The organism is Streptomyces sp. NPDC014889 (assembly GCF_043081205.1).
Classification (GTDB): domain Bacteria; phylum Actinomycetota; class Actinomycetes; order Streptomycetales; family Streptomycetaceae; genus Streptomyces.
This window is the reverse complement of the sequence record NZ_JBIBWH010000002.1, coordinates 499,795-611,667: the sequence shown is the minus strand read 5'-3', so window position 1 is coordinate 611,667 and position 111,873 is coordinate 499,795. Positions and strand designations below refer to the sequence as shown.

The following is a 111,873-nucleotide window of genomic DNA, read 5'->3' as shown; positions in this document are numbered from 1 at the left end:
TGCGCGTCCTGCCCGCCCACGACCGCCTGGAGCGCGCCGCGGGAGGCCGGAACCATCACGACGGGCCGCTCGGCGGGGGCCTCGCGGGCGGCCGGGACGGGGTGGGCGATGCGCGGGGGCGCCACGGGCGGGACGAGCGTCCCGCAGTGGCGCAGGAGGGACGCCGCGGTCGGGTTGCCGCTCAGGGCGGCCAGGGCGGACAGGTCGTCGGGGGTGGGGCGGTGGCCCGCGTTCAGGCACTCGGCGAGGAGCGCCAGGTAACCGGAGACCGTGCCCGGGAGGGCGGCGCGATATCGGGCGAGGTCGGCCACCAGGAACGCGCGCAGCCGGAGACCCTCGTGCATCGCCTCGTCGAGTGACTCGGCGAGCCGGCGGCAGTCCTGCACGTCTTCGGCGCTGGCGGGACGGGGCTGAAGGGCGAGGGCGAGGGCGCGGCGGAGCACGAGCAGCTCCTCCGCGCCGAACGCCATGCCGCCGCGGGTTCCGTATGGCGTAGGCATAGGCCGACGATACGCGCTAATCAGACAAATTCGACATAAGGCGCGAGTGCGGCGTGTGGGGTGTCGCCACCCCGCTCACGGGCGCGAGACGTTCCGCTCGTAGACCAGGCGCAGCCCGATGAGGGTCAGCCACGGCTCGTGCTCGTCGATCAGCGAGGACTCGCCGAGCACCATCGGCGCCAGCCCGCCCGTCGCGATCACCGTCACGTCGTCCGGATCGTCGGCCAGTTCCCGGGCCATCCGGCTGACCACGCCGTCGACCTGGCCGGCGAACCCGTAGATGATGCCCGCCTGCATCGCCTCGACCGTGTTCTTGCCGATCACGCTGCGCGGCCGGGCCACCTCGATCTTCCGCAGCTGCGCCGCCCTGACGCCCAGCGCCTCCACGGAGATCTCGATACCGGGCGCGATGACCCCGCCGACGTACTCCCCGCGCGCGCTGATCGCGTCGAACGTCGTCGCCGTACCGAAGTCGACGACGATCGCCGGGCCGCCGTACAGCTCGTTCGCCGCCACCGCGTTGATGATGCGGTCGGCGCCGACCTCCTTGGGGTTGTCGAAGAGGATCGGCACGCCCGTCTTGACGCCGGGTTCGACGAGCACGGCGGGCACGTCGCCGTAGTGGCGCCGCGTCACCTCGCGCAGTTCCTGGAGCACCGACGGCACGGTCGCGCAGATCGCGATGCCGTCGATGCCCTCGCCCAGTTCGTCGCCGAGCAGCGGGTGCATGCCCATCAGGCCCTGGAGCAGCACCGCCAGCTCGTCGGCCGTGCGGCGCGCGTCGGTGGAGATGCGCCAGTGCTCGACGATGTCCTCCCCGTCGAACAGGCCCAGCACGGTGTGCGTGTTGCCGACGTCGATCGTCAGGAGCATGGCCGTCACTCCGCCTCGCGCAGGTCCAGGCCGATGTCCAGGATCGGCGAGGAGTGGGTCAGGGCGCCGACGGCCAGGAAGTCGACGCCGGTCTCGGCGTACGCCCTGGCGTTGTCCAGGGTCAGCCGGCCCGACGCCTCCAGCAGGGCCCGGCCGCCGGCGATGGCCACGGCCTCCTCGCACTCGCCGGGCGTGAAGTTGTCCAGCAGGATCAGGTCGGCGCCGGCGTCCACGACCTCGCGCAGTTGGTGCAGGGTGTCGACCTCGACCTCGATCGGTACGTCCGGGAAGGCCTCCCGTACGGCCTTGAAGGCCTGTCCGACGCCGCCGGCCGCCACCACGTGGTTGTCCTTGACCAGGGCCGCGTCCGACAGCGACATGCGGTGGTTCACGCCGCCGCCGCACCGGACGGCGAACTTCTCCAGCGACCTGAGGCCGGGAGTGGTCTTGCGGGTGTCGCGCACGCGCGTCCCAGTGCCCTCCAGGGCGTCCGCCCAGGCGCGTGTGGCGGTCGCGATGCCGGACAGCCGGCACAGCAGGTTGAGCGCGCTGCGCTCGCCGGTCAGCAGGTCACGCGTGCGCGTGGTGACCGACAGCAGTTTCTGCCCGGCCTCGACGCGGTCGCCGTCCTCGACGTGCCGCTCGACCTCGAACTCGTCCGTGCAGACCACCGAGAGCACCGCCTCGGCGACCCTGAGGCCGGCTGCCACGCCCGCCTCGCGCGCGGTGAAGTCGCCGGTGGCCACGGCGTCCTCGGGGATGGTCGCGACGGTCGTCACGTCCACACCGCCGTCCAGGTCCTCCTGGATGGCGACGCCCGCGATGTCCTCGACCTCGACCGGGTCGAGTCCGGCGTCCGCCAGGAGCTGGGCGAGCGCGGGGTCGAGCCCGCACTCCAGGTACTCCTCGTCGGCGTCCGCGCCGCAGGCACAGCCGTCGCCGCAGCCGCCGTTCGGGGCGAGGGGAAGGTCTTCGCTGCTCACTTGTGTCACTGCTCCTGGGGACGCGGGGCCGGGGCCCCGGGGCGGGTCGGGGGGAACTCTGCGGTGTCCGTGGTGTGCACGGCGGGGGTGCCGGCCGGGTTCAGCCGTACGACGATGTGGCGGCGCCAGTGGGTGTCGTCCCGCTCGGCGTGGTCCTCGCGCCAGTGGCAGCCGCGGGTCTCCTCGCGCAGCCGGGCGGCGGCGACCAGGACGCCGGCCACGCACAGGAGGTTCGTGGCCTCCCAGGTGTCGACGCCCGGCTCGGCGGTCTTGCCGTTCTCGTCCAGGGCCGAGCGGGCCTCGGCGTGCAGCCGCTCCAGCCGGTCGGCGGCCCGGGCCAGCGACGCGGCGGACCGCAGCACGCCCGCTCCCTCGCTCATGATCCGCTGGATCGCGAACCGGGTCTCGGGGGCGAGCAGGGGGTGGGCGGGCGTCTCCGCGTGCGGGACGGGTTCCGGCACGCGTGCGTGCAGGCCGCCTGCCGCATGCTCCCGGGCGATGTCGGCGGCGATGCGCTCGGCGTAGACCAGGCCCTCCAGGAGGGAGTTGGAGGCGAGGCGGTTGGCGCCGTGCACGCCCGTGCAGGCCACCTCGCCGCACGCATACAGGCCCGGCACGGTCGTCCGGCCGTGGGAGTCGGTGCGCACGCCTCCGGAGGCGTAGTGGGCGGCCGGCGCCACCGGGACGGGCTCGGTGACCGGGTCGATGCCGTGGGCGCGGCAGGCGGCCAGGATCGTCGGGAAGCGGTGCTCCCACATGTCGGCGCCGAAGTGCCGGGCGTCGAGGAACATGTGCTCGGTGCCCTGCTCCTGCATCCGCTGCGTGATGCCCTTGGCGACGATGTCCCGGGGTGCGAGTTCGGCCAGTTCGTGCCGGCCCGTCATGAAGCGCACGCCGTCGCCGTCGACCAGGTGGGCGCCCTCGCCGCGCACCGCCTCGGAGACCAGGGGCTGCTGGCCCTCGGCGTCCGCGCCGAGGAAGAGCACCGTCGGGTGGAACTGCACGAACTCCAGGTCGGAGACCTCTGCGCCCGCGCGCAGGGCGAGCGCCACGCCGTCGCCCGTGGAGACGGGCGGGTTCGTGGTGGCGGAGAAGACCTGGCCCATGCCGCCGGTCGCGAGGACCACCGCGGGCGCGTGCACGGCGCCCACGCCGTCGTGCTGGCCCTCGCCCATGACGTGCAGGCTCACGCCCGCGGTGCGGCCCTCGGCGTCGGTGAGCAGGTCCAGTACGAGCGCGTTCTCGACGGTGTGCACTCCACGCGCGCGTACCGCCTCGACGAGGGCTCGGGAGATCTCCGCGCCGGTCGCGTCGCCGCCCGCGTGCGCGATCCGGCGGCGGTGGTGGCCGCCCTCGCGGGTGAGCTCGATGCCGCCCTCGTCGTCGGTGTCGAAGTGCGCGCCGGTGGAGATCAGCCGCCGTACGGCGTCGGGGCCCTCGGTGACGAGGATCCGTACGGCCTCCTCGTCGCACAGGCCGGCGCCGGCCACCAGGGTGTCGTCCAGGTGCTGCCCCGGGGTGTCGCCCTCGCCGAGGGCCGCGGCGATGCCGCCCTGGGCCCAGCGGGTGGAGCCGTCGTCGAGGCGGGCCTTGGTGACGACGACGGTCGTCAGGCCGGCCGCCTCGCAGCGCAGGGCGGCGGTGAGGCCGGCCACGCCGGAGCCGACGACCACGACGTCCGCCGTGACGGACCAGCCGGGCGCGGGCGCGTGCAGTCGTATGCCTGTGCTGGTCATGAGCCGGCTCCCAGGGTTCCGAAGGTGAGCGGGAGGTTGTCGATCAGCCGGGTCGCCCCGACCCGCGCGGCGACGGCGAGGACGGCCTCGCCGGTGAAGTCGTCCCCGATCTCGGTGAAGTCGGCCGGGTCGACCAGGGCCAGGTAGTCGAGTTCCAGCGGCGGGTCGAAGCGCGCGGCCTCGTCCAGGACCAGCTGGGCGGCCGCGCGGACGGCCGCGGCGGCGCCCGGGGAGGCCTTGGCGACGGCAGCGGCGTCGGCCGCCGCGCGGGATTCCCCGAGGGCGCTCAGGGCCTCGGCACGCGCGCGCGTGGACGGCACTTCGCGGGCCCGCGCGCACAGCGCCTCCTGGGCGGCGTGCCGGTCGCGGCCCGCGAACAGGGCCTGGGAGAGGGCCAGCGCGGTGTGCCGCTCCTGCGGGGAGAGGTAGCGGTTGCGGCTGGACAGGGCCAGTCCGTCGTCCTCGCGCACGGTCGGCACGGCGACGATCTCCACGCCTATGTCGAGGTCGCGCACCATGCGGCGGATCAGGGCGAGCTGCTGGGCGTCCTTCTGGCCGTACAGGGCCACGTCGGGGCGGGTGAGGTGAAGCAGCTTGGCGACGACGGTGAGCATGCCGTCGAAGTGCCCGGGCCTGGAGGCGCCCTCCAGACGCTCGCCCATGGGGCCCGCGGTGATCCTGACCTGCGGCTCGCCGTCGGGGTACACCTCTTCGGCGGACGGCGCGAACACGGCGTCGGCCCCCGCCTGCTCGGCCACCTTGAGGTCGGCCTCCAGGGTGCGCGGGTAGCGGTCGAGGTCCTCGCCCGCGCCGAACTGGAGCGGGTTGACGAAGACGGTGACGATCACGAAGCCCTTGCGGCCGACGCGCTCGCGGGCCGCACGGATCAGGGCGGCGTGGCCCTCGTGCAGGGCGCCCATGGTCATGACGACGGCGGTGCGTCCCTGGACCGCGTAGTGGTCGCGCACGTACTCCAGATCGTCCACCGTGTGGGCGAGTTCGAACATGCGACGGCTCATCGGTCTTCCCCGTTCTCGGGCAGGTTCGGGCCGCCGGCGAGTACCTCCAGCAGGTCCTCGGCCAGTTCGGGCTTGAGCAGGCCGTGGGCGAGCGCGCGGTCGGCGGTGGCGCGGGCCATCGCCAGGTAGCCGGCGACGGCCTGGGGGGCGTGCCGGCGCAGTTCGGCGACGTGCGCGGCGACCGTGCCGGCGTCCCCGCGCGCGACCGGCCCGGTCAGGGCCGCGTCGCCGGAGCGCAGGGCGTTGTCCAGGGCGGCGCCGAGCAGCGGGCCGAGCATCCGGTCGGGGGCTTCCACGCCCGCCTCGCGCAACAGGTCCATGGACTGGGCGACCAGCGTGACCAGGTGGTTGGCGCCGAGGGCGAGCGCCGCGTGGTACAGCGGCCGCATCTCCTCGTCGATCCACTCCGGCTCGCCGCCCATCTCGATGACCAGGGCCTCGGCAGCCAGCCGCAGCTCCTCGGGGGCGGTGACGCCGAAGGAGCAGCCGGCCAGCCGCTGCACGTCCACGGGGGTGCCGGTGAAGGTCATCGCAGGGTGCAGGGCCAGCGGCAGGGCGCCCGCGCGCAGGGCGGGGTCGAGCACCTTCGCGCCGTACCGCCCGGAGGTGTGCACGAGCATCTGGCCCGGCCGCACGGCGCCGGTCTCGGCGAGGCCCGCGACCAGTCCGGGCAGGGTGTCGTCGGGGACGGTCAGCAGCACCAGGTCGGACCGTTCGAGCACGTCGGCGGGCGGCAGCACGGGCACGTCGGGGAGCATCAGCCCGGCCCGTCGCCTGGAGGTGTCGGAGACCGCGGAGACAGCCACCGGACGGTGCCCGGCGAGCTGGAGGGACGCGGCGAGCGCGGGACCCACCCGGCCGGCGCCGACGACACCGACGCTGAGCCGCGCGGGGCGGTCCCTGGGGTCTTGTTGCTGGCTACTACTCACGCGACGGTGACCTTCCCGTTCCAGTCCGCTCGGGGTACCGGACGATTTCTCGTCATGTTAACGCGATCGGTTCCGAGGGCGGCCCGGTCGTCCACAGGCTGTGGGCGGCGGAGCGGGAAATGCGGGTGCCCGCCGAGCCCCGGACGCGCGATGATCCGGGGCATGAGTGATACCGCGGAGCAGGACGCACGGGACGCAGGGCCCGAGGAGCAGGCGGCGGGCGGGGAACAGGTCTCGCACGGGGAGCGGCTCAAGCGGCTCCGGGAGCGGCGCGTGGCCGCGTGCCGGAGCGCGGAGCGCGTGCTGGCGCGCCCGGCGTACCTGGGGACGCTCCGGGAGCGGCTGGCGCTGCTGGACGGGGCGCGGGAGGTGCACGACCTCGACGAGGCGTCGGACATGTACGGCAACGGGGTCGTCGAGGCCCTGGAGGAGAAGGTCGCCGGTCTGCTCGGCAAGGAGGCGGCCGCCTTCTTCCCGACCGGCACGATGGCCCAGCAGGTGGCCCTGCGCTGCTGGGCGGGCCGCACCGGCGACCCGGCGGTCGCGCTGCACGCCATGGCCCACCCCGAGGTGCACGAGCGGCACGCCTTCAGCCAGGTCGCCGGGCTGCGGCCGGTGCGGGTGACGAGCGAGCCCCGCCAGCCGACCGCAGAGGAGGTGCGCGACCTCGACGAGCCGTTCGGGACGCTGATGCTCGAACTGCCCCTCAGGGACGCCGGGTTCCTGCTGCCCACGTGGGAGGAGCTCCTCGAACTCGTGGACGCGGCACGCGCGCGGGACGCGGTGGTGCACTTCGACGGCGCGCGCCTGTGGGAGACCACCGTGCACTTCGGCCGGCCGCTGGAGGAGATCGCGGACCTGGCCGACAGTGTGTACGTGTCGTTCTACAAGTCCCTCGCCGGCTACGGCGGCGCCGCGCTCGCCGGACCGAAGGAGCTGGTGGACGAGGCCAGAACGTGGCGGCACCGGTACGGCGGCAATGTCTTCCAGCAGTTCCCGACGGTGCTGTCGGCGCTGGCCGGACTGGAGCGGGAGCTGCCCCGGCTGCCGGAGTACGTGCGGCACGCGCGCGTGGTGGCCGCCGCGCTGCGCGAGGGGTTCGCGGCGGCAGGGCTGCCCTGGAGCCACGTCCACCCGGCGGAGCCGCACACCCACGAGTTCCAGGTCTGGCTGCCGTACGACGTCGAGACGGTCGCCGGGGCCGCGATACGGACCGCCGAGGAGACGGGCACGATGCTGTTCACCAGCGGCTGGGACGCCCCCGTCCCGCGGCTGGCCCGCACCGAGGTCTCCGTCCGGGCCGAGGGACTGACCTGGACCGCGGACGACGTGCGTACGGCGGTGGCGGACTTCACCGCCCGCCTCCCCAAGGAGCCCAACGGGTAGCCCACCACGTGGAGTGGTCACGGACGCCCGGCGGTGCGTTGTCGGTGGGGGCGGGCACCATGGGGGCATGAGTGTGCGCATCGACATCGCCGGGCTGCGGCCGGAGAGGGTGGCCGTCGTGGCCGCGCCGCTGGCCGAGCTCGGCATGGCGTTGCACGCGCTGTCCGAGCCGGGGCACCACCCCGGTCTGCAGGGCTGGGTGACCGGTGTCACCGCCCGGCTCGACCCTCATCTGGCCGACCGGATGTGCGAGGCGGACTTCCTGTGGCGGACGACGTTCTCCGACCTGTTCCTGCCGTGCGCGGGCGTGCCCGGCGGCACCACGCTCCCGGGCGCGACCCTCGCCGACGACCTGGACGTCCTCGACAAGCTGTCCGACGAGCAGTTCGTGGACGCCGCCCTGGAGTTCACCTGCGCCCTGCCGTACGGCCTGCCGGGCCCCGGACCGCTCGCCGACGCCGGGCTGCGCCGGCGCGCCCTGGATCTGGCCGCCGCTCGCGGTCCGCAGCAGGTGCGCTTCACCGAGCGGCTGCTGGCCGACCCGCCCCGCATCAGGGCCTGGCTGCGGCAGTTCCTCGAGGACTGCGACGAGGCGTTCTTCGCGCAGACCTGGTCCCGGCTGCGCCACCAGCTCGCGGCCGACACCCGGCACAAGACGGAGCTGCTGCGCCGCAAGGGCCTGGCCGAGGCCCTTGCGGCGGCGTCCCCGGCGGTGGCGCTCGACGAGGCGGCCGCCCGGATCACCGTCGACAAACTGGGCGAGGGCCGCACGGCCACGGCGGACGGCGGCCTGCTGCTCGTACCGACGAGCCTGGGCCGGCCCCACCTGATGGTGCTGCACCGGTACGCCTGGCAGCCGGTGCTGCACTACCCGGTCGGCTCCCAGCAGCTCGCCGCCCCGCCCTCGGTGGAGCAGCTCGCCCTGCGGATGACCGCCCTGTCCCACCCGGTGCGGATGCGGCTGTGCCGCAGCCTGGCCCGCAGCGCGTTCACCACCAGCGAGCTGGCCCAGGTGCACGGCATGACCGCGCCGGAGATATCCCGGCACCTGAGCATGCTGAAGAAGGCGGGCCTGGTCACCACCCGGCGCCGCGGGCGGTACGTGCTGCACCAACTGGACGTCACCACGGTCGCCCGGCTGGGCAGCGACTTCCTCGAAGGCGTGCTCCGCTAGTCGCCCGAGCCGGAACCGGAACTCGAGCCGGAGCCGGAGTCGGGCATGCGCCCCGGTCCGTCGAACCGGATGTGCCGGACGCCGACCTTCGCCTGCCGCAGCCGAGTCCGCAGCGCGCCCTCGGTGTTGGGCCGCAGCGTCAGGCCGGCCAGGACGGCGATCCGGTCCGCGGTCTTCGGCACGGTCGAGTGGTCGGTCCACAGATGCTCGGCGAACTCCGGCTCGCGCAGCCGCTCGAGGCAGTCGTCGAGCTGCCGCACGGCCCAGGTCTCCCGGCCGACGGCGGTCTTCCCGGCGACGTGACCGACGAGGTGCCCGAACCCGCGCTCCCGCAGCCGCCTCAGCACGGTCTCGCGTTCCGCGAGGAGCGCGAAGTGCCGTACGTCATGGCCCAGTTCGCGCAACCGGCCGACGGTCTCGGCGAACTGGCCGGCGTCGGTGACGGTCATGGGAGCGATCACGACGCCCTCGTGCCGGGTGAGCGCCAGGTCGAGGACCTCCACCACCCCCTGCCGCCAGGACGCCAAGTCCCTGAAGTCGCCGCGCAGTCCGGGCGGCAGCATACGGCGCAGGCCGAACCCGGCGTGCTCGGGATCGCAGACGACGCTGCCGGGCAGACGGCGCTGGATCTCGTGTGCGGTCTGTGTTTTTCCGCCCCCGAAGGGGCCGTTGATCCACAGGAGCATGCGCAGACCCTACCGACGACCGCGCACGGTGTTCAGCCGTGTCCGCCGGCCCGGACGAGCCCCGTCTCGTAGGCGAGGACCACCACCTGCACCCGGTCCCGCAGACCCAGCTTGGTCAGGATGCGGCCCACATGGGTCTTCACCGTCGCCTCGGACAGCACCAGCCGGGCGGCGATCTCGCCGTTCGACAGGCCCTGCGCGACCAGGACCATGACCTCGCGCTCGCGCTCGGTGAGCCGCTGGAGCTCCTTGTGCTGGGGCTCCTTGCCGCCCGTGGGCAGCATCGGGGCGAACCGGTCGAGCAGCCGCCGGGTGGTGGAGGGCGCGACGACGGCGTCCCCGCTGTGCACGGCGCGGATCGCGGCGAGCAGGTCGCCGGGCGGCACGTCCTTGAGCATGAACCCGGAGGCGCCCGCCTTCAGCCCGGAGAAGGCGTACTCGTCGAGGTCGAAGGTGGTCAGAATGAGCACCTTCGGCGGGTCGGGCTCGGAGCAGATGCGGTGGGTGGCCTCCACACCGTCCAGCTTGGGCATGCGCACGTCCATCAGCACCACGTCGACGGCGGTGGCGCGAAGCACCTGGAGGGCCTCGACGCCGTCGCCCGCCTCCGCGACGACCTCCATGTCCGGCTGGGCGGCGAGCACCATCCGGAATCCGGTGCGCAGCAGCACCTGGTCGTCGACGAGCATCACGCGGATCGTCATCGGGTGGGTCCTCTTCCGTTGGTCATCGGCGGGTCGGGTCCGTGCAGCGGTGTCAGTGCACCGGTTTGAGCGGCAGCAGGGCGCTGATGCGGAAGCCGCCGCCGGGGCGCGGACCCGCGTCCAGGGTGCCGCCCACCATGCCGACGCGTTCGCGCATGCCGATCAGGCCGTGCCCCCGGCCGTCGGCGCCGCCCTCCTCGTACAGCTCGTGCGGCGCGCCCTTGCCGTCGTCCTCGACGAGCAGTCCGAGCCCGTCGTCGAAGTAGACCAGGCGCACACTCGCGCCCGCGTTCGGCCCGCCGTGCTTGCGGGTGTTGGTGAGGGCCTCCTGCACGATGCGGTACGCGGTCAGCTCGACCCCGCTGGGCAGTGGGCGCGGGGTGCCCTCGATCCTGAAGTCGACGGGCAGTCCGGAGCCCCGGCACTGCTCGACGAGGTCCTCGATCTGGTCGACGTCGGGCTGCGGCACGTACTCGCCGCCCTCCCGGTGCTCGCCGGTGCGCAGCACGCCCAGCAGGCGGCGCATCTCGGCGAGGGCCTGGCGTCCGGTGGAGGAGATCGTCTCCAGGGCCTTCTTGGCCTGGTCGGGCGCGGCGTCCAGGACGTAGGCGGCGCCGTCGGCCTGCACCACCATCACCGACACGTTGTGCGCGACCACGTCGTGCAGCTCGCGCGCGATCCGGGCGCGTTCCGCGGCCACCGCGACCTTGGCCTGCGCCTCGCGTTCCTTCTCCAGACGGGCGGCGCGCTCCTCCAGCTGCGCGAAGTAGGCGCGGCGGGTGCGCATGGAGTCGCCGAGCACCCAGGCGAGGGCGAACGGCACCGTCTGGAAGACGGTTATGGCCACATTGCCCAGGGCGCTCGCGTCGTGCTGCGGCCAGCGCATCTGCGCGAGGGTCGCCGCGCACAGCCCGCCGGCCAGGGCGAACCGGGAGGCCCAGCGGGCGCCGATCGCGGCGACCGTGTAGATGATCACCAGCATGGCGAAGTCGGCGACCATGGTCTCGACGTCCAGGACGAGCTGCGCCGCGCCCGCCGCGCCCGCCAGCACCAGCATCTTCTCCGGCATCCGGCGGCGCAGTGCGACGACCACGCACAGCACCAGGGACAGGGCGAGGGCCGCGGGGACCGAACCGTGGTGGCCGGGCGCCCCGTTGAGATTCGACACGCTCACGCCGGAAAGCCCGAGGAGGATGAGGGCCCAGGAGCCGTCCACCCACATCGGGTGCCTGCGGAGGAAGTCATAGAGGCGCTGCACGTAACCCAGAGTAAAGAAGCGGCACAGGTGCCGGGGTCAACCGAAGGGCCGATCCGCACGGGACCTTCGTACTCCCCAAGGTGGATGCAGTGATCACTTGTGCGCCTCCCTGCACCGGGCGGAACCTACTCTGTCGGGGTGACGGACGACCCGGCGGACAGCAGCGAGCGCACCACGGCGGACGGCCCCGAGCGCACCCCCGCGCGTGCCACGGCGCGGAGCGCGGCGGACGGCCTGGCCGGGGAGTGGCGCGGCTGGCGGACGGCGGCCGAGGAGGCCCTGTACGGGCCGGACGGCTTCTACCGGCGGCCCGAGGGCCCGGCCGGGCACTTCCGTACGTCCGTGCACGCCTCGCCGCTGTTCGCGGCGGCCGTGGCGCGGCTGCTGTGCCGGGTCGACCGGGCGCTGGGGCGGCCCGCGGTGCTCGACCTCGTCGACATGGCGGCCGGGCGGGGCGAGCTGGCGGTGGGCGTGCTCGCCGCGCTGCCCGCGGACGTGGCGGCACGCACGCGCGTGCACGCCGTCGAGATCGCCGCCCGGCCGGAGGGCCTGGACGACCGGATCGCGTGGTCGGGGCAGCCACCGCAGGGGATCACCGGGCTGCTGTTCGCCAACGAGTGGCTGGACAACGTGCCGGTGGAGGTCGCGGAGGTGGACTCCGCGGGCGTGCCCCGGCGGGTCCTCGTACGGCGGGACGGCGCCGAACGGCTCGGGGAGCCGGTGTCGGGGGCGCAGGCGCGGTGGCTGGACCGGTGGTGGCCGCTGCCCGCCGAGCAGGGCCTGCGCGCGGAGATCGGGCTGCCCCGCGACGCCGCCTGGGCCGCCGCGGTCTCGAGCGTCGAACGGGGCCTCGCGGTCGCCGTCGACTACGCGCACACGGCCGGCGCGCGACCGCCCTTCGGCACGCTCACCGGCTTCCGGGAGGGCCGGGAAACGGCGCCGGTGCCGGACGGTTCGTGCGACATCACGGCCCACGTGGCCCTGGACGCGTGTGCCGCGAGCGGGCCTGGGGGCGCCCGGCTGCTGACCCAGCGCGAGGCCCTGCACGCCCTGGGGGTCACCGGCGCACGCCCCCCGCTCACCCTTGCCTCCACGCGCCCCTCGGAGTACGTACGCGCCCTCGCGCGCGCCGGGGAGGCCGCCGAACTCACCGCGGCGGGCGGGCTCGGCGACTTCGGCTGGCTGGCACAGCCGGCCGGCCTCGCCGAGAGGCAAGCGGCGGCCCTATTTGTCGATGTCCCCGACCACGAAGAACATTGACCCCAGGATGGCCACCATGTCCGCCACCAGCGTGCCCGGCAGCAGCTCGGTGAGCACCTGGATGTTGTTGTACGACGCCGAGCGCAGCTTCAGCCGGTAAGGGGTCTTCTCACCCTTGCTGACCAGGTAGTAGCCGTTGATGCCGAGCGGGTTCTCGGTCCACGCGTACGTGTGCCCCTCGGGCGCCTTGAGGACCTTCGGCAGCCGCTGGTTGATCGGGCCGGGAGGCAGCTCGGCCAGCCGGTCCAGACAGGCGTCGGCGAGATCCAGCGCGTTGTGGGTCTGCTCCAGCAGACACTCGAAGCGGGCCAGGCAGTCGCCCTCCTGCCGGGTCACGACCTTCAGCGTGTCCTGGAGCTCTCCGTACGCCAGATACGGCTCGTCGCGGCGCAGGTCGAAGTCGACGCCCGAGCCGCGCGCGATGGGACCGCTCACGCCGTAGGCGTGCACGGCCCGCGGCGTCAGGACGCCCACGCCCCGGGTGCGCCCCCGGAAGATCTCGTTGCCGAGCACCAGGTCGTCGAAGACGTCCATGCGCGAGCGCACGGCGGCCACCGCGGCACGCGCGCGCGTGGCCCAGCCCGCCGGCAGGTCCTCCTTCAGGCCGCCGACCCGGTTGAACATGTAGTGCATCCGGCCGCCGGAGACCTCCTCCATGACGTTCTGGAGGACCTCCCGCTCCCGGAACGCGTAGAAGACCGGGGTGATGCCGCCCAGCTCCAGCGGATAGGAGCCGAGGAACATCAGGTGGTTGAGCACCCGGTTCAGCTCGGCGAGCAGGGTGCGCGTCCACACCGCGCGCCCGGGCACCTCCATGCCGAGCATCCGCTCCACGGCGAGGACCACGCCCAGCTCGTTCGAGAAGGCCGACAGCCAGTCGTGGCGGTTGGCCAGCATGATGATCTGGCGGTAGTCCCGCGCCTCGAACAGCTTCTCCGCGCCGCGGTGCATATAACCGATCACCGGCTCCGCGCGCGTGATGCGCTCGCCGTCCAGCACCAGCTTCAGCCGCAGCACACCGTGCGTGGAGGGGTGCTGCGGCCCGATGTTCAGCACCATGTCGGTGCTCTCCGCGGCGCCGCCGATCCCGACCGTGGTCTCCGTCGTAGGAGTCATGGACACAGTCTCTCGTACGTACGCTTGCCCCATGGAGACGGGGAGCCGGGAGGACGAGCGGGCGGCGGCCGGGGACGAGCCGGCGTGGCGGGCGCTGCCGCGCGGCCTGCTGCGGATGCGCCGGCTGCTGCTGGTGGTGTGGCTGGGCCTGTTCGCCCTGGCCGCGGGGCTGCTGCCGGGCCTGCTGGCCGGTCCCGTCTGGGCGGCGTTCGCCCTGCTGCCGCTGGCGCTGATGGCGTGGGGCTGGGTGCTGCTCGGCCGCAACTGGCGCTCGTGGCGGTACGCCGAGCGCGCCGACGACCTGCTGATCAGCCGGGGCGTGCTGTGGCGCGAGGAGACCGTGGTGCCCTACGGGCGGATGCAGCTGGTCGAGGTCACCTCGGGGCCCGTGGAGCGGCACTTCGGGCTGGCCACCGTGCAGCTCCACACGGCCGCCGCCGCGACCGACGCCACCATCCCCGGCCTCGACCCGGCCGAGGCGGAACGGCTGCGCGACCGGCTCACCGAACTCGGCGAGGCACGATCGGCGGGGCTGTGACGTCGGCGGGGGGCGACGAGGTCATACCCGGGGAGGGCGTACGCGGGCAGGCCGCGACCCCAAGAGTTCATGAGTGACGCGCGGCCCGTGACCGAGCGGCGGCTGCATCCCGTCACGCCCCTGAGACGGGCGTGGGCGCCGGTCGCCGTGCTCACGGGCTGGGCCGTGCACGACCCCGACCAGGCGCAGCGGCACCTGACGCGGCTGACGACGACCACGCTGGTGATCGGGCTCGCGGTCGTCATACCCCTGGCCGCCCTCTACGGCTTTCTGTCCTGGTGGTTCACGCACTTCGCGGTGACCGACACCGAACTGCGCATCCGCACCGGGCTGTTCTTCCGCCGCACCGCGCACATCCGGCTGGAGCGGATCCAGGCCGTCGACGTCACCCGGCCGCTGCTCGCCCGGGTCGCGGGCGTGGCCAAGCTGAAGCTCGACGTCGTCGGGACCGACAAGAAGGACGAACTCGCCTTCCTCGGCGAGGAGGAGGCCCGGGCGCTGCGCGCCGAACTGCTCGCGCGCGCCGCCGGGTTCGCGCCCGAGACGGCGCACGAGGTCGGTGAGGCGCCCGCGCGGGAGCTGGTCCGCGTGCCCGGGCGCCTGATCGCCGTCTCGCTGCTGCTGACCGGAGCGACCTGGGGGTCACTGGTCGCCGCGGCTGTCGTACCGCCGTTGCTGTGGCTGTTCACCCACAGCCTGTGGACAGTACTCGCCGCCGTCCTGCCGCTGCTCGGCAGCGCCGTGGCGAACAGCGCGGGACGCTTCGCCGCCGAGTACGACTGGGCGGTGGGCGAATCGCCCGACGGGCTGCGGATCGACCGGGGACTGCTGGACCGCACGCACGAGACGGTGCCGCCGGGGCGGGTGCAGACCGTGCGGATCGTGGAGCCGCTGCTGTGGCGGTGGCGCGGCTGGGTGCGGGTCGAGCTGGACGTCGCCGGGTCGTCGAACTCCGTGCTGCTGCCGGTCGCCCCGCGGGAGGTCGCCGAGTCGCTGATCGCCCGCGTCCTGCCCGGGGTGACGGTGCCTCAGGCATCCGCCCTGCTCCGGCCGCCGCGGCGCGCCCGGTGGTGCACGCCGGTGTGGTGGCGGGGGCACGGGATCGCCGTCACCGACGCGGTGTTCGCCGCGCGGCACGGGCTGCTGCGGCGCCGGCTCGCGCTGGTGCCGCACGCGAAGGTGCAGAGCGTACGGCTGCGGCAGGGGCCCTGGCAGCGTGTGTGGGGCCTCGCCGGCGTGCACGTGGACAACGGGGCCGGCAACACGGTGACGGCCCGGCTGCGGGACGCGCGGGAGGCCGAGCGGCTGCTGCGGGCCCAGGCCGAGAGGTCGCGCACGGGCCGCCGGAGCGCGCGGCCGGACCGGTGGATGACCTGACCCGGCCGGTGGCCGGCCCGGGCGCGACGCCGGGCGGGCGCCCGGCGTCGCGGAGGGTGGCCGTCAGGAGGCCGCGGTGCGCAGCCCCGGAAGGTTGATCTGTTCCGTCTCGTCGTGGGCCGTCAGGTCGATGACCTGATGGCCGACGGCCGGCGCGTCGGCCGGCTTGTACTGGGACTCGGCCTCGGCCTTGTGCGGGGCGAGCGACTCCTGGCCCACCACGCCGGCGAGGGCGTCGTTGCGGACGGCGTCCTGCTCGGTGGCCGGCGCGTCCGCCTTCGTGCCGAAGAAGTCGAAGCCGCCCTCGACCAGCGGGCGCCGCGCGGGCGCGGCCGGTACGACGGCCACCGCGGTCGGCACGGTGAAGTGCCCGGAGGGCAGCCGAGTCGAGGGCTTGGCCGACTCGACGGCCTTGGCGGAGGGGGCCGGCGCGGAGGGGGCGGGGGCAGGCGCGGCAGCGGGGGCGGGCACGGAGGCGGCCGGTGCGGAGGAGGCCGGTGCGGCCTGCTCGCCCGAATCGGCCACGGCGGACACGTCGGCCGACGAGGTCACAGCCGCCTCAGCAGTTCCAGCAGGATTACTCCGGTCCGCCGGCTCGGCGGGCTCAGTCGTCCCGGTCGCCTCCGCGGACTCCTTCTGGTCGGCAGACTCGGTCTCCGCCTCCGCCTCGTCGATGGCGACCGCGCGCTCGTGCGTCTCGTCCGTCCCGGACTCCCGCGCGGACTCCGGCTCGGCGTCGCCGTCGACCGGAAGGGCCGTTTCCAGCGCCGGGTCGGTCTCCGACGCCGTGTCAGCCTCCTCCGCCGGGCCGGTCTTCGCGGCCTCGTCCGTCCTCGCCGTCCGGGCGCCGCCCTTGCCCATCCGTGCCAGGGCGGCCTCGGCGCGCACGTACAGCTCGGAACCCTCCGGGGAGAACGCGCCGGGCGCCGTGGCCCCCGGCCTCTTCCCGGCGGGCCCGGTCGCGGGGGCCGCGGACTCGTGCGTCCCGGCACCCTCGGCGTCCGGGGCGTCCGCGCCATCCGCGTCCGCGGCGTCCGCCGCCGCCGCGGGCAGCGCGAGCACGTCGGGGCCGGTCTCGATCTCCAGCAGGCGGCGGCCCTCCAGCGCGCTCGCGCGTTCGGTCTCCGCCGTCGCGTACCGCCGCAGCAGTGACGCGTGCTCGTTGCGCAGTCCCGCGAGTTCCGTGCGCCGGGCGCGCAGCTTCTGCTCCAGGCGGCCGCGCAGTTCGCGCGACTCCTCGAGGTCGGTCTCGAGTTCGGCGATCCGTTCCTCGAATCGCCACTCGTCGCTCGCACGCGCGCGCGTGAGGTCGGCTACCCGCCGTCCGGCCTGCGCGTCCCAGCGGCGCATGACGATCGCGCCGAGTACGGCGGTCACCGCGGCGGTCCCGGCGAGCAACCGAAGCACCGCCGCGTCGGTGAACGCCCAGGGACCCAGGGCGCAGACGACAGAGACGCCGGCGATCGCCGAGGAAGGCATCAGCCTGTGCAGGGGTGGGGAATGGCGGTGACGTCCACGTGGCATGGCCAGAAACTTACCGCGCGTACGCGAATCATGTCGGGCCGCCCCGCAAAAAGACAGCCATAACGAAACCTTCCCTCGCCAGAGGGAGTTCCGGCCCCGTTTTCCTTCACTTCCGAGATCATTTTCAGCGGTCGCCCAGGAGGCCGCTCATCCACTGCAACGTAGCCGGGATCTCGCGCCGCCAGGTGTTGAAGTTGTGGCCGCCGCTGTCGAGGATGATGGACGCGATCCGTGTCCTGTTGGTCGCTTTCACCGCGTCCATGAACCTGAGCGTCGACCTGTAGTTGTTCTCGCCGAGCCTGCTGCTGGTGACGAGCAGCGAAGTGTCGGGCGCCGGCAGGTGCTTGACGCTCCACAGCAGATCGGCGCGGTTCCGCAGATTCCTGTCCCCCTGGAAAAGATCACCCGTGGTCGGATCGATGGGCGCCCTGTAGTACGGGGACAGACCCGCGCCCGCGGCATACACCTCGGGATGGTGCAGGGCGAGTTTCAGGGCGCAGTAACCGCCCGTGGAATCGCCGACGATGCCCCAGCTGCCCGGTTTCCTTCCGACCCGGTAGTGCGCGAGGATCGCGTCCGGCAGGTCCTTCGCGAAGAACGACTCGGTCTGCGGGCCGCCGGGGACGTCCACGCACTCCGTGTCCCGCGGCGGCGCCACCGTGGGCCGCAGCATCACCAGGATCATCGGCTGCGCCCGCCCGGTCCTGGCCAGCTCCTGCGCGGTGTGCGGATAGCGCAGCTTGCTGATCAGCGCCTGCGCGGTGCCCGGGTAGCCGGTGAGGACCACGGCCGCCGGGAAGGTACGGGTCCGGTACTGCGGCTGGAAGTACTCCGGCGGCAGGTAGACGAACGCGGGCGAGGCGATGTGCGTCGTCCGGCCCACGATGCCGACCTGCTGGATCTGGCCCGAGACCTGGGGCCGGTCGCCGTCGCCCAGCCGCACATGCTGGGTGCCGATCACCTGGAGGGGGCCCTTGGTGCGGCCGTGCGCGGAGTCGTCGACGACGACCCCCGGCGCGTTCTCCCGCCCGAACAGGTCGGCCCAGCTCGCGTAGAACCCGAAGGCCTGGTTGGCGGCGAGTCCGACGCAGGCGAAGATCGCCACCTGGGTGGCCAGCAGCATGCCGACGCGTCCGGTCACCGCGCGCCAGTTGCGGCGGGCCAGACGCGGCCAGAGCCACACCGTGCCGGCGAACAGCAGCACGGCGAAGAGGATCGCCAGTACCAGCACCTTGTTGCTCGTGAGACCCATGGGCTTCCCTGCCTGCGCTTCCCGCCGCAGGGCTCACCGACGCTTCCTTGCGAGGGCTTGCCCTGGGCTTTCCCTGCCCTTTGACCCGACTTTCCGGCGGGGAGTGAACCTCTCTCCCCGAGACACCGTCCTAGAGGGCGCAATGTCGCCGGATGCCCGGATCGGCACCGGATTCAAGGTCTCTCGCAGAACTACGGGATGCGATGTCTGTCAGGATAGATGGGGAATTGTCGGACGGGGTTCCGGACCGATCCAGCAGGGTGCGGCGCATACTGCGCGGCCCGCGCCCCGAGGCCGTCCCCGCGCTGGTCGCCAGGGCCTGCGCGGTCGTCGGCCTCCTGGACATCGCCGCGGGCGTCTTCCCGCGCTTCCGGCACAGCCGTATGCACGCCATGGCCGAGGTGCTGCCGGGCTCGTTCGGGCCGTTCGCCGCGGCGCTCTCGCTCAGCGTGGGCGTGCTGTTGCTGCTGCTCGCACACGGCCTGAAGCGGCGCAAGCGCCGGGCCTGGCGCGCGGCCGTGGCCCTGCTGCCGGCCGGCGCTGCGGCGGAGTTCGTCTACCGGCACTCCGTGGCCGGGGTGGTCATCTCGCTGGCGCTGCTCGCGCCGCTGCTGATCCACCGCGCCGAGTTCGCCGCGCTGCCGGACCCGCGCAGCCGCTGGCGGGCGCTGGCCAACTTCGTCCTCATGAGCGCCGGCTCGCTGGCCCTGGGCATGATCATCGTCAGCGTGCACACGCACCGCATGGTCGGCGACCCCAGCGTGGCGGACCGGCTGACCCATGTCGTCTACGGCCTGATCGGCTTCGAGGGCCCGGTGGACTACCAGGGCAACACCTCCTGGACCGTCGCCTTCTCCCTCGGCGCCCTCGGCTGGCTCACCGCCGTCACCACCGTCTACCTGGCCTTCCGCCCCGAGCACCCGGCGGCACGCCTGACCGAGGAGGACGAGAGCAGGCTGCGCGAGCTGCTGGCCCGGCACGGCGGCCGCGACTCCCTCGGCCACTTCGCGCTGCGCCGCGACAAGGCCGTCGTGTTCTCCCCGAGCGGCAAGGCGGCGGTGACCTACCGCGTCGTCTCCGGCGTGATGCTCGCCAGCGGCGACCCGATCGGCGACGTCGAGGCCTGGCCGGGCGCCATCGAACGTTTCATGGACGAGGCCAGGGCCCACTCCTGGACGCCCGCCGTGATGGGCTGCTCCGAGACCGGCGGCGAGGTGTGGACCCGGGAGACCGGCCTGGACGCCCTGGAACTGGGCGACGAGGCGGTGGTCGACGTCGCGGATTTCTCGCTCGCCGGACGCGCGATGCGCAACGTCCGCCAGATGGTCAAGCGCATCGAGCGAGCCGGCTACGAAACCCGGGTGCGGCGCATCCGTGACCTCGGCGGCACCGAGCTGGAGCGCGTCCGGCGGGCCGCCGAGGACTGGCGCGGCACCGACACCGAACGCGGCTTCTCCATGGCACTCGGCCGGATCGGCGACCCGGCCGACGGCGACTGCCTCATCGCCACCGCGCACAAGCAGGACGCGGAACCGGGCGAGTACGGCGATCTGAAGGCGATCCTGCACTTCGTGCCCTGGGGCGAGGACGGCGTGTCCCTGGACCTGATGCGGCGCGACCGCTCGGCCGACCCGGGCATGAACGAACTGCTGATCGTGGCGGCGCTCCAGGCCGCCCCGAAGTTCGGCATCACCCGCATATCGCTGAACTTCGCGATGTTCCGCTCGGCGCTCGCACGGGGCGAGAAGATCGGCGCGGGCCCGGTGCTGCGCGCCTGGCGCGGGCTGCTGGTCTTCCTCTCCCGCTGGTTCCAGATCGAGTCGCTGTACAAGTTCAACGCCAAGTTCCAGCCGCGCTGGGAGCCGCGGTTCGTCGTCTACCGCGCCTCCTCCGACCTGCCCCGCATCGGCTTCGCCGCCATGCAGGCCGAGGGCTTCGTCGACCTCGCCCTACCGCTGCCGCGCTTCCTGCGCCGCCGCAGCGCCGCCCGGAGCGCCTGCGCGCACTCGGTCGCGGAACCGGACGTCCGCGCGGCATGACCCAGGACCGGCCCGGGCGGAACCCCCATCCCCTCCAGCACAGGGGGGTTCCGTCCGGGCCACGGCACGAAGGCCCGGAAGGCGGGGCCTACGCTGAACGTATGAGCAACTTCAGCGGGCGCGGCCGCGTGGCGGGCCTTCCGGCGTGGGGGCGGTGCGCGGTCATGGGGGTCGTGAACGTGACCCCCGACTCCTTCTCCGACGGAGGCCGCTGGTTCGACACGACCACCGCCGTCAAGCACGGCCTCGATCTGGTCGCGCAGGGCGCGGACCTGGTGGACGTCGGCGGCGAGTCCACCCGGCCCGGCGCCACCCGCGTCGACGAGGCCGAGGAGCTGCGGCGCGTCGTCCCCGTGGTGCGCGGCCTCGCCTCCGAGGGCGTCACGATCTCCGTCGACACCATGCACGCCCGCGTCGCCGAGCAGGCGCTCGCGGCCGGCGCCGCCCTCGTCAACGACGTCAGCGGCGGCCTCGCGGACCCCGCCATGATCCCCGTGGTCGCGGACGCGGGCGCGCCCTTCGTCGTGATGCACTGGCGCGGCTTCCTGGAGGGCGGCAACGTCCGCGGGGTGTACGAGGACGTCGTCACCGAGGTCGTCGACGAACTGCACGCGCGCGTGGAGGCCGTCCTGGAGGGCGGGGTCGCCGCCGACCGCGTCGTCGTCGACCCCGGCCTCGGCTTCTCCAAGGAGGCCGGGCACGACCTCGCGCTCCTGGCCCACCTCGACCGCCTCCGCGGGCTCGGCCACCCCGTGCTGGTCGCCGCCTCCCGCAAGCGGTTCCTCGGGCGGGTGCTGGCCGGCCCGGAGGGCGCGCCCCCGCCCGCACGCGAGCGCGACGCCGCCACCGCCGCCGTCTCCGCCCTCGCCGCGCACGCAGGCGCCTGGGCCGTACGCGTCCACGAGGTCCGCGCCACGGCGGACGCGGTGCGCGTCGCCCGCGCCGTCGAAGAGGCACGCACCCCCGCGAGCGCACCGGAGGACGGGGCGCGCCCCGCCGGGGATGCGCGGGCGGACGGCAGACGGGAAGCGCACGGGCCCGCCGAAGGTGACCGGTGAGCGCGCCCCACACCGACGTCGAGCAGGTGGAGGCCGCCAACACCGCCTACTACGAGGCCCTGGAGCGGGGTGACTTCGAGGAGCTGTCCTCGCTCTGGCTCACCCCCGCCGACCTGGGCGTCGACGAGGAGTACCACGACCCGGCCGACACCGGCGTGGTCTCCTGCGTGCACCCCGGCTGGCCGGTGCTCACCGGCCGCGGAGAGGTGCTGCGCTCCTACGCGCTGATCATGGCGAACACCGACTACATCCAGTTCTTCCTCACCGACGTGCACGTCTCGGTGACCGGCGACACCGCCCTGGTGAACTGCACGGAGAACATCCTCAGCGGTGGCCCCGCCCCGGCGGCCGGCGGCGAGCTCGGCCCGCTGGTGGGACAGCTCGTCGTCGCCACCAACGTGTTCCGCCGCACCGGCCTCGGCTGGAAGCTCTGGTCCCACCACGCCTCGCCCGTTCTGGCCGAAAACGACGGTGCCGAGGACGACGACACACCCGCCTGAGTGGGTAGGCGCCCGGGGCAGGAACGCGGAGTGGCCGGAATCACGGACTTCGGGAAAAGGGCCGCCCACCGGTCCGTGAGCAACCGGGTTCTCCAGGGGAAACACACGATGAAACCTGCCGGGCACGGCTCGCCCCGCCTCCCCGAGGCCCGGCCCCGTCAGTGCCCGCAGGTAGATTCGTGCCAGGCCGGTGTGCCGCCCGCACGCGGCAGGGACCGGTCGCCGCCGACGATTGCAGGAGTGATTCGCGTGGATCGTGTCGCGCTGCGCGGCCTGAGGGCCCGCGGGCACCACGGTGTGTTCCCCAAGGAACGCGAGGAGGGCCAGACCTTCCTCGTGGACATCGTCCTGGGAGTCGACACCCGGCCGGCCGCGGCCGACGACGACCTGGCGAAGACCGTGCACTACGGCATCGTGGCCGAGGAGGTCGTGGCCGTGGTGGAGGGCGAGCCCGTGAACCTCATCGAGACGCTCGCCGAGCGCATCGCCCAGGTCTGTCTGAAGCACGAGGGGGTCCTGGAGGTCGAGGTGTGCGTCCACAAGCCGGACGCCCCGATCACCGTGCCCTTCGACGACGTGACCGTCACCATCACCCGGAGCCGAGTATGAACGCGCCTTTCACCAAAGGGCCCACCGACCCGACCGTCCAGCCGGTGCCCGCCTCGGTCGTCGAGAAGGTCGACGCGGCCGACACCACGCTGCAGAACCCCAAGCGAGCCGTGATCTCGATCGGCTCCAACCTCGGCAACCGCCTGGAGACCCTCCAGGGTGCCGTCGACGCCCTGGAGGACACCCCCGGCGTCCGCGTCAAGGCCGTCTCCCCGGTCTACGAGACCGAGCCGTGGGGCGTCGAGCCCGGCTCGCAGCCGTCGTACTTCAACGCGGTGGTCGTCCTGAAGACCACGCTGCCGCCGTCGTCCCTGCTGGAGCGCGCCCACGCCGTCGAGGAGGCCTTCAGCCGGGTCCGCGACGAGCGCTGGGGCCCGCGCACCCTCGACGTCGACATCGTCGCCTACGCGGAGCACGTCTCCGACGACCCGGTGCTGACGCTCCCTCACCCGCGCGCCCACGAGCGCGCCTTCGTCCTCGCCCCGTGGCACGACGTGGACCCGGAGGCTCAGCTCCCGGGCCGGGGCGCGGTGGCCGATCTGCTGACCGCGCTCACCCGGGAAGGCGTCGAGCCGCGGGCGGACCTGGAACTCCGGCTGCCCGAGTAGTCGTTAAGGTCAGGGCGACGCAAGGTCTGCGACCGGCCCCGGTCCGGGGGAGCTGAAGGGACACCGTGAGAGAGCTGCGTATCAGGGTGCTGGCAGGCGTGTTCGTCGTCGCCGGAGTCCTGTCCTGGGCGGGCGCCCGGCTGTGGACCGCGGTGGGGACCCTCCCCGGCGTGCCGCTGGCCGCCCCCATCGTCCTCGCCCTGATCGCCGCGGTCCTGCTGGCCACGGCGCTCTCCCTGCGGGCCCGGCTGAAGGCGCAGCGCGAGCGCCGGCCCGGCGCGAAGGGGGTCGACCCCATGATGGCCGCCCGCGCGGTCGTCTTCGGCCAGGCCAGCGCTCTGGTCGCCGCCCTCGTCGCCGGCATGTACGGCGGCACGTGCGTCGCCCTGCTGGAGCTCCTCGACATCCCCGCCCGCCGCGACCAGGCCTTCTACGCCGGTTTCTCGGTCCTCGCCGGGATCGCGGTGATAGCGGCGGCCGTGTTCCTCGAACGGGTCTGCAAGCTCCCGGAGGACGACGACCAGAACCCGCCGGGGGCGCAGCCGACGGCATGAGCCCGGCGAGCGCCGTACGCGGGTGAGCGAGCGGGCGCGGCCGGGCGCCGTGCGCGTCAGCGCGCCATGATGAGGCTCATCGCCTCGTTCCGCGTCGCCGCGTCCCGCAGCTGACCGCGCACCGCCGAGGTGATGGTCTTCGCTCCGGGCTTGCGGATGCCCCGCATCGACATGCACATGTGCTCGCACTCCACTACGACGATCACACCGCGCGGCTCCAGGATCTCCATCAGCGAGTCCGCGATCTGGGTGGTGAGCCGCTCCTGCACCTGCGGGCGGCGGGCGTAGACGTCCACGAGCCGGGCCAGCTTCGAGAGGCCCGTGATCTTCCCGCTGGTGGACGGGATGTAGCCGACGTGCGCGACACCCCGGAACGGCACGAGGTGGTGCTCGCAGGTCGAGAACACCTCGATGTCCTTGACCAGCACCATCTCGTCATGACCGAGGTCGAACGTCGTCGTCAGGACGTCCTCGGGCTGCTGCCACAGTCCCGCGAATATCTCCTTGTACGCCCGGGCCACCCGTCCCGGTGTCTCCCGCAGACCTTCACGGTCCGGGTCCTCGCCGACCGCGATGAGGAGTTCGCGAACGGCGTTCTCGGCGCGCTTCTCGTCGAACTCACCGAGGAAGCCCTCGCCGTCCAGCGTCACGGGGTCGGTCATGTGAAGCCTCGTTCCTGTGTGTCTGATCTGCGGACATGCGAAATGCCGCGTCCCCCAGGCTAGAACCTGGGGGACGCGGCATGCATTCCGGGGCCGGTGGCCCGTGCGCGGGGGTCCGGTCAGTTGTCCGGACGGTCCTCCGGCACCTGCTCCGTGGCCGGGGCGTGCTCCGTCGCCGTCGACTTGACGGTGCTGATCGCCGCCGTCGAGCCGTTGGCCCCGTTCGTCAGCGCAAGCTCCTTCGGGGAGAGCACCGGCGGGCGGGTGGACGGGGTCCGGCGGGAGGAGCCGGTCCAGGCGGGCCGCGGGGGCCGCTTGACGATCGGCGCGAAGATCTCGGCGATCTCCTCCTTGCCCAGGGTCTCCTTCTCCAGGAGGGCCAGGACCAGGTTGTCGAGCACGTCGCGGTTCTCGACCAGGATCTCCCAGGCCTCGTTGTGCGCGTTCTCGATGAGCTTCTTGACTTCCTCGTCCACCAGCGCGGCGACCTCTTCCGAGTAGTCGCGCTGGTGAGCCATCTCACGGCCGAGGAACGGCTCGGTGTTGTCGCCGCCGAACTTGATCGCGCCCAGACGCTCGGTCATGCCGTACTGGGTGACCATCGCGCGGGCCGTGGTGGTGGCCTTCTCGATGTCGTTCGCCGCGCCCGTGGTCGGGTCGTGGAAGACCAGCTCCTCGGCCGCGCGGCCGCCCAGCATGTAGGCGAGCTGGTCCAGCATCTCGTTGCGGGTCGTGGAGTACTTGTCCTCGTCGGGCAGGACCATCGTGTAGCCGAGGGCCCGGCCGCGGGACAGGATCGTGATCTTGTGGACCGGGTCGGAGTTCGGCGAGGCCGCCGCGACCAGGGCGTGACCGCCCTCGTGGTACGCGGTGATCTTCTTCTCCTTGTCCGACATGATCCGGGTCCGCTTCTGCGGGCCCGCGACCACGCGGTCGATCGCCTCGTCCAGCATGTGGTTGTCGATCAGCTTCTTGTCACTGCGGGCCGTGAGCAGCGCGGCCTCGTTCAGGACGTTGGACAGATCGGCACCCGTGAAGCCGGGGGTGCGGCGGGCGACGGCGGACAGGTCGACGTCGGGCGCGACCGGCTTGCCCTTCTGGTGGACCTTGAGGATCTCCAGACGGCCCTGCATGTCGGGGCGGTCCACGGCGATCTGCCGGTCGAAGCGGCCCGGACGCAGCAGCGCCGGGTCGAGGATGTCGGGCCGGTTGGTGGCCGCGATCAGGATCACGCCGCCCTTGACGTCGAAGCCGTCCATCTCGACCAGAAGCTGGTTCAGCGTCTGCTCGCGCTCGTCGTGACCGCCGCCGAGGCCGGCGCCGCGGTGGCGGCCGACCGCGTCGATCTCGTCGACGAAGACGATCGCCGGAGCGTTCGCCTTGGCCTGCTCGAACAGGTCGCGGACGCGGGAGGCGCCGACACCGACGAACATCTCGACGAAGTCGGAACCGGAGATCGAGTAGAACGGCACGCCCGCCTCGCCCGCGACGGCGCGCGCGAGCAGGGTCTTGCCGGTGCCGGGCGGGCCGTAGAGCAGCACGCCCTTGGGGATCTTCGCCCCGACGGCCTGGAACTTGGCCGGCTCCTGGAGGAACTCCTTGATCTCGTGGAGCTCCTCGACGGCCTCGTCCGCACCCGCCACGTCCGAGAACGTCGTCTTGGGGGTGTCCTTGGTGATGAGCTTGGCCTTCGACTTGCCGAAGTTCATCACCCGGGAGCCGCCGCCCTGCATCTGATTCATCAGGAACAGGAAGACGACCACGATGAGGACGAAGGGGAGCAGCGTGAGCAGGATGCCGACGAAGGGGCTCTGCTTCGACGGCGAGACCGTGTAGCCCTTCGGGATCTGCTTGTCCTGGTACTTGGTCTGCAGCGTGTTGGCGATGGTCACGCCCTGGTCGCCGATGTAGCTCGCCTGGATCTTCGAGCTGCCGTCGACCTTCTGGCCGTCCTTGAGCTCGACCTTGATGGTCTGCTCGTCGCCCGTGACCAGCTTGGCCTGCTGGACCCTGTTGTCATTGATCGCCGCAACGACCTTGCCCGTGTCAACCGTCTTGTAGCCGCCGGACTGACCGACGACATTCATCAACACGACCACGGCAAGGACGGCCAGCACGATCCACATGACCGGCCCACGGAAGTATCGCTTCACGTCCATCCATACGGAGCGGTGCCGCCCCGTCCCTCCTGCCACAGTGAGTTTGATAAGACAGTTCTTCTGACGGTACCCCAGCATCGGGGCTCGAAGCCGCACGGTAGGGCCGACGTACCCGTCTGCTTGCTCCAACGGCTCCGGCGCCGCCGGGGTTCCCGATCACGCTCCGCGCTTGCGCCCTTCGGGGTCAGCCGCCGTAGACGTGGGGTGCGAGCGTACCGACGAACGGCAGGTTCCGGTACTTCTCGGCGTAGTCCAGGCCATAGCCGACCACGAACTCGTTCGGGATGTCGAAACCGACCCACTCCACGTCGATGGCGACCTTCGCGGCCTCGGGCTTGCGCAGCAGCGTGCACACGTTCAGCGAGGCGGGCTCCCGCGAACCGAGGTTGGAGATCAGCCAGGAGAGGGTCAGGCCGGAGTCGATGATGTCCTCGACGATCAGGACGTGCCGGCCCTTGATGTCGGTGTCGAGATCCTTGAGGATCCGCACCACGCCGGAGGACTGGGTGCCCGCGCCGTAGGAGGACACGGCCATCCAGTCCATGGTGAGGGGGGTGGACAGCGCCCGGGCGAGATCCGCCATGACCATCACCGCGCCCTTGAGGACGCCGACGATCAGCAGGTCCTTGCCCGCGTACTCCGCGTCGATCTTCGCCGCCAGCTCGGCCAGCTTCGCGTCGATCTCTTCCTTGGTGATGAGCACCTTCTCGAGGTCGGCACCCATGTCTTTCGCGTCCACCCGCATCACTTTCGGTCGTCTCACCGGCCTCGACGGCCCTCCTCCGGACTCCGCGTCAGCGGGCCGGCGGGAGGGGCCCGAATCAGCCTTGCCGAATCACCAGTCTGCCACCCTGCCGCTGGGCGACCACCCTGCCGGGCAGGTTGATGGCCTTCTGACCGCGCCAACCGGTGATCAGCCGGTCGACCTCCTCGATGTGCCGGGCGAACAGCGACCCGGCCGGGGCGCCGGCGTCGATGGCGGCACGGCGCAGGATGCGGCGGCGTACGGCGGGGGGCAGGGCGTACAGCTTGGCGCATTCCAGGCGGCCGGCGTCGTCGCGGACGGTGGCCTCGGCCTGGCCGGCCCAGGCGTCGAGGGCGTCGGCGTCGTCGCGGGAGAGCTGGGCGGTGCGCGCGAGGGCCTCCACCACGCCCTTGCCGAGGGCCTTCTCCAGGGCCGGGAGACCCTCGTGGCGCAGCCGGGAGCGGGTGTAGGCCGGGTCGGTGTTGTGCGGATCGTCCCAGACGGGCAGCGACTGGACCATGCAGGCCTTGCGGGCGGTCTGCCGGTCGATGTGCAGGAAGGGGCGGCGGTAACGGCCGCCGGCCCCCGAGACCGCGGCCATTCCCGACAGGGAGCGGATGCCGGAGCCGCGGGCGAGACCGAGGAGCACCGTCTCGGCCTGGTCGTCCCGGGTGTGGCCGAGCAGGACGGCGTGGGCCCCGTGGCGCTCGGCGGCGGCGTCCAGGGCGGCGTAGCGGGCGTCGCGGGCGGCGGCTTCCGGTCCGCCGTCGCGCCCGACGGTGACGGCGACGGCCTCGACCGGATCGAGGCCGAGGACGCGCAGCCGCTGGGCGACCTCCTCGGCGCGCACGTCGGAGCCGGCCTGCAGGCCGTGGTCGACGGTGACGCCGCCGGCCCGGACGCCGAGCCTGGGCGCCTCGAAGGCGAGGGCGGAGGCGAGCGCCATGGAGTCGGCGCCGCCGGAGCAGGCCACGAGCACGAGCGGCGACGGCGGCCGCTCCTGGGGGGCCGATGTGTCCGGTGCGGCCTGTGTGTCCAGTGTGCCCGGGGTGTCCGGTGCGCTGTGCGCCGCCGATGCATGCGCGGCCGGCGCGCCGTGGAAGGCCCGCTCGGCGGTCGCCCGGACGCGGCCCGGCGTCGACGCGCCGAGCGGGGGCTGCCCGGGGAGCTGCGCGGCCAGGGGGCCCGGCCGGGCGTGCGGGGCCGCTTGCGCGGGGTGGGGCGAGAGCTGTTCGTCGAGGATGTCGTGGAGGACGCGGCGTACCGCCAGGCGTATCGCCGCGACCGCAGGATGGGGACCCATGTCCGGTTCCCTTCACGGAGTCTTCGGGGGGTGAGCCCGATATCGGTCACTCAGAGTGCGTCGATGGTGACAGAAACAGGCCGTTCCCCGAGCATTGCACGCCTACGCATGGCCCACGGTCCCTCGGACGAGTGATTGAAGCGGCGTTCGCCTGCCGTAGGCCGGATTTCTCTGCCGGTTCCTCTTCCGGGCATCGCACACATGGTCACGGTTCGGCCCTGCGGTGCACCCGGGCGATCCAGTCCGCCGGCTTCGAGATCTCTCCCTTGGTGGGGAGGGTGTTGGGGGAGGTCCACACCCGGTTGAAGCCGTCCATGCCGACCTGCTCGACGACGGCGCGCACGAACCGCTCGCCGTCGCGGTACTGGCGCAGCTTGGCGTCCAGGCCGAGCAGCTTGCGCAGGGCCACGTCCAGGCGGGAGGCGCCCTTGGCGCGACGCTGCTGGAACTTCTCGCGGATCTCCGCCACGGTCGACACGACGTCCGGGCCGACGCCGTCCATCACGAAGTCGGCGTGGCCCTCCAGGAGGGACATCACGGCGGTGAGGCGGCCGAGGATCTCGCGCTGGGCCGGGGACTGGACCATCTCGACCAGGGAGTGGCCGCCGTCGCCCTCCTCGGCCTCGGGACGGCCGCCGGCCAGGGACTGGGCGGCCTCGCGGATGCGTTCCAGGAGCGCCATGGGGTCGACGTCCGTCTCCGCCAGGAAGGACTGGATCTCGCCCTCCAGGTGGTCGCGCAGCCAGGGCACGGCGGTGAACTGCGTGCGGTGCGTCTCCTCGTGCAGGCAGACCCACAGGCGGAAGTCGTGGGGGTCGACGTCGAGTTCGCGCTCGACGTGGACGATGTTGGGGGCGACGAGCAGCAACCGGCCGCCGCCGGGCGAGTCGGGGGAACCGCCGGCCGGCAGGTCGCGGGCGGCGGGCGCGAAGGTCTCGTACTGGCCGAGGACGCGGGAGGCGAGGAAGGACAGCAGCATCCCGAGTTCCACGCCGGTGACCTTGCCGCCGACGGTGCCGAGGACCGCGCCGCCGGGGGTGCCGCCGCGCCGCTCCTGCATCTTGTCCAGGAGCGGTTTGAGGATCTCCCGGAACCCGGCGACGTTCGCCCGGACCCAGCCGGGGCGGTCGACCACGAGAACAGGGGTGTCGTGGGCCTCGCGCGTACCCAGGCGGGTGAAGCCGCGGACATGCCCCTCGGACGCCTTGGCGTGCCGGCGCAGCTCCGCGACGACGGCCCGTGCCTCGTCCCGGCTCACCTCGGGCCCCGGTCGCACCAGTCGGGTCGCGGTCGCGACCGCGAGATTCCAGTCGACCATCCCGGAACTTGCCGCACCACCGATGCTCGTCATGTGTCAACGGTACGTGAGCCCCGCCACTCCGGGCAGGCCGTGACGCTGGGCGGATGTGTCCTTCGTGTTCCGGCCACGGCCAGTACGCCACAGGCGTGCCGAACCGGCCGGGGCCGGTCGTGGGCAGGGCCGTGTCAGGCGCAGGTGCACGTCGCCAAGGTGGTGGCCGCGTGGTCCAGGGCCCTCTGCGCTGCTTGCGGGGCCGTGGTGTCTTCCGCGAGGAAGGCGAAGGCCAGGAGGTGGCCGTTGCGGGCGACGACCGTGCCCGCGAGGGTGTTGACGCCCGTCAGCGTGCCCGTCTTGGCCCGTACGAGCCCGGCCGCGCCGTCCGTGTAGCGGCTGGTCAGGGTGCCGGTGAAGCCGGCGACGGGGAGGCCGGTGAGGACCGGGCGGAGTCCGGGGCCTGCCGGGTCGGCCGCCTTGGCCAGCAGGGCCGTGAGCAGGTCCGCGGTGAGCCGGTCGGCGCGGTCGAGTCCGCTGCCGTCGTGGAAGTCGGCGCCCGTCAGGGGCAGGTCGAGCTTCTTCAGCTGGGCGGTGATCGCGGCGGCGCCCCCGGCGAAGTCCGGCCGTCCGCCCGTCGCGGCGGCCGTCTGGCGGGCCAGGGCCTCGGCGATGTCGTTGTCGCTGTTGGTGAGCATCCGTTCGACCAGGCTCGACAGCGGGGGCGAGGAGACGGTGGCCAGGGTCTCCGCGCGGCCGGTGGCCTCCGCCGTACCGGCGACCGTGGCCCGGACGCCGTGGCCGGACAGCAGGTCGGCGAAGGCGCGGGCCGCCTCCGCCGCCGGGTCGGCCACGCGCGGGGCCGGGCCGCTGGTCGAGTCGCCGATGCGGCCCTCGTCGGCCATCAGGGCGCTGACCGGGGCCAGGTTGTCGTTCACGCCGATGGGGTGCAGGAGGGCACCGGCGTACAGGCTGGTGTCGTAGGAGAGTGTCACCTCGGTCACATGACGCCTGGTCAGCGCGGTCGCCGTGTCGGCGGCGAGGGTGCGCAGGCTCGCCAGGTTCCCGGCGTCCTTGCGGGCGGTGAGCGTGGGGTCGCCGCCGCCGATCAGGACGAGTTTCCCGGTACCGGGTTCCAGGGCGGCGCGGGTGGTGAGCCGGTGGTCGGGGCCGAGGGCGGACAGCGCGGCGACGGCGGTGGCGATCTTGGTGGTGGAGGCGGGGACGTGCGGGTCGCCGGCGCTCTGGCCGTAGAGCCGCTCGCCGGTGGTGACGTCGACGACGGCGGCCGCCCGGCGGCTGCCGAGAGCGGCGTCCCGCACCAGCGGGTCCAGGGCGGCCGCGACGGCGGAGGCGTCCGACGCCGGCCGCGCCGGGTCTCCGGAGCCGCCGAGACCCACGAGCACCGGAACGGCGCTGGGCGCGGGCTTCGCCCCGCCGCCGGACACGGATCCGGGCACATCGGACGCGTCCGACGGATCCGGCATACCGGACCGGCGACCGTGATCTGCGCCACCCGCGCGCTCCAGGGCCACGGCCCGGTCCCGCTCGGCCGTACGCTGGCCGGAGGAGTCCCAGGGTCCGGCGGCGGTCACCGCACCGGCGGCGAGCGCGAGCCCGGCCGTGGCGGCACCCGCGGTGTACTGCCAGGTCCGCGGCTCGGCGAGCCGCGTCCCGGCGGCCCCCGCGAGTCGCGCGACCCGCGGTTTCACGGCCCGCGCGGCCCGTACGAGCCGCGGCCGTGCGGCCCGTGCGAGACGGGCCAGGCGCGGTCTCGCGGCCCGCCAGGCTCTCAGCTCCGGCACGACCACCAGCCCCTTTCGCGATCACACACCTGCGTGAGGGACACTTAATCACCAGAACTATGTGCTGATCATGGAGGAGCCACCGGTGGAGTTCGACGTCACGATCGAGATTCCGAAGGGTTCGCGGAACAAGTACGAGGTGGACCACGAGACCGGTCGTATCCGCCTGGACCGTCGACTCTTCACTTCGACCAGCTACCCGGCGGACTACGGCTTCGTCGAGAACACCCTCGGCGAGGACGGCGACCCGCTGGACGCGCTGGTCATCCTGGACGAGCCGACCTTCCCCGGTTGCCTCATCAAGTGCCGCGCGATCGGCATGTTCCGCATGACCGACGAGGCCGGCGGCGACGACAAGCTGCTGTGCGTGCCCGCGTCCGACCCGCGTGTGGAGCACCTGCGGGACATCCACCACGTGTCGGAGTTCGACCGTCTGGAGATCCAGCACTTCTTCGAGGTCTACAAGGACCTGGAGCCCGGCAAGTCCGTCGAGGGCGCCGACTGGGTGGGCCGCTCCGACGCCGAGGCGGAGATCGAGCGTTCCATCAAGCGTTTCCAGGAGCACGGCGGTCACTGAGCCCCGCGCCTCCCACAGGCCGCGCCGTCCCCACGGGGGCGGTGCGGCCGTTCGCGTACGCGCGGCCGTTCGCGTACCGGTACGTCCGTCTGCGCATACTGAGGCAGACGGAAGGTGTCGTTCAGGGAGCGTTTCTCAGTGACGGACGCGGAGGACCGCAAGCCGCAGTCGGACGAGGCGCGGAGTGCGTTCAGGGCTCCCGCCGGGTCGTCGGTGACCCAGGTGACCCAGATGATCCCGGTGGTACCGGCGGCCGACGGAGAGTCGTCCACGACGTCCGAGTTCGCCGTACCCGAGGGGCTGACGGCGCGCAGGACGGGGACCGCCGAGTCGGAGACCACGTCCGAGTTCGCCGTGCCGAACGGACTCGACGTCGCGCCGCAGCCGGCCGTGGAGCCGGAGGGGTCCGCCTTCAGCCCGCCGCGCACCTACAGCGCCCGCCAGGCCCCGCCCGCCTTCACCCCGGCGGGCGGCATCCCGGCGATCAACCTGCCCAAGGACGTCCCCTGGCAGGACCGGATGCGCACCATGCTGCGCATGCCGGTGACCGAGCGGCCCGCGCCCGAACCGGTGCAGAAGGCGGAGGAGGAGGGTCCCGCCGTCCCGCGCGTGCTCGACCTGACCCTGCGTATCGGCGAGCTGCTGCTCGCGGGCGGTGAGGGCGCCGAGGACGTGGAGGCGGCGATGTTCGCGGTCTGCCGTTCCTACGGCCTGGACCGCTGCGAGCCGAACGTCACCTTCACCCTGCTGTCGATCTCCCACCAGCCGTCCCTGGTCGACGACCCCGTGACGGCGTCGAGGACGGTACGCCGCCGGGGCACCGACTACACGCGCCTGGCGGCCGTCTTCCGGCTCGTCGACGACCTGAGCGACCCGGAAGCCCACATCTCCCTGGAGGAGGCCTACCGGCGGCTGGCGGAGATCCGCCGCAACCGGCACCCCTACCCCGGCTGGGCGCTGACCGCGGCCGCCGGGCTGCTCGCGGGCACGGCCTCCGTCCTGGTCGGCGGCGATCTGATCGTCTTCGTGGCCGCGGCGCTCGGTGCGATGCTCGGCGACCGGCTGGCGTGGCTGTGCGCGGGGCGCGGGCTGCCGGAGTTCTACCAGTTCACGGTCGCCGCGATGCCGCCGGCCGCACTCGGCGTCGCGCTCACCGTGGCGCACGTCGACGTGAAGGCGTCCGCCGTCATCACCGGTGGGCTGTTCGCGCTGCTGCCGGGGCGGGCGCTGGTGGCGGGCGTGCAGGACGGCCTGACCGGCTTCTACATCACCGCCTCCGCGCGCCTGCTGGAGGTCATGTACTTCTTCGTCGGCATCGTCACCGGCGTGCTGCTGGTCCTGTACTTCGGTGTGAAGCTGGGCGCCGCGCTCGACCCGGACGCCGCGCTCGCCATGAGCCGGCGGCCGGTGCTCCAGATCGTCGCGGCGATGCTGCTGTCGCTGACCTTCGCCGTGCTGCTGCAGCAGGAGCGGTCCACCGTGCTCCTTGTGACGCTCAACGGCGGCGTCGCGTGGTCGGTGTACGGCGCCATGCACGACGTCGGCAACATCTCGCCGGTGGCGTCCACGGCGGTGGCGGCCGGCCTGGTGGGCCTGTTCGGGCAGTTGCTGTCCCGCTACCGGTTCGCGTCCGCGCTGCCGTACACGACCGCCGCGATCGGGCCGCTGCTACCGGGTTCGGCGACGTACTTCGGTCTGCTGTCGATCGCGCAGAACAACGTCGACAAGGGGCTGGTGTCGCTGGCCAAGGCGGTGTCGCTCGCCATGGCCATCGCGATCGGGGTGAACCTCGGCTCGGAGATCTCCCGGCTGTTCCTGAGGGTGCCGGGCGCCGCCTCCGCCGCGGGGCGCCGGGCCGCGAAGCGGACCCGCGGGTTCTGACCCGCGGGGCCCGGCTCCGCGGGACCTACGGGGCGCGGTAGTAGCCGCCGTTGTCCGGGTACTGCGGGGGGTTCTGGTCGTAGCCGCCCTGGCCCTGCTGCTCGCCGTACGGCTGCTGCGGGTACGGCTGCGCGTACTGCTGCTGGCCGTAGCCGTACTGCTGCTGCTCCTGCGCGGGCCCGTTCTGCTCGCCGTACTGGTGCGGCGGCTCGATGCGGCGCAGGCGGGTCGTGGCGTCGTCCATGACCGGCTGCTGGAACTGCTGCGGCTGCTGCTGCCCGTACGGGCCGGCGGCGGGCTGCGGGGCGCGGCCGGCCGGCTCCTCGGGGGCGTTCTTCGCCTTGGAGCGGGCGCGCAGGAACTCGATGATGATCGGGACCACCGAGACGAGGACGATCAGGATGAGGATCGCCTCGATGTTGTTCTTGACGACGCCGATGTTGCCCAGCCAGGAGCCGAGGAGCGTCACGCCCGCGCCCCACAGCACACCGCCGATGACGTTGAAGACCAGGAAGGAGCGGTACCGCATGCCACTGACGCCCGCGATGATCGGCGTGAACGTGCGCACGATGGGCACGAAGCGGGCCAGGACCAGGGACTTCGGGCCGTACTTCTCGAAGAACTCGTGCGCCTTGGTGACGTTCTCCTGCTTGAACAGGCGGGAGTCGGGCCGGTTGAAGAGCGACGGCCCGACCTTCTTGCCGAACATGTAGCCCGCCTGGTCGCCCAGGATCGCGGCGAGGCAGATCAGGGCGATGGCGCCCCACAGCGGGAAGTCCAGCTGCTTCGACGTGATCAGCAGACCGCAGGTGAACAGCAGGGAGTCACCCGGCAGGAAGAAGCCGATGAGCAGACCCGACTCGGCGAAGACAATGAGGAGCAGGCCCCAGATGCCGAACGAGTTGAGCAGGTGGTTCGGATCCAGCCAGCTCGGGCCGAGGGCAAGCGTCGTCACGGTTCCGGACTCCTGAGGGTGGGGTGGTGCGGCGTCGAGGGGGAGGCGAAGCCTCGTGCGGTGCCGCACAAAGCTACCAACGCAAGGTATACGCCCAAGGTTCCAAGGGTGTCCGGGGGATGGCGCCGCGCGGTCCTCTCACGCCAAGCTTGCGCCATGAACATCGAGGAATACGGCGGCGGCCAGGAGCCCGAGCCGGATGTGCTGGTCGTGACGACGAACGACGTACCCGGCCACCGGGTGGAGAAGGTGATCGGCGAGGTCTTCGGGCTGACGGTCCGGTCCCGGCACCTGGGCAGCCAGATCGGGGCGGGTCTGAAGTCGATGATCGGCGGTGAGCTCAAGGGGCTCACCAAGACGCTGGTGCAGACCCGCAACCAGGCCATGGAGCGGCTCGTCGAGCAGGCACGCGCGCGGGGCGCCAACGCGGTGCTGGCCTTCCGCTTCGACGTGACCGAGGCGGCGGACGTCGGCACGGAGGTGTGCGCCTACGGCACGGCCGTGGTCCTGGCCCGGGAGTGACCGCCCGGGGCCCGGGTGCCGCGGGACCCGGGCCCCACGACGCTCCTACGAGGTGTGCCGCTCGGCGTTGGCGAGGATCGCGTCGTGCAGATACGCGGCCAGGCCGGGCCTGATCTGCTCGTACGTAGCGGTGAAGCGGGGGTCGGCGACGTACATCCGCGCCAGGCAGGTGTGCATCTCGTGCCCGCAGTCGTAGTAGCTGCCGGAGATGAACCGGCGGTGCTCCTCGGCCACGTCCATGGCGGCCTCGGAGCCGGCCGGCGTACCCGCGTCGAGCAGCGCGGCCATGCGCCGGTGGATCGCGTCCTGCTCCTCGGTGAGCCGCTTCCAGTCCTCCTTGGTGTACGAGGCGGTACGGCGCTGGGACTGCCGGTAGGCCTCCGTGCCGCCCCAGCGCTGCCGGACCTCGTCGGCGTATCTGTCGGGGTCGTGGTCGCCGAAGACCTCGAACCGCTCCTCGGGCGTGAGATCGATGCCCATCCTGCGTGCCTCCATGGCGTGTTCCACGGCCTCGGCCATCTTCTTCAGCTTCTCGATCCGGGCGGTCAGCAGTTCGTGCCGGCGGCGCAGGTGCGCGGCCGGGTCCGCATCCGGGTCGTCGAGCAGGGCCGCGACCTCCTCGAGCGGGAAGCCGAGCTCCCGGTAGAACAGGATCTGCTGCAGCCGGTCGAGGTCCGCGTCGCCGTAGCGCCGGTGGCCCGCGTGGCTGCGCTCGCCCGGGACGAGCAGGCCGATGTCGTCGTAGTGGTGCAGGGTGCGCACCGTCACTCCGGCGAATCCGGCGACCTGTCCCACGGAGTAGCTCACTTCCGCTCCTTTCTCGGTACGCCGTCCACGGTGGCTCCTCACGCCGCGTGAGGTGCAAGCGTGTTTCGTTCCGGATGTTGTGTCGCTTTCGTCCGCTTATCGTGAGCCCGTGGCCCAGGACACCGCACAGCAGGCACCGACCGCCCCGGCGGCCCCGGCCCGCGCGCTGCTGCCGCTGATCCTGCCCGCGCTGGCCGTCGGGGTCGGCTCCAGCCTGCTGTTCCTGCTGGTGAGCGGGGTGGCTGAGCAGTTACAGGGGGTTCTGTGGGAGATCCTGCCCGACGCCCTGGGCATCGGGCGTCACTCGGTGGTCTGGACGCTGGCCGTGCTCACCGCGACCGGCGTCCTGGTGGGACTGGTGGTGTGGCGGGCGCCGGGGCACGCGGGCCCGGACCCGGTGACGCTGGGTCTGACGGCAGCCCCGGTGGCGCCGGCCGTGCTGCCGGGGCTGCTGGTGGCCGCCATGCTGATGCTGGCCGGCGGGCCGAGCCTCGGCCCTGAGAACCCCATCATCATGGCGAACGTGGCCCTGGCGTTCGCGCTGGGCCGCCGGCTGCTGCCCCGGCTGCCGGGCGCGCTGTGGCCGGTGCTGGCGGAGGCAGCGACGATCGGCGCCCTGTTCGGCACCCCGGTGGCCGCCGCGCTCGTGATCTCCGAGGCGCTGGCCGGACGGCCGGCCAAGGGGGCGCTGTGGGACAACCTCTTCGCGCCGCTGGCCGCCGGGACCGCGGGCGCCATGACGACCGCGCTGATCGCCCGCCCCACCTTCGACCTGGGTCTGCCGCCCTTCGGGCGACCGCACTGGGGAGACCTCCTGGCCGCGCTGGTGATCGCCTCCGCGGCCGCGCTGCTCGGCCTGCTCGCCGTGTACGCCTTCCCGTACGTCCACCGCGCCTTCTCCCGGCTCGGGCACCCGATGCTGGCCCTGCCCGTCGGTGGGCTCGTGCTCGGTCTGCTGGCGGTGCTCGGCGGCCCCCTCACCCTCTTCAAGGGGCTGTCGGAGGTCGCGGAGCTGACCCGCGATCCCGGCGCCTGGACGGCGGGGCAGTTCGCGACCATGACCGTGGTGAAGCTGGCCGCGCTGCTCGTCGCCGCGTCCTGCGGGTTCCGCGGCGGGCGGATCTTCCCGTCCGTGTTCGTCGGCGCCGCCTTCGGACTGACCGCGCACGCCCTCGTGCCCGCCGTGCCCGAATCGCTCGGCGTGGCGGCGGGCGTACTGGGGATGCTCCTGGCCGTCACCCGGCAGGGCTGGGTGAGCCTGTTCACGGCCGCGGTACTCGTGTCCTCTCCGACCGTCCTCGCCCTGCTGTGCGCCGCCTCGCTGCCGGCCTGGCTGCTGGTGACCGGCAGGCCGCTGATGCAGCTGAGGAAGGACGGTACGGCGATCCGCTGACCCCGCAGCCCCTCCCCCGCTCCTACGCACCCTCCGGACCCAGGAACCCATCGACCGCGTCGACCCCGCAGGAGACAGCCCATGCCGCTGCACCGAGGACACGAGAAGCCCGACGAGCGCCCCCTGTCCGTCAACCCCTTCTACGGGGAGGCGAATCCGGCCGTCGAGATGGCCGAGGCGCCGCCCAAGCACCGGCTCGGCGACACGCCTTTGCCGCCCTCGACGGCGTACCAGCTCGTGCACGACGAGCTGATGCTGGACGGCAACGCACGGCTGAATCTGGCCACGTTCGTCACGACCTGGATGGAGCCGCAGGCCGGCGTCCTGATGAACGAGTGCCTCGACAAGAACATGATCGACAAGGACGAGTACCCGCGCACCGCCGAACTGGAGCGGCGCTGTGTGGCGATGCTCGCCGACCTGTGGAACGCGCCCGATCCCTCGGCCGCCGTGGGCTGTTCGACGACCGGGTCGAGCGAGGCGTGCATGCTCGCCGGGATGGCGCTCAAGCGGCGCTGGGCACGGCGCAACGCCGACCGCTACCCCGGCCGGGACGCCCGCCCCAACCTCGTCATGGGCGTCAACGTCCAGGTGTGCTGGGACAAGTTCTGCAACTTCTGGGAGGTCGAGGCACGCCAGGTCCCCATGGACGGCGACCGCTACCACCTCGACCCGCGGGCCGCCGCGGAGCTGTGCGACGAGAACACCATCGGGGTCGTCGGCATCCTCGGCTCCACCTTCGACGGCTCCTACGAGCCGATCGCGGACCTGTGCGCGGCCCTGGACGCCCTGCAGGAACGCACGGGCCTCGACATCCCCGTGCACGTCGACGGCGCCTCGGGCGGCATGGTCGCGCCCTTCCTCGACGAGGACCTGGTCTGGGACTTCCGGCTTCCGCGGGTGGCCTCGATCAACACGTCGGGGCACAAGTACGGGCTGGTGTACCCGGGTGTCGGCTGGGCGCTGTGGCGGGACGGCGAGGCACTGCCCGAGGAGCTGGTCTTCCGGGTCAACTACCTGGGCGGCGACATGCCGACCTTCGCGCTGAACTTCTCCCGGCCCGGCGCGCAGGTGGTCGCCCAGTACTACTCGTTCCTGCGGCTGGGCCGCGAGGGCTACCGGCTGGTGCAGCAGGGCACCCGGGACGTGGCCCGCCACCTCGCCGAACGGATCGAGGCGCTCGGCGACTTCCGGCTGCTGACCCGCGGCGACCAGTTGCCGGTGTTCGCCTTCACCACGGCACCGGACGTGCAGGGCTTCGACGTGTTCGACGTGTCCCGGCGGCTGCGCCAGTACGGCTGGCTGGTGCCCGCGTACACCTTCCCGCCGAACCGGGAGGACCTGTCCGTGCTGCGGGTGGTCTGCCGCAACGGGTTCTCGGCGGACCTCGCCGAGTTGTTCCTCGACGATCTCAACCGGCTGCTGCCCGAACTGCGCCGCCAGCCGCACCCGCAGACCCGGGACAAGAACGCGGCCACCGGGTTCCACCACTAGAACCTCTGGGTCCACCGCTGGAAACCTCTAGAACGGGAAGCCGCTCCGGCCGTGCTGGACCGAGATCCACTTCAGCGTGGTGAAGGCGTCCAGGGTCGTCTCGCCGTTCAGGCGGCCGATGCCGGAGTGCTTCTCGCCCCCGAAGGGGACGAGCGGCTCGTCGTGGACGGTGCCGTCGTTCACGTGGAACATGCCGGTGTCGATCCGCCGGGCGAAGGCGACGCCTCGTTCGACGTCCGCCGTGTGGACGGCGCCGCTGAGGCCGTACGGGGTGTCGTTGACGATCCGGACCGCCTCCTCCTCGCCGTCGAACGGGACGACGAAAGCGACCGGACCGAAGACCTCCTGGCGGAGCAGGGAGGAGTCGGCGGGCAGGTCCGTCAGGACCGACGGCTCGACGAGGTTGTCGTTGGTGGCGCCGCGCAGCAGGGCCGTGGCCCCCTCGGCGATCGCCTGCTCGACGGCGCCCGACACCGCGTACGCCTGCGTGGAGTTGATCACCGGGCCGATGACGGTCTCCGGGTCGCGCGGGTCGCCGACCTTCAGCGAACCGACCTTGGCGACGAACTTCGCGGTGAACTCCTCGGCGACCGAGCGGTCCACCAGGATCCGGTTCGCCGCCATGCAGACCTGGCCCTGGTGGACGTACCGGCTGAAGACGGCCGCGTCGACCGCGTAGTCGAGGTCGGCGTCGTCCAGGACCACGACCGCGCTGTTGCCCCCGAGTTCCAGGACCGAGCGCTTGAAGTGGGAGGCGCAGACGGTGGCGATGTGGCGGCCGACCTGGTCGGAGCCGGTGAAGGAGATGACCTTGGGGACGGGGTGCTCGATGAAGGCGTCGCCGATCTCCGCGATGTCCGTGACGACGACGTTGAGCAGACCGGCCGGCAGACCCGCGTCCTCGAAGATCTTCGCGATCAGGGAGCCGCCGGTGACCGGGGTGTCCTGGTGCGGCTTGAGCACCACGCCGTTGCCGAGGGCGAGCGCCGGGGCGACCGACTTGAGGGACAGCAGGAAGGGGAAGTTGAAGGGGCTGATGACGCCCACGACGCCGACCGGCACCCGGTAGACGCGGTTCTCCTTGCCGACGACCGGGGAGGGCAGGATCTTCCCCTCGGGGCTCAGCGCCAGATGGATCGACTCGCGCAGGAACTCCTTGGCGAGGTGCAACTCGAAAGCGGCCTTCAGACGGGTGCCGCCGAGCTCGGCGATGATCACGTCGGTGATCTCCGGCTCCCGCTCCTCGACCAGCCGCAGCGCCTTCTCGAAGACGGCTCTGCGGGCGTAGGGGTTGGTCGCGGCCCACTCCTTCTGGGCGCGGGCGGCCGCGCGGTAGGCCTGATCCACCTCGTCGACCGTGGCTATGGTGATCGAGGCCAGCTTCTCCCCGTCGTACGGATTGAAGTCGATGATGTCCCAGGAGCCGGTCCCCGGGCGCCACTCGCCGTCGATGTACTGCTGGGCCAGGTCGGTGAAGTAGGACGACATGTGCTCCCTCGATCCCCTGCTGCGAGACGGTCGAAGCAGTCGGAGCCCCGGATCAACTCCCGATCACTTCTTCACGGTCTGATCGCGTGTCATCGTACTTGCGAGCGAAGCGGGTTGCTGTGCGATGCGTGTTTCCGGGGGGGTTCCCTACGAGAGCTGGAGCAGCCCCCGCAGCAGGTCGCGGCTCCCGTCCGGGCCGGGTCCGTCGTGCTGGAGCTCCTGCAGCGTCCTCTCGTACTGGGCGACGTCCTCGGGCTTGTCCAGGTAGAGGGCGCTGGTGAGCTGCTCCAGGTAGACCACGTCCGAGAGGTCCGACTCGGGGAAGCTGAGGATGGTGAAGGCCCCGGACTCGCCGGCGTGCCCGCCGAGGCCGAACGGCATGATCTGCAGCCGTACGTTGGGCCGCTCGGAGATCTCGATCAGGTGCTGCAACTGCCCGCGCATCACGTCGCGGTCGCCGTGGGGGCGGCGCAGGGCGGCCTCGTCCAGGACGATGTGGAGGTCCGGCGCGTTCTCCGAGACGAGGTACTTCTGCCGCTCCATGCGCAGCGCCACCCGCCGCTCCACGTCGGCCTCGCTCGCGCCCTGCATACCGCGCCGGACCACCGCCCGGGCGTACGCCTCGGTCTGCAGCAGTCCGTGCACGAACTGCACCTCGTAGACGCGGATCAGCGACGCCGCGCCCTCCAGTCCCACATAGGTGGGGAACCAGCTGGGCAGGACGTCGGAGTAACTGTGCCACCAGCCCGCGACGTTGGCCTCCCTGGCGAGGGAGAGCAGCGACGTGCGCTCCGTCTCGTCCGTGATGCCGTACAGGGTCAACAGGTCTTCCACGTCTCGGGTCTTGAAGCTCACCCGGCCCAACTCCATCCGGCTGATCTTCGACTCCGAGGCGCGAATCGAGTACCCGGCCGCCTCGCGCGTGATCCCCCGCGCTTCCCGCAGTCGCCTGAGTTGCGAGCCGAGCAGCATGCGCCGCACCACCGATCCTGGCTCTCCCGCGCTCACGTTCGCCAGCCTCCCCAACCGTCTTCAGGGGCCGCAGTCTGCCACTAATTCACTCCGAGCTGTACTCGCGCGATTACGGAAACGGAAAGAGATCAAGGAATCCCCACGAGCGCCGGCCGGGCGGGAGACCGGTGGATGACGAGAGGATGGCGGAAAAAAATGGCCAGTAAGCGGTACGGGGAGGCTCAATTCGGTCGCGTGCACGTGCATCTGCCCTTGCATCTGCTCTAAGCATCCGAAAGCATGGTCTCGCGCCACCGCTGCATCGCAACGACCGCGGATTACCGGGAGTGCCTCGCATGGGGACGAATGGATCGACCATGCTCGAGCCGTTACGGCAGGGCCTTCCCCCGCTGGACCCCGCGGCCGTGGCCAGCGCGGCCTCCTGCGCGCTGCCCGCCCGCTACGAAGCGGTGCGCGAGGCAAGACGGTTCACCCGCGCGACCCTTGACCGGTGGAAGCTGGACGAGCGGTTCGAGGACGTCTGCCTGGTGGTCTCCGAGCTGGTCACCAACGCCCTGCGGCACGGGGTGCCGGTGCCGCAGCCGGAGGGCGCGTGCGATCACGACTCGCCCGTGCGGCTCCATCTGCTGCGCTGGACCGGGCGGCTGGTGTGCGCGGTGCGCGACCCCAGCCGGGAGAGCCCGGTCGCCCGCGAGACGGACGACTTCTCGGCGGAGTCGGGCCGCGGCCTCTTCCTCGTCGACTCCTTCAGCGACGGCTGGGGCTGGCACCCGCTGACCGGCAGCCTGGACGGCAAGGTGGTCTGGGCGCTCTTCCGGCTGCCCCCCGCCGAATGACGAACCGCGGCACTCTTCCACGCCATTGTTCTACGCGCGTCACCAGGTGTCGCGCACCCCTCTTGCGGAGTCACACCTCTCGCCGGAGGGCGGGTCAGCCCGCTATCAGGTGGTCGAACTCCCCGTCCTTGACGCCGAGGAGCATCGCCTCGATCTCCGCGCGCGTGTAGACGAGCGCCGGGCCGTCGGGGAAGCGGGAGTTGCGCACCGCCACGTCTCCGCCCGGCAGTCGCGCGAACTCCACGCAGGAGCCCTGGGAGTTGCTGTGCCGGCTCTTCTGCCAGGCCACCCCGTGCAGCCCCGCGGCCGCCATGCCGTTGTACACGTCGCCCCCGTACCCGCCCTCGACGTCGTCCACAGGTCGCTCCCCGGTGGTGCACTGGCTGGTATGGCCATTGATGCATCGGTCAACTGATCCGGATCATAGCCCTGTTCACATGCAGATGCGTGAGCAGATGCACGTGCACGGGGAGTGGTTCAGCGGTTACAGGCCTGCCGTCCGCCTCACCCGAGCCGCTCCAGCGTCTGCCCCAGAACGCGCAGGACATGCGAACGCCATCCCCCGTCCATGATCTTTCGAGCCATCATCTGCGCCGGGTCGTCCGGATCGAATCCGTCGTGCACCAGGAAGAGACGCGTTCCGCGGCCTTCCTGTTCCAACGTCCAGGTGAGTGTCCAGTCCGCGGGATTGGCCGGATCGGCATCCCTCCAGCGGACGGACAGCATCCGCTGGACGTCGTAGGCGAGGACCTCCACGTCGACGACGCCGGAGAAACGGGAGTTGGGCCGCGGGACGGAGGTCATCCGGTAGCGGTGGCCGACCTCCAGGCGGAAGTCGGCGGCACCCGGCATCTGCCACTGGGCGAGCAGCGAGGGCTCGGTCAGGGCCCGCCAGACCTTGGCCGGCGGGTGCGGATAGAACTGGTCGACGCGGATCGTGGTGAGGTCGTCGCCGTGGGGGTCGGTGGTGCTCATGTGCGATCGCCGTGGGGTGTGGGGGCTCGGGCGCGGTCACCGCAAGGGTCTCAGGCGGGGTCGTCGTCGGGCATACGGTCCAGCAGTGCGCCGAGTTCCTTCATCCGGCCGCGCCAGAACCGCTCGTACGGGTGGAGCCAGTCCTGCACCTCGGCCAGCGGGGCCGCCTCCAGACGGTAGATGCGCTGCCGTCCGGAGCGCTGCTCGGAGACGAGGCCGGCCTCCCGGAGCACCTTGAGGTGTTCCGAGAGGCTGGGGCGGCGCATGTCGAAGTGGTCGGCCAGGTCCTGGACGGGCTGCGGCCCCTCCTCGCGGAGCAGCCGCAGCACCTCGCGTCGGGTGGTGTTGGCGAGCGCGGCGAAGACGCGGTCCTCCGCGGCGGTGTCCGTCCCCTTCATGCGGTGCTCGTCCCGTTCATGGCGGCGGTCAGAAGCCTTCCTTCTCCGTCATCAGCATCAGACCGTTGCCGTCGGGGTCCGTGAAGGAGGCCATGCGCCCCCAGGGCAGGTCGTCCGGACCCTGCACGGTGACGCCCGACTGCGCGAGCCTCGCGCAGTCGGCGTCGACATCGGTCGTGACCAACATGATCCCCCGTGCCGATCCGGGCTCGAAACCCCCCATCCCCGGCCCGGAGAGCGTGAAGACCGTCTGCGCGCCGGCGGGCGCCACCTGGAGCCAGCGCCCCTGGGGCATGTCCCGGTCGGCGACGGTGCCGAAGCCGAGGACGTCCGTGTAGAAGCGCAGGGCCCGGTCCTGGTCGCCGACGGGGAGGGTGACGAAAGAGGCGTGGGTGATGTTCATGGGGACGACTTTAGGTAGGAAATTCCCTACGTGTCAACCGTAGGAAATCTCCTACCTGTAACCTCGTGCGTCACCGGCCGGTTCAGCGGCCCGAGTACGGCAGCAGCGCCATCTCCCGCGCGTTCTTGACCGCCCGTGCGAGCAGCCGCTGCTGCTGGGCCGTGACCCGGGTGACCCGGCGGCTGCGGATCTTGCCGCGGTCGGAGACGAACCTGCGCAGCAGATCGGTGTCCTTGTAGTCGATGTAGGAGATTCCTGCCTGCTCCAGGGGGTTGGGACGGGGCGCGGCGGGCTTGCGGTCGCTCTTGCGGGGCATCGGTTCAGACCTCCAGGAGGGTGTCGAATGCGGACGCCAGGCCCTTCCATGCCTCGCGCCCTGCGGCGTACTCGGCGTCGGTCAGCAGGCAGGACTCCAGCAGCCGTTCGAGACCGTCGCGGTCCAGACCGGGAGACGTGAAGACGAGGTGCTGGCAGCGGTCGCCGTGCTCCGGGTGCCAGTCCAGTGCGGCGGCGGCCCGGCGCACCGGCGGGACCAGGTCCCAGGCCGCGTCCGGCAGGGCGGCGAGCCACGGGCCCGCGCTCTCCACGCACAGCGCGCCGCCGGCCGCGTCCCAGTGCAGCAGCGTGTCGGGCCGGTCGGCCAGCCAGAACCGGCCGCGGCTGCGCGCTGCGGCGCAGGTCAGGTCCTCCAGGGCCGCGTACAGCCGCTCCGGGTGGAACGGGCGGTGGCGGCGCCAGACCAGGGTCGAGACGCCGTGCGCGTCCTCGTCGGCGGGCAGCAGCGCGCACGCCGGGTGCTGGGCCGCCGCGGCCGCCTCGACGTCGAATCCGGCGAGGGCGGCGCGGACCAGCTCCGAACGCCCGGCGGCCTCCCCCGCCCGCACCCGGGCGGGGCCGGCGCCCGCCGGGTCACCGTGGCCGATCGGGACCCGGCGGGCCGTCGGGTGGAGTTGTGCCAGCAGTGCGCGGTCCTCGTCGTCGGCCTCCGGGGAGTCGGCGACGGCGAGCACGGGCGCGTACTCCAGTTGCCGGGCGAAGGTGTCGGCGACGGTCCGCTGGTCGGTGGCGGCCGCGGCGAGCCCGCCGTCGGCCAGGTCGTCGCCGTTGCCGAGGTACGGCAGGACCAGCGCCGGGTCGACGGCGGTGACCACGCCGGTGACCGTGAGGCCGCCGGCCACCACCACCTCGGCCATCGCCTTGGGCTCCACGGAGTCCCACAGCTCGACCACCGCGAGCCGGGTCCGCCCGGCGTCGGCGATCGCGCGCAGCTCCGGCACCAGGTCCTCGCGCAGCGCGCAGCACGCGCAGTCGTTGACCAGGGGCGTCTCACCGCGGGACAGCACCCCGGAGGCGTCCCGGACGGTCCGCACGACCGTGCCCGCGGGGGCCGTCGCCAGATCGTGGTGGAGCGCGACGCCACCGGGCACCTCGGCGAGGAGCCGCGCGACGGCCGCCCTCCGGGCGTCGGCGTGCAGCCCGCCGACGATCACCACCGACAGACTCACGCCCCGCCCCGCTTCCCGTACCGGCGTTCGAAGCGCTCCACGCGCCCGGCGGTGTCCAGGACGCGGGCGGTGCCGGTGTAGAAGGGGTGGCTGACGTTCGAGATCTCGACGTCGACGACGGGGTGGGTGCGGCCGTCCTCCCACTCGATCGTCTTCTCGCTCGTCATCGTCGAGCGAGTGAGGAAGGCGTGGCCGGCGGCACGGTCACGGAAGACGACAAGGCCATAGGCCGGGTGGATTCCCTTGCGCACGGCGGCCTCAGCGCTCCTCTCGGAAGTCGGTGTGCCGGCCGGCGACCGGGTCGTACTTGCGCAGGGTCAGCCGGTCGGGATCGTTGCGGCGGTTCTTGCGGGTGACGTAGGTGTACCCGGTTCCGGCGGTGGACCGGAGCTTGACGACCGGGCGGAGTTCGTTGCGTGCCATGTCGCTATGCTACTGAAAATGAATTCCATTTACATCACCGAACGAGGAGAGGTGCGTCACCTGTGTCCGCCCACTGCATGCTGACCGGCGCCCGGCCCGGCTTCGGCAACCGCGTCTCGCACTCCCACCGCCGGACCTCACGCCGCTTCGACCCGAACATCCAGACCAAGCGCTACTGGCTGCCGGGCGAGGGCCGCCATGTGCGGCTGCGGCTGAGCGCGAGGGCGGTCAGGACCGTCGACACGATCGGCGTCGAGGCGGCCGTGGCGCGCATCCGCGCGCGCGGAGTGAAGGTCTGAGGAACCCCGAGGAACCGAGAAGCAGGGAGACGCCATGGCGAAGAAGAGCAAGATCGCGAAGAACGAGCAGCGACGGCGGACCGTCGAGCGGTACGCCGCCCGGCGGGCCGAGCTGAAGGAGATCATCCGCAGGCCGTCCTCGACGCCGGACGAACGGCTCGCCGCCGAGCGGGAGTTGCGTGGGCAGCCGCGGGACGCGAGCGCCACGCGGGTGCGCAACCGTGACCAGACAGACGGCCGGCCGCGCGGTTACCTGCGCACCTTCGGCCTGTCCCGGGTGAGCCTGCGGGAGCAGGCGCACGCCGGGCATCTGCCCGGGGTCCGCAAGGCCTCCTGGTAGGGCGCTCGTCCCTGGTAGCTTGCTGCGGTCGTACCGGCCGCCGGACGGCCGGCCGGTCTGAGACTGGGGGCTTTCCGATGACGACGGCGACCAAGGCGACCAAGGCGACAACGGCAACCGGGGCGACGGGGGCGAGCGCGGCGACGCGGATCGCGGGCGCGGTCCTGCTCGGCGCGCTCGCGCTCACCGGATGCGACAGCGGCGGCTCCAGTGACACGGGCGGAGCCTCCGCCGGCCCCGGCGCGACCGCGTCCGCGACCGGCGAGGACGGCGGCGGCGCGGGCGATTCGGCCGCCGACGAAAAGGGCGTGGACGGAAGCTGGCTCGCCACCACCGGCGGCAGGGCCGTGGCCCTGATCGTCAACGGCAGGCGGGCCGCGCTCTTCTCGACCGACCGGACCATCTGCACCGGCACGGCGGCCGAGGAGGGCACGAGGCACGTCATCCACCTCGACGCGTGCAAGGCCCGTACGACCGGCACGGTGGACTCCGTCAACAGGACCACGCTCCGCGTTACCTGGGAGGGTGGTCTCGGCATGGAGACGTACACCCGGTCCACGGGCGGGGCACTACCGTCGGGCCTGCCAACGGCGAGCCTGGGCTCCTGACGTTCGCGGGGCCGATCGCGGGGCCGGCAACCGCGCCGCCTGCTCGTGCGTGATGATCCTCGGGCACCGTCACGACCCAAGGGACCAGCTCATGCGCGCCATTCCGCTCACCGTCACCGCTCTCACCGCGGCCCTCCTGCTCACCGCCTGCGACAGCGGCGGCGACGACACCGGCTCCGGGAACAAGAACTCCGACGGCACGGCCTGCCGGATCGGCGAGCTCGGGGTCCAAGTCGGTCCCGCCAACGCCGCGCCCGCCGCCGGGGACACGGGCGATGTGCCCGTCACCGTCACCAACCGGGGCGCCCGGTGCACTCTGGAGGGCTTCCCGGGCGTCACCCTGTCCGCCGGCAAGGCGACGGCGGCCGTCCCGCAGGACACGTCCGGCAAGCCGCAGAGGCTCACCCTCGCCAAGGACGACACGGCGTCCTTCACCCTCAGGTACGTACGGGCCGCGGAGGGCGGCGCGAAGAGCCTCGCGGCGACGTCGCTGAAGCTCAGCCTGCCCGGGGCGTCCGACAGCCAGGACTTCCCGTGGTCCTACGGCCCGGTCCAGGGCAAGAAGGACGCGGGCGACCCGGACGCCTCGGTGACGGCCTTCCAGCCGGCCGGCGACTGACCGCGGCGCGCCGGATCACGCGGCCGGCGACTGACCGCGGCGCCGGTCACGCGGCCGGCGACTGACCGCGGCAGCGTTCAGGCGGGTGCGGCCCGTCGGCCGAGTGGCGGGCGGGACTTCACCTGGGCACGGTCCGCCGCCCGGGCCCCCTCCGTCCAGCCCGCCGTGTCGCTCACCCCGCGCAGCCGGGTGGTGGTCGTCTCCGGGAACAGGACGTCCACGTGGTCGGTGACCGCGACGTCCCGGGTCGCGAGCACGGGCAGCAGGTCCGCGGTGACCTGGGTCTCGGCGGCGGCCGTGAGGCGGGCGCCGACCCGGTGGGCGTAGGCGGCGAGGAAGGACTGCCGGAAGGTCTTCGTCCGCTTGCGCCCGCCCGCTCGCTGCGCGGCCTCCGCCCTGGTCATCGCCGTCGTGGCCTGGACCAGCAGCGACGCGTGAAGCAGCTCGACCACCTCCAGGTCGGCCTCGAAGCCGACGACGGTGGAGAAACCGAGGGCCTCGTTCCACACGGCGCGGCAGTGGTTCGCGGTGGCGACGGCGTCCAGCAGCACGGCCTTGGCCTGTTCGTACGGCGGCTCGACACCGATCCGGCAGGCGCCGGGAGCGTCGGGCGCCGGGGCGCGGGCGGCGAGCAGCGCCTCGTCGACGCTGTGCCGCGCCATCAGCTCCTGCGCCTTCGCGCTGAGCGCCTCCGCCTCCTCGGGGTACCCGGTCGCCTCCGCCTTGGCGAGCAGCGCCCGGATCCGGGTGAGCATGCGGGACTCGGCCCGGGGCGCGGGCGCGGGCTCGTCCAGCGGTTCGAGCGCGGGGAGCCGCAGCAGCAGGCGGTAGAGCTCCAGGACGGCGGTGACATGCGAGAAGCGGTCGGCGCGGGGCGGTTCCCCGGAGGGCAGTGCGTCGAGCTGGGCGGCCCAACGCGGGCCGCGCGGACGGTCGTCGGCCGCCTGCGCGCGGACGAGCGCCGCGAGCAGCCGTGCGTGGACCTCGCCGAGCTCCCGCCGCACGAGCCGGACGACATCGGCGGGCTGCCAGCCCCGCTGCCACGCGGTCGCCACGAACTCCCGCCCGCGCCGCAGGAGTTCGGCGTCCGCCGCGGGGTCGGACGCCAGCAGGGAGGCGCCGGTGTCGAGGGCGTCGTCGGAGGGTGTGTACAGGGCTGCCCGGAAGGCCCGGTCGACGGTGCTGGACGTGCTCACCGGTCGATGGTGCCACGAGAGGTCCGAAACTCTGTCCACACCCTGTGGACAACTCCTGACCCCAAAGGGGTGTCAACCCGCGGTTGACACCCCAAAGGGGCGCAACCTACGGTTGACACATGACGAACCCCACCATCAGGTCGAGCGTCCGTCTGGACGACCTCATCTCGGCCATCAAGACCGTCCACCAGGAACCCCTCGAACAGCTTCAGGACGCCGTGCTCGCCGCCGAGCACCTGGACGAGGTGGCGGACCACCTCATCGGGCACTTCGTCGACCAGGCCCGGCGCTCCGGCGCCTCCTGGACCGACATCGGCAGGAGCATGGGCGTCACCCGGCAGGCCGCGCAGAAGCGGTTCGTGCCCAAGGAGTCCGCCGACCTCGACCCCAGCCAGGGCTTCAGCCGCTACACGCCCCGCGCCCGCAAGGTGGTCATGGCCGCCCACGAGGAGGCCAAGGCCGCCAGGAACGCCGAGGGAACGCCCGCGCACCTGGTCCTCGGGCTGCTCACCGAGCCGGAGGCCATGGCCGCCCAGGCCGTCGAGGCCCAGGGCGTCACCCTGGACGCCGTCCGCGAGGCCGCGACCGCCGCCCTGCCGCCGGCGTCCGACGACGCCCCCGAGCTGGTCCCCTACGGCTCGGCCGCGAAGAAGGCCCTGGAACTCACCTTCCGCGAGGCCCTGCGCCTCGGCCACAACTACATCGGCACCGAGCACATCCTGCTGGCCCTGCTGGAGCTGGAGAACGGCGAGGGCGTCCTCAGCGGCCTCGGCCTGGACAAGGCGCGCACCGAGGAGTACGTCGCGGCAGCCCTGGCGGAACTGGTGAAGGACCGGGCCCGGCAGGACGAGGACCAGGAGCCGCAGGAGGGCGGCGGACAGGACGGCTGACCGCGCCCTCCTTCGTGGCAGGCCGGAGCGCCGGAACCTGAGTATCAGCATCAATGTCAGACCTGCCTGCGACACTCGCCGACATGACCGACCGGTGGGCTCTGGCACCGGCCGAGGACGGCGGCGCCGAGGTCGCCCCCCTCGGCCGGGACGGGCTGCCCGCCGGTCCGGTGCACCGTGCCGCGGACCTCGCGGAGGCGGTCCGCGGCAGACCGGACGTCGCACGATGGGTGTGGCGGTCCACCGCCGAGGTCTATCCACGCCTGCTCGCCGCGGGCGTGCGGGTGGAGCGGTGCTACGACATCGAGGACGCCGAGACGCTCCTCCTCGGCCACGAGGGGCGCCACGGCGAGCCCCGCTCGGCAGCCGCCGCCCTGGCCCGGCTGCGCGGCGGCCCCGTACCACCGGACCCGCCGCACCGGTCCGCCGAACCCGGCGCGCAGTCCTCGCTCTTCGAGCCGCAGAGAGTGCGCCTGCCGCTGACCGACCTGATCGCGGTCTACGCCGAGCAGCAGCGGCGGCACGAACGAGCCGAGCACCCCGACCGGATGCGCCTGCTGACCGCGGCCGAGTCGGCGGGCACGCTGGTGGCGGCCGAGATGAACCGCGCGGGCCTGCCCTGGCGCGCGGACGTGCACCGCGAGGTGCTGCACGAACTGCTCGGCGAGCGCTACGCGGGCGGCGGCGAGCCCCGCCGCCTGGCCGAACTCGCGGACGAGGTGTCCGCGGCCTTCGGCCACCGGGTGCGGCCGGATCTGCCCGCCGACGTGGTCAAGGCCTTCGCCCGGGCCGGGATCCGGATGAAGTCCACCCGCCGCTGGGAGCTGCGGTCCGTCGACCACCCGGCCGTCGAACCGCTGCTGGAGTACAAGAGGCTGTACCGGATCTGGGTCGCCCACGGCTGGTCCTGGCTCCAGGACTGGGTGCGGGAGGGGCGGTTCAGGCCGGAGTTCCTCGCCGGCGGCACGGTCACCGGCCGATGGGTGACCAACGGCGGGGGCGCGCTGCAGATCCCCAAGGTCATCCGCCGGGCCGTGGTGGCCGACCCCGGCTGGCGCCTCGTCGTGGCCGATGCCGCGCAGATGGAGCCGCGGGTGCTGGCGGCCGTCTCCCGCGACCCGGGACTGATGGAGGTGGCCGGCCGGGACGCCGACCTCTACCAGTCGGTGTCCGACCGGGCCTTCTCCGGCGACCGCGCCCAGGCGAAACTCGCCGTGCTCGGCGCGGTCTACGGGCAGACCTCCGGCGACGGCCTGAAGAACCTCGCCGCCCTCAGACGCCGCTTCCCGAAGGCGGTGGCGTACGTCGACGAGGCCGCGCGGGCCGGCGAGGAGGGCCGGCTCGTACGGACCTGGCTGGGCCGCACCTGTCCCCCGGCCGCCGGGGCGAGCGAGGACACGACCGGGGAGGCGGGCCTCCCGCAGGACGACCCGGCCGCCGCTCAAACCGCCGACCAGGGCTGGATGCCGGGGTACGCCTCCACCAACTCGCGGGCCCGGGGCCGCTTCGCCCGCAACTTCGTCGTGCAGGGAAGCGCCGCCGACTGGGCCCTGCTGCTGCTCGCCGCGCTGCGCCGCACCTGCCGTGACCTGGCGGCCGAACTGGTCTTCTTCCAGCACGACGAGGTGATCGTGCACTGCCCCGAGGAGGAGGCGGACACGGTCGTCGAGGCGATCCGGCAGGCCGCGGAGGTGGCGGGACGGCTGACGTTCGGCGACACCCCGGTGCGGTTCCCGTTCAGCACGGCGGTGGTCGAGTGCTACGCCGACGCGAAGTGAGCGGGCCCGGGCACCGTACGGACCCCGGCGGCGTGTTCCGGTGGGGCCCGTACGGCGTCGGACAGGTCGCACGGGGCCGCGCGGGATCCGGACCGGGTCAGACGACCGGCGGCCGGCCGAGCCGGGTCAGCCGCCACACGGTCCGCCAGCGCATGGGCCGCCGCTCCCCCGCCGGCTCGCGCAGCCCCTCCACGAACCCGCCGCACCAGGCCCTCAGCCCGGCGAGCGAACGGGTCCGCGCCAGGGTGAGCAGCGTCCACACGCCGAGGTGGACCGGGACCAGCGGGAGCGGCAGCCGCCGCCTGACCAGCCAGACCCGGTTGCGGGCGGTGACCCGGTAGTAGACGGCGTGCCGCGCGGGCGAGGTCTTCGGATGCCGCAGGAGCAGCTCCGGGGCGTAGAGGATCTTCCAGCCGGCGTCGGCGGCGCGCCAGGCCAGGTCGGTCTCCTCGTGCGCGAAGAAGAACTCCGCGGGCCAGTCCCCGGTCTGCTCCAGCATCGCCATCCGCAGGGCGTGCCCGCCGCCGAGGAACCCGGTGACGTACCCACCCCGCATCGGGTCCGAGCCGCCGATCCGCGGCACGTGCCGCTGCTGGGTCTCGCCGTGCTCGTCGGCGATGCGGAAGCCGACGATGCCCAGGCGCGGGTCGGCGGCGTACAGGTCCCGTACCCGGCGCAGCACGTCGGCGTCGACCAGGAGCCCGTCGTCGTCCAGCTCCACGACCACGTCGACGTCCCCGAACTCCCGCAGCCGGGCCAGGGCGACGTTGCGCCCGCCGGGACAGCCGAGGTTCTCGTCCAGATCGACCGCCGTGACCTCGCCGGGCAGGGACAGTCGCCGGGCGAACTCGGGCAGCCTGCACCCGTTGCCGACGATCACGATGCGGGCGGGCGCGAGGTCCTGCTTGGCCACGGACTCCAGCAGGGCGTCGACCTCGGGAGGCCGGTTGCCCATGGTCACCACCGCGACAGCGATCCTCGGCTCCACCACGGCCCTCATCCCATCCGACGACGACGGCGCCCGCGCGGCGCCCCCGTTCACCAGGATGTCGCCTCGGCGGCGCCGGTTGCTCTGACGCCACCTCACTTTGCCTCCTCTTACCCCCGCCTCGCCTCGACCCGCCCGGAACCGGCACGGAAACCCCACCCCACGCGTGAGTTCGTCAGCCGCCCGGGTGATGCCCGCCGAATTCCGCGCCGTCACCCGGTCGGGTACTGTCCGGCGAAAGATGTCCGGGAGAACCGATTCAGCCGCGTTTGTTCCCCGATCATGCCCGAGTGAGCATGCAACGCCGAAGTTCCGCACGCCGCCGGGTCGTTCCGGCCGCCGTGGGCTCCCTCCTCGCCCTGTCCCTCCTGTCCGCCGTGTCCGCCGGCGCCCAGCCCGCCGCCGGGGCGCAACGGGCCGGTGACGCGGGGCCGGCCGGTGGCGGACTCCCGTCGCGCGCCGTGCCGCAGTCCAGGCCGGTGACGGCCGCGGAGGCCCGTACGGACGCCTACCTGAGATCGCTGCGCTCCCGGCCCGTGCCGCTGCGCGGCTTCTTCGTGAGCCTGCCCAAGGGCGGGGACCTGCACAACCACCTCTCCGGGGCGGTGTCCACGGAGTATCTGATCGAGCTGGCCGCCGAGGACGGGCTGTGCGTCGAGACCGCGACGCTGACCGCCGTCGCGCCGCCGTGCGGACCCGGCACCCGTCCGGCGGCGGACGCCGGAAGAGACCGCGCCTTCCACGACGCGCTGGTCCGGGCCTGGTCCATGCAGGACTTCCCGCCCGGCGGCAACGGCCACGACCACTTCTTCGACACCTTCGGGAAGTTCGGCGAGGTGACCTGGCGGCACCGGGGCAAGCTGCTCGCCCAGGTCGCCGACCACGTCGCGGGCCAGAACCAGTTCTATCTGGAGACCATGGTCAGCCCGGCCTCGGACGGCGCGAAGCAACTCGCCGCCGAGGTCGGCTGGGACGACGATCTCGCCGCCCTGCACCGCAAGTTGGTGGCCGGTGGCAAGCTGGACAAGCTGGTCGCCGCCGCCCGCAAGGAGGCCGACGACGGCGACGCCGAGTTCCGCGCCACCGAGCGCTGCGGCACCCGCCAGGCCCGGCCCGGCTGCCGGCTCACCGTCCGCTGGATCTCCCAGGCCTCCCGGGGCAGCGCTCCGGAGCGGGTCTTCACCCAACTCGCCCTGGGCATGCGGCTGGCCGAGCGCGACCCGCGCTTCGTCGCGGTCAACCTCGTCCAGCCGGAGGACGGTGACGTGGCGCTGCGCGACTACAGCCTCCAGATGCGCATGGTCCGCTATCTGCGCGGCGCGTACCCGAGGGCCCATGTCACCCTGCACGCGGGCGAGTTGTGGCCGGGGCTGGTCAAGCCGCAGGACCTGAGGTTCCACATCGAGGAGGCCGTCGACGTCGCCCGCACCGAACGCGTCGGGCACGGCGTCGACCTCGTCCACGAGGACGGCTGGCAGAGCACGGCCCGCACCATGGCCGCCCGCCAGGTCGCCGTCGAGGTGCCCTTCTCCAGCAACGCCCAGATCCTCGGCGTGAAGGGCGCCGAACACCCCTTCACCACGTACCGCCGCTACGGCGTCCCCATCGTGCTGGCCACCGACGACCCCGGCGTGTCCCGGATCGACATCAGCCACGAGTACCAGTACGCCGCCGCGACCTACGGCCTCTCCTACCCCGAGCTGAAGGACCTCGCGCGCGCCTCGCTCCAGTACGCCTTCCTGCCCGGTGCCGGCCTGTGGCAGGGCAATCCCACCACCACGGGCTACCGGATCGTGCCCGCCTGCCGCGGTGAGCACCCCGGCCTGCCCGTATGGACCCCGGCCTGTCAGCGCCTGCTCTCCGGCAGCCCCAGGGCGGAACTCGAGTGGCGCCAGGAGGCGGCCTTCGCCACCTTCGAGCGCACACACGCCCGCACGGAACGCTGACCACCACCCTCCGCGCACCCTCGCCGGGGTGCGCGGAGGGACGGGCCTAGGAGTGAGCGGGGCTCTCGGCGGCGGGTGTGGCCTCCGGGGCCTCGTCGGCCGTACGGCCCACGGTCAGCCGCAGCGTCACGGCGGCCGCGACTCCCGCCACCAGTCCGCAGGTCAGGGCGGCCGGAACGCCGTAACCGAGGCCCGAGGACAGGTAGATCAGGCCCCAGCGCAGGCCCGCCCCGTCCGTCGCCATCCGCAGCAACTGGCTCGCCAGCAGCCCGAGGACGGTCGCGCACACCGCGCCGACCGCCATCGCCGGAACGGTGGCCCGGGTCAGCACGACGGGCAGCCACCGCAGCGCCCACCACACCACGGCGAGCAGCAGTACGTCGGGCAGCCGGTGCAGGAGCCAGTCGCCGAGCGGCGCGCCCGCCGGGCCCGCCCAGCCACCGAGAAGCAGCCACTCGCGCAGCAGGTCACCCGGTTCGGCGAACAGCCCGCCGGCCGGGTCGAACCTCTGGAGGGACGCCGCCACCGACTGGTACGAGAGGACGACCACGGACAGTGCGACGACCACGGTCCCGGCGGTGGCGGAAAGACGGGCGGCCCGCGCCGGAACGGCCTGCCGCGGCAGCGGACCGGCGCCCTTGGCGGTGATCCAGGCCGCGAACACCGTCCCGGCCGCCGCGACCAGCGCGGTCACCACGAGGATCTGCCGCCCGGACGAGATCAGGGCCGCCAGCTGGGGCAGGAAGCGGTAACTGCCGTGCCCCTTCGAGGCGATCACCCACGGCGTGGAGACGGTCATCGCCAGGGTCCCCGCCACGAGGCCCCAGGCCCACACCGCGAGCAGCGTTGCGGGCAGCCGGCCGTGCACCGGCGGCAGCCTGCGGACCAGGTGCAGCGCCCCGGGCACGAAGAAGGCGAAGACCGCGCCGAAGCGGATCTGCGCGGCGGTGTGGTAGAGCGCCAGGTAGCGGGCCCCGTCCGGATCCGGCGTGCCGTCGACCCAGTCGGCCGCCCCGGCACCGAACCGCACGACGTCCGGAGGGTCGTACGACCAGGGGGTGAGCCAGCCTTCGAGCTCGGCGGTGGTCCGGCCGCCGAGCGCGTCGGCGGCGCCCGCCAGGTGCAGGGCCTGCGCACTCGCCCCCGCCCACCACAGCAGCGCCGTGATCAGCAGCCCCCCGACCAGCGCCGGTATCACCGCTCGCCGATACGTCATGACCGTCCCCCGCCTTCGTCCGCTCGTGGCGCGCATGCCACAGCCGGGCGGTGAGACTACGGCCTGCCGATCACGTACGGATCACGGCGCGGACCACCGCTCGCCCCGCTACTGCTCCGAGTCGGGCGGCAGCAGCCCCTCCATGGAGAGGTCCTCCAGCCCTTCCAGCGCGCCCAGTGCCTCCAGGGACAGGCCCTTCACCGGCACGCCCTCCACCGGCAGGGCCAGCTCGCACCAGATGGTCTTGCCGTCGCGGGCGTGGCGGGTGCCCCAGCGCTGGGTGAGCTGCGCGACCAGCATCAGGCCGCGTCCGCCCTCGTCGAAGATGCGGGCCTGGTGCAGATGCGGGGCGGTACTGCTGGCGTCGGAGACCTCGCAGATGATCACGCGGTCGTAGATGAGCCGCAGCTGGATGGGAGCCTGGCCGTAGCGGATGGCGTTGGTGACCAGCTCGCTCACCACCAGTTCGGTCACGAAGCCGATCTCCTCCAGGCCCCAGGCCGCCAGCAGGCGGGCGGTGCGGGCGCGGATCCGGGCCACCTCGGCCGGTTCCGCGGCGATGTCCCAGGTGGCGACCCGCGCCTCGTCCAGGCTGTGCGGCCGGACCAGCAGCAGTGCGGCGTCGTCGCTCGGGGGGTCGGGCAGCAGCGTCTTGACCACGTGGTCGCACAGCGCTTCCAGCGAGTCGCACGGCTCGGTCAGTGCCTGGCGCAGCTCTTCCAGCCCCGTCTCCAGGTCGCGCTGCCGGGTCTCCACCAGGCCGTCGGTGTAGAAGGCGAGCAGGCTGCCCTCCGGCATCTGGGCCTCCACCGTCTCGAACGGCACACCGCCGACACCGAGCGGCGGCCCGGTGGACAGGTCGAGGAAGTCGGCGCTGCCGTCGGGGGCCACGACGATCGGCGCCGGATGGCCGGCACAGGCCATCGCGCAGCGCCCGGTCACCGGGTCGTACACCGCGTACAGGCAGGTGGTTCCGACGTCCGCGGCGCCTCCGTGTTCCGGGTCGGCACCGTCGTCGGCCCCCGATTCCGCGGACTGCCGGCTCACCAGGTCGTCCAGCCGGGTGAGCAGCTCCTCGGGCGTGGGATCGACGTCGGCGAGGGTGCGCACGGCCGTACGCAGCCTGCCCATCGCCGCGGCCGCGTGGATACCGTGTCCGACCACGTCCCCGACCACCAGCGCGACCCGGGCACCGGAGAGCCCGATCACGTCGAACCAGTCGCCACCCACCCCGGCGCGGGGTGCGGCGGGCAGATAGCGGGAGGCGACCGTCACCGCCGAGTGCTCGGGAAGCTGCTGCGGCAGCAGACTGCGTTGCAGGGTGCGCGCGATCTCGTACTGGTTCTCCAGCGCGGCGGCCTTCTCTATGCTCGCCGAGGCCAGCTGGGCGAGCTGGACGAGGACCGCCTCGTCGTCGGCCGTGAATTCACCGCCGTCCATCTTGTCCGAGAGCTGGATCAGCCCCAGGTTGCGGCCGTCGGTGGCGATCAGCGGGACGGCCAGCCAGCCACGCATGGGCGGATGGACCCGGGCGAAGGAACCGAAGCCCCGCCAGGCCGGATGCGCCTCCAGCTCGCCCTGGGTCATCCGCATCGGCCGGTTTTCCTTGCACACCAGGACATAGATCCCGTCTCCGGCCGGGGGCTCGTCGAAGAAGCGGTACTCGCCGTACTTGTCCGACAGGGAGACCGCGTTGATCGCCTGGGCCCAGCGGAGGTTCGAGGTCATGCTGGTGACCGACTGGTGCGTGCCCACCAGCCCCCTGGCCTCCTCGGTGACCGTCTGGAGAGCGAATTCCAGTGAGGGTGCGGCATTGATCCGCAGACTGGCCCTGGCCAGGTCCTGCAACTGCTGTGATCGTCTGTGCTCGACCACGGCGGCGGCCGCGGCCCGCGCGTAGAGCCGGCTGTGTTCGGCCGCGTCCAGCCGCAACCGGACCTCGCTCATCACCGAGGCGCCCAGTTGCTCAAGGGCCCGCTGCTGCCCCGCGTCCCACAGCCGCGGCCTGGTGTCGATCACGTACAGCGCGCCGATCGGCAGCTCCTCGAGGAGCAGCGGCACACCGAGGTAGGCGCGCATGCCGGTGGTGGCGACCGCGCGGTCGGCCCGGTGCGCGAAGTCACCGCGGACGTCGTCGATGACCAGCGGCCGGCGCGACACCACCACCTCGGAACAGAAACACCAGTCGACTCGTTCCTGCTGCCCGTGCCGCGGTACGGTCCGGCCGTTCCCGCCGCGGATGTACTGCTGGTCAGCCCCGGCCAGGCTGATCAGCGCCATACGGGTGTCCAGCAGCCGCACGGCCAGGTCCACCGACCGGGCGAACGTGTCCGCGGTCAGTTCGTCGACCGCGCGGACGGCGTCCACCGCGGCCAGCCGTGCCGGCTCGCGCAGCACCGCGGCAGGGTCCGGCGGGTTGCCCGCCTTACCGAGCTCGGCCATGACCCCTCCGCGCCTGCTGTCTGAGTACGCACCCCTCTCGGAACCGGCGGTCCAGGCCGTGGCCCTGAACCCCCGGGCCGCCCGACGACCTCGCCCGGACGTTCCGATCAGGGAGTCACCCTTGCCTGATTCCAAAAGTACGCCTGCCACTCGCAGCGGCGAACTCGACCAACGGGTGCTCCCCGGCCGGTGAACGGAAAAGCCCGGCTCAGACACTGTCTGAGCCGGGCTTCGGGTGGAGCCGCTTTCGGGATTCGAACCCGAGACCTACGCATTACGAGTGCGTTGCTCTGGCCATCTGAGCTAAAGCGGCGCGCTGCCGCACCATGGTGCGATCGGCAACGTCGGTAAGTCTACACAGTTTCCGGGGGTGCTTCGCACAGGCCCCGGGCGCCCCTGGGGCCGGGGGCGCCGGGGCGGGGCGGTGGTTACGAGCAGCGCTTGCCGTTCGCCGGAGGGGTGCCCTGGAGGAGGTAGGTGTTGATCTCGGAGTCGATGCAGCCGCTGCCGCGCCGGTAGGCGGTGTGGCCGTCGCCGTCGTAGGTCAGCAGGCGGGCCGAGGCGAGCTGGCGGGACAGGGACTGCGCCCAGCGGTAGGGGGTCGCCGGGTCGCGGGTGGTGCCGACCACCACGATGGGGGCCGCGCCCTTGGCCTCGATGCGGTGGGGCAGACCCGTGGACTTCACCGGCCAGTACGCGCAGTTCAGCGTGTTCCAGGCGAGGCCGCGGCCGAAGACCGGGGAGGCCTTCTCGAAGGCGGGGAGGGATTCCTCCACCTGCTGGGGGGCCGTGAAAGGGGCCGGCAGGTCCAGGCAGTTCACGGCGGCGTTGGCGTACATCAGGTTGGTGTAGTGGCCGCCGGAGTCACGTTCGTAGTAGCTGTCGGAGAGGGCGAGCAGGGGGGCGCCGTCGTTCTGCTTCATCGCCGAGGTCAGCGCCGCGCGCAGTTGCGGCCAGGCCGCCTGGTCGTACATCGCCGCGATCACCCCGATGGTGGCGAGGGACTCGCCGAGGCGGCGGCCGCCGGCGTCACCGGCCGGGATCGGATGGGCGTCGAGTCTGCGGAAGAAGGCGGCGAGCTGGTCGCCGACCTGCTTCGGCGTCGCGTCGCGGCCGCCGAGCGGGCAGTCGCTCTGCCGTACGCAGTCCTTCGCGAACGACTGGAAGGCCCCGTCGAAGCCCGCCGTCTGGTCCAGGTTCATCCGGCGTGCCGACAGCGAGGGGTCCATGGCCCCGTCCAGGACCAGGCGGCCGACACGGCCCGGGAACAGGCCTGCGTACGTAGCCCCGAGGAACGTCCCGTACGAGGCGCCGACGTAGTTGAGCCTCCCGTCGCCCAGCACCGCGCGCAGGATGTCCATGTCGCGTGCCGCCTCCACGGTGGAGACGTGCCGCAGCAGACGGGCGGCGTGCGCGCCGCAGCCCTCCGCGAACGTGCGGTACGCGGCGACGAGCGCGTCGGTCTCCTTGCGGTCGTCGGGCGTGAAGTCGGTCTGGGTGTACGTGTCCATGTCCCGGTCGTCGAGGCACTGCACGGCGTCGCTGCGGGAGACCCCGCGCGGATCCATCGCGACCAGGTCGTAGCGGGCGCGGATCTCCTCCGGGTACGCGGCACCGGCGTAGTGCTGGAGGTAGGCGATGGCCGAGCCGCCCGGTCCGCCCGGGTTCAGCAGGAGCGAGCCGAGCCGCTTGCCCGGGCCCGACGCCTTCTTGCGGGCCACGGCCAGCCGGACGTCGCCGGCGTCGGGCCGGTCGTAGTCGAGCGGCGCCTTGACCGTGGCGCACTCGAAGCCGGACACCCCGCAGCTGCGCCAGGCCGGCTTCTGCCCGTAGTACGGCGACAGCGCGGCCGGCGTGGCCTTCGGCAGCGCGGCCAGGGCCGCGGCCGCCGCGGGTTCGGTCCGGCGCTGCGTGGTGCCTGGTGAGCAGGCCGACACCAGCAGGGCGGCGGCCGCGAGGAGGGTGCCGCCCGCGCGGGCCGCGCGAAGGGGGGTTCGGGGCCGGGGGCCTCTGCTGCTGTTCGGACGAAGGGCGCGCCTGATGTGCATCCAGCGAGCGTAACTCTCAGCGATCGGATGAGTGCGTTACGTGCGGAGCGTTGCCCGTACGAGTGACACCGAGGCCGGGGTCACCGGCCTCGTCAGCCCGCTCTCAGGGCCATCGTCATCGCCTCCACCGCCAGCAGCGGGGCCACGTTGCGGTCGAGGGCGTCGCGGCAGGCCGCGATCGCCTCTATGCGGCGCAGGGTTGACTCGGGCGAGCCGCCGCGGGCGAGGCGCTCCAGGGTGTCCTCGACGTCCGCGTTGGCGATGGCGACGCGGGAGCCGAGCTGGAGGGCCAGGACGTCACGGTAGAGGCCGGTGAGGTCGGTCAGGGCGAGGTCGAGGCTGTCGCGCTGGGTGCGGGTGCGACGGCGCTTCTGCTTGTCCTCCAGGTCCTTCATCACGCCCGCCGTGCCCCGGGGCAGCCGGCCGCCCTGGGCCGCGCCGAGCGCCGCCTTCAGCTCCTCGGACTCCTTGGCGTCCCTCTCCTCCGCGAGTGCCCTGGCGTCGTCCGCCGCCGCGTCGACCAGTTCCTGGGCCGCCCGGAGGCAGCCGCCTATCTCGTCCACGCGCAGCGGGAGCTTCAGGACGGCGGCGCGGCGTTCGCGTGCGGCCGGGTCGGTGGCCAGGCGGCGGGCCCGGTCGATGTGGCCCTGGGTGGCGCGGGCCGCGGCGGCCGCGACGGCGGGTTCGACGCCCTCCCGGCGTACGAGCATGTCGGCGACGGCGTCCACCGACGGGGTGCGCAGGTTCACGTGGCGGCAGCGGGAGCGGATCGTGGGCAGGACGTCCTCGACCGAGGGCGCGCACAGCAGCCAGACCGTGCGCGGGGCGGGCTCCTCGACGGCCTTCAGCACGGCGTTGGCGGACTTCTCGTTCAGCCGCTCGGCGTCCTCGACGAGGATCACCTGCCAGCGGCCGTTCGCCGGGGCGGTGAACGACTTGCGCACGGTGTCCCGCATGTCGTCGGCGAGGATCTGCGTGCCGACGGCGGCGACCGTGTTGACGTCGGCGTGGGTGCCGATCAGCGCCGTATGGCAGCCGTCGCAGAATCCGCAGCCCGGGGCGCCGCCGAGGGCGCGGTCGGGGCTCACGCACTGGAGGGCGGCGGCGAAGGCCCGTGCCGTCTGCGTGATCCCCGCGCCGGGCGGGCCGGTGAACAGCCAGGCGTGCGTCATCTTCGACGCCTCCGGCGGCGGCGCCTCCGTGGCGGCCGCGGTGACCAGGGCGTCGGCGTCCCGGGCGGCGGCGCCCAGCTGATCGCTGACCCGCTCCTGCCCGACGAGGTCGTCCCACACGCTCATGGGTCACGCCGCCCTCTCGTCATGTTCGTCATGTTCGTCATGGTTCGTGATGCGAGAACCATTGTGCGGGGCACCACTGACAACGCGGCGGGCGGCTCCGACGAGCCCCACGCCGTCGGCCGCCTCCGGAGGCAGGGCAGGACCCTCCGGCTGGAACAGGGTCCGGCCTCTGCCTCCGACAGCTCAGCGGCGCCGGCCCTGGCTCCGGCCGCCCTCGCCGTCGTCGGGCTCGTCGCCGTCCTCGCGCGGGCCCAGCAGCTCGTCCGCCAGGGTCGGCAGGTCGTCGAGCGGCGTCTCCTCGGCCCAGTCCGGCCGCGGCCGCCGGCGGGCGACCGCCCCGGCGTCGACCTGGGGCAGCTCCCGCGTACGGTCGTCGCCCTCGTCGTGCCGAACGGCCCGGAACCGCTCGTCCCGCCCGTCCCGCTCGTCCCGGAAGTAGCCGGGCGGAACCCGGTCCGTGGGGTCGTCCCCGCGCACCGGAGGCAGGACCGCCGTCTCGTCCGCGGCACCCGGGGTGAAGGCCGGCAGCACGGCGGTCTCGTCCGCGGCCCCCGGCGGGACGGGCGGCAGCACGGCCGTCTCATCGGCGGCACCCGGCGGGACCACGGGCTTCGGCAGCTTCGCGGTCACCTCGGACTCCGACTCGCCCGCCGTCCGCCGCCCCGACTCCTGCGACCCGCGCGACGTCCCACGGGAGTCCTCGCGCGAGCCCCGGCCCGTGTCCTGGTCCGGGCCGCGGTCCGAGTCCTCGCCCGAAGGCTCGCCGCTCGCCCGCTCGTCCCGCACCGGCGGCAGCACCGCCGTCTCGTCCACGGGCCCGCCCGACGCGTTCGTCGGCGTCACCACCGGCGTCGCGACGGTCACCGCCTCCGGCGGCACCGCCGCGGCCGAGGGCTCCGTGGACCGGCGCGGACCCGTCTGCGCGGTGGCCGCCGCCTGCTCCGCCGCCCGCCGGGCCTCCTCGGCCCGGCGCAGGGCCTCCTCCGCCTTGCGCTGCTTCTCCAGCCGCCGCGCCTCGGCCTCGGCGCGCAGCCGCTCCTCCTCCTCGGCCTGCCGGCGCCGCTGCTCCTCCTCGGCCTTGCGGCGTGCCTCGGCCTCCGCCCGTGCCCGCTCCTCCGCGAGCAGCCGGGCCTGTTCCTCCTCGGCCTTGCGGCGGGCCTCCTCGGCGCGCTGCCGGGCCTCCTCGGCCTGCCGCTCCGCCTCGCGCCGCTGCGCCTCCTCCAGCTCGCGCTGCTTGCGCTCCTCCTCCTCGGCGCGCAGCCGCGCGAGCTGCTCCTTGCGCTCGCGCTCCTGGCGCTCCTCCTCGGCCTTGCGACGGGCCTCTTCCTCGGCCCTGCGGCGCGCCTCCTCCTCGGCCTGCTTGCGCGCTTCCTCCTGCGCCTTCAGCTCGGCCTCGGACAGCGGCAGCATCTGGTCGAGCCGGTGCCGGACGACCGTGGTGACCGCCTCCGGCTCCTGCCCGGCGTCCACCACGAGGTAGCGGCCGGGGTCGGCGGCGGCCAGCGCCAGGAAGCCGGACCGCACGCGCGCGTGGAACTCGGCCGGCTCCGACTCCAGGCGGTCGGGCGCCTCCGTGAACCGCTCACGGGCGGTTTCCGGCGAGACGTCCAGCAGGACCGTCAGATGCGGCACGAGACCGTTCGTCGCCCAGCGGGAGATCCGCGCGATCTCCGTCGGGGACAGGTCGCGGCCCGCGCCCTGGTAGGCGACGGAGGAGTCGATGTACCGGTCGGTGATCACCACGGCGCCCCGCTTCAGCGCGGGCCGTACGACCGTGTCGACGTGCTCCGCGCGGTCGGCGGCGTACAGCAGCGCCTCCGCGCGGTGGGACAGGCCCTGCGAGGACACGTCCAGCAGGATCGAGCGGAGCCGCTTGCCCACCGGAGTGGCGCCCGGCTCGCGGGTGAGGACGACCTCGTGGCCCTTGGACCTGATCCAGTCGGCGAGCGCCTCGGCCTGTGTGGACTTCCCGGCGCCGTCGCCGCCCTCCAGGGCGATGAAGAACCCGGACTCCGCGGGGGCCGTCACGGGGTCGTCGCCGCCCCGCAGGGCGTCGACGAGGTCCTGCCGCAGCGGTACGCCGGAGCGGTCGTCGACCTTGGCGAGGACCAGCGCGGCCACCGGCAGCAGCAGCGCGCCGACCAGCATCAGCGTGAACGCGGCGCCGCCGTGCGCGAACACGAACCGGCCGTCCTGCAGCCGGTGCGGGCCGATCCCGGCCGCGACCACGGGGGCGAGCACGGCACCGAGCGCCACGAAGACCCGCACCACCGCGTGCAGGTGCTCGGTCATGCGCGGCTTGCGGTAGTCCTCGGCCTCCTGGTCGAGCAGCGTGTGCCCGGTGTTGGCGGCGGCGCCCGCGCTCACCCCGGCCAGCGCGAGGAGCAGCAGGACCGTGGTGACGTCGGGGACCAGCCCGGCGGCGAGCAGGGCGACGCCGGTGAGGGCGATGGTCAGGGCCAGCAGCCGACGCCGCGACAGGGAGACCAGCGCCTTCGGCGCCGTACGGATGCCGACCGCGACCCCGCCGGTCAGGGCGAGCACCGCAAGCCCGTACAGCACCGGGCCGCCGTGCAGGTCCGTGGCGTGCAGCACGCAGACGGCGACCGCGGCGGCGATCGCCCCGGCGACGGACGCGCAGGCGAGTACGAGCAGGGGCACGGCACCCGTGCGGCCCTTGTCGACGCCGGAGCCCGTCTTCGGGCGGCGCAGTCCCTCCAGCGGCGAGCGCGGGCGCGGGGTGCGGGTGCCGGGCAGTTCCAGATAGGTCAGCACGGACAGGGACGCGGCGAACAGTCCGGCCGCGACGTACGCGCCGAGGGCGGCCTGGTGCTGGTCGAACCAGGCGACGCCGGTGCCCAGGAGGTTGTTGAGCAGGGAGGCGCCGACCAGGGCGGCGGCTGCCAGCGGGACCGCAAGGAAGGTGGTCCGCAGCGACAGGCGGCGCAGGGCGTCCATGTGGTCCGGCAGCGGACGCACGGTGGCGCCCTCCGGGGGCGGGGCCGGCAGCAGCGCGGGGGCCGCGCCCTCCCGGCACACGGTCCAGAGGCGCTCGGCGACCCCGGTCACGAAGACGGTCACCAGGAGGAGGACCAGGGCGTTGTCCGGCGTCCAGTCGATCCACAGCGGAGCGACGATCAGCAGGGCGGCACGCAGGCCGTCGGCGCCGACCATGGTCCAGCGCCGGTCGAGCGGCCCCTCCTGGGAGGTGAGCGAGGTGAGCGGTCCGAGGAGGACCGCGCCGAAGAGCAGCGTCGCCAGGACGCGCGCTGCGAAGACCGTCGCCACTGCGAAGGCCACGCCCCGGTAGCCACCGCCGAAGGGGCTCGTGGCGACCGCCGCCTGGAGGGCGAGAACGACCAGGACCAGGAGCGCGAGGGTGTCCCCGACGCCTCCGGCCAGTTGGGCGCTCCACAGCCGCCGCAACTGCGGCCGGCGCAGCAGGGCGCGGACGGCGCGCTCGCGGGAATCGGTCAGGAGAGCGTCGTCGGGTGCGGAGGTGTGGGCCGTTGGCTGCTCGGCTCGCGTCATGCGTTCAGCCTATCGGGACGCACCGACAGCACGGAGTGACCGCCCGGAGGTGCGCACGCCCCGACACCAAAGTGATGCCGGGGCGTGCCTTTTGCAAAGGAGCCGTGAGGGAATCCGCCGCGGGACGATCCTCCGGAGAGGACCGTGCCGGATCCGCCGCGCGTCAGTCCTCCGTCGCCTTGGCGGCCGTCGCCTTCGCGGTGGTCTTCTTCGCGGTGGTCGTCTTCTTCGCAGCCGTCTTCTTGGCGGTGGTCGTCTTCTTCGCCGCGGTCTTCTTCGCGGCCGTGGACGCCGTCTTCTTCGCGGTCGTCTTCTTGGCGGCGGCCTTCTTCGCGGTCTTCTTGGCCGGGCCCTTCGCGCGCTTCTCCGCGAGGAGCTCGAAACCGCGCTCCGGGGTGATCGCCTCGACGCTGTCGCCGGAGCGCAGGGTCGCGTTGGTCTCGCCGTCGGTGACGTAGGGGCCGAAGCGGCCGTCCTTCACCACGACCGGCTTTCCGCTGACCGGGTCCTCGCCGAGCTCCTTCAGCGGCGGCTTGGCGGCCGCGCGGCCCCGCTGCTTGGGCTGGGCGTAGATCGCCAGCGCCTCCTCCAGCGTGATCGTGAAGATCTGGTCCTCGGACTGGAGCGAGCGCGAGTCCGTGCCCTTCTTCAGGTACGGGCCGTAGCGGCCGTTCTGCGCGGTGATCTCCTGGCCCTCGGCGTCGGCGCCGACGACGCGCGGCAGCGACATGAGCCTCAGGGCGTCGTCCAGGGTGACGGTGTCCGGGGACATCGACTTGAACAGCGAGGCCGTACGGGGCTTGACCGCGTTCTTGCCGGTCTTCGGGGTGCCCTCGGGGAGCACCTCGGTGACGTACGGGCCGTAGCGGCCGTCCTTGGCGACGATCGTGTGGCCGGTGGCCGGGTCGGTGCCGAGCTCGAAGTCGCCGCTCGGCCTGGCGAGCAGTTCCTCGGCGTACTCGACGGACAGCTCGTCGGGGGCCAGGTCGTCCGGGATGTCGGCGCGCTGGTGGGTGTCGGTCTCCTTCTCACCGCGCTCGATGTACGGGCCGTAGCGGCCGACCCGCAGCACGATGCCGTTGCCGACCGGGAACGACGACACCTCGCGCGCGTCGATCGCGCCCAGGTCGGTCACCAGTTCCTTGAGCCCGCCGAGGTGGTCCCCGTCGCCGTTGCCCGCCTCGGCTGCGCCGCCGGGGCCGCCCGCGGCGAGGCCGCTGTCGGGCGCCGTCTCGCCGAAGTAGAAGCGCTTCAGCCACGGCACGGCCTTCGCCTCACCGCGCGCGATGCGGTCGAGGTCGTCCTCCATCCTGGCGGTGAAGTCGTAGTCGACGAGCCGCCCGAAGTGCTTCTCCAGGAGGTTGACCACGGCGAAGGACAGGAAGGACGGCACCAGGGCGGTGCCCTTCTTGAAGACGTAGCCGCGGTCGAGGATCGTGCCGATGATCGACGCGTAGGTCGACGGGCGGCCGATCTCGCGCTCCTCCAGCTCCTTGACCAGGCTGGCCTCGGTGTAGCGGGCCGGGGGCTTGGTGGCGTGGCCGTCGACCGTGATCTCCTCGGCCGTGAGCGCGTCGCCCTCGCCGACCTGGGGCAGCCTGCGCTCGCGGTCGTCGAGCTCGGCGTTGGGGTCGTCGGCACCCTCGACGTACGCCTTGAGGAAACCGTGGAAGGTGATCGTCTTGCCGGACGCGCTGAACTCGACGTCCCGGCCGTCGGCAGCGGCGCCGCCGATCCTCACGGTCACGCTGTTGCCGGTCGCGTCCTTCATCTGGGAGGCGACCGTCCGCTTCCAGATCAGCTCGTAGAGCTTGAACTGGTCGCCGGTCAGGGACGTCTCGGCGGGCGTGCGGAAACGATCACCCGAAGGACGGATCGCCTCGTGCGCCTCCTGTGCGTTCTTGACCTTCCCTGCGTACGTACGGGGCTGGGGCGGCAGGTAGTCGGCGCCGTACAGGTGGGTGACCTGGGCGCGCGCGGCGGCGATCGCCGTGTCGCTCAGGGTCGTGGAGTCCGTACGCATGTAGGTGATGAAGCCGTTCTCGTACAGCTTCTGCGCGATCTGCATGGTCGCCTTCGCGCCGAAGCCGAGCTTGCGGCTCGCCTCCTGCTGGAGCGTCGTCGTACGGAACGGGGCGTACGGCGAGCGGCGGTACGGCTTGGACTCGACCGACCGGACGGAGAAGCGGGTGTCCTCCAGGGCGGCGGCGAGCGCGCGGGCGGTCGCCTCGTCGAGGTGAAGGATGTTCTCGCTCTTGAGCCGGCCCAGGGAGTCGAAGTCGCGGCCCTGCGCCACACGCCTGCCGTCGACGGTCTGCAGCCGCGCGACCAGCGACGACGGGTCGCTCGGGTCGCCCGCGCGGCCGGTCGAGAAGGTGCCGGTCAGGTCCCAGTACGCGGCGGAGCGGAACGCCCTGCGCTCGCGCTCCCGCTCGACCACGAGCCGCGTCGCCACCGACTGGACCCGGCCCGCCGACAGCCGCGGCATGACCTTCTTCCACAGCACGGGCGAGACCTCGTAGCCGTAGAGGCGGTCGAGGATGCGCCGGGTCTCCTGGGCGTCGACCAGCCGCTGGTTGAGCTGACGCGGGTTGGCGACCGCCTCCCGGATGGCGTCCTTGGTGATCTCGTGGAAGACCATCCGCTTGACCGGGATCTTCGGCTTGAGCACCTCCTGAAGGTGCCAGGCGATGGCCTCGCCCTCGCGGTCCTCATCGGTGGCGAGGAAGAGCTCGTCGGACTCCTTCAGCAGATCCTTGAGCTTCTTGACCTGGGCCTTCTTGTCCGCGTTGACGACATAGATCGGCTGGAAGTCGTGTTCTACGTCCACACCGAGGCGGCGGACCTCGCCGGTGTACTTCTCGGGGACCTCCGCGGCGCCGTTGGGAAGGTCGCGGATGTGCCCGACGCTCGCCTCGACGATGTAGCCGGGGCCGAGGTAGCCCTTGATCGTCTTCGCCTTGGCAGGCGACTCGACGATGACGAGTCGGCGGCCGCCCTGTGCGGTCTCGCTGGTCGGGGACAACTTCGCTCTTCTCTCCGGTCGACGCTGGGGCCTCCCCAGGCCTGGATTTCCCGGGGGTCGGGTGGTGGTGACGCTGCGGAGTGTGACGGTACATCCCGCCCCCGTGTCAAACGGGAAAAGCCCGCAACGGCCACTCGAACGGTAACCCGAGTACCCCCCTTCCTGCCGCCCGGACTGCTCACCAGGGCGTTCGGGCTGATGCGGAGGGTGATTTCTCAGTTACGGAGACCGGACAGACGCGGCGGCTCTCACAGACGCCCGAAGCACCACACGCCGGCGGCCAGAGCGGTCACGGCGGCCAGGGTCGCGACGGTCGCCGAGGCGGTGCGGGGCAGGCCGTGGGCGACGGGTTCCCGGTGCCGGAGCCGGACCGCCGTCCACCCCAGCAAGGCCGCTCCGAACAGGGAGAACACCGTTCCCGTGAAGATCGCCGGACCGCTCTCCATGTACGTACCCTCCCGTCCCCCGATGCCCCGGTACGGGAGGCTGGCACCCGCGGGCGACGACGGCACGAACCCGCGGTGAACACGAGTCGGCACGCTCCACGGGGCGGTGCTCCCCTCCCCTCCGCACGTGACAGGAATCAAGCTCTCCGCTTTTTTTCCGCCTTTTCCCGCCCGGCCCCCGGCAAAGATCGAAAAGCGTGGCCGAGCGCGATCGAAACGACTCATGGGCCATGAGAAACGACGAGAACTCGCCGTCGCCCCCGCAGCCTCACCGGTCGCGCGGACCGATCACCGCTCCGGTCATTGAACCGGTCGCTGAACCGATCAGCGACCGATCACCGAACCGGTCACCGAGCCTGTTCTTCCCCCGGTTCCTGCGCCGGTTCGATGAACCCCTGCTCCACCAACAGGCGGATCCGGGCCGGTGTGCGGTCGCGCAGGAGAAGCGGGTTCTCGCCCATCAACTGGGCGATGGCGTCCAGGATGCGGCCGGCGCTCAGCGTGCCGTCGCAGACCCCGGCGAAGCCGGCGGTCACCGTGTCCACCGCGGTGGCCCGGCGCATCCCGCGGTTCTGGCGCAGCACGACATGCTCGGGGTCCTCGGCTCCGGGCAGCCCGACCTGCTCCTGGACCACCTCGCGCACGAGCCGGAAGTGCTCGTCGAGCAGAGCCGCGTCGTCGTGGTCCCGCAGGTAGTCGACGCGGGCGAAGTGCGCCCGGACGGTGTCGCCGAGCGGCTGCTCCACCGGGTGCGGCCACTCCTCCACGGTGATCGAGGGCGTCGCGGAGCCCGTCCTGCGCAGGGTGATCCAGCCGAAGCCCACGGCCCTGACCTTGCGCGCCTCGAACTCCTCCAGCCAGGCGTCGTACCGCGCCCGGTACTCCGCGGCGTCGCCTCGGTGGTCGCCCGCGTCCCTCAGCCACAGCTCGGCGTACTGCGTGACGTCCTGCACCTCGCGCTGCACGATCCACGCGTCGCACCCTCGGGGCACCCAGGACCTGAGCCTGTCCTGCCAGTCCTCCCCCTCGACGTGCTGCCAGTTGGCGAGGAACTGCGCGAACCCTCCGTCGCTCAGGCGATCGCCCGCCTCCTGGACGAGCGTGCGGCACAGGTCGTCCCCGGCCATCCCGGCGTCGCGGTAGGTCAGCCGGGCGCCAGGGGAGATCACGAAGGGCGGGTTGGACACGATCAGGTCGAACCGCTCGTCGTCGCGGACCGGCTCGAACAGCGAGCCCTGGCGCAGATCGGCGTCCCGCGCGCCGGACAGCGCCAGCGTCAGGGCGGTGATGTGCAGCGCGCGCGGATTGACGTCGGTGGCGGTCACGCGCGTGGCGTGCCGGCCGGCGTGCAACGCCTGGATGCCGGAGCCGGTGCCGAGGTCGAGCGCGGAGCCGACCGGGTTGCGGACCGTGATGCCGGCCAGGGTCGTGGAGGCGCCGCCGACGCCGAGGACGACGCCCTCGTCCCGGCTGCCGATGCCGCCCGCCCCTCGCCCGTCACCACCCCTCCAACGAGCGCCGGCGCGCACACCTCCTGAACCGCCGACCGCACAACCGAGGTCGGACACGATGAACCAGTCCTCGCCGTCGAGCCCGCCGTACGGCCGGACGTCCACGGTCGCGGCGACCTCGTCCGCGCCGACGCGCACCAGCCAGCCGGTCTCCAGGCACGCCTCGGCGGGCAGGACGTCCGCCACGGGCGCGTACGGCACCGGCTGCTGGAGCAGGAACAGCCGGACCAGCAACTCCAGGGGCGTGTCGCCGCGCGTGGCCCGGAGCGCGGGCACGGTCTCGCTGCGCGCCAGCGCGGCGTACGCGGGCGCGCCGAGCAGTTCGAGCAGGCCGTCGGCGGTGAAGGAGGCGCCGAGCAGGGCGTCCCTCAGCCGGGCGGCGACGTCCGGTCGGTCGGAGGCGGGCAGTGCGGGCAGGCTGGTGTCACTCACGCCCCCCATTGTGTCGGCTCACTCCGACAGCGCACGCGCGCGTGTGGTCCGCGGCGTGTGTCCGCCCGGCAGCGCACGCGCGCGTGTGTGTCTGCGTACGTCCGCGTACGTCAGCCGCTCGTCGCCGGGGACGAGGACGAGCCGGAGGGGGTGGCGGAGGCGGACTTGCAGCTCGGCTGCTGGGCCATCGCCCTGCCGACGTCGCCCTCCTCCAGCTTCTTCAGCGCGTCGTTCCCTGTCCGGCTCAGCTTGTCCAGCCGGGTGGCGATGTCCTTGAGGCCGTCCGCGAACTTGGCCTGGTTCTTGGTGTCGAGCTTGTCCACCTGCTCCTTCAGGGAGGAGTACGAGGCCGACAGGCCGTCGAGCTCCTTGACCGCGTCCTGCTGCTTCTTCTTGCCGTTGTCGACCTCGGGCGCGCCGGCCGTGTTCACGGCCTGGCCGATGGCCTTGTAGGCGTCGGACATGTCCTGGAAGGCCTGCGCGTCGGTCTTCTGGACCTGGGCGGGCGCGCTGTTGTCCGACGTCTCCTTCTGGATGGCCGCGTTGGCGGCCTCGATCTTCTTCGCCTGCGGCTGCACGGCGTCGCACACCTGCTTGGCCCAGGTGTTCAGCGCGTCGTTCTTGCTGTCGGCAGCGCTGTCGGTGCAGCCCGTCAGTGCCAGTACGAGTACCGCACCGCCGGACAGTGCGGCCGCGAGCTTCTTGTTCACCGGTTTGGTCCCTTCCATGGCTCTCGGCCCCGGAACATACACGCCGCGTCGGCCGCACCAGGGGCCGCTCGCCCCTTCTATGGCATCTTGCGGCCATTTGCACCAAGCGAGAGAAGGCTCACGGGGACCATCCGCACACACGGCGGGCGGGCGACGCGTCGTACGCGCCGCCCGCCCGTCTCCTGAGCCGGCCCGGAATGAGACCGTCTACGAAACCACCGCGGCATCGGCTGACTTGGACACCGGTTCGGCGTTGTCGTCCCCCACGGCGATGCCGCGCCGCTTGGAGATGTAGACCGCGCCGACGATCACGGCCAGCGACAGGACCGCGACCACGATCCGCACGCCGAGACTCTTGTCGCTGCCGTAGGAGAACTTGATGACCGCGGGCGCGATGAGCAGCGACACCAGGTTCATCACCTTCAGCAGCGGGTTGATCGCGGGGCCGGCGGTGTCCTTGAAGGGATCGCCCACCGTGTCCCCGATCACCGTGGCCTCGTGGGCCTCGCTGCCCTTGCCGCCGTGGTGGCCGTCCTCGACCAGCTTCTTGGCGTTGTCCCAGGCGCCACCGGAGTTGGCGAGGAACACCGCCATCAGCGTGCCCGTGCCGATCGCGCCCGCGAGATAGGCGCCGAGCGCACCGACACCGAGCGTGAAGCCGATGAAGATGGGCGCCATCACGGCGAGCAGCCCGGGTGTGGCGAGCTCCCGCAGGGCGTCCTTGGTGCAGATGTCGACGACCTTGCCGTACTCCGGCTTCTCGCTGAAGTCCATGATCCCGGGCTTCTCACGGAACTGCCGGCGCACCTCGAACACCACCGCACCCGCCGACCGCGACACCGCGTTGATCGCCAGCCCCGAGAAGAGGAAGACGACCGCCGCGCCGGCGATGAGGCCGACCAGGTTGTTGGGCTGCGAGATGTCCATGATCAGGGTCATCGGCGCGCCCGAGCCGCTCAGCTTCTCCCCGACGTCACGCGCGCCCGTGGTGATGGCGTCCCGGTACGACCCGAAGAGCGCCGAGGCCGCGAGGACGGCGGTGGCGATGGCGATGCCCTTGGTGATGGCCTTGGTGGTGTTGCCCACCGCGTCGAGGTTGGTGAGCACCTGGGCGCCCGCGCCCTCGACGTCGCCGGACATCTCGGCGATGCCCTGGGCGTTGTCGGAGACCGGGCCGAAGGTGTCCATGGCGACGATCACGCCGACCGTGGTGAGCAGTCCGGTGCCCGCCAGCGCCACCGCGAACAGCGCCAGCATGATCGACGTACCGCCGAGCAGGAAGGCCCCGTACACGCTGAGGCCGATCAGCAGGGCGGTGTAGACCGCCGACTCCAGGCCGACGGAGACACCGGCGAGGACGACGGTGGCCGGACCGGTGAGCGAGGTCTTGCCGATGTCTCTGACCGGCCGCCGGGTGGTCTCGGTGAAGTAGCCGGTGAGCTGCTGGATCACCGCGGCCAGCAGGATGCCGATGCCGACCGCGACCAGGGCGAGGATCCGCGGGTCGCCGGCCTTGCCCCTGATCGCCGCGTCGGTGACGCCGGTGAGACCGGAGTACGACGACGGCAGGTAGAGGAAGACGGCGGCCGCGACCAGGGCGAGTGAGATCACCGCGGAGATGAAGAAGCCGCGGTTGATCGCGCTCATGCCACTGCGGTCGGCGCGGCGGGGTGCCACCGCGAAGATCCCGATCATGGCGGTGATCACGCCGATGGCCGGCACCAGCAGCGGGAAGGCGAGTCCGTCGTTGCCGAAGGCCGCCTTGCCCAGGATGAGCGCGGCGACCAGCGTGACGGCGTACGACTCGAAGAGGTCGGCCGCCATGCCCGCGCAGTCGCCGACGTTGTCGCCCACGTTGTCGGCGATGGTCGCGGCATTGCGCGGATCGTCCTCCGGAATGCCCTGCTCGACCTTGCCGACCAGGTCGGCGCCGACGTCGGCGGCCTTGGTGAAGATGCCGCCGCCCACTCGCATGAACATCGCGATCAGCGCGGCGCCGAGGCCGAAGCCTTCCAGCACCTTCGGCGCGTCGGCCGCGTACACCAGCACCACACAGGAGGCGCCGAGCAGGCCGAGCCCCACCGTGAACATGCCGACCACACCGCCGGTGCGAAAAGCGATCTTCATGGCCTTGTGCGAGACGGCGGTGAGATCCTTTTCCGGCTCGCCCGGGGAAGGGGTCGCTTCCCGGGCCGCCGCGGCGACACGGACATTGCTGCGCACGGCGAGCCACATGCCGATATAGCCGGTGGCCGCCGAGAAGGCGGCTCCGATCAGGAAGAACACCGATCGTCCGGCGCGCTGATTCCAGTCGTCCGCAGGCAGCAGCATGAGCAGGAAGAAAACGATCACGGCGAATACGCCGAGCGTGCGCAGCTGGCGGCCCAGATAGGCGTTGGCGCCTTCCTGGACCGCTTCCGCGATCTTCTTCATGCTGTTGGTGCCCTCGCCCGCTGCCAGCACCTGGCGCACCAGGATGCCCGCGACCACGAGCGCGGCCAGCGCGACGGCCCCGATGACCGCCACGATGATCCGATTGTCGTGGGTCAACACTGCAGCTGCGAAGGTTGTGGGGTGACCCAACTGATGAGGGGTAGAAAGCCCCGCCATTCGTCCTCCTTGACGCTTGGGCTGAGCTCAAGATGTGGACGGATTGTAGGTAGCGGAACCTGATCAAAACAGAGCGCGGCAAACCGAATTGCCCTTCACCTGCTCTTCAGCAAATGATCGACGTCACGCCACGGAACCCGAAAGAGGTAATGGTTCAAAACCATTGACCCGCGATCAATGCTTGATCAAATGATCTGCCGACAGGTCGTGAATTCATTCACGAATTCAAATGTACCTGGTGGAGGCGGTCGCGCAACAAGAAGGGCCCTGCGAAGCAGGGCCCTCATGTGGTTGCGCCGAACGAGTGAGGCGCGTCAGGGAAGCGTCGCGACCGGCGGCGTGGTCGGCCAGGTCATCTTGATCAGCCCGCCATGCTCCCCTGCCGAAACCTTCACGTCGTCGACGAGGCCGCTGATGACCGCGAGGCCCATCTCGTCCTCCTCGGCCTCCGCCTCGTCCACCGCGCCCGGGGCCTCCCCGGCGTGGAACGGCGCGTGGCGGGCCTCGTCGCCGACCTCGATGGAGAACTGCTTCTCCTCCTCGGTCAGCATCACCTTCACCGGTGCCGAGATCCCGCCGTTGCGATGCAGCCCGACAGCCCGTGTACAGGCCTCGCCGACGGCGAGTCTGACCTCGTCGAGGACGGCCTCGTCCACTCCGGCCCTGCGCGCCACCGCTGCCGCCACCAGACGGGCGGTCCTGACGTGCTCGGGCAGCGCGCTGAAGCGGAGTTCGACGGTGGCCATGCATCCCCCTTGAAGCTACGGGCGTGCTGTCGGAGGGCCGGGCCGCCGAAATGCCCGGCCCCCGCTTGGACTCTTCCGCCCCGGTCACCGGCCCGGGGCCGGCGGTCAGTCGGTGGCTGCCACCGCTTCGTCCACCGAGGTGTGGATCGGGAACACCTTGGTGAGACCGGTGATACGGAAGATCTTGAGAATGCGCTCCTGGTTGCACACCAGGCGCAGCGAGCCCTCATGGGCACGCACTCGCTTCAGGCCACCGACCAGTACGCCGAGCCCGGTGGAGTCGAGGAAGTCCACGCCCTCCATGTCGACGACGAGGTGGAAATTCCCGTCGTTCACCAGCTCGACCAGCTGCTCGCGCAGCTTGGGCGCGGTATATACGTCGATTTCGCCACCGACCTCGACGACCGTACGATCGCCGACGGTACGGGTCGACAGGGACAGGTCCACGGATCCTCCAGCACCTTGCTATCGAGCGGTCGCCCCTCAGGACACCTCGGCTTGAAGCCCCCGGGACGGTTCGCCAGCCGCGATGGCATTCAATCACTTACCGGCAGGCGTGCACGACGCCTTGGTCCCATTGTCCTGCACGCCGGTGACAGACTCGGTGCCGATGGCCAAGAATCACCGACCCGATCGAACCCCGGCCGCCCCCGCCACCCGCCTGGCGCCGGGCACGGTCCTCGACCGGCTCGCCGCGGGGCAGAGCCGGGCTGCGCGCATCACTCATACGGAGCACTTGCCCCCGCGCGCGGGGCGCCATGCCGTCTGGCCCGACCGGATTCGGCCAGAGGTGATCTCGGCGGTCCAGGCGTGCGGAATCGAGCACCCCTGGGCACACCAGGCGCGCGCCGCGGAACACGCCCTGGACGGCGACTCCGTCGTCGTCGCCACCGGCACCGCGTCCGGCAAGTCGCTGGCCTACCTCGTCCCGGTGCTCTCGACGCTGCTGGACGGTTCCGAGGCGGCCAACGGCCGCGGCGCCACCGCCCTGTACCTGGCTCCCACCAAGGCCCTCGCGGCCGATCAGTGCCGCGCGGTGAAGGAACTCGCCCGGCCGCTGGGCAAGGCCGTACGCCCCGCGGTGTACGACGGCGACACCCCGCCCGAGGAACGCGAGTGGATCCGCCAGTACGCCAACCACGTCCTGACCAACCCGGACATGCTGCACCGCGGGATCCTGCCCTCGCACCCGCGCTGGAGCTCCTTCCTGCGGGCCCTGAAGTACGTCGTCATCGACGAGTGCCACACCTACCGCGGCGTCTTCGGCTCCCATGTCGCCCAGGTCCTGCGCCGACTGCGCCGGCTGTGCGCCCGCTACGGCGCCTCTCCGGTCTTCCTGCTGGCCTCGGCGACCGCCGCGGAGCCCGCGGTGGCCGCCCGCCGCCTCACCGGCGTGCCCGTGGTGGAGGTGGCCGACGACGCCTCGCCCCGCGGTGAACTGGTGTTCGCCCTCTGGGAACCCCCGCTGACCGAGCTGAGGGGCGAGCGCGGCGCACCCGTCCGGCGCACCGCCACCGCCGAGACGGCCGACCTGCTGACCGACCTCGCCCTCCAGGGTGTCCGCTCGGTCGCCTTCGTACGGTCCCGGCGCGGCGCCGAGCTGATCTCGGTGATCGCACAGGAGCGGCTGGCCGAGGTCGACCGGCCGCTGTCCCGGCGTGTCGCGGCCTACCGGGGCGGCTACCTGCCCGAGGAACGCCGCGCCCTGGAACGCGCCCTGCACTCCGGCGAGCTCCTGGGCCTGGCCGCCACGACCGCCCTGGAACTGGGCGTGGACGTGTCCGGCCTGGACGCCGTGCTGATCGCCGGATACCCGGGCACCCGCGCCTCCCTGTGGCAGCAGGCGGGCCGCGCGGGGCGCTCCGGTCAGGGCGCCCTGGCGGTGCTGGTCGCCCGCGACGACCCGCTGGACACCTTCCTCGTCCACCACCCCGAGGCCCTGTTCGACCAGCCGGTCGAGTCCACGGTCCTCGACCCCGACAACCCCTACGTCCTGGCCCCTCACCTGTGCGCGGCCGCAGCCGAGCTGCCGCTCACCGAGGAGGACACCGAACTCTTCGGCCCGGCCTGCGCGGAGCTGCTGCCGCAGTTGGAGGCCGCGAAGCTGCTGCGCCGCCGGACGAAGGCCTGGCACTGGACCCGCCGGGAGCGGGCCGCGGACCTCACCGACATCCGCGGCGAGGGCGGACGGCCGGTGCAGATCGTCGAGTCCGGCACCGGCCGGCTGCTCGGCACGGTCGACGCGGGCGCCGCGCACACGACGGTCCACGAGGGAGCGGTCCATCTGCACCAGGGCCGTACGTACCTGGTGCGCTCCCTCGACCTGGACGACTCGGTCGCCCTGGTCGAGGAGGCCGTCCCGCCGTACACGACGGTCGCCCGCGACACGACGGCGATCTCCGTCCTGGAGACGGACGTCGAGGTGCCCTGGGGCGACGGCCGCCTGTGCTACGGCTCCGTCGAGGTCACCAACCAGGTGGTCTCCTTCCTGCGCCGACGTGTCATCACCGGTGAAGTGCTCGGCGAGACGAAACTCGACCTCCCTCCTCGTACGCTGCGCACCCGCGCGGTGTGGTGGACGGTCACCGAGGACCAGCTCGACGAGGCCCGCGTCAACCCCGAGATCCTCGGTGGCGCCCTGCACGCCGCGGAGCACGCGTCGATCGGCATGCTGCCCCTGTTCGCCACCTGCGACCGCTGGGACATCGGCGGCGTGTCCGTCCCGCTGCACCCCGACACGCTGCTGCCCACGGTCTTCGTCTACGACGGCCATCCGGGCGGCGCGGGCTTCGCCGAGCGCGCCTTCCACACCGCGCGCGCCTGGCTCTCCGCCACCCGCGAGGCCATCGCCTCCTGCGAGTGCGACTCCGGCTGTCCCTCCTGCATCCAGTCCCCCAAGTGCGGCAACGGCAACGACCCGCTGCACAAGAGAGGCGCCGTACGTCTGCTGACGGTGCTGCTGAGGGCGGCCCCGGAGGAGGAGGCCGCGCGGGAGGCGGAGGTGGCGGCTCAGATCGGGGCAGAGGCGGAGGCTCAGCCGGAGGTGGGGGCTTAGCCCAGGTGGGTGAGAGGTGGCGGTGGCCGTGGGCCCGGCTATGGAGCAGCCGTGGGCCCGGCTCCACCGGCTATGGAGCCCCCAGGGGCCGTGGACAGCGTCGTGGGCCCTCCCGGCTCCACCGACGCCGCTGTGGGCGCCCGGGGCCCCGCAGGGGCGTCCCAGGGCCCCGGGCGGGTGTCCGCGGGGGCAACCGGTCCCACCGGGGCGTCCTCCGGGATCGCCGGCCCCGCTCTCGCCCTGACCTCCGCGGTGAAGGGTCCCCGTGCGACCGCCGCCGTGACGTCCGATGTGTCGCCCACGATCGTGCACCGGACGAGCCGGGTGCCCTGTGCCCGGGCCACCTTCTCCGCCCGGTCACAGGAGGCGGTGCCGCCCTCGGCCCAGTGGCCCGCCGCCGCCAGCGCCGCGAGGTCGGCGGCCCCGGCCGCGCGGTGCCGGTCGACCACCGCCTCCCCCAGGGCCAGACCGATGCCGAACACCACACAGAGCACGGCGATCGCACCGACACTCCACACGGTGGCGGAACCGCGGTCCCGCGGACGACGCCCACGACACCCGCCGCCAACGCACCGGCAGAAGCCGCGGAGGGCCGGAATGCGGTGCCTCATGTCCCCGTCCTCCGCCTCATGTCCCCGCTCCCCGCTGGGCGTGCGTCCCGACCATGTCCTCCGCCTCCGCCACGGCTTCCTCCCTCAGCCGGAAGGGCAGCACGCCCAGCCCCGGCGGGTCGGCCACGACGACCACGTGCACATGGTCTCCCCGGCGGGTCACCGTGACCTCGGCCCCGTGTGGTGCCACGTCCCGGGCCACTCGGGTGACCGCGCCCTCGGGGTCCTGGCGGGTGGCGGCCCGGGCCCCTGCCCGAGCCGCGTCCACGCACTGGATCTGCGCGAGCACCACCAGCAGGACCCAGACCAGCGTCGTCACCACGAGCACCAGCACGGGCAGGACCATGGCGGCCTCCGCCGTCACGAACCCCGCGTCGGCGCCCGCCCGTTCGGCCCGGCGTACCCGCGCCCGTGCCCGTTCACATCCGCGCACTGAGCGCTCGCTTCACGATGTTCTGCAACTCCGTCTTGACCTGGCCGCTCGTCACCACCTCGTAGAGCAGCACGGCGAACGCCACCGCCGCGATGATCCCCATCGCGTACTCGGACGTCACCATTCCCGCATCCCGGCTCGCCAGGGCACGCAGCCGTGCCCGTACCTTTCCGTACATATCAAACCCCGTAATTCCTTGGCCTGTTGGTTCTCTGTGGGTTCTCTATCGGTTCTCTGTCGGTTGCCTGTCGGTTGTCGGCTCGCTGCTCCCGCGACCGTTCCGCCACTGCCCTCAGCCACCACCTCCTCTCAGCAGTCCGCCCGCGAGGCCGATCAGCACGGGCAGCACGCCCACCGCGACGAAGGCGGGCAGGAAGCACAGCCCCACCGGCGCGGTGACCAGCACGGCCGCCCGGCGTGCCCTGGCCGTCGCGGTGCGCGCCCGGTCGGCGCGGACGTCGGCCGCGAGCCGGCCGGCCGGACCGGCGGCGGGAAGGCCCGACTCGTCGGCCCGCTCCAGCAGCCGCGCCAGGGCCGCGGCCCCTGGTATCGAGGCGAGTCCGCGCCAGGCGTCGGCCGGCTGTCCGCCGAGCCGGACCTGGGCGGCGCCCCGGGCCAGTGCGTCCCCGACGGGGCCGCCCAACGCCTCCCCGACGGCCTGGGCGGCGATCACGGGGCCGGCGCCGGCCGCGATGCAGGCCGCCAGCAGGTCGGCCGCGAGCGGGAGTTGACGGGCGGCCTCGGCCGCGTCGGACTCCGCTTCGGGACGGCTCGCCGTCCGCCGCCGCCACTGCCGCATCCCGGCCGCCCCCGCCAGCCCGAGCACGAGTCCGGTGAGCCCGCCGACCAGCACCCAACCGGCCCCGGCCACGCCCACCGCCGGCAGCCACTGCCGCAGGTCTCCCGCCGCACGGAGCCGTGAGCGCGAGCGCCATGCCTCCCGTGCCGTCCGCTCCGGCCCCAGCAGCGCGACCGTCCGCCGCCGCGCTCTCCGCTCCCGGCCCATCGCCTCCAGCCATCTCACCGTCAGCCACAGGAGCGCCGCCGCTCCCACGGCCATCCCCAACCTGTGGACAACGCCGCCCGCGCTCACATCGCCTCCGCCGCTCGCACGATCCGCAGGGCCCACCACAGACCCGCGCCCTCCAGCACTCCGCCGATGACCAGGCAGCCCAGGCCCGCTCCGGTGTGCAGCAGCACCCGCAAGGGGTCGGCCCCCATGGCCGTGCCCAGCAGGAGTCCGAGGCCCGGCAGGCCGGCGAGCATGACGGCCGTGGCCCAGGCCCCCGACAACTGGGCCCGCAGGTCGGCACGTTGGTCACGCTCAGCCCGCAGCGCCCCTTCGAGCCGGTCAAGCCCGGCCGCCAGGCCCGCGCCCTGGTCCACGGCCACCCGCCAGCAGGCCGCGAGGCCGCGCAGGCCCTCGGCGCCCGGCTGCCGGGCCGCTCCGGCGAGCGCGGCGGCCACGTCCCCGCCGAACCGGGCCGCCGCCAGCACCGCCGCCTGCGCGTCGCCGAGCCCGCCCGAGTCCCGCGCGGCGCACAGCAGCGCCTCGCCCGGCTGCCGTCCGGCCCGTACCTCTCCGGCGAGGGCCCCGCACAGGGCGATCACCGCGTCCGCCCGCAGCTCCTGCCGTCGGCGTGCCGCCCGGGCGAGCCGGGTCCGCCGCAGCAGCGGCACCCCGACCGCCCCCGCGACGGCCGGCAGCACCGAGGCGCCCAGCACGGCGAGCACCAGCCCGGCGGCCGGCGCCCACCACTCGGCGCGCAACCTCCCCCGGATCCGGGCCAGTCCGGGAAGGACCCGGCCGGAGGGCGGCTGTCCCATGCCCTCCGGGCCACCGCCGGCAAGCAGCACCCGCGCCCGCCGTGCCGCGGAGTGCCACCCGCCCACCAGCCATGCGCCCAGCAGCCACACGGCCGTCCCGGCGCACACCGCGCCCGCGGCCACCCGGACCGGGCCCGGCAACCCCTCATCCATCGCGGCCCTCGCCCCCTCTCCCGCTCTCCCTCCGGAGCAGCCCCCGCAGCCGCTCCCATCCCGGTTCCGCCACGAACGCCTCCGCGCCCCAGCGCAGCGCCGGCACGGTCCGCACCAGTCCCGACGCGTCCCGCTCCAGCACCCGCACCTCCGCGATCCGCCGCCGCCCGGAGCGGTCCCGCACGAGGTGGAGCACCACCGACAGGGCGGCCGCCAACTGGCTGTGCAGCGCTGCCCGGTCGAGCCCGGCGGCGGTGCCCAGCGCCTCCAGGCGGGCGGGGACGTCCGCCGCGGCGTTGGCGTGCACCGTGCCGCAGCCGCCTTCATGGCCGGTGTTGAGGGCGGCCAGCAGATGGACCACCTCGCCGCCGCGCACCTCGCCCACGACCAGCCGGTCCGGCCGCATCCTCAGTGCCTGCCGCACCAGGTCCTCAAGGGTGACCAGGCCCGCGCCCTCCTGGTTGGCGGGTCTGGTCTCCAGGCGGACGACGTGCGGATGGTCGGGGCGCAACTCCGCTGAGTCCTCGGCGAGGACGATCCGCTCGCCGGGCCCGGCCAGCCCGAGCAGCGCGCTGAGCAGCGTGGTCTTGCCGGTTCCGGTCCCTCCGCTGATGAGGAAGGACAGCCGGGCCTCGATCAGCGCCCGCAGCACGCGGTCCCCGCCGGGCGGCACCGTGCCCGCCGCGACCAGTTCCTCCAGCGTGAACGCGCGCGGCCGTACGACCCGCAGGGACAGGCAGGTGCAGCCGACGGCGACGGGAGGCAGCACCGCGTGCAGCCGGGTGCCGTCGGGCAGCCGGGCGTCGACCCACGGCCGGGCGTCGTCCAGCCGGCGGCCGGCCACGGCGGCCAGGCGCTGCGCGAGACGCCGTACGGCGGCCGCGTCGGAGAAGGCGACGGCGGCCCGCTCCAGTCCGCCGCCCCGGTCCACCCACACCCGGTCCGGGGCCGACACGAGGACGTCGGTCACCGACGGATCCGCCAGCAGTGGCTCCAGCGGACCGCTGCCGATCAGCTCGGACCGCAACTGCTCGGCCGCGCCGAGCACTTCGGCGTCCCCGAGGACCCGGCCCTGGTCGCGCAGGGCCTGCGCGACCCGTGCGGGCGTCGGCTCGGCGCCGCTCTCGGCGAGCCACTGCCGTACGCCGTCCAGCAACTCAGCGGGCATTCGGGACCCGTTGACGGGCGCGGGCTCGCGCGGCGCGTCCCCCGACGCCGTCCGCAGGTGTTCGGCGACCGTCCTCATGCGGCCGCCGCCTCGATCAGGGCCCGCTCCCAGAAGGCGGTGCAGAATCGGGCGAGCGGTCCGCGCGCCACCGCGCCGGGCGGGGTCCTGCCCTCGCCCGGGCGCCGCAGCGCCGACTCCACGGGCACCTCGCCCGCCAGCGGCAGACCGAGCAGACGGGCCACCTCACGGTCATCGAGCCCGGGCGCGTACGGCCCACGGACCGCCACCCGCAGATCGCGCAGGACCATGCCGACCGCGGACGCCACCCGTGCCGCGGCCGCCACGGCGCGCAGTTCGGCTGGGACCACGAGCAGTCCGAGGTCGATCTGGGCGAGGGCCTCGGCGACCCCTTCGTCGACGCGGCGGGGCAGATCGACCACGACGGCGCCGCCGCGCCGTCGCGCGGCGGCCAGCACCGCCCGGACGGCCTGCGGCGGAACGGCCACGCAGTCGCCGCGGTCCCAGCTCAGCACGCGCAGCGAGTGGAGTTCCGGCAGCGACTCCTCCAGGGCGCCGCCGCCGACTCTCCCGCGCGAGGCGGCGAACGCCGGCCAGCGCAGCCCCTGGGCCGTTTCCCCGCCCAGCAGGACGTCGAGGCCGCCGCCCAGGGGATCGGCGTCCACGAGCAGGGTCCGCAGGCCCTCCCGGGCGGAGGTGACGGCAAGCGCGCAGGCCAGCGTGGACGCGCCGGCTCCGCCGCGGCCGCCGATGACGCCCACGGTGAGCGCGGGACGGCCGACACCCTCGGCGACGTCGGCGATGCGGTCGACCAGCCACTGCTCGCCGTCGGGCAGCACCAGCACATGGTCGGCGCCGATCTCGATGGCGCGCCGCCAGATCCCGGAGTCGTCCTGGTCGCGGCCGACCAGCACCACTCCGCGCCGGCGGGCGGCCCCGCGCACGCGCCTGGCGGCGTCGTCTCCGACCAGCACCAGCGGCGCCGCCTCCCAGCCGCCTCTGCGCTCGGGCAGGCCGTGATGGACCTCGGGCGTGGCGCCGGCCGCCGCGCACAGGCGCAGCAGGTCGTCGAGGAGTCCGGCGTCCTCGGTGACGATCAGTGGTCTGCCCTGAAGCCCTCCGGCCTCGGGCGGTGGATCGTGTGTGACGGTTCCGGCCACGGGTCGAACCCCCTTCACTGCTTCTTGCGCGCGGCCGGCGCGGCCCCGCGAATCCCGAACACGAGAAGAACCGGCGATCGGCCTTCCTTTGAGCGGCCGATACGGAACCGGCCGCACGCGCCCTGACAATCGGAACCGGCCAAGAACTCGCCGGGAGCGGTGCGCGTCGGAATCACGGTGCAGTGATCCGGAAAATCGTGTGGATCTTGGTCAAAAACTGTGGACGACTCGATGGCTGTGAATATCGCCGTCACCCATACCGGTGACCCCTGTACTGGTTCCCGTGCGACTTCCACAGAGCAGCGCCACGACTACCCAGCGTGACAGATCATGAAGAGGGCCCACAGCCCACGCGGTGCGGCCGATGCGGCCCGGCAACCACGGACAGAAAGGGAGAAACCCACCCGGACATGCGACGACCCCCGCCGGGGGGGAGAGCGGGGGTCGTCTCCACGGCCGACTCGGGGGGGGGGGGGAGGAGTCGGACCGGGTTGGCACGGTCGCGAACGATCCGTGACTTCCATGGTGTACCCGAGAGCCTTCTCAGGCAAACCCACACGCCCACCTTACGCCGAATGGGCTGCCCCTATGCTCAGGGGCGTGGAAAACCACTCCTTGCCCCGCACGGCGGCCTTCTTCGATCTGGACAAGACGGTCATTGCGAAGTCGAGCACGCTCACCTTCAGCAAGTCGTTCTACCAAGGCGGACTGATCAACCGCCGGGCCGTGTTGCGAACGGCGTACGCCCAGTTCGTCTTCCTCGCCGGCGGCGCCGACCACGACCAGATGGAGCGCATGCGCGAGTACCTGTCCGCACTGTGCCGCGGCTGGAACGTGCGGCTGGTCAAGGAGATCGTCGCCGAGACGCTGCACGACCTGATCGACCCGATCATCTACGACGAGGCCGCGTCCCTCATCGAGGAGCACCACACGGCCGGCCGCGACGTGGTCATCGTGTCCACGTCGGGTGCGGAGGTGGTCGAGCCGATCGGCGAACTGCTGGGCGCGGACCGCGTGGTGGCCACGCGGATGGTGGTGGGGGAGGACGGCTGCTTCACCGGCGAGGTGGAGTACTACGCCTACGGCCCGACGAAGGCGGAGGCGGTCCGCGAACTGGCCGAGTCCGAGGGGTACGACCTCAGCCGCTGCTACGCCTACAGCGACTCGGTGACCGACCTGCCGATGCTGGAGTCGGTCGGGCATCCGCACGCCGTGAACCCCGACCGGGCGCTGCGCCGGGAGGCTGTCGCACGGGCGTGGCCGGTTCTCGACTTCCACCGGCCGGTGCGGCTCAAGCAGCGGCTGCCCGCCTTCTCCGTACCGCCGCGTCCGGCCCTGGTCGCGATGGCGGCCATAGGCGCGGCAGCGGCCACGGCAGGGCTCGTCTGGTACACGAACCGGCGCCGGAACTCGGTCGCCTGACCCACCCGCCCGGCCCCGGAAAAACCGGCGCGGCACCCGTTCGCCCGATCAGCCCCTGTTTGAACCTGAAAGTAAAGAAGTGCAGCCGGGGGTTCCGCTTGTACCCCGCTTGCAGTACAAAGGATTCGACGGCCCGCGAGACCGAAGGACATCCGCAAGGATCACCTTTAACAGCGCTATTGGCCCACGGACCGAGCATGAACACCGGGCACCCACGCGACGTCGACCCGTCGATTACGGGCCAGCCGCACCAGGTGACGGGCAAAGATCCCGACCTGATGGGCGACATATCGAGGACGCTTGGTAACTCGGTGCTCATGCCAGCGGCGGTACGAGTTCTCGTACCGCCGCAACCCTGTTTCCGGGTCCCTCACGCCGCCCCGCGCTGGAGCGCCTCGCACACCGCCGTGGACTCGCGCGCCCCCAGCCCCACCGCCCTGGCGCAGTGGGCGATCCAGGCGGCCATGCCCTCCGGGGTGCCGGAGACATAGCCGTCGAGGGCGGCCAGGTAGGCCGCGCGGCCCAGTTCGGCGTGGCCGACCTCGGCGGGGCAGACCGACTTGGGGTCGAGACCGCTGCCGACCAGGACGATGCGCCCGGCCGCGCGGGCGATCAGCCCGTTGTGGGAGACGAAGGGCCGCAGGGCCAGAAGTTCGCCGTGCACCACGGCCGCCGTCACCAGGGCGGGCGCGGAGCTGCCGGCGATGATCAGCTCGGACAGGCCCTCCAGGCGCCCGGAGACCTCGTCGGCGCCCGGCAGCGGCAGTTCGATCAGCGGCTCGCCGACGTCCTCGCCCGCCTGGCGCGGCCGTCCGACCGCGCCTTCCTGACTCGCGGCGGCCACCAGATGCAGCCGGGCCAGGACCCGCAGGGGCGACTGCCGCCAGATGGACAGCAGTTGGCCGGCCTCGGCGGTCAGCCTCAGGGCGGCGCCCACCACCCGCGCCTCGTCGTCGCCGCTGAAGTCGGAGCGGCGGCGCACCTCCTCCAAGGCCCAGTCGGCGCCGGACAGCGCCGCGGAGCCGCGCGCACCACGCAGCGCCGCCTCAGAGGTGACCTCGTTGCTCCGGCGCCGCATGACCCGGTGCCCGTACACCCGGTCCACGGCCTTGCGTACGGACTCCACGGACTCGGCCACACCGGGCAGCGCACCCAGGGCCGCAAGGGGGTCCTGCCTGTTCGAGCTCGTTCGAGAGCTCGGCGGGGGCTCGGCGGTCGCGCCTGTCGTACTCATGAGTAAGACCCTACGGGCCGGAGCGCTCCGCCCCACGAATGAGTGGTCTTCTTCACGCCCCTCTCCACGCTCAGCGATCGGTTCGCTACGCTTCGTGAACATGAAAATTGCTTTCGTCGGGAAGGGCGGCAGCGGCAAGACCACCCTGTCCTCCCTCTTCATCCGGCACCTCGCGGCCACCGGCGCGCCCGTCGTCGCGATCGACGCCGACATCAACCAGCACCTGGGGGCCGCGCTCGGCCTGGAGGAGGCGCGGTCCGCCGCGCTGCCGGCCATGGGCGACCGGCTGCCGCTGATCAAGGACTATCTGCGCGGCACCAACCCGCGCATCACCTCCGCCGAGACGATGATCAAGACGACCCCGCCGGGCGAGGGCTCGCGCCTGCTGCGCCTGTGCGAGGACAACCCGCTCTACGACGCCTGCGCTCACCCGGTGGAACTCGACGGCGCGGCCGTGCGTTTGATGGTCACCGGCCCCTTCACGAGCGCCGACCTGGGGGTCGCCTGCTACCACTCCAAGACCGGCGCGGTGGAACTGTTCCTGAACCACCTGGTGGACAGCCGCGACGAGTACGCCGTGGTCGACATGACGGCGGGCTCGGACTCCTTCGCCTCCGGCATGTTCACCCGCTTCGACATCACGTTCCTCGTGGCCGAGCCGACCCGGAAGGGGGTCTCCGTCTACCGCCAGTACAAGGAGTACGCCCGTGACTACGGTGTCGTGCTGCGCGTCGTCGGCAACAAGGTGCAGGGCCAGGACGACCTCGACTTCCTGCGCGCCGAGGTCGGGGACGACCTGCTCGTGACCGTCGGGCACTCGGACTGGGTGCGCGCCATGGAGAAGGGCCGGCCACCCCGGTTCGAGTTCCTGGAGGACGCCAACCGCCGCGCCCTGCGGATGCTCCAGGTCGCCGCCGACGCCACGTACGAGCTGCGTGACTGGGACCGCTACACCCGCCAGATGGTGCACTTCCACCTGAAGAACGCCGCCTCCTGGGGGAACGAGCGGACCGGGGCCGACCTCGCGGCCCAGATCGACCCCGGCTTCGTCCTCGGCGAGGGTGTCACCGCCCCGGCGTGAGTCCTGCGACGGCGTAAGCCCCGCCACGGGCTGAATCCTCGCTACGGCTTGGGCGCGCCGGGAACGCCCTTGGGTGCCGGGGCCGGGCGGGGCGAGAGGAAGGACGCCCAGCCCTGCTTCGGCGCCTCGCCGACCTCGAGGGTCCGCAGCTTGTCGAGCGTGCGCGGGTCCTGGGCGTCCAGCCAGTCGGCCAGCTGATGGAAGGAGACACAGCGCACGTCGGGCTTGTTGCACACCTCCTTCACGACGTCCTCGACGGCACGCATGTAAATGCCGCCGTTCCAGGACTCGAAGTGGTTGCCGATCACCAGCGGGGCGCGATTGCCCTCGTAGGCCCGTTGGAAGCCTTTGAGCAGGCCGTCACGCATCTGGTTGCCCCAGTAGCCGAACTTGGCGGGGTCCCCCTGGGTCCGCGTGCCGGACTGGTTGACCATGAAGTTGTAGTCCATGGTCAGTTGCTCGAAGGTGTGACCCGGGAAGGGCACGAGCTGCATCGACAGGTCCCACAGGCCGTCCCTCTTCTTGGGCCACACCTGGTTGTTGACCCCGCTGCTGTCGTAACGGAAGCCCAGCCGGCTCGCCGCCTTGACGAAGTTCTTCTGGCCCTCCAGGCACGGGGTACGGCCGCCGATGAGTTCCTTGTCGTAGTCGAAGGGCAGCGAAGCGGCATTCTTCATGCCGGTGTTGGTCTTCCAGGTCTTCACGAACTGCTTGGCCTGGGAGATCTCGCTCTTCCACTCGTCGACCGACCACTTTCCGACCCCGCCCTCGGGGCCGCAGAAGTGACCGTTGAAGTGGGTGCCGATCTCATTGCCCTCCAGCCACGCCAGACGCGCCTGCTTGACCGTGTCGGCGATGCCCTGCGCGTCGTTGAAGCCGATGTCGGAACTGCCCGGGGCGTGCTGCGGCGGCCGGTAGAGGTCCCGCTTCTCCCGCGGGAGCAGGTACACGCCGCTGAGGAAGAAGGTCATGGTCGCGTTGTTGGCCTTGGCGACCCGACGGAAGTGGGAGAAGAGTTTCTGACTGTCCTCCCCCGCCCCGTCCCAGGAGAAGACGACGAACTGCGGCGGCCTCTCACCGGCCTTGAGCCGTTCCGGCCTGGGCAGATGCGGCTGAGCTCCGGTGTACGCGGTGGACCCGTCGCCGATCAGGCGGACGACACTCCCGGGTAGTTGCGGGCCCTTCTGGGCGCCGGGCGCGCCCTTTTTGACTACCTCGGGGCCGCTCGCGCAAGCGGCGAGCGACGAGGCACAGACCGCGGCGACGGCAATGCCCACGGCGATCCTCTGGGTGGCGGCCATGTTCCGCCCACCTTCTTCCTTCTCTCGTCCAACGCCGAGACGGCGTGTGCTGGTGATGTGCCGGACGGGCCGACAGCGCCGTCAAGATCGCACGGACCGGAGAAGGAATTAGTATGACAAGCCGATGAAAAGCCCACTTCACTCAACGAGGTGATTTGCTGCCCCATTAGAGCAGACAATCTAGGCATGCGCTTTACGTGGCATTACGATTGCTTTACCAAGCGTTGAATCCGCTGTTTCCCTCCGAGTCCCTTTGATTCAGCCGGAGTTCAGCGCCCGTGCCACCCCGAGGAGACGGTGAACATGCCGGCCTGCGTCCCCGACCACACCGCGAAGTCCGCCCGCACCGAGCGCGCCCACCCGCCCCACAGCCCGCCCCGGCACCCACGCCGCCTCCGCCTCGCCGGCGCCGACGTGTCGGCCTCCGTCGCGGTCTTCCTGATCGCCCTGCCCCTCTCCCTCGGTATCGCCCTGGCCACCGGCGCCCCGCTGCGGGCCGGCCTCGTGGCCGCCGCCGTGGGCGGACTCGTCGCCGGACGGCTCGGCGGCTCACCGCTCCAGGTCAGCGGCCCCGCCGCCGGCCTCACGGTCGTCACCGCCGACCTCATCCACCGTTATGGATGGCGTACGACCTGCGCGGTCACCGTTCTCGCCGGTCTCGCCCAACTCGCCCTCGGCTGCCTGCGCGTGGCCCGCGGCGCACTCGCCGTCAGCCCCGCGGTCGTGCACGGCATACTCGCCGGGATCGGGATGACCATCGCCGTCGCCCAGGTCCACATCGTCCTCGGCGGCAGCCCGCAGAGCTCCGTGCTCGACAACCTCCGTGCCCTGCCTGCCCAGTTGGCCGGCCTCGACCCGGCGGCCCTCGCGGTGAGCGCGCTGACCCTGGCGGTGCTGCTGTCCTGGCCGCGCATCCCCGGCCGGGCGGGCCGCCTGCTGGGCAGGGTGCCCGCCGCGCTCGTCGCCGTCGCCGCGGCCACCGCCGTCGCCTCCCTCACCGGGCTGGTGCTGCCGAAAGTCGATCTGCCGTCCTGGCGCAGCCACGCCCTGGCCGGGCTGCCCCAGGGGCCGGTTCTCGGGCTCGTCGCCGCGGTGCTCGGCACGACGCTGGTGTGCAGCGTGCAGTCGCTGCTCGGCGCGGTCGCCGTGGACAAGCTGGTCGCGGGCCGCGCCGGACCGGCCGCCCGCGTCGGCCGCTCGGACCTGGACCGGGAACTGCTCGGCCAGGGCGCCGCCAACGTCGTCTCCGGCGCGCTCGGCGGCCTGCCGGTCGCCGGGGTGGCCGTGCGCAGCACGGCGAATGTGCGCGCGGGCGCCATGAGCCGGAACTCCACGATGCTGCACGGCGTTCTCGTAGTGATCGCCGCGCTGCTGATGGTCCCGGTGCTGGAGTTCGTCCCGCTCGCCTCGCTCGCCGCCCTGGTGATGGCCGTCGGCCTCCAGATGGTCTCCCCGCACCACATCCGCACGGTGTCGCGCCACCAGGAGGTGCCGGTGTACGCCGCCACCGCCCTCGGCGTGGTGGTCCTCGGCATTCTGCAGGGCGTGGCCCTCGGCATCGCCGCGGCCGTCGCCGTCGCCCTGCGCCGCCTCGCCCGCACCCGCATCACGCACGAGGAGCGGGAAGGAGTCCATCACGTACAGGTGCGAGGGCAGTTGACGTTCCTCGCGGTGCCGCAACTCAGCCGGGCCCTGCATCGCGTGCCCCCGGGAGCCGCCGCGGTCGTCAGGCTCGACGGCTCGTTCATGGATCACGCGGCGTACGAGTCCCTGCGGGACTGGCAGCGGACGCACACCGCGCAGGGCGGCTCGGTCGAACTCACCGGCCGTCGTCCCGGGGTCCGCGTCGCCGGCCTGGACCCCTTCACCCGCGCCGAAGCGGCGGAGACTGCGCAGGCGACACCCCTTTCCCTTACGGTCAGTGACAGTCCGAGTGCGTTGAGTAAGAAAGGAGTCCAGGAGTGAACCTCAGGGGACGGTCGTGCGTGACCCGTGAATGAGCGGATGTCAGGATGGGAGGGGTTGACCGACACCCTGGGGCCCTCGGAGAATCGGGCGCCTTGAATGGTCTAAACCACTGGGACGGTGTGCGACGATGGCAGACAACGAGCGTTCTTCACTCTCCAACCTCCTGAAGGAGGAGCGACGCTTCGCGCCGCCCGCCGACCTGGCCGCGAACGCCAACGTCACGGCGGACGCGTACGAGCAGGCCAAGGCCGACCGGCTCGGCTTCTGGGCGGAGCAGGCCCGCCGGCTGACCTGGTCCGTGGAGCCGACCGAGACGCTCGACTGGTCGAACCCGCCGTTCGCCAAGTGGTTCAAGGACGGCACGCTCAACGTGGCGTACAACTGCGTCGACCGGCATGTCGAGGCCGGACACGGCGACCGGGTCGCGATCCACTTCGAGGGCGAGCCCGGCGACCACCGCGCCATCACCTACGCCGAGCTCAAGGACGAGGTGTCCAAGGCCGCGAACGCCCTGCTCGAACTGGGCGTCCGGAAGGGCGACCGGGTCGCGATCTACATGCCGATGATCCCGGAGACCGCGGTCGCGATGCTGGCCTGCGCCAGGATCGGTGCCACGCACTCGGTGGTCTTCGGCGGCTTCTCCGCGGACGCGCTCGCCACCCGCATCCAGGACGCCGACGCCCGTGTCGTGATCACCGCCGACGGCGGTTACCGGCGCGGCAAGCCGTCCGCGCTCAAGCCGGCCGTCGACGAGGCGGTCGGACGCGTGGACAACGTCGACCATGTGGTCGTGGTCCGCCGCACCGGCCAGGAGGTCGCCTGGACCGAGGGCCGGGACCTGTGGTGGCACGAGATCGTCGACCGCCAGCCGGCCGAGCACACCCCGGAGGCGTTCGAGGCGGAACACCCGCTGTTCATCCTGTACACCTCCGGCACCACGGGGAAGCCGAAGGGCATCCTGCACACCTCCGGCGGCTACCTCACGCAGGTCGCGTACACGCACTGGGCGGTCTTCGACCTCAAGCCGGAGACCGACGTGTTCTGGTGCACCGCCGACGTCGGCTGGGTCACCGGCCACTCGTACATCGTGTACGGGCCGCTGGCCAACGGCGCGACGCAGGTGATGTACGAGGGCACGCCGGACACCCCGCACCAGGGCCGCTTCTGGGAGGTCGTGCAGAAGTACGGCGTGACGATCCTCTACACGGCGCCGACCGCGATCCGTACGTTCATGAAGTGGGGCGACGACATCCCCGCGAAGTTCGACCTGTCCTCCCTGCGCATCCTCGGCTCGGTCGGCGAGCCGATCAACCCGGAGGCGTGGATCTGGTACCGCAAGAACATCGGCGGCGACCGCACTCCGGTCGTCGACACCTGGTGGCAGACGGAGACCGGCGGCATCATGATCTCCCCGCTGCCCGGGGTGACCGACGCCAAGCCCGGCTCGGCCCAGCGGGCGCTGCCCGGCATCTCCGCCACCGTGGTCGACGACGAGGCGAACGAGGTGCCCCACGGCGGCGGTGGCTACCTGGTGCTCACCGAGCCGTGGCCGTCGATGCTGCGCACCATCTGGGGCGACGACCAGCGGTTCATCGACACCTACTGGTCGCGGTTCGAGGGCCGGTACTTCGCCGGTGACGGTGCCAAGAAGGACGACGACGGCGACATCTGGCTGCTCGGCCGCGTGGACGACGTGATGCTCGTGTCCGGGCACAACATCTCCACCACCGAGGTCGAGTCCGCGCTCGTCTCCCACCCGTCGGTCGCCGAGGCGGCCGTGGTCGGCGCGGCGGACGAGACCACCGGACAGGCGATCGTCGCGTTCGTGATCCTGCGCGGCGCGATCACGGAGACCGAGACCCTGGTCGGCGAGCTGCGCGACCACGTCGGCTCGACGCTCGGCCCGATCGCCAAGCCCAAGCGGATCCTGCCGGTGGCGGAGCTGCCGAAGACCCGCTCCGGGAAGATCATGCGGCGCCTGCTGCGTGACGTGGCGGAGAACCGGCAGCTCGGAGACGTCACGACGCTGACCGACTCCACCGTCATGGACCTCATCCAGGCCAAGCTCCCCGCGTCGCCCAGCGAGGACTGAGCCAGGGCCGCCCGGAATCCGGGCGGGACTCATCACGGCGTCAAGGGGCACCCGGCGGGACAACCGCCGGGTGCCCCTTCCGCACCCCGGGAGAACGCCCGGTCCGCTCAGCCGGCCTTTGGGTAAGGTGGGCGGGAGGACGCAACAGAAGAGACCCTCAGGTGCGCCGGGAAGTCTGGTCGGCATGTGATCCGTCATGCCCACCGACCGGAGGTTCCCGTGACCGCGCCCCGCACCGACAGCCCCGCACGCAAGTTCCTCGGACGCCTGTCCCTGCCCGAGCGGAACTTCGTGGCGGACGCGCTGCGCACCGAGACCGTCGGTGGTGTGATCCTGCTGCTCGCCGCGGTCGCCGCCCTTCTCTGGGCGAACATCCCCGGCCTGCGCGGCAGCTACGCGAGCGTCGGGCACTTCCACCTCGGCCCCGCCTCCCTCGGCCTGAACCTCTCCGTGGAGCACTGGGCCGCCGACGGGCTGCTCGCCGTCTTCTTCTTCGTCGCCGGGATCGAACTCAAGCGCGAACTCGTCGCCGGAGACCTGAAAGACGCCAAGGCGGCGATCCTGCCGGTGATCGCCGCGCTGTGCGGCATGGCGGCACCGGCCGTCGTCTACGCCCTGACCAACCTCGGCTCGGGCGGCTCGCTCGGCGGCTGGGCGGTGCCGACCGCCACGGACATCGCCTTCGCGCTCGCCGTACTGGCGGTCATCGGCACCTCGCTGCCCAGCGCCCTGCGCGCCTTCCTGCTGACGCTCGCGGTCGTCGACGATCTGTTCGCGATCCTGATCATCGCCGTCTTCTTCACCGGCCATCTGAACTTCGCCGCGCTCGGCGGGGCGGCGGCCGGGCTCGTCGTCTTCTGGCTGCTGCTGCGCAAGGGCGTGCGCGGCTGGTACGTGTACGTGCCGCTCGGCCTGGTCATCTGGGCGCTGATGTACAACAGCGGCGTGCACGCCACCATCGCGGGCGTCGCGATGGGTCTGATGCTGCGCTGCGCCCCCCGCGACGACGAGGAGGCCTCCCCCGGCGAGCGCGTCGAACACCTCGTGCGGCCCCTTTCGGCGGGCCTGGCGGTGCCGCTGTTCGCTCTGTTCAGCGCGGGTGTCTCCCTCTCGGGCGGGGCGCTGGCCAACGTGTTCACCCGGCCCGAGACGCTCGGCGTCGTCCTCGGACTGGTCGTCGGCAAGACGGTCGGCATCTTCGGCGGGACCTGGCTCACCGCCCGCTTCACCAGGGCGTCGCTCAGCGAGGACCTCGCCTGGGCCGACCTGTTCGCCGTGGCGACGCTCGCCGGGATCGGCTTCACCGTCTCCCTGCTCATCGGCGAACTCGCCTTCACCGGCGACGCGGCGCTCACCGACGAGGTCAAGGCCTCCGTCCTCGCCGGCTCCCTCATCGCGGCGGTTCTGGCCACCGTCCTGCTGAAGATGCGCAACACCCGGTACCGGAAGCTGTGCGAGTCCGAGGAGCGGGACGACGACCTCGACGGCATCCCGGACGTCTACGAGCAGGACGACCCCGCCTACCACCTGCGCATGGCCGAAATGCACGAGCGGAAGGCCGCCGAGCACCGCCGGCTCGCCGAGGCGAAAGCAGCCGAAGGGACCGAGGGGCTTGCCGAAGTGCCCGGCAGGGCAAGCGAGGAGGACAGCGGTCCGGCATGATCTGACGGGACGGTACAAATGACAGGAGCGTTCCCAGTCGGGCAGAAGTCAGGCAGTGGCAGCAGCCGGACGGAGGCCGCACGGAACCAGTCCGTAGTCAGGCAGGAGAGGAAGACGCGATGAGCGCACCCGACGGCAACCCGGTCGGCACCGAACGCAGCATCGGCCAGCTGTTCGCCACGGCGACCACCGAGATGTCGGCACTGGTGCACGACGAGATCGCGCTGGCCAAGGCCCAGCTGAAGAAGGACGTCAGGCGCGGACTGGGCAGCGGCAGCCTGCTGAGCCTGGCCGGTGCGCTGGCGCTGTTCTCCCTGCCGATGCTCAACTTCGCGCTGGCGTACGGCGTTCACACCTGGACCGACTGGAACCTCGCCCTCTGCTTCCTGGTGTCCTTCGGGGCCAATTGCCTGCTCGCCGGCGTACTGGCGCTGATCGGTGTGTTCCTCGCGAAGAAGACGAAGAAGAGCCAGGGTCCGCAGAAGGTCGCCGCGTCCATGAAGGCGACGGCCGGGGTGCTCCAGAACGCCAAGCCGCACCCCCGCTCGGAGCCCGCCGCCCTGGAGGACCGCTCCCCCGCGGCCATCGAGGCTGTGGCACGCTCGACCTCATGACGGAGCCCGCCACCCCTTCGGCCCAATCGACGCCGGTCGTCCGGATCGACCTGCCCGGCGGCAGGAAGGTGACGCACCGGGACGTCGCGGCCAACGGCGCCCGCTTCCACATCGCCGAGCTCGGCGACGGACCGCTGGTCCTGCTGCTGCACGGCTTCCCGCAGTTCTGGTGGACCTGGCGGCACCAGCTCGTCGCCCTCGCCGACGCCGGGTTCCGGGCCGTCGCGATGGACCTGCGCGGTGTGGGCGGCAGCGACCGCACGCCCCGCGGCTACGACCCGGCCAACCTCGCCCTCGACATCACCGGCGTGGTCCGCTCGCTCGGCGAGCCGGACGCCGCGCTGGTCGGCCACGACCTCGGCGGCTATCTGGCGTGGACGGCGGCCGCGATGCGCCCCAAGCTGGTACGGCGGCTCGCGGTCGCCTCGATGCCGCACCCCAGGCGCTGGCGTTCGGCGATGCTCGGGGACGTCCGGCAGACCGCGGCGAGTTCCTACATCTGGGGGTTCCAGCGGCCCTGGATCCCCGAGCGGCAGCTCACCGCGGACAACGGCGCGCTGGTGGCCCGGCTCGTACGGGACTGGTCGGGGCCGCGGCTGCCGGACGACGAGGCGGTGGAGACGTACCGCCGTGCCATGTGCATCCCTTCGACGGCGCACTGCTCCGTCGAGCCGTACCGCTGGCTGGTGCGCTCCCTGGCCCGGCCCGACGGCATCCAGTTCTACCGCCGGATGAAGCGGCCCGTGCGCGTGCCGACCCTGCATCTGCACGGTTCCCTCGACCCCGTGCAGCGCACCCGCAGCGCGGCCGGCTCGGGCGAGTACGTCGAAGCCCCCTACCGCTGGCGCCTCTTCGACGGGCTGGGCCACTTCCCGCACGAAGAGGACCCGGTGGCGTTCTCGACGGAGCTGGTCAACTGGCTGAAAGACCCGGAACCGGATCGGTGACCCGGCCGATGCGCCCGGTATCCGAACGTGAACAGCTGTCCCGCGAACTGCCAATTGCCCGCTGCATAGGCCAATTGAGGAGTCCTCGGGCGGTTATCGACCATGCGGCCGGGGCAGACGTCCCGGTATGGGCTGGACGCACGACTACAACGACGTAGCACGCACCCGCCGTTCGGTGAGCGGTCCCACCTCGCACCAGCGCGGCACTCCGCGGCTGACGGACACGGACCCAAGGGTGGGCATTCCCCGCATCCTGCGCCGCCGAGCGCGCTGGGTCTCCGTACGGCTGCGTCACAGCCGCAGCTGACCCCGCGCCGGCCGGCGCCGCCTACAGCGCGCAGTCGTCGCTGCCCACCTGCTGGTTCGCGGTACGGCCCTGCGTGATGTCCTGCTGGATCTCGTCGACCGTGAGCGCGTAGCCGGTGTCGGCGTCGTCGAGGGACTTGGCGAACACCACGCCGTACACCCTGCCGTCGGTCGTGAGCAGCGGGCCGCCGGAGTTCCCCTGGCGCACGGTCGTGTACAGCGAGTAGACGTCGCGGCGCACAGTGCCACGGTGGTAGATGTCGGGGCCGCTGGCCGTGATGCGCCCGCGCACCCGGGCGGCTCGGACGTCGTAGGCCCCGTTCTCCGGGAAGCCGGCGACGATCGCGCCGTCGCCGCTGTGCGCGTCGGTGCCGGTGAACTTCAGGGCCGGCGCCTTCAGGTCGGGCACGTCGAGCACGGCGATGTCGCGGTGCCAGTCGTACAGGACGACGGTGGCGTCGTACTTCCGTCCCTCGCCGCCTATCTGCACGGTGGGTTCGTCGACCCCGCCCACGACGTGCGCGTTGGTCATGACACGGCGGTTGCCGAAGACGAAGCCGCTGCCCTCCAGCACCTTGCCGCAACTGCGCGCGGTGCCCATGACCTTGACGACGGACTGCTTGGCGCGCAGGGCGACGACGCTGTTCGCCAGCGCCGGGTCCGGAGGCTGTACGTCGGTGATGGGCTCGTTGGCGAACGGGCTGAAGACCTGCGGGAAGCCGTTCTGCGCGAGCACGGAGGTGAAGTCCGCGAACCAGGTGTCGGCCTGCGCGGGCAGCACCTCGGAGACCCCGAGCAGCACCCGGGAGTTGCGCACCTCCTTGCCCAGCGTCGGTATCGTCGTGCCGCCGAGGGCCGAGCCGATCAGCCAGGCGACCAGCAGCATGGCGACGACGTTGACCAGGGCGCCGCCGGTCGCGTCCAGGGCACGGGCCGGGGACCAGGTGATGTACACGCGCAGCTTGCTGCCGAGGTGGGTGGTCAGCGCCTGGCCGATCGAGGCGCAGACGATCACGACGATGACCGCGACGACGGCCGCGGTGGTGCTGACCGGCGTGTTGTCCGTCATCGCGTCCCAGATCACCGGGAGCGTGTAGACGGCGAGGAGACCGCCGCCCAGGAAGCCGATCACCGACAGGATGCCGACGACGAATCCCTGGCGATAGCCCACGACCGCGAACCAAGCGGCGGCGATCAGCAGCAGGATGTCCAGCACGTTCACCGCGTCGAGCCTCGCCTCATCATGTTCCGATCACCCCAGGCCGGCCTGTGTCTTCCTGGAGTTCCGCCCCCGGCAGCACCGCCGCGGTGCCCACCCTGTCACGACCGCCAGTCGAGCGGGACCTGCTTGTCGCGGTCCCAGGGCCGCTCCCAGCCCGCGTAGTGGAGCAGACGGTCGATGATCCCGGCGGTGAAGCCCCATACGAGGGCCGATTCGACCAGGAATGCCGGACCTCGGTGGCCGCTGGGATGGACGGCCGTGGCCCGGTTGTCGGGGTTCGTGAGATCCGCCACGGGAACGGTGAACACACGCGCGGTCTCCGCCGGGTCGACGACGCCCACCGGGCTGGGCTCGCGCCACCAGCCGAGCACGGGCGTGACGACGAAGCCGCTGACCGGGATGTACAGCCGGGGCAGCGCACCGAACAGCTGGACGCCGCCCGGTTCGAGCCCGGTCTCCTCCTCGGCCTCGCGCAGCGCGGCCCGCAGCGGGCCGTCGCCCTGCGGGTCGCCGTCCTCGGGGTCGAGCGCCCCGCCGGGGAACGACGGCTGACCGGCGTGCGAGCGCAGCGAGCTCGCCCGCTCCATGAGCAGCAGCTCGGGGCCGCGCTCGGCCTCGCCGAAGAGGATCAGGACGGCGGACTGGCGGCCCGCGCCGTCCTTCGGCGGCAGGAAACGGCTCAGCTGGACCGGCCGGACCGTCTCGGCCACGCGCGCGACCGGCTCGAGCCAGCCGGGCAGCCCTTCCGTGCTGAGTGCCACCGAGCCGCCCTGTGTCCCGCTCGCCTCACTGGCCCGCGTCATCGCCACCCCCGTCCCCCTCGCCGTCCCGCCGTGTCCCTGGGGGTCCTGCCGTGTCCCACGCCCGGGCCCCTCGGCGTCCCGCCGGGTCCAACGCCCGGCGGTACCGAGATCGTTCCGCCGCTGTCATCCGGCCCCCAGCGGCGGCGCCGGGCGGCCGCCCGCGTCCAGGTAGGCCTGCGGTGGCTTGAGGCGCTGGCCCGGGAAGCCGCCCTTCTCGTACTTCAGCAGCTTCTTCGCCTTCTCCGGGTCCGTCTCGCCCTCGCCGTAGGCCGGGCAGAGCGGGGCGATCGGGCAGGCGCCGCACGCGGGCTTGCGGGCGTGGCAGATACGGCGGCCGTGGAAGATCACGTGGTGCGAGAGCATCGTCCAGTCGCTCTTGGGGAAGAGCGCGGCGACGGCGGCCTCGATCTTGTCGGGCTCGGTCTCCTCGGTCCACTGCCAGCGCCGCACCAGCCGCTGGAAGTGGGTGTCCACGGTCAGGCCGGGCCTGCCGAAGGCGTTGCCGAGGACCACGAAGGCGGTCTTGCGGCCGACGCCGGGCAGCTTGACGAGGTCCTCCAGCCGCCCCGGCACCTCGCCGCCGAACTCCTCCACCAGCGCCTTGGACAGCCCTATCACGGACTTGGTCTTGGCCCGGAAGAAGCCGGTGGGCCGCAGGATCTCCTCGACCTCCTCGGGGTTCGCGGCGGCGAGGTCCTCGGGGGTGGGGTACCTGGCGAACAGCCCGGGCGTCGTCTGGTTGACCCGCAGGTCCGTGGTCTGGGCCGACAGGACCGTGGCGACCAGCAGCTGGAAGGGGTTCTCGAAGTCCAGCTCGGGGTGGGCGTACGGGTACACCTCGGCGAGCTCGCGGTTGATGCGGCGGGCCCGGCGGACCAGGGCCGTGCGCGACTCGTTCCTCGGCGGCTTCGGGGCGAGCGTCTTCGCCGGCGCGGCCTTCCCGACGGCGGCGGTGGCCTTCTTGGGCGCGACCGTCACCTTCTTCGGGGCCACCGCCTTCCTGACGGGGGCCGTGCTCTTGGCGGAGGCCGCCTTCCCGGCGCGGGCGGCCTTCTTCCCGGGCGCGGCGCTCTTCTCAGGCGCCGTGCTCTTCTCCGGTGCCGCGCTGTCCTCGGAAGCCGTCTTCTTCGCGGGTGCCGCCTTCTTCACCGGTGCCCTTTTCGCCGCTTTTGCCATGTTCGTTCCATCGTCGCGCCCTTGTTCGCCCACAGCGGAATCCTCACGTACAACCACCCGCCCAGCCCCCTCGGCCTGCGCTCTCACCGGCGATTTGGACACCCGGCCAGCCTAAAGCCCGGCACCGACATCCGCTCCGGACCCCCGAGATCGGCCCCCGATTGGCCCCCTGCCGCGTAAGCGGGCACACCTGTGCGGCATCCTTGTGACAGATCACACTGTTTGGACCGTCCGGCAAAATGGGGAACACGGACCCCTGGCACACGGGGGAAGCAAGATCCTCTGAGCAGGTCGACAAGGAGAGAACTCGTGGACGACGTTCTGCGGCGCAATCCGCTCTTCGCGGCGCTCGACGACGAGCAGGCCGCGGAGCTCCGCGCCTCCATGACGGAGGTGACACTCGCACGTGGCGACTCGTTGTTCCACGAGGGCGACCCGGGTGACCGGCTCTACGTGGTCACCGAGGGCAAGGTCAAGCTGCACCGCACGTCCCCGGACGGCCGCGAGAACATGCTGGCCGTCGTGGGTCCTGGTGAGCTCATCGGCGAACTGTCGCTGTTCGACCCGGGCCCGCGCACCGCGACCGCGACCGCGCTGACCGAAGTCAAGATGCTCGCCCTCGGCCACGGCGACCTCCAGCCCTGGCTGAACGTGCGGCCCGAGGTGGCGGGCGCCCTGCTGCGCGCCGTCGCCCGGCGCCTGCGCAAGACCAACGACCAGATGTCGGACCTGGTCTTCTCCGACGTTCCGGGCCGGGTCGCCCGTGCCCTGCTGGACCTCTCCCGCCGCTTCGGCGTGCAGTCCGAGGAGGGCATCCACGTGGTGCACGACCTCACCCAGGAGGAGCTGGCCCAGCTGGTCGGCGCCTCCCGTGAGACCGTGAACAAGGCCCTGGCCGACTTCGCCCAGCGCGGCTGGCTCCGCCTGGAGGCCCGCGCGGTGATCCTGCTGGACGTGGAGCGCCTCGCGAAGCGCTCGCGCTGACCCGCGCCCGCGGCCCTCGAAGGCCCCGTCCCTGCCGGGACGGGGCCTTCGTCGTCAGCAACAGCGCACATCTCGTCGACGGCCCTCGACGGGGCTCGTCGTCCGCCCTCAGATGAGACCGTGCTCCCGCAGGTACTCCAGCTGGGCGCGCACCGACAGCTCGGCCGCAGGCCACAGGGAGCGGTCCACGTCCGCGTACACGTGGGAGACGACCTGGGACGGGGTCCGGTGGCCGGCCTCGACGGCCGTCTCGACCTGGGCGAGCCGGTGGGCCCGGTGGGCGAGGTAGAACTCGACGGCGCCCTGGGCGTCCTCCAGGACGGGTCCATGGCCGGGCAGGACCGTGTGGACGCCGTCGTCGACCGTGAGGGATCTGAGCCGCCGCAGCGAGTCCAGGTAGTCGCCGAGACGGCCGTCGGGGTGCGCCACGACGGTCGTGCCGCGGCCCAGGATCGTGTCGCCGGTGAGCACGGCGCGGTCGGCCGGCAGGTGGAAGCAGAGGGAGTCGGCGGTGTGGCCCGGGGTCGGTACGACCCTCAGCTCCAGCCCGCCCACCTTGATCACGTCGCCCGCGCCCAGGCCCTCGTCGCCCAGCCGGAGGGCCGGATCGAGCGCACGCACGCGCGTACGGGTCAGCTCGGCGAAGCGGGCGGCGCCCTCGGCGTGGTCGGGGTGGCCGTGCGTCAGCAGGGTCAGCGCGATCCGCTTGCCCGCCTCCTCGGCGGTGGCGACCACCCGGGCCAGGTGGCCCTCGTCCAGCGGCCCCGGATCGATCACGACGGCGAGGTCGGAGTCCGGCTCCGAGACGATCCAGGTGTTGGTGCCGTCCAGGGTCATGGGGGACGCGTTCGGCGCGAGGACGTTGACGGCCCGCGCGGTGGCGGGGCCGGCCGGGGCACCGCCCCGGGGCTGTCCGGGCAGCGCTGCTGCGTCCGTCATGCGAGGGGGCCTTCCTGGACGTGGATCCGGCGGGCGCGGCGGGCGCGGCGGCTCACGCGCGCGCCGTGCCGCTCGGGATGTGCTTGGTGAACTCGTCGTGCCCGGGCCAGGTCAGGACCACCTCGCCGTCCACCAGGCGGGCCCGCGCGAGCACGGGGGTCAGATCGCGGGACCGAGCGGCGGCGAGCGCCTCGGCGGGACTGGCGCACGGCATGAGCTGGCGCAGGGTGGCGATGGTGGGCGGCATCATCAGCAGCTCGCCCCGGTCGTACGCGGCCGCCGCCTCCGCGGGCGTGATCCACACCGTGCGGTCGGCCTCCGTGGAGGCGTTCCGGGTGCGCTGACCCTCGGGGAGCGCGGCCACGAAGAACCAGGTGTCGTAGCGGCGGGACTCGAACTCGGGGGTGATCCAGCGGGTCCAGGCGCCCAGCAGGTCCGAGCGCAGGACCAGGCCGCGGCGGTCCAGGAACTCCGCGAACGACAGCTCACGGGCCACCAGGGCGGCGCGGTCGGCCTCCCAGTCGGCACCCGTGGTGTCCCCGACGACACTGTCCGCGCCGGGCCCGGCGAGCAGGACGCCGGCCTCCTCGTACGTCTCGCGGACCGCCGCGCAGACGATCGCCTGGGCCGCCTTCTCGTCGACGCCGAGGCGGTCGGCCCACCACGCGCGCGAGGGCCCCGCCCAGCGGACGTGGTGGTCGTCGTCACGGGGGTCGACGCCACCGCCCGGGTACGCGTACGCGCCTCCGGCGAAGGCCATGGAGGCGCGTCTGCGCAGCATGTGCACCGCGGGGCCGGAACCGGTCTCCTTCAGGAGCATGACGGTGGCCGCGCGCTTGGGCGTGACCGGTGTGAGGGTGCCGTCCGCGAGCGCGCGGATACGGTCCGGCCAGTCCGGGGGAAACCACTGCCCATTCGCCATGGGCGGAGGCTATCCCCTGGTGAGCGAATGTTCGAGAGGTGGCCGACGTCAGGGCCGGTTCCGGGCTCCGCCTACGGCTCCAGCTCGACCTGGATCTCCACCTCCACGGGCGCGTCCAGCGGCAGCACCGCCACACCGACCGCGCTGCGCGCGTGCACGCCCTTCTCGCCGAGGACCTCGGCCAGCAGCTCGCTGGCGCCGTTGACGACCCCGGGCTGGCCGGTGAAGTCCGCCGCCGAGGCGACGAAGCCCACGACCTTCACCACGCGTGCGACACGGTCCAGGTCACCCGCGACGGACTTGACGGCCGCCAGGGCGTTCAGCGCGCAGGTGCGCGCCAGGTCCTTGGCCTCCTCCGGGGTGACCTCAAGACCCACCTTGCCGGTGACCGGGAGCTTGCCGTCCACCATGGGCAGCTGGCCCGCGGTGTAGACGTACACGCCGGACCGCACGGCCGGCTGGTAGGCGGCCAGCGGAGGCACGACCTCCGGCAGCCTCAGGCCCAGCTCCGCCAGCTTCGCCTCGACCGCGCTCATGCCTGCTTCTCCCGCTTCAGGTAGGCCACCAGCTGCTCGGGGTTCGGTCCGGGCACGACCTGGACGAGCTCCCAGCCGTCCTCGCCCCAGGTGTCCAGAATCTGCTTCGTGGCATGGACGAGCAGCGGCACGGTTGCGTATTCCCACTTGGTCATGGGGCCGACTGTATCCGCTGCCTCCGGCGGCCCACGCGGCCGACCACGGCGCGGTTGTCCACAGCCTCCCGCGTGACCCGAGCGCGGACTGGTTAGTCTCGAATACGTGAGCAGGCTCCAGGTCGTCAGCGGCAAGGGCGGGACCGGAAAGACGACGGTCGCCGCCGCCCTCGCGCTGGCCCTGGCCACGGAGGGGAAGCGGACGCTCCTCGTCGAGGTCGAGGGCCGGCAGGGCATCGCACAGCTCTTCGAAACGGAGGCGCTGCCCTACGAGGAACGGAAGATCGCCGTCGCTCCCGGGGGCGGGGAGGTGTACGCGCTGGCCATAGACCCCGAACTGGCCCTGTTGGACTACCTCCAGATGTTCTACAAGCTGGGCAGCGCCGGCCGGGCCCTGAAGAAGCTCGGCGCCATCGACTTCGCCACCACCGTCGCGCCCGGGCTCAGGGACGTCCTGCTGACCGGCAAGGCGTGCGAGGCGGTACGGCGCAAGGAGCGCGGCGGAGGGTTCGTCTACGACTACGTGATCATGGACGCGCCGCCCACCGGGCGCATCACCCGCTTCCTCAACGTCAACGACGAGGTGGCGGGCCTGGCGAAGATCGGCCCGATACACAATCAGGCCCAGGCGGTGATGCGGGTGCTGAAGTCGCCCGAGACGGCCGTGCACCTGGTGGCGCTGCTGGAGGAGATGCCGGTCCAGGAGACCGTCGACGGCATCGCCGAACTGCGCGCCGCCCGGCTGCCGGTGGGCCGCATCATCGTGAACATGGTGCGCCCGCGGCTGCTGGACGCGGACGAGCTGGAACTCGTGCGGACCGCTTCGCACGGCGCCCTCGCCCAGTCGCTGTCCTCCGCCGGGCTCGGCGGGGCGCGCCGCGGCCAGAACGCCGAGCGGCTGGTGGGTCCGCTACTGGAGCAGGCCGAGGAGTACGCCGAGCGTTACACGCTGGAGGAGGAGCAGCGGTCCGTGCTGAGCGAGCTGGGTCTGCCGCTGCACGAACTGCCGCTGCTCGCCGAGGGCATGGACCTGGCGGGCCTGTACGAACTGGCGACCGAGCTGCGGAAGCAGGGGATGTCATGAGCCCGGACCCGGCACCCGAGCGGGAGGCCGCGCGCACCTACGCCCCCGCGTACGACGGCGCCCGTCGTCTGGCACCCACGCGCGTGCTCGAGATCGACCCGCTGCTCGACGACCCGGGGACGCGGATCGTGGTGTGCTGCGGCTCGGGCGGGGTCGGCAAGACCACCACCGCGGCGGCCCTCGGCCTGCGCGCCGCCGAGCGCGGGCGCAAGGTGGTCGTGCTGACCATCGACCCGGCCCGCCGGCTCGCCCAGTCCATGGGCATCGACTCCCTGGACAACGTCCCGCGCCGGGTGAAGGGCACCGAGGGCGAGGGCGAGTTGCACGCCATGATGCTCGACATGAAGCGCACCTTCGACGAGGTCGTCGAGGCGCACGCGGATTCCGAGCGGGCGGCCGCGATCCTGGCCAACCCCTTCTACCAGTCGCTCTCCGCGGGCTTCGCCGGCACGCAGGAGTACATGGCGATGGAGAAGCTGGGCCAGTTGCGCGCCCGGGACGAGTGGGACCTCATCGTCGTCGACACCCCGCCCTCCCGCTCCGCCCTGGACTTCCTGGACGCCCCCAAGCGGCTCGGCTCCTTCCTCGACGGCCGGCTGATCCGGCTGCTGACCGCCCCGGCGAAGCTGGGCGGACGAGCGGGGATGAAGTTCCTGAACGTCGGGATGTCGATGATGACCGGCACGCTCGGCAAGCTGCTGGGCGGTCAGCTCCTGAAGGACGTCCAGACGTTCGTGTCCGCGATGGACACGACCTTCGGCGGCTTCCGGACCCGTGCGGACGCGACGTACAAGCTGCTCCAGGCGCCGGGAACCGCGTTCCTGGTGGTCGCGGCCCCGGAGCGGGACGCACTGCGCGAGGCCGCCTACTTCGTGGAGCGGCTGGCCGCGGAGAAGATGCCGCTGGCCGGTCTCGTGCTCAACCGGGTGCACGGCAGCGGAGCCGGTGAGCTGTCGGCCGAGCGGGCGCTCGCCGCCGCGGAAAATCTTGAGGACTCCCGCATTGTGGATCAGCGGGACGGGAAAGCTGGACTTCGTAACTCTCCCGAAACGTACGGCAGTTCAGACTCTTTCGCTGCTCATCCCGATTCCGGCGCAGCTCCCGCGGACCCCGAGGCGCCCGCCGACGACGGCTTCGCGCCGGAGCCGTCCGTCGACCAGGTCACCGCGGGTCTGCTGAGGCTCCATGCCGAGCGCATGCAGCTGCTCTCCCGTGAGCAGCGCACGCGTGACCGCTTCGCCGCCCGTCATCCCGAGGTGGCGGTGGCCGAAGTGGCCGCGCTGCCCGGGGACGTGCACGACCTCACGGGGCTGCGGGACATCGGAAACCGGCTCGCGGAACACCGCCACGAGCTGCCCGACCCGGGCGCCTGACGCGCGCCCGCCGGGTCTTCCGCTGTCCCTCCGCGCGGCGGGACAGCCCGAGACACCCACCGGACTCATGAACGACCGCAGGCCGCCAAGGAAGGACGACTCGGCCATCCACGTGGGCGGACCGGCCGCCCAGGAGGGACGACCCCGCCGTCCGACAAGCCGAACCGCCCAGGAGGGACGACGCCCCAGCCCGACGCTCAGCCCACCGCCGCGTAGTCCTCGTACACCTGGTCGTCGGCGAGGGACACCAGTCCCGCCCCCCGCTCGTACTCCATGCGCGCGGTCTCCAGCAGCCGGCGCCAGGAGGTCACGGTCGGCCGCCGGCGCAGCAACGCGCGACGCTCACGCTCCGTCATGCCTCCCCAGACGCCGAACTCGACACGGTTGTCGAGCGCGTCGGCGAGACATTCGGTGCGAACCGGGCATCCGGTGCACACCGCCTTGGCCCTGTTCTGCGCTGCTCCCTGAACGAACAGTTCATCCGGATCAGTAGTGCGGCAGGCCGCCTGCGCACTCCAGTCGGTTACCCAGCCCATACCGGCGCCGTCCTCTCCCGAATCGAGGCTCCCCCACGGCGGCAGCGGCATATTCACCGCCGCCAGTTGAGGACGTTACGGAAGGTGGGCACGGCGCAACACCCCCAGCGGGCCCAATCTTGAATGGTCCGAACGGACTATGGGTAAGCGGCAGATCACCCGGGGGAGTGAGCTGGCGACATGCGCGACATTCCCGGCACAGCGGGGCAGTTGCCGCGTGCCGCAAGGGTCACCGGATGACACACAGGGGGAATTCGGGCACTCATCCCACACGCCCCGGTCGCGCGCCCCGACACCACCCGGACCACCCGACCAAGAAAAGTCGAACGGAGCCGGAACGTTTCGGGGCTGCCGGACGTATGGATACGTAGCCGTACCGCTGTGACAGTCGAGAGCAGCTTAGGCCAAGGCATAGACGCGTGTCCGGCGAATGAGAACACAGGCCGGTCCGCCGCCCCTGCTGGCCGTGCGCGGCACCGGTGCGCCCCGCCCGCCCGCCCCCGGATGTCACGATCCTGCATTCGAACGTTCCGGGACGCCCTGCTCCGCCGGAACGCTCATCACTACGGATTAGGCTGCCCCCATGCCAAAGAAGCGCTCGGGCGGTGGTCTGTCGCCAACGCAGCAGGCCGCGAAGTTCCTCGGTGTCAGTGTGCTCGCGGGAGCCGTGATGGCGGGCATCGCACTGCCCGCGGCCGGCGCGCTGGGCCTGGCCGCCAAGGGATCGGCCACGGGGTTCGACGACATCCCGGCCAACCTCAAGCGTCCGCCGCTCAGTCAGCGGACGACGATTCTGGACCGCCAGGGCAACCAGATCGCCCAGGTCTACTCCCGCGACCGTACGGTGGTCGAACTGAAGGACATCTCGCCGTACATGCAGAAGGCGATCGTCGCGATCGAGGACTCCCGCTTCTACGAGCACGGCGCGATCGACCTGAAGGGCGTGCTCCGCGCGCTCAACAAGAACGCGCAGAGCGGCGGGGTCTCCGAGGGCGCCTCCACGCTCACCCAGCAGTACGTCAAGAACGTCTTCGTCGAGGAGGCCGGCGACGACCCGACGAAGGTCGCGGAGGCCACCCAGCAGACCCTCGGCCGCAAGGTCAAGGAACTGAAGTTCGCGATCCAGGTCGAGCAGGACCTGGGCAAGCACAAGATCCTGGCGAACTACCTCAACATCACGTATTTCGGGCAGCAGGCCTACGGCATCGAGGCCGCCTCCCAGCGCTACTTCTCCAAGCACGCCAAGGACCTGACGCTGCCCGAGGCGGCGCTCCTCGCCGGCATCGTCCAGTCCCCGAGCCGCTACGACCCCGTCAACGACGAGGCCGAGGCCACCAAGCGGCGCAACGTCGTGCTCCAGCGGATGGCCAGTGTCGGCGACATCTCGCAGGCCGAGGCCGCCAAGGCCACGAAGGAGCCGCTGGGCCTGAAGGTCACCCAGCCGCGCAACGGCTGCATCACGGCAGTCAAGGGCGCCGGCTTCTTCTGCAAGTACGTCGAGCGGATCTTCCTCAACGACCCGGTCTTCGGCAAGTCCCGCCAGCAGCGCGCCAAGATCTGGAACCAGGGCGGCCTGACCATCCGTACGACGCTGGACCCGCAGGCCCAGCAGTCCGTGCAGGACTCGCTGAAGAAGCACGTCTACCAGTCCGACTCGGTCGCGGGCGCGGCGGTGCTGGTCGAGCCCGGCACCGGCAAGGTCCTCGCGATGGGCCAGTCCAAGCCGTACGGCTACGGCAAGAACGAGACCGAGATCAACTACTCGGTCGGCAACGACCTGGGCGGCTCGAACTACGGGTTCCCGACCGGTTCGACGTTCAAGCCGTTCGTGGCGGCGGCCGCGCTCGAGCAGGGCAGGCCGCCGACGCAGGAGTACTCGTCGCCGTACGAGATGCCGTACCCGGATCCCGTACAGACGTGCAGCGGCAAGCCCTGGACCAATCAGGCGAACGAGAAGGTCCCGAACGAGAGCAAGTCGGAGGTCGGCCCGTACCAGCTGAAGGAGGCGATGGCCAAGTCGGTCAACACCTACTTCGTGCAGATGGTCGCCGACATCGGCCTCTGCCCGGTGATGCAGATCGTCGACAAGCTGCACGTGGTGCAGGGCAGCGGCGAGAAGCTGCCCGAGGTGCCCGCGATCTCGCTCGGCTCCAGGGGCATCTCCCCGCTGACGATGGCGAGCGCCTACGCCGCCTTCGCCTCCCGCGGCACGTACTGCACGCCGGTCGCCATCGACTCGATCACGCAGAAGGTCGGCGGCCAGGAGAAGTCGCTCGCGGTGCCGAAGTCGTCCTGCACGCGGGCCATGTCCGAGCAGACCGCGGACACCGTCAACACGCTGCTCCAGGGCGTGATCGACTCCGGTACGGGTTCGCAGGCGGGCCTGTCCGACCGCGCCAACGCGGGCAAGACGGGTACGACGGACGAGCGCAAGAACGCGTGGTTCGTCGGCTACACGCCGAACCTGTCGGGCGCGGTGTGGGTGGGCAGCGCCTCCCAGAGCGTCAAGATGATCAACATCAACATCGGCGGTGTCTTCAACCCGCTCGTCTACGGCGGTCAGGTGCCCGGCCCGATCTGGCGTGACGCGATGACCGGCGCCCTCGCCGGCAAGGAGGCCCCGGCCTTCAACCTCGTCGACATCCCGGACGCGCCCAAGGACCAGGACAAGCACAAGGGCCGGGACCGCGGCGACGGTCACGGGGACGGCGGCGACAACGGCGGCCCCGGCGACAACAACGGCGGGGACAACGGCGGCGGTTTCCCGAACCCGTCCATCTCCCTCCCGGGCGGCTTCTTCCAGGGTCAGAACGGCGGAACGCGCGGCAACGGCAACGGAGGGCGGCACGGCTGACGGGCGGGCGGCGGGGGCACGTTCCTCCGCCGCCGCCACGACGAAGGGGCGCCGGCTGATGGCCGGCGCCCCTTCCTCGTACGTGCCCGGGAACCGGCCGGGTCAGCCGGCCAGCAGCCTCTTCACCACGGCGGCGACACGGCCGCCCTCGGCCTGGCCCGCGACCTTGGGGTTCACGATCTTCATGACCGCGCCCATGGCCCGCGGCCCCTCCGCACCGGCGGCCTTGGCCTCCTGAACGGCCTGGCCGACGATCCGCTCCAGCTCCTCGTCGGAGAGCGGCTTGGGCAGGTACGTGGCGAGCAACTCGCCCTCCGCCTTCTCCCGCTCGGCCGACTCCGCACGACCACCCTGGGCGAAGGCCTCGGCCGCCTCCCGGCGCTTCTTGGCCTCCTTGGTGATCACCTTGAGGACCTCGTCGTCGGAGAGCTCGCGCTTCTCCTTGCCCGCCACCTCCTCCTTGGTGATCGCGGCGAGCGTCAGCCGGAGCGTCGAGGAGCGCAGCTCGTCACGCTCCTTGATCGCGGCGTTGAGGTCGTCGTGCAGCTTCGACTTGAGCGTGGTCATGGGTCCGATTGTCGCAGGTACGGCACGTCACCCGCGCGCCGATTTACGACGCCCGGGCAAACGCCGATCTCCGGGCGGGCCGCGCCCGTTGGCCCGGCGACCGGGACCATCGGCGATTTCCGCCGGACGCCACCGGCCTGAGACGATGGACACATGCGCGCGCGATACGGAGCACCCCTGGGCATCACGGCGGTCGCGGCCGCCGGTCTCCTCTACTCGGCGGGATTCGAAGTCCGCTCCTTCCGCCTGAGGCGGGTGACGGTCCCGGTCCTGCCCTCCGGCATGCGCCCCCTGCGTGTCCTTCAGGTCTCCGACATCCACATGGTCGGCGGCCAGCGCAAGAAGCAGCGCTGGCTGCGCTCGCTCGCCGGGCTGCGCCCCGACTTCGTGATCAACACGGGCGACAACCTGTCCGACCCGGAAGGCGTGCCGGAGGCCCTCGACGCCCTCGGCCCGCTGATGGAGTTCCCGGGCGCGTACGTCTTCGGGTCCAACGACTACTACGGCCCCAAGCTGCGCAACCCCGCCCGCTACCTGCTGGAGAAGACCAGCGGCCGGCACGGCCTGAACGGCAACGCACCTGCCGTGGGCGCGATCCACAACCCGTGGGAGGACCTGCGCGACGGCTTCGACGCGGCGGGCTGGCTCAACCTGACGAACACCCGCGGCACCCTCAAGCTCGAGGGCCTCTCGTTGGAGCTGACCGGCCTGGACGACCCGCACATCAAGCGGGACCGCTACGCGCGCGTGGCGGGCGGCCCGTCCGACGCGGCGGACTTCTCAATGGGTGTGGTGCACGCCCCGTACCTGCGCGTCCTGGACGCCTTCACGGCCGACGGCTACCCCCTGGTCCTGGCCGGCCACACCCACGGCGGCCAGCTCTGCATCCCCTTCTACGGCGCCCTGGTCACCAACTGCGACCTGGACACCGACCGGGTGAAGGGCCTGTCCACCCACACCGCCGAAGGCCGCACGTCCTACCTGCACGTCTCGGCCGGCTGCGGCACCAACCGCTACACCCCGGTCCGCTTCGCCTGCCCCCCGGAGGCGACGCTGCTGACGCTGGTGGAACGGCAGTGACGGGGTAGCGCGGCAGGCCTGGGGGGCGCCATGCGGTCCGTAACCCATATGGACTACTCAAATCGCCCCCTAGGCCCGCCCTTCCTACCGTGAGGGCATGGCCGCCGAGACCCCCGAACTGCCCGAGGTGCCGGAGATGTCTCCGACGCCTTTCATACCTCGGGACATACCGGAGCTGCCCGTGATCCCGGGCATCGTCAAGCTGATGCCCCCCTCCTTCGTCCCCCCGTCCGCCGTCATGGCGCCCACCCGCCGTCCCGGGGCGGCGGTCTGCCGCCTCCTCACCGCCGCGGCGGTCGCGGCCGCCCTGGCCGTGGAACTGCACCTCGGCTCCCCGGCCCGCGTCCTGAGCGCGTTCGCGATCCAGAGCAGCATCCTTCTCGCCCTGGTCCTCTTCCTCTCGGCCCGCAGGGCCTGGACGGCCCGCCGGCCACTGCCGGCCTGGCTGACCGGGGCGACCGTGCTGTACACCGTGATCACGGCCGTCGTGCACCACGCGCTCCTGACCCGGACCTCGCCGGTGTTCTCGATCACGGGCGAGCCGGGCATCCATCCGCTCTGGCAGAGGACGGCCACCGTGATCCTGCTGACGGCGGCCCCGATCGCCGCCCTCCTGGACTGGCTCCTGCTCACCGAGCCCGACCGCCTCCACCTGCACCAGGCCGCGCCGTGGCTGCTCTACCCCCTGGCCTACCTGGCCTTCTCCCTCACCCGCGGCGAACTGCTCCCCGCCGACGCCCCCGACCGCTACCTGCACCCCTTCCTGGACGTCTCCGAGCACGGCTACAAGCACGTCCTCGCCACCGCCCTGCTCCTGGGCCTCTCCTTCTACGCCCTGGCCCTCCTCCTCGTGGCCGTCGACCACACCCGCCCGAACCCGATCCGCCGCCGCACCAAAACCGGATTTCGCCTCCGGCCACCAGTGGGCTAAAGTAAACGTCGTCGCCGCGACAAGCAGCGACATCGGGGTGTGGCGCAGCTTGGCAGCGCGCTTCGTTCGGGACGAAGAGGTCGTGGGTTCAAATCCCGCCACCCCGACGCTAGTCAGAGGCCCATTCGCGTGATCGCGAATGGGCCTCTGTCGTGCTCGGGGGGCCAAACAGGGGGCCAAAGGATTCTGATCAAGCCTCGCGGGCGGTTGCCTCGCGCCGCTGAGCAAAGATCGCGTCCATGGCCTCCGCGCCCTGCGTGATGACCGGCCGGAGCTGGGGTCGATGGCGCGTGCGGTGGCGTGCGCACGGCGGGCGTCGCGTACGAGCGGCCTGCGTTCGGCGCGCAGGGCGCGGCGGCGCTCGGCTTCCTTGCGCCAGTGATCGGCGGTCCAGCGGGCGGCGGTGGCTGCGTACTGGCGGTGGGTGCGCCAGACGTGTCCGTGGCTCACGGGTGTCCTCGTTTCCGGGATGAGTGGGTCGGTGGTGACGGGCCCTGCGACGGCCCGTCACCACACGCGTGTGGTGACGCAGAGTGAGCGTGTTTCCGGTTTCCTGGTTCACACCAGGGGGGTTCAGGCGCTCTACGGGCCACCTACGGCCTCACTTGTCTGGGCTGGGCCAGGCGCGGCTGAGGTGATCAACTGCCGCACTGATTGTTGAGCCCTGGGCCTATGCTCCTGCCTGCGGTGGAATCAGAAGTCC

General features: G+C 72.3%; 100 protein-coding genes, 2 tRNA genes and 2 pseudogenes (1 of these 104 only partly in view). 40 read left to right on the top strand and 64 right to left on the bottom strand.

All coding sequences use genetic code 11. The annotated features are described in order from the left end of the window. The 6 genes from ACF09J_RS05970 to ACF09J_RS05945 form a co-directional block, all read right to left on the bottom strand. Positions 1-500: the 5' portion of a hypothetical protein gene (locus ACF09J_RS05970; protein WP_392304126.1), read on the bottom strand. The gene continues 178 nt to the left of window position 1, outside the view; only the first 500 of its 678 coding nucleotides appear in the window; the start codon lies at positions 498-500; its stop codon lies beyond the left edge, outside the window. Between the two features lie 75 nt (positions 501-575). Then, entirely contained in the window at positions 576-1,373 is a 798-nt protein-coding gene (locus tag ACF09J_RS05965; RefSeq protein WP_225076891.1) for a type III pantothenate kinase, read from the bottom strand. Positions 1,374-1,378: 5 nt separating this feature from the next. Next, a complete protein-coding gene (gene nadC / locus ACF09J_RS05960; protein ID WP_392304125.1) occupies positions 1,379-2,356 on the bottom strand; it encodes a carboxylating nicotinate-nucleotide diphosphorylase in 978 nt (325 codons plus the stop codon). A 5-nt stretch (positions 2,357-2,361) separates the two neighbouring features. Continuing rightward, positions 2,362-4,092 carry an L-aspartate oxidase gene (locus tag ACF09J_RS05955; protein WP_392304124.1) on the bottom strand — a complete coding sequence of 577 codons (1,731 nt, stop codon included), beginning with the start codon at positions 4,090-4,092 and terminating at the stop codon, positions 2,362-2,364. Then, on the bottom strand, positions 4,089-5,111 hold the full coding sequence (panC, locus tag ACF09J_RS05950; RefSeq protein WP_392304123.1) for a pantoate--beta-alanine ligase: 1,023 nt from the start codon (positions 5,109-5,111) through the stop codon (positions 4,089-4,091). The genes ACF09J_RS05955 and panC overlap by 4 nt, the downstream gene beginning before the upstream one ends. Then, a complete protein-coding gene (locus tag ACF09J_RS05945; RefSeq protein WP_392304122.1) occupies positions 5,108-6,040 on the bottom strand; it encodes a Rossmann-like and DUF2520 domain-containing protein in 933 nt (310 codons plus the stop codon). Before ACF09J_RS05945 ends, panC begins: the two co-directional genes overlap by 4 nt. 162 nt (positions 6,041-6,202) lie before the next feature. On the opposite strand from ACF09J_RS05945, the gene ACF09J_RS05940 reads away from it, so the two are divergent. Both ACF09J_RS05940 and ACF09J_RS05935 read left to right on the top strand, forming a co-directional pair. Beyond that, positions 6,203-7,426: a threonine aldolase family protein gene (locus ACF09J_RS05940; protein ID WP_392304121.1), complete on the top strand. Its 1,224-nt coding sequence runs from the start codon at positions 6,203-6,205 to the stop codon at positions 7,424-7,426. A gap of 67 nt (positions 7,427-7,493) precedes the next feature. Next, the gene (locus ACF09J_RS05935) at positions 7,494-8,600 is read left to right on the top strand and encodes a DUF5937 family protein (protein ID WP_392304120.1); all 1,107 of its coding nucleotides are present in this window, start codon (positions 7,494-7,496) and stop codon (positions 8,598-8,600) included. Between the two features lie 59 nt (positions 8,601-8,659). On the opposite strand, the pseudogene ACF09J_RS05930 reads toward ACF09J_RS05935, so the two are convergent. The 3 genes and pseudogenes from ACF09J_RS05930 to ACF09J_RS05920 all read right to left on the bottom strand — a co-directional run. Beyond that, positions 8,660-9,286 (bottom strand): annotated as a pseudogene (locus ACF09J_RS05930) (AAA family ATPase); the annotation flags it as partial. Between the two features lie 32 nt (positions 9,287-9,318). Then, positions 9,319-9,990, bottom strand: a complete 672-nt coding sequence (locus tag ACF09J_RS05925) for a response regulator (protein ID WP_392304119.1) — start codon at positions 9,988-9,990, stop codon at positions 9,319-9,321. 52 nt (positions 9,991-10,042) lie between these two features. After that, a complete protein-coding gene (locus tag ACF09J_RS05920) occupies positions 10,043-11,248 on the bottom strand; it encodes a sensor histidine kinase (protein WP_392304118.1) in 1,206 nt (401 codons plus the stop codon). 234 nt (positions 11,249-11,482) lie between these two features. Here ACF09J_RS05920 and ACF09J_RS05915 point away from each other — a divergent pair, with 234 nt between their 5' ends. Further along, the gene (locus ACF09J_RS05915) at positions 11,483-12,508 is read left to right on the top strand and encodes an SAM-dependent methyltransferase (protein WP_392304186.1); all 1,026 of its coding nucleotides are present in this window, start codon (positions 11,483-11,485) and stop codon (positions 12,506-12,508) included. Here ACF09J_RS05915 and ACF09J_RS05910 read toward each other — a convergent pair. Beyond that, positions 12,473-13,624 (bottom strand): NADH-quinone oxidoreductase subunit D, encoded by a 1,152-nt coding sequence (locus tag ACF09J_RS05910; RefSeq protein WP_392304117.1) that lies wholly within the window; start codon positions 13,622-13,624, stop codon positions 12,473-12,475. The two genes, ACF09J_RS05915 and ACF09J_RS05910, sit on opposite strands and share 36 nt — an antisense overlap. Before the next feature lie 31 nt (positions 13,625-13,655). Between ACF09J_RS05910 and ACF09J_RS05905 the strand changes: the two genes are divergently transcribed. After that, positions 13,656-14,162 (top strand): PH domain-containing protein, encoded by a 507-nt coding sequence (locus ACF09J_RS05905; protein ID WP_392304116.1) that lies wholly within the window; start codon positions 13,656-13,658, stop codon positions 14,160-14,162. A gap of 69 nt (positions 14,163-14,231) precedes the next feature. Beyond that, positions 14,232-15,539 (top strand): PH domain-containing protein, encoded by a 1,308-nt coding sequence (locus ACF09J_RS05900; RefSeq protein ID WP_392304115.1) that lies wholly within the window; start codon positions 14,232-14,234, stop codon positions 15,537-15,539. A gap of 63 nt (positions 15,540-15,602) precedes the next feature. On the opposite strand, the gene ACF09J_RS05895 is transcribed toward ACF09J_RS05900, so the two are convergent. Together ACF09J_RS05895 and ACF09J_RS05890 are read right to left on the bottom strand one after the other, a co-directional pair. Beyond that, entirely contained in the window at positions 15,603-17,063 is a 1,461-nt protein-coding gene (locus ACF09J_RS05895) for a hypothetical protein (RefSeq protein ID WP_392304114.1), read from the bottom strand. Between the two features lie 124 nt (positions 17,064-17,187). Beyond that, the gene (locus ACF09J_RS05890; protein WP_392304113.1) at positions 17,188-18,315 is read right to left on the bottom strand and encodes an alpha/beta hydrolase; all 1,128 of its coding nucleotides are present in this window, start codon (positions 18,313-18,315) and stop codon (positions 17,188-17,190) included. A gap of 203 nt (positions 18,316-18,518) precedes the next feature. Here ACF09J_RS05890 and ACF09J_RS05885 point away from each other — a divergent pair, with 203 nt between their 5' ends. The 6 genes from ACF09J_RS05885 to ACF09J_RS05860 all read left to right on the top strand — a co-directional run bounded on the left by ACF09J_RS05885 (position 18,519) and on the right by ACF09J_RS05860 (position 23,683). Continuing rightward, on the top strand, positions 18,519-20,354 hold the full coding sequence (locus ACF09J_RS05885) for a phosphatidylglycerol lysyltransferase domain-containing protein (RefSeq protein WP_392304112.1): 1,836 nt from the start codon (positions 18,519-18,521) through the stop codon (positions 20,352-20,354). Positions 20,355-20,455: 101 nt separating this feature from the next. Then, positions 20,456-21,412: a dihydropteroate synthase gene (folP, locus tag ACF09J_RS05880; RefSeq protein WP_392304111.1), complete on the top strand. Its 957-nt coding sequence runs from the start codon at positions 20,456-20,458 to the stop codon at positions 21,410-21,412. Then, entirely contained in the window at positions 21,409-21,912 is a 504-nt protein-coding gene (locus ACF09J_RS05875; RefSeq protein WP_392304110.1) for a nuclear transport factor 2 family protein, read from the top strand. Before folP ends, ACF09J_RS05875 begins: the two co-directional genes overlap by 4 nt. 249 nt (positions 21,913-22,161) lie before the next feature. After that, positions 22,162-22,521: a dihydroneopterin aldolase gene (folB, locus tag ACF09J_RS05870; RefSeq protein WP_392304109.1), complete on the top strand. Its 360-nt coding sequence runs from the start codon at positions 22,162-22,164 to the stop codon at positions 22,519-22,521. Continuing rightward, entirely contained in the window at positions 22,518-23,129 is a 612-nt protein-coding gene (folK, locus tag ACF09J_RS05865) for a 2-amino-4-hydroxy-6-hydroxymethyldihydropteridine diphosphokinase (RefSeq protein WP_392304108.1), read from the top strand. Before folB ends, folK begins: the two co-directional genes overlap by 4 nt. Positions 23,130-23,194: 65 nt before the next feature. Beyond that, complete coding sequence (locus tag ACF09J_RS05860) at positions 23,195-23,683, top strand: DUF3180 domain-containing protein (protein ID WP_392304107.1); 489 nt, start codon at positions 23,195-23,197, stop codon at positions 23,681-23,683. Between the two features lie 56 nt (positions 23,684-23,739). On the opposite strand, the gene folE is transcribed toward ACF09J_RS05860, so the two are convergent. From folE to dacB, 6 genes are all read right to left on the bottom strand, one after another. After that, complete coding sequence (gene folE, locus ACF09J_RS05855) at positions 23,740-24,345, bottom strand: GTP cyclohydrolase I FolE (RefSeq protein WP_141359601.1); 606 nt, start codon at positions 24,343-24,345, stop codon at positions 23,740-23,742. 119 nt (positions 24,346-24,464) lie between these two features. After that, the gene (gene ftsH / locus ACF09J_RS05850; RefSeq protein ID WP_392304106.1) at positions 24,465-26,504 is read right to left on the bottom strand and encodes an ATP-dependent zinc metalloprotease FtsH; all 2,040 of its coding nucleotides are present in this window, start codon (positions 26,502-26,504) and stop codon (positions 24,465-24,467) included. Between the two features lie 184 nt (positions 26,505-26,688). Next, positions 26,689-27,249, bottom strand: a complete 561-nt coding sequence (gene hpt, locus ACF09J_RS05845; protein WP_392304185.1) for a hypoxanthine phosphoribosyltransferase — start codon at positions 27,247-27,249, stop codon at positions 26,689-26,691. Positions 27,250-27,325: 76 nt separating this feature from the next. Further along, positions 27,326-28,552, bottom strand: a complete 1,227-nt coding sequence (gene tilS, locus ACF09J_RS05840) for a tRNA lysidine(34) synthetase TilS (protein WP_392304105.1) — start codon at positions 28,550-28,552, stop codon at positions 27,326-27,328. Positions 28,553-28,757: 205 nt separating this feature from the next. Next, complete coding sequence (locus ACF09J_RS05835; protein ID WP_392304104.1) at positions 28,758-29,903, bottom strand: zinc-dependent metalloprotease; 1,146 nt, start codon at positions 29,901-29,903, stop codon at positions 28,758-28,760. Between the two features lie 134 nt (positions 29,904-30,037). Continuing rightward, positions 30,038-31,654, bottom strand: a complete 1,617-nt coding sequence (dacB, locus tag ACF09J_RS05830) for a D-alanyl-D-alanine carboxypeptidase/D-alanyl-D-alanine-endopeptidase (RefSeq protein ID WP_392304103.1) — start codon at positions 31,652-31,654, stop codon at positions 30,038-30,040. 79 nt (positions 31,655-31,733) lie between these two features. On the opposite strand from dacB, the gene ACF09J_RS05825 reads away from it, so the two are divergent. Together ACF09J_RS05825 and ACF09J_RS05820 are read left to right on the top strand one after the other, a co-directional pair. Further along, positions 31,734-32,225 (top strand): inorganic diphosphatase, encoded by a 492-nt coding sequence (locus ACF09J_RS05825; protein ID WP_100568598.1) that lies wholly within the window; start codon positions 31,734-31,736, stop codon positions 32,223-32,225. Positions 32,226-32,363: 138 nt separating this feature from the next. Next, complete coding sequence (locus ACF09J_RS05820; RefSeq protein WP_392304102.1) at positions 32,364-34,106, top strand: threonine/serine exporter ThrE family protein; 1,743 nt, start codon at positions 32,364-32,366, stop codon at positions 34,104-34,106. 25 nt (positions 34,107-34,131) lie between these two features. Here the strand turns inward: ACF09J_RS05820 and ACF09J_RS05815 are convergent, their stop codons facing one another. Further along, complete coding sequence (locus ACF09J_RS05815) at positions 34,132-35,061, bottom strand: DedA family protein (protein WP_392304101.1); 930 nt, start codon at positions 35,059-35,061, stop codon at positions 34,132-34,134. A 156-nt stretch (positions 35,062-35,217) separates the two neighbouring features. Between ACF09J_RS05815 and ACF09J_RS05810 the strand changes: the two genes are divergently transcribed. Then, complete coding sequence (locus ACF09J_RS05810) at positions 35,218-35,583, top strand: YbjQ family protein (protein ID WP_392304100.1); 366 nt, start codon at positions 35,218-35,220, stop codon at positions 35,581-35,583. Between the two features lie 45 nt (positions 35,584-35,628). Here ACF09J_RS05810 and ACF09J_RS05805 read toward each other — a convergent pair whose 3' ends face one another. Next, positions 35,629-36,390 (bottom strand): MerR family transcriptional regulator, encoded by a 762-nt coding sequence (locus tag ACF09J_RS05805; RefSeq protein WP_392304099.1) that lies wholly within the window; start codon positions 36,388-36,390, stop codon positions 35,629-35,631. A gap of 109 nt (positions 36,391-36,499) precedes the next feature. Here ACF09J_RS05805 and ACF09J_RS05800 point away from each other — a divergent pair, with 109 nt between their 5' ends. Together ACF09J_RS05800 and ACF09J_RS05795 are read left to right on the top strand one after the other, a co-directional pair. Then, positions 36,500-37,783, top strand: coding sequence for an ion channel protein (locus tag ACF09J_RS05800; protein WP_392304098.1), 1,284 nt, complete (start codon positions 36,500-36,502; stop codon positions 37,781-37,783). 81 nt (positions 37,784-37,864) lie between these two features. After that, on the top strand, positions 37,865-39,277 hold the full coding sequence (locus tag ACF09J_RS05795; RefSeq protein WP_392304097.1) for a glutamate decarboxylase: 1,413 nt from the start codon (positions 37,865-37,867) through the stop codon (positions 39,275-39,277). Between the two features lie 27 nt (positions 39,278-39,304). Here ACF09J_RS05795 and ACF09J_RS05790 read toward each other — a convergent pair whose 3' ends face one another. After that, positions 39,305-40,765 (bottom strand): aldehyde dehydrogenase family protein, encoded by a 1,461-nt coding sequence (locus tag ACF09J_RS05790; protein ID WP_392304096.1) that lies wholly within the window; start codon positions 40,763-40,765, stop codon positions 39,305-39,307. A 147-nt stretch (positions 40,766-40,912) separates the two neighbouring features. Next, positions 40,913-41,737 carry a helix-turn-helix domain-containing protein gene (locus ACF09J_RS05785; RefSeq protein WP_392304184.1) on the bottom strand — a complete coding sequence of 275 codons (825 nt, stop codon included), beginning with the start codon at positions 41,735-41,737 and terminating at the stop codon, positions 40,913-40,915. A gap of 356 nt (positions 41,738-42,093) precedes the next feature. Between ACF09J_RS05785 and ACF09J_RS05780 the strand changes: the two genes are divergently transcribed. Next, positions 42,094-42,573 (top strand): ATP-binding protein, encoded by a 480-nt coding sequence (locus tag ACF09J_RS05780; RefSeq protein ID WP_392304095.1) that lies wholly within the window; start codon positions 42,094-42,096, stop codon positions 42,571-42,573. A 94-nt stretch (positions 42,574-42,667) separates the two neighbouring features. Here the strand turns inward: ACF09J_RS05780 and ACF09J_RS05775 are convergent, their stop codons facing one another. The 8 genes from ACF09J_RS05775 to rpmG all read right to left on the bottom strand — a co-directional run bounded on the left by ACF09J_RS05775 (position 42,668) and on the right by rpmG (position 46,277). Next, positions 42,668-42,886 carry a DUF397 domain-containing protein gene (locus ACF09J_RS05775; RefSeq protein ID WP_392304183.1) on the bottom strand — a complete coding sequence of 73 codons (219 nt, stop codon included), beginning with the start codon at positions 42,884-42,886 and terminating at the stop codon, positions 42,668-42,670. 191 nt (positions 42,887-43,077) lie between these two features. Then, the gene (locus ACF09J_RS05770) at positions 43,078-43,548 is read right to left on the bottom strand and encodes an SRPBCC domain-containing protein (RefSeq protein ID WP_392304094.1); all 471 of its coding nucleotides are present in this window, start codon (positions 43,546-43,548) and stop codon (positions 43,078-43,080) included. 50 nt (positions 43,549-43,598) lie between these two features. Beyond that, on the bottom strand, positions 43,599-43,946 hold the full coding sequence (locus ACF09J_RS05765; RefSeq protein ID WP_392304093.1) for an ArsR/SmtB family transcription factor: 348 nt from the start codon (positions 43,944-43,946) through the stop codon (positions 43,599-43,601). A gap of 28 nt (positions 43,947-43,974) precedes the next feature. Then, the gene (locus ACF09J_RS05760) at positions 43,975-44,349 is read right to left on the bottom strand and encodes a VOC family protein (protein WP_392304092.1); all 375 of its coding nucleotides are present in this window, start codon (positions 44,347-44,349) and stop codon (positions 43,975-43,977) included. Positions 44,350-44,431: 82 nt separating this feature from the next. Further along, entirely contained in the window at positions 44,432-44,665 is a 234-nt protein-coding gene (gene rpsR / locus ACF09J_RS05755; RefSeq protein ID WP_392304091.1) for a 30S ribosomal protein S18, read from the bottom strand. 4 nt (positions 44,666-44,669) lie between these two features. Next, the gene (locus tag ACF09J_RS05750) at positions 44,670-45,854 is read right to left on the bottom strand and encodes a CobW family GTP-binding protein (RefSeq protein WP_392304090.1); all 1,185 of its coding nucleotides are present in this window, start codon (positions 45,852-45,854) and stop codon (positions 44,670-44,672) included. Beyond that, the gene (locus ACF09J_RS05745) at positions 45,851-46,105 is read right to left on the bottom strand and encodes a type B 50S ribosomal protein L31 (RefSeq protein WP_392304089.1); all 255 of its coding nucleotides are present in this window, start codon (positions 46,103-46,105) and stop codon (positions 45,851-45,853) included. The genes ACF09J_RS05750 and ACF09J_RS05745 overlap by 4 nt, the downstream gene beginning before the upstream one ends. Positions 46,106-46,112: 7 nt before the next feature. Then, on the bottom strand, positions 46,113-46,277 hold the full coding sequence (gene rpmG / locus ACF09J_RS05740) for a 50S ribosomal protein L33 (protein ID WP_392304088.1): 165 nt from the start codon (positions 46,275-46,277) through the stop codon (positions 46,113-46,115). A gap of 62 nt (positions 46,278-46,339) precedes the next feature. Between rpmG and rpmB the strand changes: the two genes are divergently transcribed. From rpmB to ACF09J_RS05720, 4 genes are all read left to right on the top strand, one after another. Continuing rightward, positions 46,340-46,576 carry a 50S ribosomal protein L28 gene (rpmB, locus tag ACF09J_RS05735; RefSeq protein WP_392304087.1) on the top strand — a complete coding sequence of 79 codons (237 nt, stop codon included), beginning with the start codon at positions 46,340-46,342 and terminating at the stop codon, positions 46,574-46,576. Between the two features lie 34 nt (positions 46,577-46,610). Beyond that, on the top strand, positions 46,611-46,916 hold the full coding sequence (gene rpsN / locus ACF09J_RS05730) for a 30S ribosomal protein S14 (RefSeq protein WP_392304086.1): 306 nt from the start codon (positions 46,611-46,613) through the stop codon (positions 46,914-46,916). 77 nt (positions 46,917-46,993) lie between these two features. Then, entirely contained in the window at positions 46,994-47,524 is a 531-nt protein-coding gene (locus ACF09J_RS05725; protein WP_392304085.1) for a hypothetical protein, read from the top strand. 91 nt (positions 47,525-47,615) lie between these two features. Beyond that, positions 47,616-48,143 carry a DUF4232 domain-containing protein gene (locus ACF09J_RS05720; RefSeq protein WP_392304084.1) on the top strand — a complete coding sequence of 176 codons (528 nt, stop codon included), beginning with the start codon at positions 47,616-47,618 and terminating at the stop codon, positions 48,141-48,143. 77 nt (positions 48,144-48,220) lie between these two features. Here ACF09J_RS05720 and ACF09J_RS05715 read toward each other — a convergent pair whose 3' ends face one another. Next, on the bottom strand, positions 48,221-49,339 hold the full coding sequence (locus ACF09J_RS05715) for a DUF2786 domain-containing protein (RefSeq protein ID WP_392304083.1): 1,119 nt from the start codon (positions 49,337-49,339) through the stop codon (positions 48,221-48,223). Positions 49,340-49,458: 119 nt separating this feature from the next. Here ACF09J_RS05715 and ACF09J_RS05710 point away from each other — a divergent pair, with 119 nt between their 5' ends. Together ACF09J_RS05710 and ACF09J_RS05705 are read left to right on the top strand one after the other, a co-directional pair. Continuing rightward, positions 49,459-50,229 (top strand): Clp protease N-terminal domain-containing protein, encoded by a 771-nt coding sequence (locus ACF09J_RS05710; protein ID WP_392304082.1) that lies wholly within the window; start codon positions 49,459-49,461, stop codon positions 50,227-50,229. An 83-nt stretch (positions 50,230-50,312) separates the two neighbouring features. Then, a complete protein-coding gene (locus ACF09J_RS05705) occupies positions 50,313-52,007 on the top strand; it encodes a bifunctional 3'-5' exonuclease/DNA polymerase (protein ID WP_392304081.1) in 1,695 nt (564 codons plus the stop codon). Positions 52,008-52,104: 97 nt separating this feature from the next. On the opposite strand, the gene ACF09J_RS05700 is transcribed toward ACF09J_RS05705, so the two are convergent. Further along, positions 52,105-52,998, bottom strand: coding sequence for a glycosyltransferase family 2 protein (locus tag ACF09J_RS05700; RefSeq protein WP_392304182.1), 894 nt, complete (start codon positions 52,996-52,998; stop codon positions 52,105-52,107). Between the two features lie 293 nt (positions 52,999-53,291). Here ACF09J_RS05700 and ACF09J_RS05695 point away from each other — a divergent pair, with 293 nt between their 5' ends. Further along, positions 53,292-54,941 carry an adenosine deaminase gene (locus ACF09J_RS05695; protein WP_392304080.1) on the top strand — a complete coding sequence of 550 codons (1,650 nt, stop codon included), beginning with the start codon at positions 53,292-53,294 and terminating at the stop codon, positions 54,939-54,941. 46 nt (positions 54,942-54,987) lie between these two features. Here ACF09J_RS05695 and ACF09J_RS05690 read toward each other — a convergent pair whose 3' ends face one another. The 13 genes from ACF09J_RS05690 to bldG all read right to left on the bottom strand — a co-directional run bounded on the left by ACF09J_RS05690 (position 54,988) and on the right by bldG (position 75,403). Next, a complete protein-coding gene (locus tag ACF09J_RS05690) occupies positions 54,988-56,157 on the bottom strand; it encodes a hypothetical protein (protein WP_392304079.1) in 1,170 nt (389 codons plus the stop codon). Positions 56,158-56,265: 108 nt separating this feature from the next. Next, complete coding sequence (locus ACF09J_RS05685) at positions 56,266-58,599, bottom strand: SpoIIE family protein phosphatase (protein WP_392304078.1); 2,334 nt, start codon at positions 58,597-58,599, stop codon at positions 56,266-56,268. Positions 58,600-58,835: 236 nt separating this feature from the next. Next, positions 58,836-58,912 (bottom strand) — tRNA-Thr (locus ACF09J_RS05680). A gap of 115 nt (positions 58,913-59,027) precedes the next feature. Then, on the bottom strand, positions 59,028-60,647 hold the full coding sequence (locus ACF09J_RS05675) for an alpha/beta hydrolase (RefSeq protein ID WP_392304077.1): 1,620 nt from the start codon (positions 60,645-60,647) through the stop codon (positions 59,028-59,030). A 92-nt stretch (positions 60,648-60,739) separates the two neighbouring features. Then, the gene (locus tag ACF09J_RS05670; protein ID WP_392304076.1) at positions 60,740-61,945 is read right to left on the bottom strand and encodes a DNA polymerase III subunit delta'; all 1,206 of its coding nucleotides are present in this window, start codon (positions 61,943-61,945) and stop codon (positions 60,740-60,742) included. Positions 61,946-62,128: 183 nt separating this feature from the next. Continuing rightward, positions 62,129-65,476: a dTMP kinase gene (tmk, locus tag ACF09J_RS05665; RefSeq protein WP_392304075.1), complete on the bottom strand. Its 3,348-nt coding sequence runs from the start codon at positions 65,474-65,476 to the stop codon at positions 62,129-62,131. Positions 65,477-65,639: 163 nt separating this feature from the next. Then, complete coding sequence (topA, locus tag ACF09J_RS05660; RefSeq protein WP_392304074.1) at positions 65,640-68,501, bottom strand: type I DNA topoisomerase; 2,862 nt, start codon at positions 68,499-68,501, stop codon at positions 65,640-65,642. 248 nt (positions 68,502-68,749) lie between these two features. After that, complete coding sequence (locus ACF09J_RS05655) at positions 68,750-68,947, bottom strand: hypothetical protein (protein WP_392304073.1); 198 nt, start codon at positions 68,945-68,947, stop codon at positions 68,750-68,752. A gap of 347 nt (positions 68,948-69,294) precedes the next feature. Further along, positions 69,295-70,899, bottom strand: coding sequence for a methyltransferase (locus ACF09J_RS05650; RefSeq protein WP_392304072.1), 1,605 nt, complete (start codon positions 70,897-70,899; stop codon positions 69,295-69,297). Between the two features lie 101 nt (positions 70,900-71,000). Beyond that, entirely contained in the window at positions 71,001-71,618 is a 618-nt protein-coding gene (locus ACF09J_RS05645) for a small secreted protein (protein ID WP_392304071.1), read from the bottom strand. 189 nt (positions 71,619-71,807) lie between these two features. Continuing rightward, positions 71,808-74,210 (bottom strand): sodium-translocating pyrophosphatase, encoded by a 2,403-nt coding sequence (locus ACF09J_RS05640; RefSeq protein ID WP_392304070.1) that lies wholly within the window; start codon positions 74,208-74,210, stop codon positions 71,808-71,810. A 314-nt stretch (positions 74,211-74,524) separates the two neighbouring features. Continuing rightward, positions 74,525-74,956 (bottom strand): ATP-binding protein, encoded by a 432-nt coding sequence (locus ACF09J_RS05635; RefSeq protein WP_392304069.1) that lies wholly within the window; start codon positions 74,954-74,956, stop codon positions 74,525-74,527. A 105-nt stretch (positions 74,957-75,061) separates the two neighbouring features. Continuing rightward, a complete protein-coding gene (bldG, locus tag ACF09J_RS05630) occupies positions 75,062-75,403 on the bottom strand; it encodes an anti-sigma factor antagonist BldG (RefSeq protein WP_009189842.1) in 342 nt (113 codons plus the stop codon). 82 nt (positions 75,404-75,485) lie between these two features. Here bldG and ACF09J_RS05625 point away from each other — a divergent pair, with 82 nt between their 5' ends. Further along, entirely contained in the window at positions 75,486-78,011 is a 2,526-nt protein-coding gene (locus tag ACF09J_RS05625; protein WP_392304068.1) for a DEAD/DEAH box helicase, read from the top strand. Positions 78,012-78,049: 38 nt separating this feature from the next. On the opposite strand, the gene ACF09J_RS05620 is transcribed toward ACF09J_RS05625, so the two are convergent. From ACF09J_RS05620 to ACF09J_RS05585, 8 genes are all read right to left on the bottom strand, one after another. After that, positions 78,050-78,529 (bottom strand): Rv3654c family TadE-like protein, encoded by a 480-nt coding sequence (locus ACF09J_RS05620; protein WP_392304067.1) that lies wholly within the window; start codon positions 78,527-78,529, stop codon positions 78,050-78,052. A gap of 109 nt (positions 78,530-78,638) precedes the next feature. Then, positions 78,639-78,986 carry a TadE family type IV pilus minor pilin gene (locus ACF09J_RS05615; protein ID WP_392304066.1) on the bottom strand — a complete coding sequence of 116 codons (348 nt, stop codon included), beginning with the start codon at positions 78,984-78,986 and terminating at the stop codon, positions 78,639-78,641. Between the two features lie 55 nt (positions 78,987-79,041). After that, the gene (locus tag ACF09J_RS05610) at positions 79,042-79,233 is read right to left on the bottom strand and encodes a DUF4244 domain-containing protein (RefSeq protein WP_392304065.1); all 192 of its coding nucleotides are present in this window, start codon (positions 79,231-79,233) and stop codon (positions 79,042-79,044) included. Between the two features lie 114 nt (positions 79,234-79,347). Beyond that, positions 79,348-80,115 carry a type II secretion system F family protein gene (locus ACF09J_RS05605; RefSeq protein WP_392304064.1) on the bottom strand — a complete coding sequence of 256 codons (768 nt, stop codon included), beginning with the start codon at positions 80,113-80,115 and terminating at the stop codon, positions 79,348-79,350. Positions 80,116-80,144: 29 nt separating this feature from the next. Beyond that, positions 80,145-81,035 (bottom strand): type II secretion system F family protein, encoded by an 891-nt coding sequence (locus ACF09J_RS05600; RefSeq protein ID WP_392304063.1) that lies wholly within the window; start codon positions 81,033-81,035, stop codon positions 80,145-80,147. Continuing rightward, the gene (locus tag ACF09J_RS05595; protein ID WP_392304181.1) at positions 81,028-82,203 is read right to left on the bottom strand and encodes a TadA family conjugal transfer-associated ATPase; all 1,176 of its coding nucleotides are present in this window, start codon (positions 82,201-82,203) and stop codon (positions 81,028-81,030) included. Before ACF09J_RS05595 ends, ACF09J_RS05600 begins: the two co-directional genes overlap by 8 nt. A gap of 74 nt (positions 82,204-82,277) precedes the next feature. Then, positions 82,278-83,381, bottom strand: coding sequence for a septum site-determining protein Ssd (gene ssd, locus ACF09J_RS05590; protein ID WP_392304062.1), 1,104 nt, complete (start codon positions 83,379-83,381; stop codon positions 82,278-82,280). A 14-nt stretch (positions 83,382-83,395) separates the two neighbouring features. Next, positions 83,396-83,635, bottom strand: coding sequence for a hypothetical protein (locus ACF09J_RS05585; RefSeq protein WP_392304061.1), 240 nt, complete (start codon positions 83,633-83,635; stop codon positions 83,396-83,398). A gap of 334 nt (positions 83,636-83,969) precedes the next feature. Here ACF09J_RS05585 and ACF09J_RS05580 point away from each other — a divergent pair, with 334 nt between their 5' ends. Then, positions 83,970-84,803, top strand: a complete 834-nt coding sequence (locus ACF09J_RS05580; RefSeq protein WP_392304060.1) for an HAD family hydrolase — start codon at positions 83,970-83,972, stop codon at positions 84,801-84,803. Positions 84,804-85,173: 370 nt separating this feature from the next. On the opposite strand, the gene ACF09J_RS05575 is transcribed toward ACF09J_RS05580, so the two are convergent. Continuing rightward, a complete protein-coding gene (locus ACF09J_RS05575; RefSeq protein WP_392304059.1) occupies positions 85,174-86,037 on the bottom strand; it encodes an oxidoreductase in 864 nt (287 codons plus the stop codon). Positions 86,038-86,137: 100 nt separating this feature from the next. Here ACF09J_RS05575 and ACF09J_RS05570 point away from each other — a divergent pair, with 100 nt between their 5' ends. Then, complete coding sequence (locus ACF09J_RS05570; RefSeq protein WP_392304058.1) at positions 86,138-87,118, top strand: ATP-binding protein; 981 nt, start codon at positions 86,138-86,140, stop codon at positions 87,116-87,118. A 41-nt stretch (positions 87,119-87,159) separates the two neighbouring features. Here ACF09J_RS05570 and ACF09J_RS05565 read toward each other — a convergent pair whose 3' ends face one another. After that, positions 87,160-88,419, bottom strand: coding sequence for a hypothetical protein (locus ACF09J_RS05565; protein WP_392304057.1), 1,260 nt, complete (start codon positions 88,417-88,419; stop codon positions 87,160-87,162). 303 nt (positions 88,420-88,722) lie between these two features. Between ACF09J_RS05565 and ACF09J_RS05560 the strand changes: the two are divergent. The 6 genes and pseudogenes from ACF09J_RS05560 to ACF09J_RS05535 all read left to right on the top strand — a co-directional run. Continuing rightward, positions 88,723-90,270, top strand: a pseudogene (locus tag ACF09J_RS05560) (SulP family inorganic anion transporter); the annotation flags it as partial. Positions 90,271-90,514: 244 nt separating this feature from the next. Then, positions 90,515-92,479 (top strand): acetate--CoA ligase, encoded by a 1,965-nt coding sequence (acs, locus tag ACF09J_RS05555; protein ID WP_392304056.1) that lies wholly within the window; start codon positions 90,515-90,517, stop codon positions 92,477-92,479. A gap of 219 nt (positions 92,480-92,698) precedes the next feature. Next, positions 92,699-94,141 (top strand): Na+/H+ antiporter NhaA, encoded by a 1,443-nt coding sequence (nhaA, locus tag ACF09J_RS05550; RefSeq protein WP_392304055.1) that lies wholly within the window; start codon positions 92,699-92,701, stop codon positions 94,139-94,141. 119 nt (positions 94,142-94,260) lie between these two features. Next, on the top strand, positions 94,261-94,755 hold the full coding sequence (locus ACF09J_RS05545; RefSeq protein WP_392304054.1) for a phage holin family protein: 495 nt from the start codon (positions 94,261-94,263) through the stop codon (positions 94,753-94,755). Continuing rightward, entirely contained in the window at positions 94,752-95,702 is a 951-nt protein-coding gene (locus tag ACF09J_RS05540) for an alpha/beta hydrolase (protein ID WP_358733491.1), read from the top strand. Before ACF09J_RS05545 ends, ACF09J_RS05540 begins: the two co-directional genes overlap by 4 nt. A gap of 127 nt (positions 95,703-95,829) precedes the next feature. Beyond that, on the top strand, positions 95,830-96,009 hold the full coding sequence (locus ACF09J_RS05535) for a hypothetical protein (protein WP_392304053.1): 180 nt from the start codon (positions 95,830-95,832) through the stop codon (positions 96,007-96,009). Between the two features lie 21 nt (positions 96,010-96,030). On the opposite strand, the gene ACF09J_RS05530 is transcribed toward ACF09J_RS05535, so the two are convergent. The 3 genes from ACF09J_RS05530 to nth all read right to left on the bottom strand — a co-directional run bounded on the left by ACF09J_RS05530 (position 96,031) and on the right by nth (position 99,209). Further along, positions 96,031-97,230: a MarP family serine protease gene (locus ACF09J_RS05530; RefSeq protein ID WP_392304052.1), complete on the bottom strand. Its 1,200-nt coding sequence runs from the start codon at positions 97,228-97,230 to the stop codon at positions 96,031-96,033. 98 nt (positions 97,231-97,328) lie between these two features. Then, positions 97,329-98,033: an NUDIX hydrolase gene (locus tag ACF09J_RS05525; protein WP_392304051.1), complete on the bottom strand. Its 705-nt coding sequence runs from the start codon at positions 98,031-98,033 to the stop codon at positions 97,329-97,331. A gap of 123 nt (positions 98,034-98,156) precedes the next feature. Continuing rightward, a complete protein-coding gene (nth, locus tag ACF09J_RS05520) occupies positions 98,157-99,209 on the bottom strand; it encodes an endonuclease III (RefSeq protein WP_392304050.1) in 1,053 nt (350 codons plus the stop codon). Between the two features lie 309 nt (positions 99,210-99,518). On the opposite strand from nth, the gene ACF09J_RS05515 reads away from it, so the two are divergent. Then, entirely contained in the window at positions 99,519-100,193 is a 675-nt protein-coding gene (locus ACF09J_RS05515) for a Crp/Fnr family transcriptional regulator (RefSeq protein ID WP_100568471.1), read from the top strand. 108 nt (positions 100,194-100,301) lie between these two features. On the opposite strand, the gene ACF09J_RS05510 is transcribed toward ACF09J_RS05515, so the two are convergent. From ACF09J_RS05510 to ACF09J_RS05495, 4 genes are all read right to left on the bottom strand, one after another. Further along, a complete protein-coding gene (locus tag ACF09J_RS05510) occupies positions 100,302-101,132 on the bottom strand; it encodes an MBL fold metallo-hydrolase (protein ID WP_392304049.1) in 831 nt (276 codons plus the stop codon). 52 nt (positions 101,133-101,184) lie between these two features. After that, positions 101,185-102,054, bottom strand: a complete 870-nt coding sequence (locus ACF09J_RS05505; RefSeq protein ID WP_392304048.1) for an NUDIX hydrolase — start codon at positions 102,052-102,054, stop codon at positions 101,185-101,187. A 71-nt stretch (positions 102,055-102,125) separates the two neighbouring features. Continuing rightward, on the bottom strand, positions 102,126-102,590 hold the full coding sequence (locus ACF09J_RS05500; RefSeq protein ID WP_392304047.1) for a RidA family protein: 465 nt from the start codon (positions 102,588-102,590) through the stop codon (positions 102,126-102,128). After that, entirely contained in the window at positions 102,587-102,745 is a 159-nt protein-coding gene (locus ACF09J_RS05495; RefSeq protein WP_009189813.1) for a DUF4177 domain-containing protein, read from the bottom strand. The genes ACF09J_RS05500 and ACF09J_RS05495 overlap by 4 nt, the downstream gene beginning before the upstream one ends. A 106-nt stretch (positions 102,746-102,851) precedes the next feature. Between ACF09J_RS05495 and ACF09J_RS05490 the strand changes: the two genes are divergently transcribed. Next, entirely contained in the window at positions 102,852-103,829 is a 978-nt protein-coding gene (locus ACF09J_RS05490; RefSeq protein WP_392304046.1) for an ArsA family ATPase, read from the top strand. Beyond that, on the top strand, positions 103,826-105,202 hold the full coding sequence (locus ACF09J_RS05485) for an ArsA family ATPase (RefSeq protein ID WP_392304045.1): 1,377 nt from the start codon (positions 103,826-103,828) through the stop codon (positions 105,200-105,202). Before ACF09J_RS05490 ends, ACF09J_RS05485 begins: the two co-directional genes overlap by 4 nt. A gap of 197 nt (positions 105,203-105,399) precedes the next feature. Here the strand turns inward: ACF09J_RS05485 and ACF09J_RS05480 are convergent, their stop codons facing one another. Further along, positions 105,400-105,738 carry a WhiB family transcriptional regulator gene (locus ACF09J_RS05480; protein WP_172632898.1) on the bottom strand — a complete coding sequence of 113 codons (339 nt, stop codon included), beginning with the start codon at positions 105,736-105,738 and terminating at the stop codon, positions 105,400-105,402. A gap of 583 nt (positions 105,739-106,321) precedes the next feature. Between ACF09J_RS05480 and ACF09J_RS05475 the strand changes: the two genes are divergently transcribed. Continuing rightward, positions 106,322-108,592 (top strand): transglycosylase domain-containing protein, encoded by a 2,271-nt coding sequence (locus tag ACF09J_RS05475; RefSeq protein WP_392304044.1) that lies wholly within the window; start codon positions 106,322-106,324, stop codon positions 108,590-108,592. A gap of 102 nt (positions 108,593-108,694) precedes the next feature. On the opposite strand, the gene ACF09J_RS05470 is transcribed toward ACF09J_RS05475, so the two are convergent. Then, positions 108,695-109,159: a GatB/YqeY domain-containing protein gene (locus ACF09J_RS05470; protein WP_392304043.1), complete on the bottom strand. Its 465-nt coding sequence runs from the start codon at positions 109,157-109,159 to the stop codon at positions 108,695-108,697. Between the two features lie 153 nt (positions 109,160-109,312). On the opposite strand from ACF09J_RS05470, the gene ACF09J_RS05465 reads away from it, so the two are divergent. The 3 genes from ACF09J_RS05465 to ACF09J_RS05455 all read left to right on the top strand — a co-directional run bounded on the left by ACF09J_RS05465 (position 109,313) and on the right by ACF09J_RS05455 (position 111,277). After that, positions 109,313-110,239: a metallophosphoesterase gene (locus ACF09J_RS05465; protein ID WP_392304042.1), complete on the top strand. Its 927-nt coding sequence runs from the start codon at positions 109,313-109,315 to the stop codon at positions 110,237-110,239. 97 nt (positions 110,240-110,336) lie between these two features. Next, the gene (locus ACF09J_RS05460) at positions 110,337-111,170 is read left to right on the top strand and encodes a Pr6Pr family membrane protein (protein ID WP_392304041.1); all 834 of its coding nucleotides are present in this window, start codon (positions 110,337-110,339) and stop codon (positions 111,168-111,170) included. 33 nt (positions 111,171-111,203) lie between these two features. Then, a tRNA-Pro gene (locus ACF09J_RS05455) sits at positions 111,204-111,277 on the top strand. Positions 111,278-111,873 lie beyond the last annotated feature (596 nt).

Bases quoted from the DNA above. Each gene is read 5' to 3' on its own strand.
- nth (WP_392304050.1), bottom strand. From the start codon at position 99,209: ATGGCAAAAGCGGCGAAAAGGGCACCGGTGAAGAAGGCGGCACCCGCG.
- ACF09J_RS05900 (WP_392304115.1), top strand. From the start codon at position 14,232: ATGAGTGACGCGCGGCCCGTGACCGAGCGGCGGCTGCATCCCGTCACG.
- ACF09J_RS05655 (WP_392304073.1), bottom strand. From the start codon at position 68,947: ATGGAGAGCGGTCCGGCGATCTTCACGGGAACGGTGTTCTCCCTGTTC.
- ACF09J_RS05710 (WP_392304082.1), top strand. From the start codon at position 49,459: ATGACGAACCCCACCATCAGGTCGAGCGTCCGTCTGGACGACCTCATC.
- ACF09J_RS05955 (WP_392304124.1), bottom strand. From the start codon at position 4,092: ATGACCAGCACAGGCATACGACTGCACGCGCCCGCGCCCGGCTGGTCC.
- ACF09J_RS05780 (WP_392304095.1), top strand. From the start codon at position 42,094: ATGCTCGAGCCGTTACGGCAGGGCCTTCCCCCGCTGGACCCCGCGGCC.
- ACF09J_RS05790 (WP_392304096.1), bottom strand. From the start codon at position 40,765: ATGTCGTCCTACTTCACCGACCTGGCCCAGCAGTACATCGACGGCGAG.
- ACF09J_RS05570 (WP_392304058.1), top strand. From the start codon at position 86,138: ATGAAAATTGCTTTCGTCGGGAAGGGCGGCAGCGGCAAGACCACCCTG.
- ACF09J_RS05600 (WP_392304063.1), bottom strand. From the start codon at position 81,035: ATGGATGAGGGGTTGCCGGGCCCGGTCCGGGTGGCCGCGGGCGCGGTG.
- panC (WP_392304123.1), bottom strand. From the start codon at position 5,111: ATGAGCCGTCGCATGTTCGAACTCGCCCACACGGTGGACGATCTGGAG.
- ACF09J_RS05650 (WP_392304072.1), bottom strand. From the start codon at position 70,899: ATGGGGGGCGTGAGTGACACCAGCCTGCCCGCACTGCCCGCCTCCGAC.
- ACF09J_RS05885 (WP_392304112.1), top strand. From the start codon at position 18,519: ATGTCTGTCAGGATAGATGGGGAATTGTCGGACGGGGTTCCGGACCGA.
- tmk (WP_392304075.1), bottom strand. From the start codon at position 65,476: ATGACGCGAGCCGAGCAGCCAACGGCCCACACCTCCGCACCCGACGAC.
- rpsN (WP_392304086.1), top strand. From the start codon at position 46,611: ATGGCGAAGAAGAGCAAGATCGCGAAGAACGAGCAGCGACGGCGGACC.
- ACF09J_RS05460 (WP_392304041.1), top strand. From the start codon at position 110,337: ATGGCCGCCGAGACCCCCGAACTGCCCGAGGTGCCGGAGATGTCTCCG.
- ftsH (WP_392304106.1), bottom strand. From the start codon at position 26,504: ATGGACGTGAAGCGATACTTCCGTGGGCCGGTCATGTGGATCGTGCTG.
- ACF09J_RS05505 (WP_392304048.1), bottom strand. From the start codon at position 102,054: ATGGCGAATGGGCAGTGGTTTCCCCCGGACTGGCCGGACCGTATCCGC.
- ACF09J_RS05500 (WP_392304047.1), bottom strand. From the start codon at position 102,590: ATGAGCGCGGTCGAGGCGAAGCTGGCGGAGCTGGGCCTGAGGCTGCCG.
- rpsR (WP_392304091.1), bottom strand. From the start codon at position 44,665: ATGCCCCGCAAGAGCGACCGCAAGCCCGCCGCGCCCCGTCCCAACCCC.
- ACF09J_RS05725 (WP_392304085.1), top strand. From the start codon at position 46,994: ATGACGACGGCGACCAAGGCGACCAAGGCGACAACGGCAACCGGGGCG.
- ACF09J_RS05640 (WP_392304070.1), bottom strand. From the start codon at position 74,210: ATGGCGGGGCTTTCTACCCCTCATCAGTTGGGTCACCCCACAACCTTC.
- ACF09J_RS05540 (WP_358733491.1), top strand. From the start codon at position 94,752: ATGACGGAGCCCGCCACCCCTTCGGCCCAATCGACGCCGGTCGTCCGG.
- folK (WP_392304108.1), top strand. From the start codon at position 22,518: ATGAACGCGCCTTTCACCAAAGGGCCCACCGACCCGACCGTCCAGCCG.
- ACF09J_RS05605 (WP_392304064.1), bottom strand. From the start codon at position 80,115: ATGGCCGTGGGAGCGGCGGCGCTCCTGTGGCTGACGGTGAGATGGCTG.
- tilS (WP_392304105.1), bottom strand. From the start codon at position 28,552: ATGGGTCCCCATCCTGCGGTCGCGGCGATACGCCTGGCGGTACGCCGC.
- ACF09J_RS05485 (WP_392304045.1), top strand. From the start codon at position 103,826: ATGAGCCCGGACCCGGCACCCGAGCGGGAGGCCGCGCGCACCTACGCC.
- rpmG (WP_392304088.1), bottom strand. From the start codon at position 46,277: ATGGCACGCAACGAACTCCGCCCGGTCGTCAAGCTCCGGTCCACCGCC.
- hpt (WP_392304185.1), bottom strand. From the start codon at position 27,249: ATGCGGGTGGACGCGAAAGACATGGGTGCCGACCTCGAGAAGGTGCTC.
- ACF09J_RS05510 (WP_392304049.1), bottom strand. From the start codon at position 101,132: ATGACGGACGCAGCAGCGCTGCCCGGACAGCCCCGGGGCGGTGCCCCG.
- folP (WP_392304111.1), top strand. From the start codon at position 20,456: ATGAGCAACTTCAGCGGGCGCGGCCGCGTGGCGGGCCTTCCGGCGTGG.
- ACF09J_RS05835 (WP_392304104.1), bottom strand. From the start codon at position 29,903: ATGACGAGCATCGGTGGTGCGGCAAGTTCCGGGATGGTCGACTGGAAT.
- ACF09J_RS05635 (WP_392304069.1), bottom strand. From the start codon at position 74,956: ATGGCCACCGTCGAACTCCGCTTCAGCGCGCTGCCCGAGCACGTCAGG.
- ACF09J_RS05695 (WP_392304080.1), top strand. From the start codon at position 53,292: ATGCAACGCCGAAGTTCCGCACGCCGCCGGGTCGTTCCGGCCGCCGTG.
- ACF09J_RS05480 (WP_172632898.1), bottom strand. From the start codon at position 105,738: ATGGGCTGGGTAACCGACTGGAGTGCGCAGGCGGCCTGCCGCACTACT.
- ACF09J_RS05940 (WP_392304121.1), top strand. From the start codon at position 6,203: ATGAGTGATACCGCGGAGCAGGACGCACGGGACGCAGGGCCCGAGGAG.
- ACF09J_RS05690 (WP_392304079.1), bottom strand. From the start codon at position 56,157: ATGACGTATCGGCGAGCGGTGATACCGGCGCTGGTCGGGGGGCTGCTG.
- ACF09J_RS05465 (WP_392304042.1), top strand. From the start codon at position 109,313: ATGCGCGCGCGATACGGAGCACCCCTGGGCATCACGGCGGTCGCGGCC.
- ACF09J_RS05675 (WP_392304077.1), bottom strand. From the start codon at position 60,647: ATGCACATCAGGCGCGCCCTTCGTCCGAACAGCAGCAGAGGCCCCCGG.
- ACF09J_RS05765 (WP_392304093.1), bottom strand. From the start codon at position 43,946: ATGAAGGGGACGGACACCGCCGCGGAGGACCGCGTCTTCGCCGCGCTC.
- ACF09J_RS05760 (WP_392304092.1), bottom strand. From the start codon at position 44,349: ATGAACATCACCCACGCCTCTTTCGTCACCCTCCCCGTCGGCGACCAG.
- acs (WP_392304056.1), top strand. From the start codon at position 90,515: ATGGCAGACAACGAGCGTTCTTCACTCTCCAACCTCCTGAAGGAGGAG.
- ACF09J_RS05645 (WP_392304071.1), bottom strand. From the start codon at position 71,618: ATGGAAGGGACCAAACCGGTGAACAAGAAGCTCGCGGCCGCACTGTCC.
- ACF09J_RS05895 (WP_392304114.1), bottom strand. From the start codon at position 17,063: ATGCCACGTGGACGTCACCGCCATTCCCCACCCCTGCACAGGCTGATG.
- ACF09J_RS05890 (WP_392304113.1), bottom strand. From the start codon at position 18,315: ATGGGTCTCACGAGCAACAAGGTGCTGGTACTGGCGATCCTCTTCGCC.
- ACF09J_RS05720 (WP_392304084.1), top strand. From the start codon at position 47,616: ATGCGCGCCATTCCGCTCACCGTCACCGCTCTCACCGCGGCCCTCCTG.
- ACF09J_RS05910 (WP_392304117.1), bottom strand. From the start codon at position 13,624: ATGACTCCTACGACGGAGACCACGGTCGGGATCGGCGGCGCCGCGGAG.
- ACF09J_RS05905 (WP_392304116.1), top strand. From the start codon at position 13,656: ATGGAGACGGGGAGCCGGGAGGACGAGCGGGCGGCGGCCGGGGACGAG.
- folE (WP_141359601.1), bottom strand. From the start codon at position 24,345: ATGACCGACCCCGTGACGCTGGACGGCGAGGGCTTCCTCGGTGAGTTC.
- ACF09J_RS05770 (WP_392304094.1), bottom strand. From the start codon at position 43,548: ATGAGCACCACCGACCCCCACGGCGACGACCTCACCACGATCCGCGTC.
- ACF09J_RS05685 (WP_392304078.1), bottom strand. From the start codon at position 58,599: ATGGCCGAGCTCGGTAAGGCGGGCAACCCGCCGGACCCTGCCGCGGTG.
- ACF09J_RS05565 (WP_392304057.1), bottom strand. From the start codon at position 88,419: ATGGCCGCCACCCAGAGGATCGCCGTGGGCATTGCCGTCGCCGCGGTC.
- ACF09J_RS05495 (WP_009189813.1), bottom strand. From the start codon at position 102,745: ATGACCAAGTGGGAATACGCAACCGTGCCGCTGCTCGTCCATGCCACG.
- ACF09J_RS05610 (WP_392304065.1), bottom strand. From the start codon at position 79,233: ATGTACGGAAAGGTACGGGCACGGCTGCGTGCCCTGGCGAGCCGGGAT.
- ACF09J_RS05705 (WP_392304081.1), top strand. From the start codon at position 50,313: ATGACCGACCGGTGGGCTCTGGCACCGGCCGAGGACGGCGGCGCCGAG.
- ACF09J_RS05775 (WP_392304183.1), bottom strand. From the start codon at position 42,886: ATGGCGGCCGCGGGGCTGCACGGGGTGGCCTGGCAGAAGAGCCGGCAC.
- ACF09J_RS05525 (WP_392304051.1), bottom strand. From the start codon at position 98,033: ATGACGCGGGCCAGTGAGGCGAGCGGGACACAGGGCGGCTCGGTGGCA.
- ACF09J_RS05625 (WP_392304068.1), top strand. From the start codon at position 75,486: ATGGCATTCAATCACTTACCGGCAGGCGTGCACGACGCCTTGGTCCCA.
- ACF09J_RS05545 (WP_392304054.1), top strand. From the start codon at position 94,261: ATGAGCGCACCCGACGGCAACCCGGTCGGCACCGAACGCAGCATCGGC.
- ACF09J_RS05785 (WP_392304184.1), bottom strand. From the start codon at position 41,737: ATGCTGCTCGGCTCGCAACTCAGGCGACTGCGGGAAGCGCGGGGGATC.
- ACF09J_RS05965 (WP_225076891.1), bottom strand. From the start codon at position 1,373: ATGCTCCTGACGATCGACGTCGGCAACACGCACACCGTGCTGGGCCTG.
- ACF09J_RS05935 (WP_392304120.1), top strand. From the start codon at position 7,494: ATGAGTGTGCGCATCGACATCGCCGGGCTGCGGCCGGAGAGGGTGGCC.
- ACF09J_RS05470 (WP_392304043.1), bottom strand. From the start codon at position 109,159: ATGACCACGCTCAAGTCGAAGCTGCACGACGACCTCAACGCCGCGATC.
- ACF09J_RS05810 (WP_392304100.1), top strand. From the start codon at position 35,218: ATGAACATCGAGGAATACGGCGGCGGCCAGGAGCCCGAGCCGGATGTG.
- ACF09J_RS05595 (WP_392304181.1), bottom strand. From the start codon at position 82,203: ATGCCCGCTGAGTTGCTGGACGGCGTACGGCAGTGGCTCGCCGAGAGC.
- ACF09J_RS05580 (WP_392304060.1), top strand. From the start codon at position 83,970: ATGCTCAGGGGCGTGGAAAACCACTCCTTGCCCCGCACGGCGGCCTTC.
- ACF09J_RS05575 (WP_392304059.1), bottom strand. From the start codon at position 86,037: ATGAGTACGACAGGCGCGACCGCCGAGCCCCCGCCGAGCTCTCGAACG.
- ACF09J_RS05535 (WP_392304053.1), top strand. From the start codon at position 95,830: ATGGGCTGGACGCACGACTACAACGACGTAGCACGCACCCGCCGTTCG.
- ACF09J_RS05925 (WP_392304119.1), bottom strand. From the start codon at position 9,990: ATGACGATCCGCGTGATGCTCGTCGACGACCAGGTGCTGCTGCGCACC.
- ACF09J_RS05475 (WP_392304044.1), top strand. From the start codon at position 106,322: ATGCCAAAGAAGCGCTCGGGCGGTGGTCTGTCGCCAACGCAGCAGGCC.
- ACF09J_RS05670 (WP_392304076.1), bottom strand. From the start codon at position 61,945: ATGAGCGTGTGGGACGACCTCGTCGGGCAGGAGCGGGTCAGCGATCAG.
- ACF09J_RS05795 (WP_392304097.1), top strand. From the start codon at position 37,865: ATGCCGCTGCACCGAGGACACGAGAAGCCCGACGAGCGCCCCCTGTCC.